Here is a 115343-nt window from a genome sequence, read left to right as displayed (position 1 = left end):
CGACCACTGCTTCGATCTGCTGCGCGATCGCCTGCTGGGGCCGGAGTCCGGTGACGACCCCGAGACGCTCGATGCCTTCTGCGCCCGCTACGGCCGCGTGGTCGACCGGTGCTACGAGTTGGTCGACGCCGAACCCGGCCTGGTGAATTTCTTCCTCCTGGAAGCGTCTTCGATAGACGATCGTGTCATCGAGCGGTGTATGTCACACGCCCGCCGGTACGCCGCCCAGGCGGTCCGGCAGGTGGGCCGCGGCATAACCCGTGGCTATCTCGACCCGCAGCTGGATCCGCGAATAGCGGGCGAAGTGCTGCTTTCTGTGCTGGTGTCGGCGTTACTCTCCGCTCTGCGTGCCGGATCCGACGGTCTCACCCAGGACCGTGTCCGCGCCCAGACCACCGCCTTCCTCCGCTCGGCATTGGGCGCACCCGGCTGAAGGTGGGATGATTGCCTGGATCGCCCCTGCCGCTGGATATTTGGAGCGTTCGCGACCAGAACAATTCCTGAGATGAAGGGTTATGACCGATATGGGTGACTTGATCAGCACATTCGTCAACAGTCTCGCCGGTGGCCTGGGCTGGGGCCTCGGCAACGGCGTAGCCAACGCAATCCTCGGCGCTTTAGGGCTCTGACGGCAGCTACCGTCGTAGATTCTCGATACGCAGGCGCAGGTGATCGAGCAGCTTCTCGGGATCGTCGAACTCACGCGGATCGATGGGCTCACCGAAGTGAACGATCACCTGCTGCCGGCGATCGAAAGCCGGTCCGGCGCCACGGAGTCTCCGCATCGGCAGCACTCGGTCGGTGCCGGTGGTCCCGACCGGGATGATCGGAATGCCCGTTGCCAGCGCGAGTTTCGCGACGCCGGGCTTGTAGGGTTCCGTCTCGCCGGGGGCGACCAGACGGCCCTCGGGATAGCTGATCAGGACGCCGCCGTGCCGCAGAATCTGCTCGGCCAGCGCCACCAGGCTGCCCCGCTCAGCCACACCGGTTCGCAGCCATTCCGCACTCACATGCGCATCGATCAGCACCTCTCGCAGGTCCAGCGGATAGTCCCTCAACAGTTCGCCATACATCTCCCGCAAGGCCGCCCGCATCCGCAACATCTGCACCGGATCGGGCCCCATCCGCTCGGTAGCAGCCAGACTCGCCACAGCGGGCACGAACCGGTCCCAGTCACGATGAAAGGCATCCACGCACACCACCCCGGCCACTTCCCGCGGATACAGCTGCGCGAACCGATGCATATAGGCGCCACCGAGCGAGTGCGCCACCAGAACGTATGGGCCGACGATGCTCTGGCTGTGCAACAGCCCGTGCAGCTCCTCGGCGACCGCGGCAGCGGTGCGCGGCAACGGAACGGGATCGCTGAACCCGCTACCGCCCCGGTCATAGACGACCGCGGAAGCAAACCGCGAAACACCCTGCTGGACAAGGAAATAGTCCAAACCAACCGCCCCCGCGCCCGGCAGCAACACGACCGCCGGCCCGCCACCGCCCAGCCGGGAAACAAAAATACGCCGCCCGCCGACCTGCTGAAAGCCTCCAACCGGCGGAACCGACCGAGCCTCGACCCTGATGTTCTTCGTCATATCGCAAGGCTGCAACCCTCACGCAGGGTCATAGTCAAGCCCTCCCCGGCCTCGTTATTGCGGTGGACGGGGAGCAATTCGCGTGGCCAACATTTCCGGATGGTAATCGGCTGATCGTTTGCTGGCGTTCGCGGCGATGTCGCTTCTGGTGCTAAGGATTGAGCGGTCACCGGTTTGCGGGTTTCCGTGGTCAGTGGCGTTCGTAGGTGCCGGTGAGGCGGCCTCGGGCTATGACGTGGCCGGTGATGGCGGTGAGGGTGTCGGGGAGGGGAGCGCCTTCGGGTAGGGCGGAGGGGCGGTCCAGGGCGTAGAGCTGGAAGATGTAGTGGTGGGGGCCGTGGCCTGGGATGGGGCGGGGGCCCGCGTAGCCGCGGCGGCCGAAGGCGCCGGTTCCCGTTCGCAGGTCGGTGCCGAGATCCATTGTTCCCTCGGGGATTTCGGCGTTGGCGGGATCGATTCCGGTGAAGAGGCCGTGGATGATGGGGCGGGGGAGGGGGACGTCGGGGTCTTCGATTATCAGGACGAGTTCTGCTGTGCCGGATGGTGTGCCGGACCAGCTCAGCTGGGGGGAGATGTCTTCGCCGACGCCCTTTCCGGCGTGGCGGAGGGGGATGGGGGCACCTTCTTCGAAGGCATTGCTGGTGACCGTTATGGATTCCGGGGCGGTTGCGGTGGCGGGGTGATACCACGTGGTGCGGGTGACGCCGGCGCGTACCGGGCGCAGGAGGCGGGCGAGCGGGCGGATGGGCATTGGTCAGGCTCCTGATCCGCTGTCGACGGGGACGCCGGAGGCGAGTAGGTCTCGCATCTCGGCGGGGAGGAAGCCCTGGGTGGCCAGGCGGGCGAGAATGCCTCCGCTGGTGAGGATTTCGAGGATCAAGTCCGGCAATGGTGCCGTTTCGCCGGTTGCGCCGGTGGTTTCGTTGCGGTAGGTGCCGGTGGCCAGATCGAAGGTGGCGGTGTCGCCGTCGGTGAAGAGGGTGGTGGCGCCGGGGACGGTCAGGGCGGGGAGGCCCGCGTTGATGGCGTTGCGGAAGAAGAGGGAGTTGAAGTCTTCGGCTATCAAGGCTGCTACGCCCAGGTGGCGGAAGAGCGAAGCTACGGGGCGGGAGGAACCTACGCCGAAGTTGTGGCCGGCTATGACTATGTCGCCGGGTTGGACGAGGGTGGTCCAGTCGGGGCGGAGTTGGTAGAAGACGTGGCGGGCTGCTTCGGGGAGGTCGAGTTTCATGGCGCAGGCGGGGTACATGGCGTCGGTGTCGACCGAGTTACCGAAGAGCCAGACTCGGCCGGTGATGGTGGTTTTCATGCGGTGACGCTCCGGGGGTCGGTGATGTAGCCGGTGATGGCGGAGGCGGCGACCGTGGCGGGGGAGGCCATGTAGATTTCGGCTTCGGTGCTGCCCATGCGGCCGGTGAAGTTGCGGGTGCTGGAGGTGAGGCAGACTTCGCCGGGGCCGACCACGCCCATGTGGTAGCCGAAGCAGGCGCCGCAGGTCGAATTGGTGACCACGGCACCGGCGTCCGCGAGGTCCTGGAGGTAGCCCAGGCGCATGGCGTCTCGGTAGACCTGCTGGGAGGCGGGGGTGATCAGGAGGCGGACGCCGGGGGCGACCGTCTTGCCGCGCAGAATCCCGGCGGCGATGCGCAGATCTTCGAGCTGGCCGTTGGCGCAGGAACCGATGAAAGCCTGGTCCAGCTTGCGTCGCTCGATCTGCGAGACGGGGACGCCATTGTGGCTGACCGTACCGGGCCGCGCCACATAGGGTTCCAGGGCGCTCAGGTCGATGGTGCGGACGTCGAGGTATTCGGCGTCGGCGTCGGCGTCGGCCGGTACGTAGTCGTGGACGCCGCGTTCGGTGAGGAAGTCGGCGAGCAGTTCGTCCACGCCGAAAGTGGCGAAGTCCGCGGAGATTTCGGCTGCCTGGGTGGCGATGGTGCGGCGATCGTTCAAGGGCACGCTGGCGAGTCCGGGGCCACCGAATTCGAGGTTCTGGTTGGTGGCGTCGCCGTAAGCGTTGGCGAGATAGAGGAATACGTCCTTGCCGCTGATCTCGGCCGGCAATGTGCCGGTCAGTTCGTAGCGTACGGTCGGCGCGACCTGATACCAGGTGGAGCCCGTGCACAGGATGGAGTACACCTCGGCGGGACCGAGCCCGCGGGCCGCGGTGTTGTACGCGCCGCCCGCGCAGGTGTGGGAATCGGTGCAGGCCAGTACTTCTCCGGGGCGGGCCAGCCCGTTCTCGGCGATCACCTGGTGGCAGATGCCGTGCCGGCCGACATCGAAGAACTTCTCGATCCCGAAGTCGGCGACGAACTTGCGCGCCTTGGGCCCGCCTGCCGCGTCCTTCAGGGAGGGCGCGGGGACGGCGTGGTCCATGATGACCGCGACCTTGTCGGCGTCATGGATGCGCGTCGGCGGAATCCACATGGTGGCGAACTGCAGGTCGATCATGACGCACATGTCGACATCGACGGTGACGATGTCACCCGGCCGGACCCGCTCGACCGCGGCCTTGCGGGCGAGCAGATTCTCGATCATGGTCATGCCCATGGTGTTTCAGGCTCCTTCGGTGCGGTAGCGCTCACCTAGCGCCGACCATCCGGCCAGGCCGACGAGATTGAAGAATTCGGCGGGCGAGGCTGGCAATAACGATTTCGGATCGCGACCGGCGAGCTCGGCCAAGGTGGTGAGCATCGCGTAGGCCGCCGCGCCGAGCGGCAAGGACGGGTGAATGGCTATGGCGTAGCCGAGTTCTCGCAGCCGGGCGGTGGACTCCAGTGGAGTCAGTCCGCCCAGGACGAGGTTGATCAGCAAGGGCGCCTTCACTTCTCTGGCGATCCGCTCGATCTCGTCGGCGCCCTGCGGCGCCTCCACGAAGAGCACGTCCGCACCCGCCGCGGCATAGGCATTGGCGCGCTCGATGGCCGTGTCGATCCCCAGCGGACCGCGGGCATCGGTGCGGGCGATGACGACCAGATCCGGATCGGTGCGCGCCTCCAGCGCGGCGGTCAGTTTGGTGACGAACTCTTCGGTGCTGACCAGTTCCTTATCCGGCAGATGACCGCACTTCTTGGGAAATGCCTGGTCCTCCAACTGAATTGCGGCAACTCCCGCGGCCTCGTACTGCTGCATCGTGCGAATCACATTGAGCGGTGCGCCGTATCCGGTGTCGGCATCCGCGATGAGCGGGATATCGCCGAGCACGCCGACCAGCATCCGTGCACGCTCGACCATCTCGGTCTGAGTCAGCAGCCCGATATCCGGCACGCCGAACCCCGAGGCCGCCACGCCCGCCCCGGTCATATACGCGGCAGTGAACCCGAGACGCCGCACCAGCGAGGCCGACAGTCCGTCGAAAACCCCTGGGGCGACAATGATGTCGTCCCCCAGCGCCGCGCGCAATGCGCTCCGAGCACTCATCGATCCTGCTCCTCGTCCAGCGCTCCGGCGACCGGTGCGGCCAGCAGTTCGGCCAGTTCCCGGACATCGCCCAGTTCATCCAGTCCGAGCACGGCCCGCTGAATGGCATCCAGCCGCGAGGTCTCGACCAGCGGTCCGGCCAGCGCCCGGTACTTTGCGATGATGTCGTCATCGGTGACCGGATCGCTGGGCCCGCCGTGCGGCTGCGCGATCCGCTTCGTCAGCACGGTGCCGTCGTCGAGCGTGATGGTCAGCACGGTGGCGAATCGCTCCAGCGGGGGCCCGTTCTGAATCTCCTCGTCCAGCAGCACATCCACCTTGCCGAGCAGTTCCCACACATCGTCGGCATCCAGCCGCCGCTCGGTGAACTGTGCGGGCAGCACCTGCCCGTCGAGCAGTGCGACCGCGGCCGCGTAGCCGAGGTTCATCTGCGCGCCGATACTGGTGAGCGGCCGCTCCGGCTCCCACCAGCCGTGGTGATAGATGGTATGCCCCACCCGAATCTCGATGTGCGAGACGGCCTTCGGATCGATGTCGTGCTCCGCGCGTAATTCCAGCGCGGCCTGGATGGTGCCGTGCAGCCCGCCCTGGGCCGCATAGGACTTCACCATGATGACCTCGGTGTGCCAGCTCTCGCCGAGCCCGGCGATCACCTGCGCGGCATCGGGATCGTGTCCCTCGCCGAACACCGACAGGTACCCGCCGTAGGGCCGATCGAACACCTGCTTGATGCCGGTGTACCCGCCGGCGGCCAGCCCCGCCGCGTAATACCCGTTGCGCGCGGCGAATCCGTGCTGCATGCGCTTGGACATGGCCTCGTACTGCGCCGCCATCAGCCCGCCGGACTGTGTTCCGGCCATACCGAGCGCATCCTCGAGCCGGTCCGCGTCCAGTCCGCGCAGCTTGCCCGCCACCATGGCCGCGGTGTGCGTGCCGAATACCGGGCCGCTGTGCCAGCCGCGCGAGAGCATCTGAGATCCGTGCAGCGCCAACCCGACTCGCGGCCCGACCTCGAATCCGGCGATGGCCGCGGTGAGCGCCTGCGCGCCCGTGACCCCGCCGAGCTGTTGCGCGGTGGCCAGCAGCACCGGCACCACCAGCGACCCACTGTGCAGTGGTGCGAGCGGGTGGAAGTCGTCGAGTTCGAAGCCTTGGACGAAGGTGCTGTTGAGCAGTACGGCCGCCGGCCCGCCGGTGGTGCGCCCGGTGCCGATGACCACCGCGTCCCGGCTGCCCTCGAGCGCCAGCACGGATTGTGTCGCGACGCGGGACCACGGGAGTTGCGCGCCGACCAGTCCGGCGGCTACACCATCGAGCAGGAGATGCTTGGCCCGAGTCCGGACCCGTTCGGGAATCGTGTCGAGGCTCAGCCGCTCGACCCACTCGGCCAGCGGGACGGTTACCCCTGACGTTGCCAATTCGCTCATGTCATCAGTCAACGTCCTGCACGGGCCGCGACCCGGATATTGCGGGAAAACCGGAGAGTGGTGTCATCCGATGATGGATATCATCGGCCAAGTTGCCCTGGGTGCAGGTATTGGACAGCTATCCGCCCGGTCGGCATGCTTGGATGTACCCCGTGGTGACCGCCAAACGCCCGGCTCAGGGCGGTGTCGACGAGGTCGACGTCATGCTGTTGGATGCCCTGCACGCCAATCCCCGGGTCAGCTTCGAGAAGCTGGGCCCGGTGCTGGGCATCTCGCCCGCGACCGTGGCCCGGCGCTGGCAGCGACTGTCCGAATCCGGGCGGGCCTGGGTGTCCTCGGTGCCCGGACCCAGCCTCGCGCTCACCGGCGCGGTGTACGAGGTGTGCGCCCAGCCCGGCCGCATCCTCGAGGTGGCGCGGGCCCTGGCCGATATTCCACAGGTTGTCAGTGTCTACGCGACCGGCGGCCGGTGCGATCTCACGGCGCTCGTCTTCGCCGGTGACATGCCCGCGCTGAGCGTGCTACTGCTCGAGCGATTGCCCGCGGTCCCCGGAATCGCCTCGGGCACAGCCCATGTCGGCACGGAATGGTTCAGCGGCGTGCATTGGCGGCTGGGCGCCATGGATGCCGAACAGCAGCGTTCGGTCACCGAGGACGCCGAGCCGACTCCGAAGCGCGCCACCCGCACTCGCACTTTCGGCTCGGCCGACCACGCACTCTTTCTGGCTCTGCAACGTGACGGGCGTGCCCGCTATCGCGACCTCGCGCAGATCGTCGGCACCTCCGAATACGCCGTGCGCCGACAGCTCGACGCACTCGTGCGGCACGGAATCCTCGCCTTCCGAACCGATTTCGCGCGCACCGAGGGCGGCTGGCCCGCCGAGTTCGTGCTCTGGCTCGCGGTACCCCAGCCCCGGCTCACCGAATACGGCGCCGAGCTCGCGAGCTGGTCGGCCACCCGCATCTGCCTGGCCACCGTGGGCCCCTCGAATCTGATGGTCATGGTCCAGGTGCATCGCGTGAACGACCTGGCCGGAATCCTCGCCCGCGTGCACGACACCTTGCCCGAAGCGGTCGTCACCGATCAACGCCTGGTGCTGCGCCCGGTGAAATCACTGGGCCGCCTGCTCGACGCCGACGGTCATGCCGTCGGGGTGGTGCCGGTGGACCCGTGGGCCTCGACCGCTGTCGAGTACCCGGGATCCTAGGCGCCCGTCTCGCCGATGCTGGGGGACACTCGGCACATGGCATCGATGAGCGCGTGGCGGGTGCGGAAGCCGGGTCCGATCGACGGCGGTCCGATCGTGCTCGAACAAGCCGAAATCCCCGAACCCGCACCGGACGAGCTGCTGGTTCGCGTCCTCGCCTGCGGGGTGTGCCGCACGGATCTGCATGTGGCAGAAGGAGATCTGCCCGTCCACCGCGAGGGTGTGGTACCCGGGCACGAGGTAGTGGGCGAAGTCGTGGCCCTCGGCACGTCGGCGGGTGTGGAGTTCGCCATCGGCGATCGGGTAGGCATCGCCTGGCTGCGCCACACCTGCGGAAAATGCCGATTCTGCCTGCGCGGCAACGAGAATCTGTGCCCGCAGTCCCGCTACACCGGCTGGGACGCCGACGGCGGCTATGCCGAATACACGACCGTCCCCGCCGCCTACGCCCTGGCGCTGCCGAAAGGCTACGATGACACCGAACTCGCACCACTGCTGTGTGCGGGCATCATCGGCTACCGTGCCCTGAAACGGGCAGGCCTCCCCGCAGGCGGCCGCCTGGGCATCTACGGCTTCGGCGGCAGCGCCCACCTGGCGGCCCAGGTGGCACTCGCCCAGGGCGCGGAAGTCCATGTGATGACGCGCGATCCCGCAGCCCAGCGCCTGGCCCTCGAACTCGGCGCGACCTCCGCACAGGGCGCCGCGGAACCGCCTCCCGTGCAACTGGATTCGGCGATCCTCTTCGCCCCGGTAGGCGACCTGGTGCGCCCCGCCATGGCCGCCCTCGACCGCGGCGGCGTGCTGTTCATCGCGGGCATCCACCTCACCGACATCCCGCCCCTGAACTACCAGCGCCACCTCTTCCAGGAGCGCGAGATCCGTTCGGTCACCGCGAACACCCGCGACGACTCCCGCGAATTCCTGGCATTCGCAGCCACCCACCGCCTCGAGGTAACGGTGCACCCGTATCCGCTGGCAGCAGCCGATAAAGCGCTACAGGACCTGCGGCACGGTCGCTTCGCGGGCGCAGCGGTCCTGGTCAGTTCGTGAGGGTGAACTGCATGACGTCGAGGTGGCCGGCGCGGAAGTAGTGGGCGCAGCCGGTGAGGTATTTGAGGTAGCGGTTGTAGACCTCTTCGGAGGTGAGGCGGATGGCTCGGTCGCGGTGGGTGCGGAGGGATTCTGCCCAGAGGTCGAGGGTGCGGGCGTAGTGGGGCTGGAGGGATTGGATGCGTTCGGCGTGCAGGCCGGCTTCCTCGGCGGTGCGGGTGACGGTGCCGGGTTGGGGGAGTTGGCCGCCGGGGAAGATTTCGCGCTTCATGAAGATGTGGAAGAGGGCGTCCTCGCGGGTGACCGGGATGTTCAGGGCGCGTAGTTCGGCGAGGGTGCGGCCGATGATGGTTTGCAGCAGCATGCGGCCGTCGTCGGGGAGCATGCGGCGGCAGCGTTGGAAGAACTCCGGGTAGCGTTCCTTGCGGAAGTGTTCGAAGGCGCCGATGCTGACGATTCGGTCGGCGGTGCCGTCGTATTCCTCCCAGCCTTGCAGGCGCACTTCGGCATTGGGGATGGCGGACTGTTCGAGGCGGGCGCGGGTGTACTCGAACTGATTGCGGCTGAGGGTGAGGCCGACGACCCGGACCTCGTATTCGCGGGCCGCGCGGATCATGGTGGCGCCCCAGCCGCAGCCGATGTCCAGCAGCGTCATGCCGGGCTCCAGCTCCAGTTTGCCCAGCGCCAGATCGATCTTGGCGAGCTGGGCCTGTTCCAGGGTGAGATCGTCGCGGGCGAAGTAGGCGCAACTGTAGGTCATGGTGCGGTCGAGGAAGAGTGCGTAGAACTCGTCGGACAGGTCGTAGTGGGCCTGCACCTGCCGGTAGAAGGGGGCGAGAGGGGACATGTCGGGCAGCTTCCTGAGGTGGGGACGTCAGGAGATACGGCGGAATCACGCGTCCCGGTTCTACATTCGAGACACACCGCCCAACACGCCGAGTTTTTCATTGCGAGTTTCCGATTCGCGCCCTGCGTAACGGCAGCGGCTGCTTTCCTGATTGTAGTTCCAGCATCGCTTCAGCAAACCGCAATTCGGAGGTTGGGGACCGGCCATGCACCGCACGGGACACGAAGAGGTCCGCACTGGCAGGCCATGGTTGTGGACGGCGCTCGCGGCAGCGGTATTGGTAGCGGGGGTGAGCTGGATGATTCGGCCGCAGCCGGTGTCCTGCCGCAATGCCGAACCGGTGACCACGGTGGTCACCCTGCCCGCGCCGACACCGCCGAGTTCGGCTACCACACAGCAGGTTCCACCGGTCGCGCCCGCGCCCACGGTGCAGGGTCAGGCGCGGTTCTACGCCTTCAGTCAAGGCGTGGCCTGCTCCCTGCCCGATCTGCCGCTGGACGGCTACTACGTGGGCGTGCCCACCGACGAGTACGCCGGATCCGCACCGTGCGGTTCGTATGTGAACATCGACGGCCCGCTCGGCAGCGTGCGCGCCCAGATCGTGGACCGCTGCCCGGGCTGTCCACCGCACCAATACGATTTGAGCCGTACGGCTTTCGCGGCCATCGCCAATACTGCCGACGGCGTGGTCCCGATCCGCATCACCGCCGTGCACGACCCCAGTCCCGCGCCACAGCTCTATTACCGCGTCCAGCAGAGCTCCTCCGCGGACTGGCTGGGCCTGCTGGTGTCCGGCACCGGCAATCCGATCAATCAGGTGGATCTGCAACGCCCCGGCGGCACCGACTGGCTCCCCATGCGCCGCGGCTACGACAACTATTGGACGCTCTCCGGCGCCGGCGCGGGCCCGTTCACCATTCGCGTCACCGACGCCTACGGCCACGCGGCCCTGATCCCGGGCGTGGCGATCACCCCGGGGCAGGTGCAGCAGACCGGAATTCGCCTCTACAACGATCCCGCCCCCGTCCCACCGACAACTCCCGCCCCGCCGCCCTCACCGGTGGTCGTCACCACCGTCATGCCCGCCCCGTCCGACTGCAAGGACTAGCGCCTGCCCCGGACCGCACCGCGCGGGTGTGGCATCATCAGGTGGAACGTGTTCCACTTTCGCCCGCAGGGGGCGGCGCGCCGGGAGGCCTTCGATGACGGACCGCAGCGTGGACCTGTCCACGGATCACACCACCGGGGAGTACGGCAACGGCCGGCGGGGACGTCGGCTCTCGCCGCGGATCACGCGGCTCACCGCGGTGCCCTCGGGCAAGATGGTGGAGCTGCCGGGGCGTGGGGGCAGCACCTATGTGGTGGATCTGCCGGGGCCGCGGGCGGATTCGCCGACCGTCCTGCTGCTGCACGGCATGGCCACCACGGCCATGCTGAACTGGTTCCCGTCGCTGCGCGAACTCAACGATCGGTATCGCGTGGTGCTGTTCGATCAGCGCTGGCACGGGCACGGGATTCGTTCCGAGCGTTTCGATCTCGATGATCTCGCCGATGACGTGGTCGCCGTGGCCGATGTGATCGGGGTGCAGCGGCCGATTCTGGCCGGGTACTCCATGGGCGGCGTGGTCGCGCAGTTGGTGGCGCATCGGCATCCGGATCGCGTGGGCGGGCTGGTGCTCGCCGCGACGACCTATCGCTTCCAGGAGAAGTGGCGGGAGCGGGCGTTCCATCGTGGCTGGGCGGCCATGGCGACGACTTTCTCCGAATGGTCCTTCCGCCGTGCGGAATTGCGGCGGGACAAGCTGCCGGCCTTGCCGGAATCCTCGTGGCCGGTGGGCCGGCTGGATCGCTGGGCCATGGCGGAATTCCGCGCCACCAGTGGGTGGGCGCTGGCGCAGGCCCTGGTGGTGCTGGGACAGTTCGATTCGTCGGAATGGCTCCCGACGCTGAAAGTGCCGACGGCCGTGGTGATCACCACGCGGGATCGGGCCTTGCCCGTCTTTCGTCAGCTGGAGATGGCGAAACTGATTCCGGGAGCGGAGATCTTCCTCGCCCGGGCCGGTCACGCGGCCTGTGCACTCGAGGCGGACGTCTTTGTCCCGGTGTTCCTCGAGGCCATTGCGGCGGTCGTGGAGCGGCAGTAGCTAGTGCTGCTCGCGCGGTCCGGTCTTCTCCCGGGCCGCCTTGAGCAGCTCGGTGATCACCTCGGGCACGGCGTCGGCGATCTGCTCGACATCGGGCACCAGTTCCTTGCAGGCGATGAAGCCGAAGTCGAGGTTGCCGTTATTGGAGATGACCGTGGCGGTCAGCCCCGCACCGTGGAAGACGGGACCGAACGGATACATCGAGGACACCCGCACCCCCAGGAAATACATGGGGAAGTCGGGGCCCGGCACGTTCGATACGACCAGGTTGTGCACCACCGGGTGATGCTCGGCGAGCTTCAGTGACGAGTAGGCGCGGGCGGCCAGCTGGAAGGTGTTGGGCGGCGCGTACTTCGCCCAGTCCTGCAGGAAGTCGGCGCCGATGAGGTTGTGTTCCTCCTTGGCGCCGCGGCTGTCCTCGGCGATCGCCAGCACGCGCGCCACCGGATCCTCGATCTCGGTGTAGAGCCGCGCGAAGATGGTGGACACCTTGTTGGTGCCCGCCTCGTGCCGTGAGGTGTCGTGGGTGGACACCGGAACCGAGGCCATGAGCGAGGTTTGGGGCAATTCGTCGTGTGCCTCGAGGTAGCTGCGCAGCGCGCCGCCGACCACGGCCAGCACCACATCGTTGACCTTCACGCCGAATGCCGTCTTTATCTCTTTGACATCGGACAGCTCGGTCTGGACGAAGGAGACGGCGCGATGCCGCGTGATTGCCCCATTGAACGGCGTGCGCGGCGCGGTGAACGGCAGCGGCATACCGCGCGGTCCGTCGCCACGGCGCCGTTGCACCAGACTGCCCAGTATGCCAAGGGTTTTGGGCACCATGCCGACCAATCCCAGACGGCCGGGGAACTTGGCCAGCGCCTCGCCCGCCAGCAGCAGATCATTGGGTTCCGGCTCGGCCGCAACGGGTTCGGCGGGCGCGCCGACGGTGAAGCCCGGCTGGGTGTCGCACAGGTGCATCATCATATTGGTGCCGGTGATGCCGTCGACGATGGCGTGATGGTACTTCGACACGACCGCCACCCGGCCATTGGAAAGCCCTTCCACCAGCCACATCTCCCAGAGCGGGCGGGTCCGGTCCAGCGGGCGGCTCGCGATGTCGGCCACCATCTCCGCGAGTTCGCGGTGCCCGCCCGGCGTGGGCAGGCCGACGCGGCGCACGTGGTAGTCCAGATCGAACTTCGAATCCCGCACCCACACGGGATGATCCAGGTTCAGCGGCACCGCGTGCAGCTTCCGGGTCATGGCCGGAATGAGCGGTAATCGGCGGCCGAGCTCGGCTTTGAAGACTTCGTGATCGAATTCCACACCGTCCGCGGCGGGGTCGAGTATCAGCAGTGCACAGACGTGCAGGAGTTGAGTGTCTGTTTCGAGATAGAGGAAGCTCGCGTCGAGCCCTGTAAGTCGTTCCATACCAACACCCTATGAGAACTGGTTCTACATTGCGCGCGGTTCGCGGTGTGGTCCCGATCCCATCCGTATCCACTCCGTTGCCTCAAAGTAGCTTGTAGATAACAAGTTTGAATGGGATACGGTTGGGCTCCGATTGGGTATCTCTCCAGTGGAACTCGTTGCCGCCACCTCAGGTCGTCTTTACCTTGGGTCACATGGCCCGGTGATGCGTCTCTTGTCACTGACAAGAGTCACCGAGCTTCTCACAACGGCGTGAGAGGGTGAGAACAATGGGCGACCGGAAGGTGTTGCTGTCTGGAAAATGGCGTATAGCTTGGGTGTTCGTCGCCCTCGCCTTACTAGTGGCGAGTGTGTTCGTCTTCCCGCTACCGCAGGCCCGCGCGGACTCGTGCGCGGACATCGACGTGGTGGTGGCACGCGGCACGGGCGAACCCGGCTACCTCGGCAGTGAAGTCGGGGATCCGCTGTACGGCATATTGCAGGATCGGCTGGGTGTCTCCACCGATGCGTACCCCGTCAACTACCCGGCGGACCTCACCTTCAATATCGGCGCGGGCAGCGCTGATCTGGTGAATCACCTGACGGCGCAGGCGGCTTCCTGCCCGGCGCAGCGGTTCATCCTGGTCGGCTACTCGCAAGGTGCGGCCGTCGTGCACGCCGCGCTGGGCACCGGCGTGGTCGCCTGGTACCCGGGACGGGTGCAGCTGCCCGACTACCTCGGCGACAAGGTGGCGGCCATCCTGCTGTTCGGTGACCCCATGCGGGCGCTGGGCTGGAGCGTGCCGGATCAGTTCCTCGGCCGCACCGGAGACTGGTGCATGGCAGGCGATCCCATCTGCGGCGGCGGCGTGGACGCGAGTCAGCACACCGCCTACGCGAGCGATCTGGGCATGGCGGCGAACTTCGCCGCGGCCCACGTCTGAGCGCAGCTCATCCGAGCCAGGGGAGGGGCATCCCCGAAGGGAATCAGCCCGGCGAGTACGCTCGCCGGGCTGATTTCCGTGTGGTGCAATGACTTACGCCGCCGGGACTACCAGTGCAGGCCCGGGATGCGGTTGGTGAACCGCGCCGCCGGGGCGGGCAGGCCCATGAGCGGCTGCACGATCGGCGCGAGCGCCAGCAGCGGGCTGCGGGATTCGCGCTTCTCGACGACCTCCACGGCCGGCTCGGTCCCCTCGGGCACCGGGACGACGCCGGGCTTGGCGGCCTTGGACTCACCGAACATCCGGAAACCCTGCGCCAGGATCGCGCGCTTGACCGACGGCATCACCGTGTCGACGAACTGCGCGAACGTGCCGATGGGCGTGTCGATCCGGCTGGGCCGGTGCTCCAGCGCGCGCACCACGATATCGGCGGCCATCTCGGGCGAGTGCACCGGAATCGACTTGTACAGATCCGTCGGCGCGATCATGGCCGTGCGCACCAGCGGCATCCGCACCGAGGTGAAAGTGATTCCCGCATCTGCGTTCTCGACCGCGGCGATCTCGCTGAAGTTGTCCAGCGCCGACTTGCTCGCCACGTACGCGGCGAAGCGCGGCACCTTGGTCTGTACGGCAATGGAAGAGATGTTCACGAAATGCCCGAAGCGGCGCTCCCGCATGGACGGCAGCAGCGCGAGGATCAACCGCACGGCGCCGAAGTAGTTGACCGCCATGGTCCGCTCGAAGTCGTGCATGCGGTCGGTGGAGTTCAGCACCGAGCGCCGGATGGACCGGCCGGCATTGTTCACCACGTAATCGACATGCCCGTAATCCGCGAGCACCTGCTTGACGAGCAACTCCACCGACTTCTCATCGGTGATATCGCACGTGTACGCCTGCGCCGCACCGCTTTCCGCGCGCACCTCGGCCGCGGCGGCCTCCAGATCCTCCGGCGTCCGCGCCACCATGAGCACGGTGGCGCCGCGCTTGGCGACCGCGTGCGCGGTGGCCAGGCCGATGCCGGTGGAGGCGCCGGTGATCAGGACGATGCGGCCCTCCAGGCGTTCGCCGTCGACGCGGCGGGCGCGATCCGGATCGAGATTGGCGCGCCAGTACTTCCACAGCGTGGCGGCGTAGTCCTCGAAGGGCGGTACCTCGATGCCGGTGCCGCGCAGCTGCGCCCGGGTCGACTCGGAGACGAACTCCGATTCGAAGGCGGTGTGCGGGGCCACCTCGGCGGGAATGCCGAAGCGCTCCAACAGGAAATCACGCACGGTGGGCACGCCGGGCAGCCCGCCCAGCGCGTGCAGCGCGGCATGCGAGCCCGGCAGCGTGACCGCGGCGGTCGGCGCACCGGCCGCCCGGGCCAGCGCGTTGTAGATCTCGGTGAACGGCTGCGGCTCCGGGTTGGTCAGGTGGAAGGTGCGGCCTGCCAGCCCCGGCTTGTTGATCAGCTCGACCATGGCCGCGACCACGTAATCCACCGGAACGATATTGGTGGCGCCCAGATCCGGCAGCGGGATGGGCAGTTCGGCCGGCAGCGCGCTCAGGCCCGCGATGGCGGGGAAGAAGTAGTACGGACCGTCGATCTTGTCCATCTCACCGGTCTGCGAATCGCCGACCACGATGGCCGGGCGGTACACCCGCCAGCGCAGGCCCGCGGCCTCGCGCACCAGCTTCTCGCCCTCGAACTTGGTGCGGTGATAGGGCGAGTGCAGGCCCTGGCCCAGATCGAAGTCGTCCTCGAAGAACTTGCCCTTGTGATCGCCGGCCACGGCGACCGACGAGACGTGGTGCAGCATGGCGCCGATGGCGCGGCTCAGGTCGACCACCGCGCGGGTGCCCGCGACATTGGCGGCGTAGGTGACCTCTTCATCGGCGGTCATGTCGTAGACCGCGCCGAGGTGCACGACGTGATCGGCGTGCGGCGCGGCGCCCGCGTAGCCGAGCTCCTCGACCCCCTGCAGTCCCAGGCTCGGCGCGGCGAGATCGCCGACCAGCGGGAAGACGCGATCCTCGGCCCCCCAGCCGGCCGCCATCTCCCGCAGTTTCGCGACCGATGCCTCGCGGACCAGTGCGTGGATCACGGCCTGTGGATCGCGCTCCAGCAGCGCGGCGACGACGCGACGGCCCAGGAACCCGGTGCCGCCCGTGACGATGTAGGAAACCATCGTCCCCTCCTTAATAACGAACGTGTTGGTGCCCAACGTTGTTCGTCCGACATGCGTCGGTGGATGCGGACGTGAAGTGATCGGCCCCCTTAGCAGAAGTCGGGCCGAGGGTAGGAACATCCTCGTGCCTAACTGATGAGTAACTTTACGGGCGCCAGGTTTGCCGTACAACCGAAACCAGCCTCTGACCGGTGTGTGAATGGTCACCTCGCCGCTATCTCAGTTGTTATGTGTAACAAGGGTTTTCGTGTAACCGGAAGGTGCAGTAGGCAATTCGCCAGCTAACCGGTTGGGCCTGCTGTGCACCAGGTCACTCGCGTTTGCCGGATGATCGCGGAGGGACGGCGGTCCGGCATCCGCCCGAATCGCCCTGCTGACCGGCAAAACTGCTGGTGAAAGACTCGCCCGGCAAATGTGAGGTTATGGTGTTCCAGTCTTGTCGGCGTGCGAACCACCGGAGGGAGCCGTGCGCGAACAGCTCGATCTACCGCTCACGGGCGTACGCACCCGCGCCGAATTCGAAGCCCTGCCGCTGGTGCCCCGCGGCTGGGCGTGGGAACTGCGATCCGGCCGATTGGAGCTGAGCCTCATGCCCGTGACGTTCTGGTACTCCCGGATCGTGTTCTGCGTGCTCGAGTTCTGGCGCAGCCACGGCTATGAGATCGCCGGCGACCAGTACATCGCCGACAGCGGCTTCGCCCGCGGCGACACCGGCCACCACAACTTCGTCGCCGACGGCGTCGTCTTCCAGCCGGGCCACCAGCCCGGCAAGCACAGCACCACCCACGACCCGTCGAGCCTGTTCGCGGTCGTCGAAGCCGTCTGGCAGCCCACCCAGGTCCGCGAGGCCATCGACAAACTCCGCGTCTACGCCATGCTCGGCATCCAGCACTACTGGATCATCCGCGGCGACACCGAATCCGACGACCTCGACGGCTTCGTCAGCATGTACGAACTCACCGGCTCCGAATACAAACTCACCGGCAGCCGCCTCGTCTCCCAGCTCAGCGCCTCCTGAACCCACCGATCCAATCGGCGATATCCGTGGCGTGTTTCATGAGATGCGGTAGGTGTCGGTAGCGTTGGTGCGGTAGAAGAAGGCGGCCTCCTGGTCGGTGGCGTCCGCGGTGACCATGCGGTCGACCGTGGCGATCAGGTCGGTGTAGGTGCCGGCGGTGGAGTCGACGGGCATATTGGAGCCGAACATGAGGCGGCGCCAGCCCCAGAGGTGGACGCTGGATTCGAGCCAGTATTCGAGGGTGGGCCAGGATAGGTCGGGGCAGATGAGGCCGAGGCCGGAGAGTTTGCACAGCCACTGGGTTTCCTTGGCGGCCAAGGAGAGTGCGTTGTGCCAGGCGGCGCGGTCGTCGGGCTCGGTGCTGCGGGGCATGCCGAGATGTTCGAGGACCACGCGCAGCTTCGGGTAGCCGGCCAGGAAGTCGATCCAGTCCAGCATGTCGTCGGGGCGGGTCACCAGGTCGAAGACGGCATCGCGGTCCTGGAGCCAGCTCGCTATCGCATCCGCCGCAGGGGTGTTGGGGGACAGGCCCGCGAAGACCCGGACGCCGCGGAATCGTGGTGAGCGGGACTGCCGTTCGAGGTGATCGAGCAGTTCCGGTCGCGGGAGCGTGGGATCGACGGTGCCGATCGAGACGAGGGTGCGGCCGGCGGCGGTGGCCAGCTCGTCCACCCAGCGGGTTTCGTCGAGGTAGGCGTGCGGTGTGGAGGTCGCCGAGACGTGTACGAGGGCCGACACCGTGGTGTCGCCGGCAGCGCGGTCGTAGTCGTCGAGCAGGAAGTTCACCGCGATCTCGGGACGGAACCGCGTCAGGCCGGGATACCACGGGTGCGCGGTGATATCCCAGAGATGAAGGTGGGCGTCGACTATCGGGTTCTTGGTCATGAGGGGGCCGCTCCTAGTGCATGGTGATGCCGCCGCTGACGCTGATCAGCTGGCCGGTGATGTAGCTGGCTTCCGGGCTCGCCAGCCACGCGATGAGGGCGGCGACTTCCTCCGGTTGTCCGAGACGTTTCATGGGGATGGCGCGCTGCAGGGCGTCCAGATTGCCGGGGTGGTCCGCCATGGTGCGGGCGACCATGCGTCCCTCGATCGGGCCCGGGCACACCACATTCACGGTGACATCATGCCGTGCGACCTCGCGGGCGAGCGATTTGGCGAACCCGAACAGCCCGGATTTGGATGCGGCATAGGCGGCTTCCCCGGCGGCGCCGGCGCGGGCGCCGTCCGAGGAGACGAAAACTATGCGCGCGGAGGCGGTTTCCTGCAGGGCCGGCAGCAGTCGCTGGGTGAGCAGCATGGGCCCGCGCAGGTTCACCCGGATCATGAGATCCCAGTGTTCGGGCTTGCTGTCGAGGAAGGGCTCCACGATGGCCGCACCCGCGCAGTGCACCAGCGCCGACAGCCCGCTGCCCGCGAGCACGGCGGTGGCTGTCGCCTCGATGCTGTCCGGATCGCCGAGATCCAGATGGCAGGCCGTAGCCGCGGGGCCGAGTTCGCCCGCGACCTGTTGCGCCGCATCCGAATCCAGATCGGCGATGATCACCTCGCATCCCGCCCGCGTCAGGTGCTTTGCCACCGCGCGGCCGATATCGCCGGCGCCGCCGGTCACCAGTGCCCGGCCCACGCTCCCGCCACCCACTGCCTCACCCTGTTCCGCTGTCCATGCTGTTCGCTATTCACGAAATACGTCGAATTCCATGAATAGTCGTTCAGCGGCAGTTGCGCGACACAATGTCCGCAATCCGGCTGCGGAACACCTCCGGGGAGAAGCCGATGGCGTGTTTGCGGATGGTCTCCCGCGGGTATGCCGCAGGGTCGAATTCCCGCATGATACGGGCGAATCCGGCGATCACGGCTTCGTCGCCGCCGGGTGTGACATGCTCGCCGGATATGCCGGGAATCACGGTATCGAGGGCGCCGCCCGCCCCGACCGCCAGCACCGGTGCGCCACAGGCCATCGCCTCCACCGGCACGATGCCGAAGTCCTCGATGCCCGGCATGAGCAAGGCCCGGCAGCGGCGGTACATATCGAGCAGCACCTCGTCGGAGGCCGCGCCCAGGAAGGTGGTCTCCGGGCCGGCGAGCGATTCCAGCTGCTTGCGAAACCGGCCGTCGCCCAGCACGATCAGCCGCACCCCGGCCCGTCGTGCCGCCGCAATGGCGAGATCGGGCCGCTTGTAGGGCACCAGCCGGCCCGCGAGGAGGAAGAAGTCCTCCCGTTCCACGGCCGGATCCGGCGTGAAACGCTCCACGCGCACAGGCGGATTCACCACCGAGGCGGGCAATCCCCACCAGTCCTGCACCCGCTTGGCCACCGCCTGCGAATTGGCCACCACATGCGTCAGCCGCGGCGCCGCCCGCAGCTCACTGCGCCGCGCCAGCTGCCCCAGCGCGGTCAATGCCAGCTGCCCGGCGCGGCCCCCGGCCTCCCGCTGCCGGAACTCCTTGTCCCAGGCCCACCGAGCTGGACTGTGCACGTAGGCGATCACCGGTGCGTCCGTCGCCAGCGCCGCCTGCGTGGCGAAGGCGTGATGGCTGATCACCACGGCGTCGTACTCTCCGCGCAAGGGCAGCCCGCGCAATGCCCGCGGCACGAACGGCAGCAGCGGTGCGTGCGACCGCCGCCCGGATGCGATGTGCGCCCGCGAAAGCCACGTATCGCGTACGGGGGCTACTTCGGCGGCAGGCGATCCGTCGCGAACGGCCGCGAAAAGGCTGCGTGTGCAGTCCTCCTCGACGATCGGCGCGAACACCGGCGCGCCGGGCCAGGTCTTCATGAACTCGGCGATCACCGCCTCGGAGCCGCCGTACTCGGTGAATCGCTCGTGCACGATGGCAATCCGGCTCGCGGTCATCGGCCGGCGCCGTCCGGGAGGCGGCGGGGAGCGGCGATGCGGCGCAGGGCCGGGGCTACCGGACGGCCGCGCAGAAGGCCGTCGACCGTGCCGCTTTCGAGGGCCTTGCGGTAGATGGTGGCGGCGTCGTGACACGCGTCGAGGGTGTGGTCGATATCGGCGTCGGTGTGGGCGGAGGAGGTGACGAAGGACTGGCCGAGCACGCCGCGCTCCAGGAGTTCCTGCAGGAACAGAGTGCGGTAGGGCTGGGAGGGGTGGCCGTCGGCGTCCTTGGTGAGGAAGATCAGGCAGGACGGGCGGCCGACGACCTGGAGGTGGTCGGCGATACCCAGTGCCGCGGCAATGGCATTCACGCCGTCGGCCAGGCGGCGGCCCGCGGCCTCCATGCGCGCGACCGGATCGGTGGTCCGGTAGGCGTGCACGACCGCACGGAAGGCGGCCAGGGAGGCGGTCTCGGGGCCGTGCGTGGTCGAGAGCAGGAAGACCCGGTCCGCATCGGTGCGCAGACCGCCCAGCTCCATGTACTCGCGTTTGCCCGCCAGCGCCGAGACGGGAAAACCGTTGCCCATGGCCTTGCCCCAGCAGGACAGGTCGGGCCGCACGCCGTACACGTGCTGGGCCCCGCCCGCGGCCCAGCGGAATCCGGTGATCATCTCGTCGAAGACCAGCAGCGCCCCGTGCCGGTTGCAGAGCCCGCGTACGCCTTCCAGGAAGCCGGGCTGCGGTTCGGCCAGCGCCGTGGCCTGTTCCAGCACGACGCAGGCCACCTGCTCGGATTCCAGCACCTCGGCCAGCGAGCCGAGATCGTTGTAGCGGAACGACACCGTCGAGACGCTCGGGATGCCCGCGTTCATCTCGGTGGTCCCGATGAACCAGTCGTCGACCGAGAAGAACGGCTGATTGCAGACGGCCGCCGTCTCGCGCCCGGTGACGGCGCGGGCCAGGCGCACCGCGGCGGTGGTGGCATCGGAACCGTTCTTGGCGAACTTCACCATGTCCGCGCCGGGCACCAGTTCCAGGAAATCCTGTGCCGCAAGCAGTTCCAGCTCGGTGGGCCGGGAGAAGCTGACCCCGTCGGCAATGGTCCGCGCGACGGCGTCCACGACGGGTGCGTACCCGTGCCCGAGGGTGACCGAGCGCAACCCCATCCCGTATTCGACGTATTCGTTGCCGTCGCGATCCCACACCCGGGCGCCGTGGCCGCGCACCAGGATCGGGGCCATGCCCTCCGGATACTGATCGGCGCCGCGCGCGTAGGTGTGCGCGCCGCCGGGTACGAGACGGTGCAGCCGGTCCTGAATCTTGTTGCTGCGAGCGAATTTACGCACGGTGCTCACCCCCGGCCGTCACGGCCCACAGGGCGTGGTCACCGCGGCTTCCGTCGAGTCCGATGTAGCTGCGCATGATTCCCTCCTCTAGCAGTCCCGCGCGTGCGGCGACCGCTGCGGATTCGGTGTCCCCGGCGGGAATCGCCGAATACACCCGGAACAGTCCGAGACCGTGGACCGCGTGGTCCAGCAGGGCCCGGGTGGCCGCCAGGCGGACGCCGTCGTCGGCGCGGGCGGGATCGGCCCGGATCTGCATCCGGGCATGGCGATCGAACAGGTCGAGATCGAGCAGCCGGGCCTCCCCGGCCTTCCGCCCGTCGACCTCGAGGTGGAAGAGCAGTCCCTCGGGGGAGCGCGGCCCGGTCGAGACGAGCGGACTGCGCAGGCGCGCACGGGGATAGCCGGGCAACGGCAGGCTCACCGGGACGGCGGGCAGCACCCGCTGCACCGCACGCCGCAGCTGCCCGGCGCGGAACCGCGCGGAGACGCCGAGAACGGCTGCGGTGCCGGGCGTTTCGTAGAGGATGGGGATGCCGAGTCGCGGTGGTTCGTCGTCCCGGTCGAGCATGCGCTCGAGCCACATATCGGTGAATCCCTTGGGCGGCAACTCCGCCCGCGTCACGGCGTAGAGCAGATGATCGGTGCGCTGCCCGCCCACGTCGAAATGCTGTGCCATCCGCGCCTCGGGCACGAATCCCATCTCCATGGCTCCGGCCGCGGCCGCGATATTGGCCGGTGAGATGGGCGCGATGATGCGCTCCAGGCCGAGCGTGTCGAAGCCGAAGTCCAGGATCAAACCCGCTGCGAGACCGCCGAATCCGTGCCGGGCCAGGGCGGCGTCGATCCAGATCCCCATCTCGCCCTGCCGGAGTTGCGGATCGATGCTGCCGATCTCGACCTGCCCGGCGAAGCGCCCGTCGATCTCGATGACGGTGGCCAGCCGCTTGCCCTCGCGCGCGAAGGCCCGGGTCTCGAGAACCTCACGCACCCAGTGCCTCTCGGTGTGCCGCTCGGCCCAGGTGAGCGGTGAGGAATGCCAGAACGGCTCGATGAGCTTGCGGTCGTGCAGCCGCAGTCGCCGCCATTGCGCGAAATCCGAGAAGCGGGGCGGGCGCAGCACCAGTGTGCAGCCGTGTAATTGGGCGGGACCCAGTTGTCTCCGCGCGAGACCGGGGCTCACGAGTGCGGTCGCTGCTTGCCCAGCGACGAGGTCTTGACCGAGCCGTCGGTCCCCACCGACAGCCGCCAATATGTACCCGCCGAATCCTTCAGCACGATTCCCCCTTCGGTGCGATCGGACAGAAAGGCGCCGCTGCCGAGAATGGCGGACTGTACGCCGCCGCCCGGATCCTGCGCCTGGAAGATGTCGGTATCGGCGGTCGTGGCCTGCGCCACCATGGTGCCCGCGAACCGTGCCCCGTGAATCGCCCCGCGTCCGATCACATGCCAGCCGTCCGGAAAGGCCTTCGGATCGACATCGTCGAACGATCCGGAGACGAGATTGATGGCGGTGCCCTCGGGCACGTTCTTGCCGTCGACCCGCACCTCGACCGGCGGCGTCTCCAGATCCGGATCGAACTGCACATTCGCCAGATACGGCTGGCGGCAATAGATCAGGTCCAGGCACACCGATCGCGCGGCCACCTTGCAGTTGACCATCCCGAATTGCGCCGGTCCGCCCGCGTTGCCGCCGATGGACAGCGCGGTGTCGGCGCCCTCGAACCACACATTGGTCAGCCACCAGTCGTTGGCGGGGCCGTCCACCAGAATGTGCCGGTCGGTCGTCTTGGGGTCGGTGTCGGACACGAATTCCACATTGGCCAGGGCCAATCCGGCATTGTGATCGCCGCCGGTACCGAGCACGCTGATGTGGTTGTTGGTGAACTTCGAGGCCGTCACATAGTTCTGGATGCACGAGGTGACGAGCCCGTAGCCGAAGTTGTTGATATCGCAATTGATCACGGCGGTGCCGCCGGTGTTCTGATCCAGCACCAGTCCGCGCTGCTGTACGAAGCGCGGGGCATTGTCGCTGAGATGATTACCGCGCAGCACGACCTGATCGAAGGTGCAGCGGAAGCAGTTCGAGAGCCGCACCGCCGTGGCGGTGGGACCGGAGAGATAGAAGCCGATGCGGGAGAACCGGACCCGCTGCCGGCGCTGTAACTCGATCAGCGTGCCGTTGCCGTCGTAGTTGATCATCGTGACGTCCGCGCCGTCACCCAGCACGGTGGCGTAATCCGGTAGCGCCGGAAAGCGTTTCACGTTGTACTGCCCGGCCGGGATGTAGATGACCAGCGGCCGATCGCCGACCGCGGCGACGGCGGCGAAGGCGGCCGTGTCATCGGCCTTCCCGTCGCCGACCCCGCCGAAGTCGCGAATATTGCGGGCCGCGGGCTGATCGGTCACGTGCGGGGACCGGAATTCGATGCCGCTGCCGGAATCCTTGGCTCCGCAGGCCACTGCGAGCGGCAGCACGGCCGCCGCCCCGAAGCCCGCGGACAGGATCCGCCTGCGCCGCAGGCGTTCTCCCTGCTTGTCATCTCCGGTACCCCCGTCGTGCATCGTCACCGCCGGACCAGTGTCAGTGGATGCCGCACCGCGTGCCGGAAACCACCGGGCGCGCGTGAGAACACCACCGCACCGATGAGCCGCTTGTTCTCGCGCCCGAAAGTGGCCAGCGCGCCGCGCACCTGCGGCACGGTGGTGTGGCCCAGCTCCACCACGCCGATGGCGGCATCGCAGCGCCGCGCCAGCGCGATGGCGTCGGCCGCCGCGGTCACCGGTGCGGCCTCCACGATCACATGGTCGAAGTCGGCGGTCAGCTTGGCGAGAATCTCCCCGAAGCGATCGGAGTCGAGCAGATCCGGCGTGTTCAGATCGATGCCGCCGATGGGCAGTACGGCGATGCCGGTCTCCGGCCAGTCCGACACCGTCGCGGTGGGATCGGCATTGTTGCGCAGCAGTTCCGCCAGCCCGAACCCGGCGCCCGCGGGCACCCGGCGGCTGGAGCCGCGACCGGTGGTGTCGGCATCCACCAGCACCACCTGCGCGCCGGTATCGGCGAAGGTGCGGGCCAGCCCGATGGCGACCTCCGGTTCCGATTCGGGCGACAGGGAGGTCAGCAGCACGGTGCGGCGGTCGGGATCCTCGGTGAGCCGGGTGCGCAGCCGCCGCAGTTCGCCTGCCGCGCCGGGCCTTCCGTCATCGATGATGCCCAGGATCGGCACCGGCAGAATGGCCTCCAGATCACTGGAGGTGTGCAAGCGCTTGTCCAGCCGGTCCCGGGTGAGCGCCGCGCCGAGCCCGAGCACCAGCCCGGCCAGCAGGCCGAGAATGTAGTACCGCTTCTTCTGCGGTGCGCTCGGCTGGGTCGGGGTCTGCGCCGCGTCGATCACCTCGGCGCGGGCGGCGGGCGCGGCATTGTCCTGGGTCACCTCCAGACGTGCCACCAGCGCACGGAATTGGGAGACCACCTGGTCGGCCAGGATGCGTGCGCCCGCCGCGGTGGAGTCCTGCACCGAGATGACGATGATGGTGGTGGCCGGCGGCGCGACCGCGGTGATGCGCCCGCGCAGATCGTTCACCGACTCCGACAATCCCAGCTGGTCGTGCACGTAGGTGGCCACGGTGACGCTGGTCGCCAGATCCACGTAGGTGCGCACGCGCTGCTGCGCGGCCAGCCCGCCCTGATACGAGTCGTTGACCGAGGTGCCGGTCGCCATGGACACGTACACCGAACTGGACGCCGTGTACACGGTCGGTAGCGTGCGCGCGTAGGCCACCCCCGCCGCCGTGCAGACCAGCACCGCCGCCACCACGATCGGCCAGCGCCGCCGGAACAGATGCCAGAAGTCGATCAAACCCATTGCGCAGTCCTCGTTTTCCCGGGTGGTTGCGGTACCCCCGACAGCTCTCGCACCCGTCTGCGATATTCACCGACGATCAGATACACCAGCCAGGCCACCACGACGGCCTGCAGGTACTTGCCGAGCATTTCGACCGTGCCGAGCACGCCGCGCTCGAACAGCACGGGCACCTCGATGACGGAAAGACCCAGGATGGCCACCGCCAGGTAGCGGCTGTAGAGGGCACGCGTGAACAGCAGCAGCGAGATGAAGGTGACGGTCACCCCGATCGCCACCCCGAGATAGCCGGCCAGCACGTAACCCTCGTTGATATTGCCCTCGGCCAGCGAGACCTCGACCGTGGACATGTCCACCGACCGGCCGCGCACCTGTTCGGCCCAAGCCTCCCCGGACCGGAACTTCTCCGCACCCAGCAACTGGGTGGGGATGAGACTCTGGAAGGCATGCACCGCAACGTCCTTCGGCGACAGCCAGGAACTCGGCCCGGCGAACCAGGCATCGGTGGCCGCCTCCAGCAGATCGAAGCGGCGCAGCATACTCAGGAACGGATGCACGATGGCCGGATACTGCGAATCGACCTGAGCCGCTTCGGCCTTGGACGCCGCATCGGTCTTGAGCGACTGCAGCCAGCCGAAGCCGCCGATGGCGACGCCCGTGATCCCGAGTATCCCGATCACTTTCACGCGGTTCCAGCCGGTCAGCGCGAAGCGCACCGCGATGGCCAGCGCGGCGCCCATGATCGGCGTCTTGGACTGCACGATCGCGGTCCACACCAGTTCACCGGCGGTGAGCACACCCACCACGAGCATGGTGGTGCGGGCACTGTCGTTGCGATAGAAGACGATCAGTCCGACGGCGCCCAGCGTGGCCATGATGGTGACCAGGTTGATGATCGGGCTCGGGCTCTCCAGCTCTCCGGCCTTGCCCGACGTGCCGGTGGCATAGGCCGCCAACCGCCCGAGCGTGCCGAGGGCGTAGAGCACCACCAGGGTCCAGGTGAACTCCGGATCGCCGGCGAAAGGTACGGGCCGTGCGGCCAGGTCGCGCCCGCGCAGTCGCGACCACACCGCATAGGCGACCACCAGTCCCGCATACACCCACAGCCCGAACACCACCGGATGCAGCACCATGGCGATGCCGCCGTCGTAGCCGTAGTCGGCCAGCCGCGGATCCGGAATATTGTCACCGTAATCGGGGGTCGGCTGCACCCACAGCAGCACCACCGGCCGCCCCACATAGGACAGCGACCAGTGCGCCGACTGCGCGATCAGGAATACCCGGACCACGCCCGGCAGGTACATCGCGGCGACGACAATGGTCGCCAGCGCACCGGCGACCAGGGAGACTTCCAATTGTGCGGGGGCCATCAGCTGTCCTCCATCACGTATATGTCAGTCCCTCGGGGCAGGTTGTTACCTGAGTTCCGCCGCCGCCCGACCGGTCCGTACCGCCGAATCATCCGAGCGCGGCGGTGATCTCGCGGGCCCGGTCGGCATACCGGTGCCCGCCGCCGATGATCCGGCGATAACCGGCCTCGGCGACTTTGATCGCCTGCTCGGGATGCGCGGCGCAGCGGGCGAGGATCTCGTGCAGTTCGTCGTGGCCGGAGAACAGGAAGCATTCGTCCTCTTCCTGGAGCAGTTCGGCGTGCTCCTCGGTGCGTTCGCCCACGAAAAGCCCACCGGCGGCGGGCACTTCGAAGGTGCGGCAGGTATGGGTGTCACGGTTGTCGGAGTTGAGCAGCACCAGGTTCGCGGTCACGGCGGCGACCGCGGCGGAGAAATGCTCACCGTAGACCGCGCCGCCCACCTGCGCCCCGGTTTGCCAGAGCGCGCGCACCCGCCGCCACCCGGGACCGCGCAACAGCATGTTGCCCTGATGTTTCCGGGCCAGCGCCACCAGCAGGTCTTCCCGGTCGGGGCGCACCGCGCCGATGAAGCCGACCAGGAACCGGCGCGCCCGGCGCCGCGCCGTCAAGTGGTGTAGCGCCGGATCATAAGCGCTACGAACGAATTTCACGGATTGCGCGCCCCGCGCCCGCAGCTCCTCGACATTGTGCCGCTTGGTGGTGACGATGAGATCCCACCGCGCTTCGTGTGCGAGATACGCGGGGCTGGTGTTGTATGGGTTGGACACGTCATCGGGGCTGTAGTGCACATGCAACCGGGCCGGGGTGTCGAGCAGGCGCTGCTGATCGAGATGCACAGATTTGAACGCGAACAGCACATCCGGTGCGAACGCGGCGGCGGCGCTGTCGATATCGCGGTGCAGGGCCGCCACGTTCCAGGGCGCGCGCTGCTTCGCGACCTTGGTGTACACCCAAGGCGGCGACAGCCGCGCGGGCAGGGTGACCGGCGTCGTATCGATCACCACCACCTCGTGCCCGGCCTGCCGGAAACCGTCGGCAAGGGAGCGGGCATTGCTGCCCACCCAGTCGTCGCCGACGAAGAGCATCTTCACGCCAAGTCCCCCTCGGTGATCAGAACGGCGGCCGGTTCGACCGCCCTGCGGCGCTGCGCTCGTTCACGGATCACGAGCCACCGCATCCGGATGATGTACCACAGTGCGACACTGATTTCCGCCGAAACGGTGCCGTACACCAATGCCCACACCGACTGCGTGCGCACCGCCATGGCCAGTGCGCACAGCGCCACGCAGGTGCCGATGATCGCGCCGATGAGCACCCCGATGGTGTCCTGCTTGACCGGCAGGATCGCGGTGGTGACATAGGAGGTGATCGTGGTGGCGGGCAGGATCAGCACCTCCACCCGCAACATCGGGATGGCCCCGTCGAAGTCGTGCGTGTAGATGAGGTGGATCAGCATGGGCGCCAGCGTCCACACCGAGATCACCGCCAGGCAGGCCAGGGTCACGCAGGCCGCCAGCGCCTGAATCGAATTGCGCCAGAATTGATCATGGGTGCGGCGCCGCGCCATGCGCGGCAGCAGGGCGAAGCCGATGGGATCGAGCGTGGCCTGGATCGCCCGGACCAGGCGGTCACCGGCGGAGTAGAGACCGAGCGAGGCCGCCTCCAGCACCGCGCCGTACACCGCGGCCGAGCCCTGGCCGTAGCCGGTGACCAGTAGTCGTGAGGTGAAGACCGGTGCGGCCATGCGCAATACGGCCTTCATGCCGTGTGGTTTGGCGGGTCTGCCGTAGTGGCGGAAGGAATCCCGCCAGGTCAGGGCGACCGTGGCCACCGAGGAGACGAGCAGGCACAGCACCGCCAGCGAAGCACTCGGGAAGCGCGGTAGCAGGCCGACCAGCAGGATCAGATACAGGATTCGGCCAACGCCCTGATACATGGTCGAGGACCCGAACCGGCCCTGCCCGATGAGCAGCCAGTCCTCCGAGATCGACCAGAAGCCACCGGCGAACAGACCTAGCAGCACCATGTGCAGCTTCGGTGACACGCCTATGGCCAGACTCGCCAGCAAGGCCGTCCCGATGAGGCACAGGGTGGTGGCCCGGATGACGAGATACGTGCCACGCAGGCCGTTGATCTCGGCGTCACTGGCATCGTCGGCATGCACCCGGGCGGCCAGGAACGAGGTCACGCCCAGATCCACCATGAGCGAACCGATGAAGTACGAGGACATTCCGATGGCCAGCAGACCGGTGCCGTGCGGTCCCAGCATGCGCGCCAGCAGCGGCACGGTGACCAGCGTGATGATGTACTGGCCGTACTTGCCGAAGGTCACCAGGCCGATATCGCGGATGATGGCGGCGATTCCGCCCATACCGCTCTTCTTGGACTTACGATGCCTGCCATGCACCACGCGGGCCGGCGCCGCGGGAGGTTCGGAGGTCGAGCCCGAGGGGGCGTACGCACCGGTGGCGTCACGGTGGTGGGTGTGCGGATCGGTGAAAGCCGCTGCGTCGGCGGATGATCCGATGATTGGATAGGCCCCCGTATCGCCGGGGCGCGGGTCGCCGTAGAAGGCGGGATCGACCGGGCCGCCTGTACCCGCCGCGTACCGGGCGGCCAGGTCCTCGTCGAAGGCCGGTGTGCCACGGGCGATTCCGGGTTCACCGTCGTGACGTGGCCCGCCGTTGGCCGCGGCGTCCGCGGTGGTGGAATGGCCGAGCAGGCCGCCCGCCTGGTGGTCGAAGGCATCGTCGTGCTGGTCGACATCCGGGATGGCGTGCCGCATCCGTCTCAGCCTGCGCAGCTTGTCCGGAGTCCGCATCGGGGTGGTGGGTGGTTCGTAGATCGGCAACTGTTCCGTCGGATCATCCACGGCGCCACCACTTTCCCGGCAGCGCCGTGAGGAATTCGGTGACCTGGCGGGCCGAAGCGGCGACATCGAAATCGCGGGCCCGTACCCGGGCGGCCTCGGCCAGCTTGGTGCGCAGTTCCTGATCGGCGATCAGCGTGTCCAGGGCGTGGGTGAGCCGGGCGCGCTCGCCGGCGTCCACCAGCAGCCCGTTCACGCCCGGCTCGACGATCTCCTCCGGCCCGCCCGGCCGGGTCGCGATGACCGCGCAGCCGGCCCGCATGCCCTCCACCACCACCTGACCGAAGGGTTCGGGGAGCACCGAACAGTGCACGAGGATATCGGCGTCGCGCAGATAGGGTTCCGGATCCTCGACGTGGCCGGTGAACACGACCGGGAGATCCAGGGCGGTGGCGTGGACCTCGAGCTCGCGGCGGTAGTCCTCCTCGTCGAAGAAGGTGCCGCCGACCAGGAATACCTCGCGGGGCAGGTTCCGCACATCGGCCAGGGCGCGCAGGAACAGGTCCTGGCCCTTCCACGGCGCGAGCCGGCCGACCACGACGACCACGGTTTCCGCCGCCGGGCGCTGTTCACGGTGACCGGATTCTTCGCTCGCCGAACGATATTCGACACCGGGATAGGCGACCAGCGCACGCCGCCGCCAGGTGTACAGCGAGGCGAGCGTGCCGCGACTGTTGGCGATGTAGCCGTCCACCGCCAGCCAACCGAGCAGCCGGACCGCCACGGCGAGCCACCGGCCGAAGTAGTCGGCCGAAATCCGGTCGTGCACATGCCAGACGAGCGGAATACCGGCCCGCCGCGCGGCGACCGCACCCATGAGCATGGCCTTGCTGCTACCCGCCACCAGCACGGTGGCCCGGAGCTCGCGCATGGTGCCGCCGAGCCGCCAGCCCAGCCGCAGCAGGCCCAGCCCGCCGCGCACCAGGCTGCGCACCCCGGCCTTGTCGATGGTCATGGCGCGCGAGTCGAAATCATTGCGCACCACGCGGGTTTCGATGCCGCGCTCGGCCATCCGGCGCAGCATGGGGCCGTCCTCGGTGTAGACGACCGCGGTCCGGCCCGCGGGCATGGCGGAAACCAGGCGCAGGGTGGCGAGTTCGGCCCCGGAGGGCGCGGCGGTATGCGCGAGGAAGACCGCCTGCAATGGATTCGCCCTGGGCGGTGTCATAGGCTCACGAGCTCCGCGTAGAGGTCGCGGTGCCGCCGGGCGGCGACCGGCCACGCGAAGGTCTCCGCATGGGCGCGGCACCGGCCGGGATCGGGTCGCGCACCGGCGAGGGCGGCGGTGATCCGCGCGGCGAGGGCCTCGGTATCGCCGGGCGGGACGATCAGGCTCGCATCCAATTCCCGGACGGAATCGGGCAATCCGCCGCAGTCGGACACGATCGGGGCGCGGCCCGCCGCCAGGGATTCGAGGGCGATGAGGCCGAAGCCCTCGAGCGCCAGCGACGGCACCACGGTCAGTTCCGCCCGGCGGTACCGCTCGGTGAGGTCTCGATCGCTCACCGCGCCGGTGAAGGAAATGGTGGGATCATCTGCCGCCAGAGCGCGCAATTCCGTTTCGGCAGTGCCGGTTCCGACGATCACCAGCCGGGCGTGCGCGTGCTCGGCCTTGATCGCTGGCCAGGCGCGCAGCAGCACATCGATACCCATGCGCCGTTCCAATCTACGGACGCACAGCACGGTGCCGGGAGCGGTGGGCGGCTCGGCCGCGGCGAAGCGGTCCAGGTCCACTCCGGGTGGGATCACCCGGACCTGTTCCGCGGGCACCCGGTAGTCGTTGATCAGCAGTTGCCGAAAGTGCTGGGACAGCACGACGAACCGATCCGCGAACGTGTAGCGGAGACGTTCGAGGAGGTACTTCGCCCGCACTGCCCGCGCACCCTCACCGGCCATACGGCTCTCCGCGGCCCAGGGACCGTGGAAGTGCACCACGAGCGGATTGCGGACCGGCGAGGGTCCGTACAGCGAGAAGTGCCGATCGAGCACCGCCCCGCGCGGCAGGTCCGCGCGATCCAGATACGCCGCCCGCGCCCGCTGCAGCGTGGAACCGCCGGTTGCGCCCCAGCTGCCCGCGCCGTCCGGCGCGGTACCGAAAGCCTTTGCCGTCACCGATATTTCGGGCTCGCGGGCGAGGGCGGTGTACAGATCGGTGAAGTATCGATTGAGTCCGCCGGGGGCCGCCGAAAACCACTCGGAACCCGTCATATGCACCCGAAGCGGTTGCGCCAAAACCCTCACCCCCGGGTTCGTCACAGACAGAACCGGGCCGATGGTCACGGCCCGAGCGCCATTGCAGCGCAAGTGTATGTCACCGCGCGCGGCGGGGCGGGTTATCGCTCCGCAATCAACCGGGCGACCGGTCCCAGCCGAATGATTGCCCACGGCAATCGAACTGACCCGTCCGGAGCGGCACGCTCTATCACATGCTCACCGGCGAACTGCCGTATCCGGGCGAATCCACCGCCCAGCTGGTGGCGGGTCATCTCAGCGGTCCCATCCCGCGTCCCAGCGAGCGAAACCACGCCGTACCCAGCGCCTTCGACGCGGTCATCGCCCGCGCCCTCGCCAAGGACCGCGAACAGCGCTACGCGAGCTGTGGTGAACTCGCCACCGCGGCGGCCCAGGCCCTCGCGGCCCCGACCCACCCGTGGAGCAATCCGGGCCTGCCGGTCCAGCCCGCGGGGCTGCCATCCCAGCACCTCGGATCACCGAACCAGGACGCGATGCCTGCCGTCCAGGACGCGGTGCCCACCCAGACCTCCCCGCCGCGGCACCTCGTCACGGGCCCGGTTGCCGCACCGCCGATCCCGGGATTTCCGGCGGCGCATCCGGCCGCGCCCCGGCGGCGCCCGGGGCGGAAGTGGCTGCTCGCGGCGGCATCGGTCGTGGTGGTGCTGGCCGCCGTCATCGGCCTCGGATTCGGCACCGGTGCGCTGCATTTCACGGTCGGCGCACCGGACGCCGGTGGGGGAGCGCCCCTGATCGTCGCCGGCAAGGACAACCAGACGCAGGATGCCGCGATCAAGGCGGCGTGCGCCTACGGGCAGCTGATCAACACCTACGACTACAGCAATGGCGACGGCTGGCAGGGCAAGGCGCTCGCCGGTGCCACCGGGGACTGGAAATCGCAGCTGCAGGGCATGCTTCCGGCCATGCGCATGCTGCTGGAGAGCGGTACCCACACCCGCTCCACGGGCGGCAAGTGCACCGTCACCTCCGGAAGCGGGACGCATTACGAGCTGACCGGGAACTTCGATCTCGTCGATACCGTGAACGGCAAGGACGCCAATCAGCGCAGCGAATCCATCGGCATGGCGATGGACTACGTGAACGGCCGCTGGCTGTGCAGCCGGATGGATCTGCCGCTGCTGCCCAGCTGAACTCGGATGATCTTGGGAGTGAACCCGTTTCGGGCCCCTGCCCTATTTGTCCGGTGTAGCGCAAAGCCGTAACGGTGCGATAGATTCCCTGCGAATTCATGCTCGTCACACCGGGCGTCGGAAGGAATCGAGCGTGGGGCAAACTGGCGCGGGGGACGGTGCCGGGAAACATCGGGTACTCATCGACAACGGCGAGTACTGGCTACGCAATCGCGGTGATATCGCGATGATGGTGATGACCGTCGAGCGGTTACGCGAGCGCTGGCCGCACGCGCGCATCGGCATGCTCACCGACCAGCCACACATCCTGAACGGCCTCTTACCGCAGGCCGAACCGGTGGTCGCGTACGCCGGCGGGCAATGGGGCCGAGGCAGCGGATGGGGCGCGGGCGGGGTGCCGGGGCGGCTCGATCGAGCGGCCGCGGTGCATCTCACCGGACCCGCGGCCGTGCAGTGGCGGGCGCTCACCGAAGTGCCCAAACACCATCTGCGCGAGGCGCGTGACCGGGTTCGCGACGGGGTGCGCGCCCTGACCGGCGAACCACGGCCCGAACGCGATGACGGCATGCCGGACCTGCCGCCGGTCCCCGCCGCGCTCGCGGATTCGGCGCTGGTCATCGCCCAGGGCGGTGGCTATATGACCGATATCGACAAATACCAGGCACACCGCACCCTCAACCTGCTGGAAGCCGCGCAACAGCACGGCATTCCGAACGTGATGATCGGCCAGGGCCTCGGCCCGATGAACGATCCTGAGTTGCTGCGCCGCGCGGCGACGGTGCTGCCGGGCGTGGATCTCATCGCGGTCCGTGAGGGCCTGCGCGGACCCGAACTGCTCGAACAGGTCGGCGTCCACTCCGATCGCATCCTGGTGACCGGCGACGATGCCGTCGAATTCGCCTACCGCCTGCGGCGTCCGGAGATCGGCACCGATCTGGGCCTGTGCCTGCGCATCTCGGACTACTCCAAGGTGAGCGATTCGGCCCGCGACACCCTCGGCGAGGTGGTGCGCCGCGAGGGCCGCGCCCTGGGCACCGCGCTGGCCCCGCTCATCATCTCCGAGTACGACGACGAGGACCGCCGCCACACCCTGCCCCTGCTGGGCGGGGCGCACCGCACGCGCCCGGTCATCGCCCGTACGGGGACCGCGCAGGATGTGGCACGGCAGGTCTCGCGTTGCCGGGTGCTCGTGACGAGCGCCTACCACCTGGCGGTATTCGCGCTGTCCCAAGGCATTCCGGCGGTGGCTGTAACGGCATCCCAGTATTACGACGACAAGTTCTATGGGTTGGCCGACATGTTCGAAGCAAGCACCGCCGACGCGAGCACAGCCGATGCCGGTACCGCCCAGGCAAGCACCGCCGAAAGCGAGGCGGCCGGCGCGGGGCTGCGCATCGTGCATCTCGACTCCGAGCACCTCGAAACCGAACTGACCCGTGCGATCCGGCAGCTGTGGGAAGCCGCCCCCGATCTGCGGGATACGTTGCAGCGCAAGGCGGTCGAACAGATCGATGCCGGGCGGGCGGGTCTGGAGCGGGTTTACGGGCTCGTGGACGGGGATGGCGGGAACCGGCCTGTTGCCGACAGTGCCGTATCACTTCAGGGGGAGTAATGAAGAACCTTTCGGTGTGTGTCCCGGCCTTCGATTCCGGGCGCACCCTGGAGGCCACCATGCGCTCGATTCTGGCCCAGGACACCGAGATGGAGATCGTGGTGCTGGATAATGCCAGCACCGACGACACCGGCGAGATCGCGAAATCCTTCGACGACCCGCGCGTGCGGGTGCACCGCAACGACGAGACCCTGCCCATCGGCGAGAACTGGAACAAGGCCGTCTCGCTGTCCACCGGCCGCTTCGTGAAGGTGGTGTGCGCCGACGACATCCTGCTGCCCGGCGCGCTGGACCGGCAGCTGGAGGTGCTGGGCGACAATGGGATCGCCATCTGCTCCTCGCGGTTCCAGGTCATCGACGAGGACGGGAACATCGAGGAATCGGGCCTCGGGCTACCGGATCTGCTCGGGCCCAAGGATGCCCGCGCCCTCATGCGGGTGATCGTGCGGCGCGGTCCGGCCGATTTCGGGCCCACCGCCGCGGCGACCTTCCGGCGCAAGGATTTCGACCGGGTGGGCGGGTTCCGCGGGGATCTGGTGTTCCCCATGGATGTGGACCTGTTCGCCCGGGTGAGCGCGTTCGGCGTGTTCTTCGGCATGGCGGAAGTGCTCGCGGCCTGGCGCAATTCCAGCTTCAACCTGTGCAGCAATACCTCGACGGTCAGCAAGCTGACCGAGATGCTGCGCTTCCACCATCGGCTCGGCTCGGAGTATCCGCAGTACGTCGGCCGGGGCGCGGTGCTCGGCGGCGACTGGCGGCTGGCCCGCGCCGCCGCGGAGCGGGTGCGGGTCCGGACGGTGGCAACGGCGTTGCGCCGTCCGGATCTACTGCACTGAACGGATTCGGTCGCCGATCGTTCAGTTGCTGGTGGTCGGGCCGTAGGCCATGACGGTGTCGCCGGTGCTGCTCACCAGTTTCACGTACGGGCGGACCGTGGTGGTGCCGAGCACGCCGGTCACCGTGCCGTGGAAGCCGGCCAGGGTGATGCAGCCGTCGGTGCCGGAGACATCGCCGTTGGCGGCGTCCACCGAGGTGATGCCGGGGCCGAAGGCCACATCGAGTTCGCCGCCGACCGTCGGGATCAGGTTGAAGACGTAGAGCGACGGCGGCGTGGTGACCTGGACTTCCAGCTGCGGCGTCTCGTACTGCACATTGAGTTTGCCGGTCAGCGTGGCCGGATAGCCGACCTGGTAGCCGATGGTGATGTGGCCGTTCCAGTCGCCGGTGCCGCCGGAGACGTGGAAGCAGGCCTTGCCGTTGTGGAACCACTCCCGGGTGAGCGGATTACCGTCCAGCGGCGGTACGAAATTGATCTTGGTGTCGGCCACGATCGCCTCGACGGTGCGGCCCTGCTGATCCACCAGCGAATTGCTGGCATCCACGGCCGCGCTCGAAGTTCCGCCCCCGAACACCACACCGACGGTGCCGGCGACCGCGATCGCCAGCGTGCGCGTGACCATGCGCTGTTGCTTCCCCATGACTCTCCCCATTCCCTCATCAGGTGTTACGCGTTACGAGCCCGGCGCGATCTCCGTGCCGGGCGAATCCTAGTGCCGCTCAGTGCGATCCGGGTACTTCCACCACCCACCTCCCGTCCAGCTCCGGCAGCCGCGCGCGCACCTCGGGCAAGAGGTCGGGCAGGGTGAGCAGCACCCGATCCGGTTGCGCGGCAACCAGTGCGGCAGGATCGATGATCGGCACGTCGGTGCCCGGCATGCGGCGGCCCTGCTTGGCGGGCGAGGCATCGGCCACCGCGGTGAGCAGGCCGCGGTGCACACCGGCCAGGTGCAGCAGCGCCACCGCGCGGGAGGCCGCGCCATAGGCGTAAACCGAACGACCGGACGAGGTTTCCCGTTCGAGCCAGGCGCGCAGCGCGCGAGCCTGCCGGTCGGCCGCATCCTGTAACGCGCGCAGCGTATCCGGTTCCGTCACAGCCGATTCGGCCGCCAGGATCCGCAGCACGGTGTCGTCCGGCTCGATCGGGGCGTGCACGGCCGCGACCAGTACCGTGCCGCCGTAGAGATCGAACTCCCAGGCCGTGGCCACGCTCATACCGGCCGCGGACAGCAGCGCGCGCAGCGCGGTCAGCGAGTAGTAGGCGAAATGGCCGTGCCGCAGCGCGGTCCACTGCTGCTGCGCGACGATGGTGTGCAGCGAATGGAACTGCAGCAGCAGCACGCCGCCGCGCGCGGTGGCCGCCGCCCGCCGCGCGAACGCGGCCCGCTGATCGGGCTCGTGCATGATGCCGAAACAGTCCAGCACGACATCGGCGGCGCCTGTCGCGGTCTCGACGAAACCCTGTGCGCCCAGCAGCGGCAGCCAGCTGCCACCGTGCGGACTGCCGAATTCGCGCACGGTCCGCCCGCGCAGCCAGCCGGCCGCCGTCACCCGGGACACAGCGTCCGCGGCCTGATCCCGCAGCGCCTGCGGCTCCACCGCACGCGGCTCGGCGGTGACGGTATCGTCCTCGGCGAGCTGCGCCAGCCCGCAGGTACGGCAGAGATCCATACCGAGCGGATGCCCGGTCTCGGCGGCGTCCGGAATCGCGTCGATGGCCGGAAAGTCATCTGCCGCAGGCATTTTGCCGAGATCCAGCACCCGGACCAGGGTCCCGGTTCCGCATCCGCGACACCCGCGCATTCGCCCGCCGCTCATGGCACCATGGCCTGGTGCGCATCGAACCGACCGAATTGGCCGACGTCCTGCTGCTGACGCCGCAGCCCTATCGGGACGGCCGCGGCCTGTTCACGCGGACCTTCGACGCCGCCGTCTTCGACGAGCACCTCGGGATCCCCGGCCTGTCCGCCACTTTCGTGCAGGACTCGCAATCGCGGTCCTACCGCGGCGTGGTGCGCGGCATGCACGGCCGGGCCGGGCGCGGCGAGGCCAAGCTGGTGCGCTGTGCGCACGGCGCGGTGCACGACGTGCTGGTGGACATCCGCCCGGACTCCGCGACCTTCGGTCGGCAACGGGCATTCCTGCTGGACGACAAGGACTTCCGGCATCTCTACGTGCCGCCGGGCTTCCTGCACGGCTTCCAGGCGCTGACCCCGGTGGCCGATGTCTGCTACCGGATCGACCGGCCGCACGATCCCGCCGAGGACCTCGGCGTGGTCTACGACGATCCCGATCTGGCCATCGAATGGCCGCAGCCGGTCACCGTGGTGTCGGAGCGGGACGCGCGCGCGGGATCCTGGCAGCAGCTGATCGCGGCCCAGCACCTCGCGCCCCGGGCTTGATCGCCTCACGCCCCGATCCTCACCTGGCGCAGTTCGTCGTCGAGAACTCCGTTCTCCTTCAATGACTTCAGGTGCGCGAGGCGCGTGAAACGCTGGAAGAACGCGTCGGTGGTCAGGCCGCGTGCGGTGTACTCGCGATACAACTCGGCCGCGCCGTCCGGAATGCTCCACTCCGCCTCGTAGCCCAATTCCTCGCGGGCGGCGGAGAAGTCGACGCGGTAGGAACGCGGATCGGCGCCCGCCTCGCCGGTGATGACGAGCGTGGACCCGGGCACGGTGTCGACCACCGCCTGCGCGATCTGCGCGACGGTCAGGTTATTGGTCTCGGTGCCCACGTTGTAGGCCCGGCAGTGGATGGCGGGCGCCGGCGCTTCGAGGCATACCGCGAACGCGCGGGCGATGTCCTGCGCGTGCACGAGCGGCCGCCACGGCGTGCCGTCGGACAGCACCCGCACCTCACCGGTGAGCACCGCGTACCCCACCAGATTGTTGAGCACGATATCGGCGCGCAGCCGCGGGGAGAACCCGAAAGCCGTGGCATTGCGCAGGAATACGGGGGAGAAGCTCGCATCCGCGATGGCCGCCACATCGTCCTCGACCCGGACCTTGGACTCCGCGTACGGGGTCAGCGGCTTGAGCGGCGCGTCCTCACCCACCAGGCCGTCGCCCGCCGCGCCGTAGACCGAACACGTGGAGGCGTAGAGGAACCTCTGCACCCCGGCCTCTTTGGCCAGCCGGGCCAGCCGCACCGAGGCGTGATGGTTGATGTCGTAGGTGATGGTCGGGGCCAGCGCCCCGAGCGGATCATTGGACAGCGCCGCCAGATGCACGACCGCGTCGAACCCGGCGAGCTGATCCGCGCGCACATCCCGCAGATCGACGGTGACGGTGGGCGGGGGCGCCGGCGCCGCGCCCAGCACGCAGTCCGCGAAATACCCGATGTCCAGGCCGGTCACCTCATGACCGGCCTGTTGTAGCAGCGGCACCATGACGGTGCCCAGATAACCCTGATGCCCGGTGACGAGCACGCGCATGATCACGCACCTCCGAAAGTGATGGTGGCCTTGTCCAGCAGGAAGGACTCGGCATGCCGGGCGCGGCACTGCACCCCGCGCAGCCGGGACAGGCCCAGGAAGGACTGCTCGTCGAACCAGTCCCGGTCGCGTTGCGAGGGATAGTGCTTCAGCAGCAGCGCCGCCTTGCGCTCGGCGATGCCGTCGGGCAGCGGATGGAACACGGTCGGCCGCGGAGTATCGGTCTCCCACTTGAGAATCTCGTAGCCGAGGATCAGGTGGTCGCGGAACTCGGTGGGCGCCAGCTCGGCCAGCAAGCGGTGATCCTGGTGCGCGTCACCGCGCTGGGGCGCGAACACCAGTTGCGGCGTCCCGTCGCGGCGCAGCGCCGCCACCGCGTCCTTGACCCGTTCCCAGTGCGCGGGCGCGTAGCCGTCCGGCACGTCCAGGACGCGCAGCTCCAGATCGGCTCCCGGGCAGAAGGATTCGAGCGCCAGCTGCTCCTCCCGGGCGCGCTCGGTGCCCGCACCGCTGAGTACCAGCGCCCGGACCCGAAGTCCCGCAACGGAATCGGCGAGACTCAGCAGCGTGCCGCCGAGTCCGATGGCGAGATCGTCGCAGTGCGCGGCGAGCAGGGCGATCTCGCGGACCGCGCCGGTGTCGAGTCGGATCATGCGCCGGCGTGCTCCCAGACCATCCACGGGCGATCGCCCTGCTGATAGCCGGAATCCAGTTCCGCCCGCTCCTTGAAGGTATCGGCCGGCTTCCAGAAGCCTTCGTGCTGATAGCCGTACAGCCGGCCCTGCGCGGCCAGGGCGCCGCAGGCGTCCTCGACCAGATCACCGCCCTCGGGCAGATGGTCGAAAACCTCCGGCGTCAGCACGAAGTAGCCGCCGTTCTCCCAGATCGGCAGTCGCGAGACCGGGGTGATGTTCTTGACCTCACCGGCCGAGCTCACATCCACGCAGTGGAAGGAGGACTGCGGCGGCACGATCATCATGGAGGCCGCCGCCCCCGAAGCCCGGAACTGCGCGACCATCTCGTCCAGTGGGGCGTCGGTGAGGACGTCGGCGTAATTGGCCAGGAAATAAGGCTCGTCACCCAGATGCGGGCGCACCCGGCGCAGCCGCTCACCGATCGGCGACTCCACTCCGGTGTCCACGAAGGTGATGGTCCAGTCGCTGATATCGGACTGCAATAACTCGACCTTGCCACCCCGAATCACGAAATCGTTGGACACCGACTCCTGATAGGTGAGGAAGAAGTTCTTGATGTGCGCGGCCCCGTAACCGAGACACAGAATGAAATCCTTGTGACCGAAATGCGCGTAGTAGCGCATCACATGCCAGATGAGCGGGCGCGGGCCCACCATCTGCATCGGCTTGGGAATCATGTCCTCGGTGCCGTTGCGCATCCGCATGCCGTAGCCGCCGCAGAACAGTACGACCTTCACTTCGCTTGCCTTCCTGCGTGATTCGCGGCGTGATGCAGCGTGGGGAGGGGATAGACCAGTTCGCCGCCCCAGGACCGGACATGGTCCAGCTGGGCGGTCAGCTCGGCTTCGAGATTCCAGGGCAGTACCAGCACCACGTCCGGGCGGTCCGCGTCGATGCGTTCCGGCGGATGGATCGGGATGCGCGCGCCGGGGGTGAACCGGCCGTGCTTGTAAGGATTACGGTCCACGGTGTACTCGAGCAAGTCGGAGCGAATCCCGCAGTAATTCAGCAGCGTGTTGCCTTTGCCGGGCGCCCCGTAACCCACAACCCGCTTACCGGAAGCCTTGGCGTCCAGCAGATATCGCAGCAGTTCCTGGCGGACGTGCTCGGCGCGCGGGCGCAGGCCGAGGTAGCCGGCAACCTCGTGGAGACCGGCCAGCTGTTCGAGTCGCAACACTTCCGCTACTCGTTCGTTCGGCTCGGCGATACCGTCCGGCCGCGCCCACAGCCGCAGCGAACCACCGTGTGTCTGCAGCAGTTCCACGTCCACGACGGTGAGACCGGCGGTGGCGAGCGCGCGCTGCGCGGACAAGAGCGTGTAGTACTGGAAGTGCTCGTGATAGACGGTGTCGAACTGCCCGCGCGTCACCAGCTCCAGCGCGTGGTGCACCTCGATCGACAACCAGCCGTCATCGGCCAGCAGCGCCCGCAGTGACCTGGTGAAACCCAGGAGATCGGGGATGTGGGCGTAAACGTTGTTGGCCACCACCAGATCTGCGGGCCCGTGCTCGGCGCGCACCCGCGCGGCGAGCTCCTCGTCGAGGAAGGCGGTGGTGGTCGGGACGCCCTTCTCCCGGGCGGCGGCCCCGACGTTCACCGACGGTTCGATGCCCAGGCACGGGATGCCGGAGGCCACCGCGTGCTGCAGCAGATATCCATCGTTGCTGGCGACCTCAATTATGAAACTATTCTTGTTCAGATTTAGCTGCTGGATTGCCTGCTCCACGAAGAGTTTTGCATGCAGCACCCAGCTGTCCGAAAATGAAGAATAGTAGGCATATTCGGTGAACGTTTCCTCCGGCGTGATGAGCGCCGGAATCTGCAGCAGCAGACAGTTTTCACAGAGACGCAGGTGTAACGGGTGAGTTAACTCCGGCAGGTCGAGCTCGCCGGCGGTCAGGAATTTCTCGCAGGGCGGCGTCGCGCCGAGATCGAGAATGCTTATCAGACGGTCGGATTCACACACACGGCAATGCACGCAGATTCCCCTCTGTCCACCGAACCCAGGCTTCCGCTGCCATCGGCTGTCCTGTGTTCGGATCGATCCGGCCTTACGTTACAACAGGATTCACCAGGACCGCCCGGGTCCGGGCGTGGCGACTGCTGCGGGAGGAGTGATTTTTCTGCGGGTCGCAGAACCGGGTTTCCGATGGGCAAACGCTCGAGCCTTGCAAACCAAGGGCTGCGACCATCTCACACTGTGCGAGTTGCGTAGATCAACCTGCGATTCTGCGAATAGGGGAAATAGGGGGAAACGCAAGGGAAACCGGTTGTGTCGGTTCGAGCTACCGCGCGGATACGTTGCGGGAGCGGCAGGTTGGCACTCTATGTCAGAGCCGGTTGTGTAACATTCGGCTTCTGGTCATCGACGCAGTTGGTGACCGTATCGGTTGTCATGGTCCTGAAAGCCCTTGGGAAACCGGCGTCAGCCCGTTCGTGGAACTGATCAGCGGGGATCGGAACCGAGTTCTCCCGTGGGGGAGGTGCGTTCGTTTCATGAGTTTCGAAGTTTCAGCCCGTCGCCCTGTGCGTGCGACACGGCTGCCGCGGCCGGAGCCGCGTTCCGACAGAGAACGATGGCAGGCGGACTATGCACGCCGCCTGTCGATGAGCGACCTGCTGGTGGTGTGCGCGGCGGTCGGCATGGCGCAGTTCATACGCTTCGGCGGCTCCGAGGAGCCGCCGTTGGCTTCCACGCTGCCGCTGGAGGTCGGCTACACCGTCGTCACGGTGGTGCTGGTGCTCGCGTGGACCGCCACCCTCACCCTCAGCGGCACCCGCTCGCCACGCGTAATCGGCAGTGGCACAGAGGAATACCGGCGCGTCGTCTCCGCCTCGCTCAAGCTCTTCGGCGGCATCGCCATCGTGTCGCTGCTGCTACGCGTGGATGTCGCCCGCGGATACCTGGCCATCGCCCTGCCGCTGGGCATGCTCGGCCTCATGATCGAACGCCGTCTGTGGCGCGGCTGGGTCGCCGGGCGCCGGACCCGCGGGCAGTTCCGCACCGCCACCCTCGTGGTCGGCAGTCCGGAGGCGGCGCGCGCCATGATCGCCGCCTTCTCCCGGGATCGGGACAGCGCCTATCGGATCATCGGCATGTGCACCCGCAGCGAGGTCGCCGTCGCCGAACCCGCGGTCGTGGTGGACGGCCGCGAGATCCCGATCCTCGGCAGCGATGCGGACGTGCTCGAGGTGGTCCGGCGCACCGGCGCCGATACGGTCGCCGTCACCGCCACCGACAATCTGGGTCCGGCCGACTTCCGGGGCATGGCATGGGAATTGGACGAACTCGGCGCCGAGCTGATCGTCACGCCCGGGCTGGTCGATATCGCCGGCACCCGGCTCACCCATCGCGTGGTCGCGGACATGCCCATGCTGCACGTGGAGAAGCCGCAGTACGACCGTGCGAAGTCGATTCGCAAGGGGGTCTTCGACTTCTGCTTCGCGCTGCTCGCCGTCGTCACCATCGCGCCCGCCCTCGCGGCCATCGCGTGCGCGGTGAAGTTCGGCAGCCGCGGGCCGGTGTTCTATCTGTCCGAGCGCATCGGCCGCGACGGCGCGCCGTTCCGGATGATCAAGTTCCGCAGCATGTACGTCGACGCCGAGACGCACATCAACGCGCTCATCGACACCAACGGCGGCAATCCGCTGTTCTTCAAGATCCGCAACGATCCGCGGGTCACGCCCATCGGCCGGGTGATCCGCAAGTACAGCCTCGACGAGCTGCCGCAGTTCTTCAATGTGCTGCGCGGCGAGATGAGCATCGTCGGGCCGCGGCCGCAGGTGCAGCGGGAGGTGGAGGCCTACGACGGGATCATGCGCCGGCGGCTGCTGGTCAAGCCCGGGGTCACCGGTCTGTGGCAGGTGAGCGGGCGGTCGGATCTGCTGCCGGATGACGCCATGCGCCTGGATCTGTCGTATGTCGAGAACTGGTCGATGGTGCTGGATCTGCTGCTGATCGCGAAGACCATCGGCGCGGTGACGAAGGGCGAAGGGGCCTACTGAGCGCAGCCTGAGAAAAGTGAACGGCTTTTACTAAAAGGTGTTCACAAAAGTCGGTGTGGTGTGGTTCACTCCAGTAGAACGTGTTCCAAAGGAGGTACCGTGTCCGCGCCGTCCGTGCCCACCGGCTTCGATTTCACCGATCCCGATCTGCTCGCCCAGCGACTTCCCGTCGAGGAGTTCGCTCAGCTCCGCCGCACCAACCCGGTCCACTGGGTGCCGCAGGCCGACAACCTGACCGGCTTCAACGACGGCGGCTACTGGGCCGTCACCAAGATGGACGACATCAAGGAGATCTCCAAGAACCCGGAGCTCTTCTCCTCGGAGGAGAACACCTCCGTCATCCGCTTCTACGGCGATATCGCCCGCGAAGAGATCGAAGTGCAGCGCTACCTGCTGCTCAATATGGATCCGCCGCGGCACACCAAGCTGCGCCGCATCATCTCCAAGGGCTTCACCCCGCGCGCCATCGAGAGCCTGCGCGAGGCGCTGCGCGAACGCGCCGAGCGAATCGTGCACGAGGCCAAGAAGAACGGCGGCGGCAACTTCGTCGAACAGGTCGCCTGCGAACTCCCGCTGCAGGCCATCGCCGAACTCATCGGCATCCCGCAGGAAGACCGCGGCAAGATCTTCAACTGGTCCAACCAGATGATCGGCTACGACGACCCCGAATTCGACGGGGACCACAAGGTCGCCACCGCCGAGGTCATGGGCTACTCGTGGAACCTCGCCGAACAGCGCCGCGCCTGCCCGATGGACGACATCGCCTCCACCCTGCTGCAGGCCGACGTCGACGGTGAATCGCTGGCCTCCGACGAATTCGCCTGGTTCGTCATCCTGCTGTCCGTGGCCGGCAACGAGACCACCCGCAATGCCACCACCCACGGCATGAAAGCCTTCGTCGACAACCCGGATCAGTGGGAGCTCTACAAGGAGCAGCGTCCCCGCACCGCCCCCGACGAGATCGTGCGCTGGGCCACCCCCGTCATCGCCTTCCAGCGGACCGCCATGCAGGACACCGTGATCGGCGGCCAGGACATCAAGCAGGGCCAGCGCATCGGCATGTTCTACAGCGCCGCCAACTTCGACGAAGAGCACTTCGAGGACCCCTACAAGTTCAACGTGCTCCGCAACCCGAACCCGCACGTCGGCTTCGGCGGCACCGGCACCCACTACTGCGTGGGCGCGAATCTGGCTCGCCTGCAGCTGGATCTGATCTTCAACGCCATCGCCGACGTCATGCCGAACCTGCGCCAGGTATCCGAACCCGTCCGCCTGCGCTCCGGCTGGCTCAACGGCATCAAGAGCTGGCAGGTCGCATACGAATGAGCGGTCAGGGGCCGGAGGAGTCGCTCCACCTCCCTGTGCTTGCCTGCGTAACCACGTAGGCCCCCCGCTCATTCTGTAGTGGATACAGAATGAGCGCCCGGGCCCGTGGCGTCGACTAGCGTAATCACCTAGCGAAGGCACACGGGCCCAAGCTCCTTCGACATGGAGACGACAATGAGCGAGATCCGCCGACGCGGCAGGATGCCGGCGGTCAGCGATGCCGACATCCGTCGCGTCGCGCGTTCACTACTGGTCGAGCAGGGGCCGGACGCCATCACCCTGCGGGCCATCGCGCGGGAGCTGGGTATCACCGCTCCCGCGCTCTACCGCTATTACGAATCGCGGGAATGCCTGGTCTCGGCCGTGCGCACCGAGGTGTGCGCCGACCTCGCGGTGTACCTGGCCGCCGGGTTGGACGGCCTGCCCGATGACGCGGGCATCCGCTTCTTCGCCATCTGCCGCGGCTTCCGGCGCTGGTCGCTCACCCACGCGCAGGAATTCACCCTCGTCTTCGCCTCACCCGCGGCCGCCGGAATCGACAGCGCCATGCGGCAATTCGGCGAACCGGTCGGGCGGCTCTTCCTCGAGGCCGCGGGCCGGCTGCTCAGCGACTACGACGTCGTCACACCCCCGACCGAACTCATCCCCGCCGAACTCCGCGACGATCTGGTCGGCTTCCAGACCGATCTGCTGCGCGTCCTCGCCGAATCCGGCCAGAAGTTCCCGGCCGAAAAGCTCGATCTCGGCGTGAGTTACGTGATGATCCAGTTCTGGGCCCGGCTCTACGGTCACGTCACCCTGGAAGTGTTCGGCAACTACCCGATCCACGTGACCCACCCCGATGTGCTGTTCGATTCCACGCTCGCCGATATCGGCCGCACCATCGGAATCGGCGTCGGCTGAACGGCTCAGCTTATGGAGACCTCGCAGTTGGTCTGGAACACCGCCTTGGCCGGGACATCCAGCGTCGCCGTGCCGATGACCTTGATCCGCGGTACCTGATCCGCGTTCGGCGCGTCCGCGGACGGCAGTGCGGCGAACCAGCAGTCGTAGCCGTCCGGGGTCAGCACCCACTCGTCATCGTGATCGAAACCGTTCTGGAGCATGCCGCCCCGTGGTGAATACAGCACATTGCGGTCGCTCGTCACCGTCAGAGGCGCCGCCCCGGCCAGACCGGCGCCCATCCCGAGGAACGAAACAGCAAGGGCGGCAACCGTGATCACACGTCTCATGCCCTCATAGTGCCCTACCGAGAGGCGCGGGCGAGCTCCCCGATTTCCTGGGGCAACGCGTCGGGCTCGTCCGGCACCGCCTCACCGAGGCCGATCCGGCGCTGAATCCGCTTCATCCACGCGGGCGCCCACCAGCATCGATCACCGAGCAACTGCATGGTCGCCGGCACCAGCAGCATGCGGAGCAGCGTCGCGTCGATGAAGAGCGCCGCGATCATGCCGTAGGCGATGTACTGCATCATCACCAGATCCGAGAACGCGAAAGCGCCTGTCACGACGAACAGGATCAATGCGGCAGCGGTGATGATGCGGCCGGTGTGCGCGGTGCCCTCGCGGATCGCCTCCGAGGTCGAGGCGCCGCGCGCACGCGCCTCGACCATGCGGGACACCAGGAACACCTCGTAGTCGGTCGACAAGCCGTAGATGATCGCGATGATCACCGCCAGCACATTCGCCTGGATCGGCTGCGGAGTGAAGTTCAACAGCCCGGAACCGTGGCCCTCCACGAAGATCCAGGACAGGATGCCGAGCGTGGAACCCAGGCCCAGGGCGCTCATGAAGGCCGCCTTGAGCGGCAGGATCAGCGAACCGAAGGTGAGGAACATGAGGATCGTGCTGAGCGCGAACACCAGCAGGATCATCAGCGGCACCCGGTCCAGCATGGCTGCGATGGTGTCGTACTGAATGGCGGGGACGCCGCCGACGATCATCCGGGTTCCGTCGGGAACGTGCAGCCCGCGTAGGTATTTCATGGCCGCGTCGGGGTGTGACGAGTCGACCATGGTGGCCGTGGTGCGGAAGACGTCCGGCTGGGTGGTGGAGCGGGACGGGATGCCGAACCCGGCCGAGGTGAGACCCGGCGCCTTGTTCGCCTGATCGACCAGCGGGCCGATCGCCGTCGGATTGTCGGTGATGAAGACCAGCTGGAGCGGGTCGGATTTGCGGAACGGGAAGTACTTGTCGATCTGCTCCTGCGCCACCCGGGTGGGGTTGTCCGGCGGCAGGTACTTCTCGGTGAAGCCGCCGAAGGCGATGCTGCGGATGGGCAGGATCAGCAGGAACAAGCCGATCACGATGGGGATCGCGACCTTGCGCGGATTACGGATCACCCACGAGGTGCTGCGGCTCCACAGACTGGCGTCGATCTCCGCGGCCGTGCGGGTGCGGCGGAAGCGCTTGAGGCCGAGCGCATCCACCCGCCGGCCCAGGATGGCCAGCACCGCCGGCAAGATGGTGATGGCCGTCAGAGCCGCGAGCGCCACCGTCGCGATCGCGCCGTAGGCAATCGATTTCAGGAAGCCCTGCGGGAACAGCAGCAGCCCACCGAGACTGGCGATGATCATGGTGGCCGAGAACACCACGGTGCGGCCGGCGGTCATCACGGTGCGCCGCACGGCGGTCGGGACGTCCCGGCCCGCCGCCAGTTCCTCGCGATAGCGACTGACTATGAACAGGCCGTAATCGATTGCCAGGCCGAGACCGACCATCGAGACCACCGGGGCGACAAACGAGTTCACCGGGGTGAAGTGCGTGATGATCCGCACGATGCCGTTGGCGCTGCCGACCGTGAGCACGCCGCCGATCAAAGGCAGCGCGGCCGCGACGATGCCGCCGAAGACGAAGAACAACAGCACCGCCACCAAGGGAATGGCGAGCACCTCCATCCGGTGCATATCGTCGGCGATGGTGCCCTGCAGCGCGCTCGCGACCGGTTGCAGACCGCCCACCTGGACATCGACGCCCGGAATCGCGAAGGCGTTCTTGATCGACTCGTAGCCGGAGGTATCGGCGGTGTCCTTCAGTGCGATGGTGGCGATCGCGCGGGTCTTGTCCTTGGTGGCCGCGGCCACCGCGGCCGACCCGGTCTCGGTGGGCCAATACGCGAGGTTCACCTTGGCGATCTCGTCCGGATACCGGTGCGGCAGGCTGTTGAGACTGGCCACCACGGCCGAACTGAAATCGGGATCGTCGACCGTCTTGCCCGCGGGCGCGGTGTACAGCACCGCCACATCGACATCGTGATTGCGGCCGAAGGCTTGATCGGCCAGTATCGCGGCCTGTGTGGACGGCGAGTTCGGATCGTCCATTCCACCCGAATAGAGCAGGTTCTGAACACCCCACCCGTAACCGCTCAATGCCAGGAGGCCGGCGGCCACCACCGCGATCACTCCGAAACGCCAGCGGCAGACCACGTCTCCCCATCTTGCGAACACAGGTCTCCCACCGCTCCGATTCATATGACACGGTAACAAGTCAGACGAGAGGGCGGCACGGCGCGGTGTCTCACAAGGGTTTTCGACCTTGCCCGCGGGCCGCCGACCGGCGGTAGGGTTTTGATCATGAGTTACGCCTTGAGCATCTATCTGGTCGATCTCGACCGGGTGCGCAATGCGATCGGTTCGCGGGATCACGACCTGCCGCAGATGATCGGGGGCCGGTTCCGCGACGAGTTCGCGCACGCGGACGAGGTGTTCGCGGACCGCATAGCCGACGGGTGGCCGACCCGGCTCGAGGCGGTGCGCGCGGTCGTCGCCGGAGGTCCCTTGCACCCCGAATTCGCCGCCCAGTACGCGCACGCGTATCAGGCCATCTGCGCATTCCACGGACGGCCGCAGGACAATTCGTCCTTTTCGCCGTGCCGGGCCGGCTGGCTGGAAACCGTGGACGACGGGCTGCTCGAACTCGGGATCAGCGGAATCACCCTGTCGGACTTCGGGTATCCCGGACTCCCCGCGGGCCTGCCCACACCGGAGTTCGCCTGGGGTTACTCCGAGTGGTCGGCCGAGGAGTGCGCCAAGCTGCTGGCGCAATGGGAGCAGACCACGCCGCAGCGGCGCTCGGCCCTGCAACGCGATGTGCTGGAGGCGATCACCTCCTGCATGGGGTGGGCGCGCGCGGCCCGCGACGTGCCGGGCCGGGGCCTCGCCGGATTCCTCGCCTAAGCGCCCGGCCGGGTCAGCTGATCCGCCGGGTGCCGGCGCCTCGGGAAACGCTGAACCGGGGGCGGCGAATCGTGCCGAACCGCTTGACGATTCGCGGCCTGCGCAGATCACGGGCGATCCACTCACCCAGCGTGACGCCCGCGGCCAGCGCGCAACCCACCGCGAAGGCGCCGAACAGCTGATTGATACCGATCAGCTGTTCGCCGTCGAGCAATGCGTACAGGCCGCGATAGACCCGCAGGCCCGGGAGCAGGGGAGTGATGCCCGCGACCGCGACCACCAGCGGCGGCGTCAGCGAGCGGCGGGCGGCCAGGCCACCGGCCAGACCCACCACGGTCGCGGCCGCGCCCGAGGAGACCACCGGGCCGAAACCCGCGTGCTGCACCAGCAGATAGACGATGGTCGCCGCCGCACCGCTGAAGGCCGCCGCGGCGAGAGCCCGCCGCTCGGCATAACAGGCCAGGGCGAAGGCCGCGGCGGTCACCGCACCCGCGAGGAGTTTCAGCGGCAGATTGGTGAGGTCGCGACCCGGCGACATATCCACCGTCGGCACGCTCGCGTCGAACATCTCGGCCACCCGCAGCGTGAGGGTGATGCCCGCGATGATGCCGCCGGTCATCATCATGACCTCGAGCATGCGGGCCGAGGCGGTGATGGGCGCGCCCGTGATCGCGTCCTCGACCGAGCCGACCAGCTGTAAACCGGCCAGCAGCACCGCGATTCCCGCCGCGATGATGAGCGAGGGATCCGCGTGGATACCGCGGCCGTAGGTGGACACCAGTACCGCGGGCACCGCGGCGATCATGCCGCCCACCATGTGCTGGAAGAAGAAGGGCAGCCCGCGCCGGTTCAGCACCCGGTTCGTGCGGTCGATCAGCATGGTGGTCGCGAAACTCAGCACCGCGATGAGCGCGCCACCATTGAGCAGTACCGCCACGCCCGCGGCCATCAAGGCCCAGCCGAAGGTCGCGATCCAGCGGTGATACGGATGCGGCGCGGAGGTGATCTCGTCCAGCGCCTTCAGGGCCTCGCCGGGCGGCACCAGCTCGCGCCGGATGCGCCGGGTCAGCCGGTCGACCGCCGCCAACCGGGTGAAATCGAGCGAACGGTAGTGCACCACGCGCATGGTCGAGGCCGGAGGCAGCTTGGGGCCGCGGTCGGCGGAGATACGAATCGAGTTGTAGGTGACATCGATATCGCACTTCGACAGGCCGTAGGTGGAGGCGATGAACTCGATCTGCGCGGTGGTGTCCATGACCGCCGTGCCCGAGGCCAGCACCACTTCGCCGACACGCTCGACCAGATCCAGTACTTCGGTGACGGCCTCGTCATCGGTCAGATCGATCGGCTGTACCGGGGCGGGCGCCTCCACGACCGCGTCGGCCGTGGCGTGCCGCTCGGCGACAATGCGGTCGACCAGGCCGGTCACCAGTCGTCGCCACCGCGCACGCAATCGGGGCACAGCAGCGTCGGGCGCTATCGCCAGCTCGTTGCTCACAGCGAAAAACGTACACGGGTGGCCCGGATCACCTGGTCGAGCAGGTTGGGCGCAGTAGTGTTTCGGAGTATGGCGACCGGACGCGAAGCGATTGCGGCGAATCTACGTGCGGCCCTGGACGGCCCCTGGCGGGACGTCCGCGAGCAGGCCCGCACCCACCTCGACGACGAACGCCTCTACGGCGACCCTTACCTCGACTACCAGGCGGCCAGGGCCCGCGTGCTCGACCAGATGCACCTGGTGTCCTCCTTCGGCTGGGCCGAGAAGGGTTACAAACTCGGCCACGGCGGCACCGGCGAACCCGGCGCGGCCGTCACCGCACTGGAGATGCTCGCCTACACTGATCTGTCCCTGTGGGTGAAATGCGGTGTGCAGTGGGGACTTTTCGGCGGCGCCGTCGAGAACCTCGGCACCGAACGGCACAAGACCTACATCCAGGAACTCATCCCGCTCGACCTGCTCGGCTGCTTCGCCATGACCGAGACCGGGCACGGCAGTGACGTGGCCAATCTGGAGACCACCGCCACCTACGATCCCGCCACCCAGGAATTCGTGGTGCACAGCCCGACTCCCGGCGCCCGCAAGGACTACATCGGCGGCGCGGCCGAACACGCCCGCATGGCAGCGGTTTTCGCGCAGCTCATCACCGGCGGCGAGAGCCAGGGCGTGCACTGTTTCCTGGTGCCCATCCGCGATGCGGCGGGCGCCGACCTGCCCGGCGTGACCACCTCCGACTGCGGACTCAAGGGCGGCCTGCCCGGCGTCGACAACGGCCGAATCCTGTTCGACCAGGTGCGAATTCCGCGGGAGAACCTGCTCAACCGGTATGCCGACGTGGAACCCGACGGCACCTACAGCTCCGAGATCGCCAACCCCAGCCGGCGTTTCTTCACCACCCTCGGCACCCTCGTGCGCGGCCGGGTGAGCGTCGGCGGCGCGGCCGCCGCCGGCACCCGCGTAGCCCTGAGCATCGCGGTGCGCTATGCCGAAAAGCGCAGGCAGTTCGCCGATCCCGATACCGGTGAAGAGACCGTGCTCATGGACTACCGCAGTCACCAGCGGCGGCTGCTGCCGCTCGTGGCCCGGTCCTACGCGTACGCCTTCGCACAGAACGATCTCGTGCTGCGCATGCATCTGGTGCAGACCGGACAGGATGTCGACCCCGGCGCCCAGCGCGCCCTGGAGAAGCGGGCCGCCGGACTCAAGGTCGCGCAGACCCGCCACGCCACCCGCGCCATCCAGGAATGCCGCGAAGCCTGCGGCGGCGCAGGCTATCTCACCGAGAACCGGCTGGTCACCCTCAAGGCCGACACCGATGTGTTCACCACCTTCGAGGGCGACAATCTGGTGCTCACCCAGCTGGTCGCCAAGGAACTGCTCACCGCCTACTCCGACGAGGTCCGCGATCTCGACGCGCTGGGCTGGGTCCGCTTCGCCGCCACCATGGCCCGCGATGTGGTGCGCGAACGCTCCGGCGTGCGGCAGATGATCCAGCGCCTGCGCGACCGCGGCGACGAAACCGTCGACGAGGCCGACCTCTCGCGGCGCTCGGTCCAGTTGCAGCTCTTCGCCGACCGCGAGGACTATCTGGTGCGCACCGCCGCCCACCGGCTGCGCGCCCGTGCCGAGGAGACGGGGCCCTTCGAGGCGTTCAACAACGCGCAGGACCACATTCTCACCGCCGGCACCGCGCATATCGAACGGCTCGTGCTCGAGGCGTTCATCGACGGCATCGCCGATATCGAGGATCCGGAGGCCCGCGCGCTCGCCGAGACGGTGTGTGATCTGTTCGTCTACACCACCATCGAGGAGAACCAGGCCTGGTTCATCATGCACCGGTTCATGTCCGTCGAACGCGCCAAGAACGTGCGCCGCGGCGTGAACGAACTCGTGGACCGGCTGCGGCCGGATGCCCTGACCCTCATCGAAGGATTGGGCGTGCCCGAGCGCATGCTGCACGCGGTCATGCTCGAGGAGCCGAAATCGCTCGCCGAGCAGGAACACGCTCGCGTCACGCGCTGAACCCTGTCGCACACTGAACCTTATTGCCGCCGTGCATCGTTGAGAGGTTGACCACAATCTCCACGGCCGCCCTATGATGCCGTCAGTATGAGGCTGCCCGCGCTCGCGTGCGGGCAGCCGCGGCAGGGCGGGGGAGTGCATCGACACGAAGGGGAGCGCGGCGTGATCACGAAGCTGTTCACCCCCGCGCTCCGGGCACCGAAGACCGTACTCGTCCTCGCCGGTATCGCCTTCGTGCTGTGCGGACTGCTCGGTGTGCACGCGCCGCCCCGGCTCTCCAACGGCGGCTTCGTGGCCACCGATTCCGAATCCGCCCGCGCCGCCGACATTCTCGAACGCGATTACGGAGTGTCCGGCACCCAGCTGGTGCTCACCGTCGAATCCCCGGGCGGCGCACAGAGTCCCGCGGCCGTGGCCCGGGGCGGGGAGATCGCCCGGCAGCTGCAGGGCGATCCACGGATCTCGACCGTGGCGTCGCCGTGGACCGATCCGGCCGCGAGCGCCGCGCTGACCAGCACCGACGACAGCATCGGTCTCATTACTGCCACCGTGCGCGGCGATGAGAACCACGCGCCCGCCAGCGCGCGCGAACTCGCCGATCGCTATCGCGGCACCCGCGACGGCGTCACCGTGCGCGCAGGTGGCCAGGCCATGGTGTGGGCCGAAACGGGGGACCAGACCCAGCGTGATCTCGGTATCGCCGAGGCCATCGCGCTGCCGCTGACCTTCCTGCTGCTGGTGTGGTTCCTCAGAAGCCTGGTGGCCGCGGCCATTCCGTTCGTCACCGGAGTCGTCGCCATCGCCGGGGCGACCACGGTGCTCTACCTGCTCACCTTCGTGGTGCAGCTGTCGGTGTTCGCGCTGAACATCGTCACGGCGATCGGATTGGCGCTGGCCATCGACTATTCGCTGCTCATCATCGGGCGGTATCGGGAGGAGATCGCGCGCGGGCGGGATCGGACCGGGGCGCTGACCGTGGCCATGCGCCGCGGCGGGCGGGCGGTGGCCTTCTCCGGGATCACCGTCGGCATCGCGCTGCTCGGAATGCTGTTCCTGCCCATGAACTTCCTGCGGTCGCTGGCCCTGGCCGGACTGGCGGTGGTCGCGCTGTCGATCGTGCTGGCACTCACGCTGGTGCCCGCCCTGCTCATGCTGCTCGGTGAACGGATCAACCGGAAACCCTTGCGCGAAGCGCGACCCGTGGAACAACAGGTGCTCTACCGGATCGCGCGCGCGGTTCAGCGCCGCCCCGCGCTGTGCGCGCTGCCGGTGCTCGCGCTGCTGATCGCGCTGGGGTCGCCGATCTTCGGGCTGAAGCTCGGACTGCCCGATGATCGAGTGCTGCCCGCCTCCACCGAATCCCATCAGGTCGGGGATCTGCTGCGGAATCGGTTCGCGGACAATGCCACCGGCGCCGTGGACATCCTGGTCACCGGCGCGAACACCGATGTCGGCGCGTATGCGGCCGCCCTGTCGAAGGTTCCGGGCGTGGACGGCGTGAGCCCGCCCGCCGCCGGGCCCGGCACCGTGCTGCTCACGGTCTCGACCCACCTCGACCCCTACTCCGACGCCGCCGTGCGGCAACTCGACGCGCTGCACGCCGTCCCCGCTCCGGCCGCCACGCTGTTCGGCGGCCTGGCCCAGCAGAACGCGGACGCGGCTTCCGGTGTCACCCAGGGCTTTCCGAAGGCCGCCGCCTGGATCGCGGTCATCACCTTCGTCCTGCTACTGCTCCTCACCGGCAGCGTGGTGCTCCCGTTGAAGGCCCTGGTCCTCAATGTGCTCTCGCTCTCCGCCGGCTTCGGCGCCATGGTGTGGATCTTCCAGGACGGCCACCTCGGCGGCCTGGGCACCGACGCCACCGGCTACACGATCGGCACCCTGCCCGTCCTCTTGTTCTGTGTCGCCTTCGGCCTCTCCATGGACTACGAGGTCTTCCTCCTCGCCCGCTTCACCGAAGAATGGGAGCACTCGGCGAAAACCCGGGCCGACAACGACACCGCGGTAGCCCTCGGCATCGCCCGCTCCGGCCGCATAATCACCGCCGCCGCCCTGCTCATGGCGGTCGTCTTCGCGGGCATCGCCGCCAGCGGCGTCACCATGAACCGCATGCTCGGTCTGGGCCTGGCCGTCTCCGTCCTCATGGACGCCACCCTCGTCCGCATGATCCTGGTCCCCGCCTTCATGCGTCTCATGGGTACGGCCAATTGGTGGGCCCCGCGCCGGGCGAAACCACTTCTCGAGAAGGCCGCGCTCCGGGAGTGACGAAAGTATGAAATGACCGCCGCGGGCGCTGTTTCCGCTTGTCGGCGGCGTCATCCGGGACGACTGTGTAACTCGTTAGCCTCTGCAACAAGGAGTTACATGAGCGAGGAACCGAACCCGTCGCGTCCGCGAACCCCGACCCTGAACCGCCGCAGCCTCCTCGGCGCCACCGTGGTCGCCGCCGCCGGAGCAGTCAGTATCGGCGGCTTCCTGTTCACCGAGGACCGCCTCGGCCCGGTACGCCTCACCGCGCGCCGGCTGGTGGACGGCCTCCAGGCCGCGAGCGGCCGCTACCCCGGCTACCGCCGCAATCACGCCAAAGGCGTGGCCGTCAGCGGACATTTCGAAAGCAATGGCGCCGGCGTGGAATTCAGCAAGGCCGTGGTCTTCGAAGCGGGCACATACCCGCTTGCCGGACGCTTCTCGCTGGCGGGCGGCAATCCCTTCACCGCCGACACCCCCGACGCGCGCCGCGGCCTGGGCCTGCGTATCCACCTGCCCGGCGGCGCGGAATGGCGTCTCGCGCTACTGAACATCCCCGTCTTCACCGATACCGGACCCCAGGACTTCTACGACCGCACCGCCGCCTACGCACCCGACCCCGCCACCGGGAAGCCCGACGCGAAACGGATCCGGCGCTACCTGGATACGCACCCGAAAACCGTTGCGGCCCTGCAGACGATAAGACAGGCTCCCGCGGCCTCGGGCTTCGCGAACTCGACCTTCCACGGCCTCAACGCCTTCGAATGCACCGCTTCCGATGGAACCACGACACCCGTGCGCTGGCGGCTGGAACCCGAGGCCACGAACTCCGCGAGCACCGGCCAGGGCCTGGACGAACTCTTCACCGGATTGTCGAAAGACCTGAAGCCAGGGCCGTTGCGCTGGAAGCTGATCGTCACGCTGGGGGATCGGAGTCAGGACCGCACCGACGACCCGACCGTCGCGTGGCCGAGCTCGCGCCGCACCGTCGAGGTGGGAACCGTGGTGCTCACCGGTTTGACCACCGAAACCGCCGCCAACGTGCGAGACGTGAATTTCGATCCGCTGGTCCTGCCCGACGGCTTAGCGGCCTCCGATGACCCTGTGCTGCAAGCCCGTTCGGCCGCCTACGTCGAATCCTATCGCCGGCGCGCCGGGGAAACCGCTACCCGCGGACCGCTCCGAGTGGAGGCGCTGGGATGAACGAGCGTTCGGAGACCACCGCCGCGCCCCTCGGCGCCGCGAGCCAGACCCCCTCGGTGGCACCGGTCGCAGCCGACCGGGCGTCGTCGGCCGCGGAAGGCATTGTCATGGAGGATATGGCCGCGAACAAACTCGCAGTGGAGGACATTGCCGCGAAGGACATCGCAATGGAGGGCGTTGTCGCGGAGGGCATTGCGGCGGCACCTGCCGAGAGCGCCGGCGATCTGGCTGACCGGCCGTACGACCTGCTCGCCCGAATACTGCACTGGCTCATGGCCGTCCTGATCGTCACCATGCTCTTCCTCGGTGCGGCGCTGGTCGGAACCATCGGTGACTATGCGCGGCTGTTGAATCTGCACCGCACGGTCGGCCTGGCCATCCTGGCGCTCGCGGTGGTCCGGATCGTGAACCGGCTGTGGCGGCGGGCGCCTGCACCGGGTGCGGGCCTGCCGCCGGCCGAACGGGCCGTCGCGGTGGGCACCGAGTTCGCGCTCTACGCGCTGTTCGTCGCCCAGCCCGTGGTGGGCTGGGCGCTGGTCTCCGCCTCCGGGATTCCCGTGCGGGTCGCGGGCGGGATCGTGCTGCCCGCCATCGCGCCCGAGAACGCCGCGCTCTATGCGCAACTCCGCACTCTGCACGCCTGGCTGGCGTACCTGCTATTGGCACTGTTCACCGCGCACATGTGCGGTGTGTTGTGGCATGTGGCGGCCCGGCAGGACGGATTGGTGCGCCGGATGCTGTGGGCCCGGCGCGGATGATGCGCCGCTGAGTACGCGCCGCGCGCATGGATATTGTTCATGGCGTGACTCGATCGACCGTGCCCGCGCCCGCCCGGACCGACGGCCTGGCCCGCCGGGCCGTGCTGCCGGTGCTGATTCTCGCGGCGGTGGTGGTCACCGTCGTTGTGCCGCAGTTCTTTCCGCCGGGTGGGGGGTCGACCGGGTTCGATCGGGTGCTGGAACAGCACATCCATTCGGCCTTCGACGCGCATCGAACCGTGCTGCGGGTGCTGGTCTTCCCGAGCGATTCGCCGTTCGTGATCGCCATGCTGGTCGTGTCGGCCGGGTGGTTCGCCTATCGGCGGCAATGGTGGCAGGCGGGGTTCGCGCTGGTGGCGCCGGAACTGGCCGTCGCGGTGAATTCGTTTCTGCTGAAACCGTTCTGGGAGCGCAAGCTCGACCATTATCTGGCGTACCCGAGCGGGCACACCGTGCAACTGGTGGCGGTGGTGACCGCCTTCGCGCTCGCGAGTGAATCGGTGCGGACCCGCGTGACGGTGGCCGTGATCATGGTGGTGGTGCTGCCCGCGGTCACCATCGGGATGGTGGGGTTCGGATACCACCATCCGACGGATGTGATCGGCGGGACCGCCGCGGCCTTCGCGCTGGTCTCCGCGATGTACCTGCTGTTTATCCGGGTCCGTACTGCACGATCCCCGCAATGATCATCCACGCGATCCACAACACGGCCACGACCATGCCCAGTGCCAGCATCACGCGCAGCACGCCGCGGCCGAAATCGAACTCGCCGGGGCGGCGCGGGTAGAGCCGCCAGGGGCTGTACCAGGGCTCGGGGATGCGCAGGCCGCGGACCGACGCGGCGGCCTCGCGTTCCAGGCGGGCCTGCTCGTCGGCGTAGGCCTCGGCCTGCGCCTGCTGCGGGCCGCCGTGCCAGAGCGTGATGTCGACCGGGCCGAGGAAGCCCTCGTTCAGCAGATCCTGCGGTGCGGGCAGATACGGGAGGATGCCGAGACCGCGGAACGCCCAGGCCACGTCATTGGCCGACCATTGCGGCCGGCCGCGGGACAGCAGGCTCACGAAGTGGTCGCGCATGCGCCGCGGATCATCGCCGAGCAGTACCTGGAAGCTGGGATCGGTCCACATCTGCCGCACCTGGATATTCGATCCGGGCTGCGGCACCACCAGCACCACGCCGTGAATGACCCGCTGCCCGAGACCCCGCTCGGCCAGCCAGTTCTGCAGCGCGAAGGTGTGATCGCGGGACCGATCCAGGGGGGTGCGCTTGTCGCCCCCCTCGAAGTTGATGATCCGATCGCCGATCCGCCACGGGCCGTTGACCGGCACCTGTAGCTCGCCGTCCATGCGCTCGGTCAGCTCTTCGGCCTCGATGACCACGCAGCTGGTCGGCGTCCACACCACGGCGTCGAACGGGTAGAGCCGATCGCCGTGGAAGAGACTGCAATTGACGGTGGCCACGCCCTTGGGGTCGGAGCTGCCCTTCCAGGTGCGCAGCCAATCGATGAGCACCTTCTCGGCATGGCTGCCGGCGGTGTTCTGCACTCGGACGAGCATCGGCTCTCACCTTCCCCGTCGAATCGATACCCGGAATGGTACGGACGCGCTGGCCCGGCGGCACAGATTTACCGCCCGCCGTGTGTCGCCCCCGCGGAACGCCGCCGCCCGGACTCCTGGAGGGGTCCGGGCGGCGGAATCGATCGCGTTGGCGCACACGAGAATCCAAGTTACAGGCGGGTGCGCCGATCTGCTCGATCGGCGGGGTTTTCGACGCCGGCGATCACGCGTCCCGGGAGTGCCGGGAGTGCCGGTGGACGGGCAGTTCCGGGTCGGTCGGCCAGGTGTCGGCGGCCGGATACCGGTCGTCCGCCGCCGAATATCCGGGGTCCATCGGGAAGATCGGCAGCCGCAGCGCACCCGGGGCAAACACCGGCACGGTCGGATGATCGGGCGCGACGGGGGAGATGCGGCGGTAGGGCGCGCCGAGCGGCGGCCGGGTATCGGCCTCGTTCCGGTTGGGCCAGAACGCCATTGCGCGCTCGGCCTGCGCGGTGATGGTCAGCGACGGGTTCACGCCCAGGTTCGCGGTCACCGCCGAACCGTCGGCGATGTGCAGGCCCTCGTAGCCGAACACCCGCTGATACGGATCCACCACACCGGATTCCGGGCCTTCGCCGATGACGCAGCCGCCGATGTAGTGGGCGGTCGCGGGGATATTGAAGACGTCCATGATCAGGCTCTGCACGTCGCCGTCCACCTTCTTGCCGAAGCGGCGGCCGATCTCGTGCGCCAGCGGGATCCAGGTCGGATTCGGCTTCCCGGTGCCCTGCTTGGTCTTCAGCTGCCCCCACTTGCGGTAGGAGGTCAGCGAATTGTCCAGCGACTGCATGACCAGCAGGATCACCGACTTGTCCGAGGCCCGGTGCGCATTCAGGCTGCGCGCGAACACGATCGGATGCAGCAGCATTGCCAGCAGGAACCGCAGGAACCGGAAGGCGCCGCCGTCCACGATGGGCACCGACAGCGGGAACAGGCCGTTCTGGCCGGAGCCGTAGTGGCACACCTCGATATGGGTATCGGCCTCGGGATGAATCGAGGAGGTGATGGCGATGCCCTGCGCGAAATCGTCGCGCTGCCGGCTCACCACATTGAGAATGGCCTCGGAGTTGGAGCGGGTCAGCTCACCCAGCCGCGGCGACAGCGACGGCAGCACGTCGTCGTCCTTCATCTTGTGCAGCAGCTTCTGGGTGCCCAGCGCCGCCGCCGCGAACACCACCTGCTCGGTGGTGAACACCTTGCGCCCCTTGCGAACCCAGCGATCCGAGCGCTGCGTCTCGACCGCGTAGCCGCCGCCGGTCATGGGCCGGACCTTGGTGGCGGTGGTCAGGTCGAACACGTGCGCGCCGGCCTGTTCGGCCAGGTAGAGGTAATTCTTGGGGGTGGTGTTCTTGGCATTGTGCGGGCAGCCGGTGAAGCAGCGCGCGCAGTGGATACAGCCGTTGCGGCGCGGGCCCGAGCCGCCGAAGTACGGGTCGTCCACCTCTTTACCCGGGGCATCCTCGTTGAAGAACACACCCACATTGGTGGGGTGGAAGGTATCCGCGACGCCCATTTCCTCTGCGACGGACAGAATTACCTCGTCGGCGGGGGTCATGCGCGGGTTCTGGGCCACGCCCAGCATGCGCTGGGCCTGGTCGTAGTACGGGGCGAGCTCGCTGCGCCAGTCGGTGATGTGCGACCACTGCCGGTCGGTGTAGAAGTTCGGCAGCGGCTCGTAGAGCGTATTGCCGTAGATCAGCGAGCCGCCGCCCACGCCGGAGGCGGAGAAGACCGCGCACTTGCCGAGCACGCTGATCCGCTGGGTTCCGGTCATGCCCAGGCGGGGCGCCCAAATGGCTTTGCGCACATTCCAGTTCGTCTTGGGGATGTCCTCGGCGTTCCAGCGGCGGCCGGATTCGAGTACGGCCACCCGGTAGCCCTTCTCGGTCAGGCGCAGCGCGCTGACGCTTCCCCCGAAGCCGGAGCCGATAACAACGACGTCGTAGTCGAAGTCGGGCATGGTCTTTCCTCTCGCAGCTGAAACCCATGTCGATGAGAAGAATAGGCTGTCATTCTCTCACCGGCTTTCTATGGCGGCGACCATATCGTTCACAGTCTCCCCCGGCGGAACGGCGTGCCCGTATGGTGACGCCGAAGTGATTGCGGTAAGACCGGGTTGTGACAACCGAGCGCAACGCCGAACCGGTCTACAGCGACCGTATCCTCACCGTGCCCAATGTGCTGAGCGTGATCCGGCTGATCGGCGTCCCGGTTCTCCTGTGGCTGCTGCTGGCCGAGAAGGCCGACGGCTGGGCCTTCGCCCTGCTCATCCTCAGCGGCGTGACCGACTGGGCGGACGGGAAACTGGCTCGGCTGCTGGATCAGTCGTCCAAACTGGGCGCGCTGCTCGACCCGCTGGTGGATCGGCTGTATCTGGTCGCGACCCTGGGCGGCTTCCTGATTCGTGGGATCCTGCCCTGGTGGCTGGTTGCGATCCTGGTGGGCCGCGAGCTGATCCTGTTCCTCGCCCTGGGTGTCTACCGCCGCCGCGGGCTGCCCCCGCCGGAGGTCATCTACCTGGGCAAGGCCGCCACCTTCGCGCTCATGTCCGCCCTGCCGTGGATTCTGGCGGGGCAGATGGACTGGGCCGCCGCAGGTTTCAGCCGGGCCTTCGGCTGGGCATTCATGATCTGGGGTACGGCGGCCTACATCTGGACCGGCATTCTCTACCTGGGCAAAGCCATCGCCGTCGCCCGAGCGATACCGGCCGCGTCGCACCAAGATCGGTAGCCGATAGGCTGTGCGGCAGACGGATCGACGATGATCCCGAGAGGAACGGCCCGTTGAAAGGACACCGCCTGTGAGCGACCTCCCCGAGGACCTGCGCTACACCGAGGAGCACGAATGGGTGCGCAGACTCGAACCGACCCGGGTTCGGGTGGGAATCACCGACTATGCGCAATCACAGCTCGGTGACGTCGTGTTCGTGCAGCTGCCCGGTGCGGACGCGGACGCGGCCGCCGGCGAGGGCATCGCAGAAATCGAGTCCACCAAGAGCGTTTCCGACATCTACGCCCCGTTCGCGGGGAAAGTTGTTGCGGTGAACGAACTTCTGGACGCCGAGCCGGAGACGGTCAACGCCGATCCCTACGGCGACGGCTGGCTCTTCGAACTCGAGGTCGAGGACGCCGCGACACTCGATGCCGCACTCGGCAAGTTGCTGGATGCCGCAGGTTATCAAGGAGTTATCGGAGGCTGAAGTAGCCTTCACAGTTCTACCTGCACGGGTACGCCCTGGCAGGGTACGGTCAATGCCAACAGATGTGCCGGCAGCCGGTGCCCGGGTTTTTCCCGGACCTGCCCGAAGCGGGGAGCGGCCGGTGGCCGCATCGCTGAAGGCATCAACTGCTTGCATGATTATTCGGTTCGAGGAGGAGAGCAAGGGTGAGCGAGAACAAAGACCCGGGTTACCAGGAGACGGCAGCAGAGACCACTTCGGTGTTCCGCGCCGATTTCCTGAACGAGGTCGACACGTCGCGCACCGAGCAGACCGGCGAGCAGCCGGTGCAGGGAGTCGAGGGCCTGCCTCCGGGCGCGGCCCTGCTGGTGGTCAAGCGTGGCCCGAACGCCGGTTCGCGGTTCCTGCTCGACCAGCCCACGACCTCCGCGGGACGCCACCCCGACAGCGACATCTTTCTCGACGACGTCACTGTCAGCCGTCGCCACGCGGAGTTCCGTCAGGACGACGACACCTTCCAGGTCGTCGATGTGGGCAGCCTGAACGGCACCTACGTGAATCGGGAGCCGGTGGACTCCTCGGAACTGCAGAACGGTGACGAGGTTCAGATCGGCAAGTTCCGTCTTGTGTTCCTTACCGGTCCGCGCCCCGCGTCGAGTGAATCGGCGGCGGGCGCTCTATAGGACCGACGGGAATGACAGGCGCAGCGCAGTGGACGCGCGGAGGTATGTCGATCGGCTCCGTGCTGGATCTCCTGCGTCCGGATTTTCCGGACATCACTATTTCGAAGATCCGATTCCTGGAGTCGGAAGGCCTGATCAGCCCGGAGCGCACCCCCTCGGGATACCGCCGCTTTCATGTGGCGGACGTCGAGCGGTTGCGCTTCGTGCTGACGGCGCAGCGGGATCAGTACCTGCCGCTGAAGGTGATCAAGGAACAACTCGAAGCGATCGACAGCGGTGCGGCGACGCTCGGCGTGCGGGAAGCCCGCGCCCGGGCGGGCGCCGGCCCCGCGCTGGCGCCCGCTCCGGGAGATATAGCTGCAGGGGATGCCATGGCGCCCAACGGGGGGAGTCGCCCGCGGCGGCTCGGTGTCGTGCCCGGTGAGGTGTCGCCCGAGGAGCTCCGGTTCGATCACGAGATCCGGATTCCGCGGGCGGACCTGCTGTCGCAGGCGGGAATCGACGAGAAGTTCCTGACCGAATTGATCCGCGCCGGGCTCATCACGCCGGGCGCGGCCGGCTACTTCGACTCCGATGCCGTGACGCTCGCGCGCACCGCCAAGGCGCTGAGCGAATTCGGTTTGGAGGCAAGGCATCTGCGGGCGTTCAAGCTGGCCGCGGATCGGGAGGCGGCCATGGTCGCGCAGATTGCCGCGCCCATCGCCAAGAGCCGCGACGCGGATGCCCGTGCGCGCGCGGAGGAGACGGTTCGCGAGTTGGCGGCACTGTCGCTGACCTTGCATACCTGCCTCGTGAAGACCTCTGTGCGCGCTTCACTCGGAGGCTGAAATCTTCGCCTAGACTCGGTGATACGGCCGACTCGATAGGCAGGGCTCGACGGCCGGCGAGTGTATTGGGAGGCAGTGCGATGAGCGAAATGCGTGTGATCGGCATCCGTGTCGAGCAACCACAGAACCAGCCCGTGCTGTTGCTCCGTGAGGTGTCCGGTGACCGATACCTACCGATCTGGATCGGGCAGGCGGAGGCGACGGCGATCGTGCTCGAGCAAGAAGGCGTGACGCCGATCCGCCCGCTCACGCACGATCTGATCAAGAACCTCATCAAGGAGCTCGGGCATACCTTGAAGGAGGTCCGGATCGTGGACCTGCAAGAGGGCACGTTCTACGCGGATCTGGTGTTCGAGAACAACCTGCGGATCTCCGCGCGACCGTCGGATTCGGTGGCCATCGCTCTGCGCGTGGGTTGTCCGATCTATGCCGAGGAGCCGGTGCTGGAGGAAGCCGGCCTCGTCATGCCGGACGAGCGCGAGGACGAAGTCGAGAAGTTCAAAGAGTTCCTCGAGTCTGTTTCTCCCGACGACTTCAAGGCGACGGACAGCTGACCAGTTCCTGACCTGGCGATGATCTCCCAGCGTGACAAAACCGTGTCTCTACCTCAGGTTTAGGGTGAGAAACACGCGCTCCGCCAAGCTTTGAACGTGCCGATACTGCCGCGACAATCGAAGAGTAGCCTCGACTGTTAGGCCACGCTCCAGGTCGATGACAAGCGCTGATAGGCACGCAGTAAGGGAGTAGTCAGTGGGAGATCAACCGCAACCTCAGGATGTGGTGCAGCCAGGGCTGTTCCCCGACGACACGGTGCCGGACGAACTGGTCGGCTACCGCGTGCCCAGCGCCTGCCAAGTGGCGGGCATCACCTACCGCCAGCTGGATTACTGGGCCCGCACCGGGCTGGTCGTGCCGTCCATCCGTTCCGCCACCGGATCCGGTAGCCAGCGGCTCTACTCGTTCAAGGACATCCTGGTCCTCAAGATCGTCAAGCGGCTGCTCGACGCCGGCATCTCGCTGCAGAACATCCGCATCGCCGTGGATCACCTGCGCAGCCGCGGCGTCGAGGACCTGGCCGGCATCACCCTCTTCTCCGACGGCGCCACCGTCTACGAATGCTCCTCACCCGAGGAGGTAGTCGATTTACTGCAGGGCGGACAGGGCGTCTTCGGTATCGCCGTCGGCGGGGCCATGCGCGAATTGACCGGTGCCATCGCCGCTTTCCCGGCCGAGCGGGCCGAGAGCGGCACCGCTTCCGACCGTCCCGAGGACGAACTCTCCTTCCGCCGCAAGGCGCGGATGAGCAAGACCGGCTAGCCAGAGGCCGTTTTCGTGTGAAATCGACCTAGGCAACATTTCTGTAACCTGGGTCGAATTAGACTGGCGTTGCGTCGCAGCCGTGCGGGAGAGTCCTGGGCCGAAAACCCGGGCGCCGAAGGAGCAAAACCTCCCCGTCAATCTCTCAGGCACAAGGGACCGTGCGGAGTTACGACGCCTCTGGAAAGCGGTGGCTCCGGGCCACCCGCCCATGGTGAAAGGGCAACGGCCACAGCGTGGCCGGGGCTTGAATCTCTCAGGCGCCAAAGACAGAGGGGGAGGGCAGACGAACGAGTCGACCTCGGAGGTCGACCCCGCCCACCCCTTTGGAGCAGCCGTGATCTGGACTCGATCCTTTGCCGACCGCCACATCGGCCCCGACAGCGGCGAACTGGACCGCATCCTGGCCACCGTCGGCGTCGAGTCGCTGGACGAGCTCGCCACCCGCGCCGTGCCCGCCGGCATTCTCGACCCCGTCGCGGAGAACGGCCTGGCCGCGCTCCCGCCGGCGCTGTCCGAGCATGAAGCGCTGAGCGAGCTTGCGGCACTGGCGAACTCGAACACCGTGGCCACCTCCATGATCGGGCTGGGCTACTACGACACCCACACTCCGCCGGTGCTGCTGCGCAACCTGGTCGAGAACCCCGCCTGGTACACCGCGTACACGCCCTACCAGCCGGAGATCAGCCAGGGCCGGCTCGAGGCGCTGCTCAACTTCCAGACCATGGTGGCCGAGCTGACCGGCATGGAGGTGGCCAACGCGTCCATGCTGGACGAGGCCACCGCCGCCGCCGAGGCCATGACCCTGCTGCAGCGGGCCAACCGCAAGAGCAAGTCGCAGCGCCTGCTCATCGACGCCGATCTCTTCCCGCAGACGCGCACGGTGCTGGCCACCCGGGCCGAGCCGATGGGCATCGAGCTCGTCGAGGCGGATCTGTCCGGCGGCGAACTACCCGAGGGCGAGTTCTTCGGCGTACTGGTGCAGCAGCCCGGCGCCTCCGGCCGGCTCGTGGATTGGGCCCCGGTCATCGCGGCCGCCCACGAGCGCGGCGCGCTGGTGGCGGTCGGCGCGGATCTGCTTGCGCTGACCCTGATCACGCCGCCCGGTGAGCAGGGCGCGGACGTCTGCTTCGGCACCACCCAGCGTTTCGGCGTGCCGCTCGGCTTCGGCGGCCCGCACGCGGGATATCTCGTGGTGCGCGAGGCGCATGCGCGCCAGCTGCCCGGCCGCCTGGTCGGCGTCTCGGTGGACGCGGACGGCAATCTCGCCTACCGCCTCGCGCTGCAGACCCGTGAGCAGCATATTCGCCGCGAGAAGGCGACCTCGAACATCTGCACCGCGCAGGTGCTGCTGGCCATTCTGGCCGCCATGTACGCCTCCTACCACGGCGCGGACGGGCTGCGGTCGCTCGCGCGGCGGGTGCACGGGCACGCGCAGTGGCTGGCCGCCGGGCTCGGTGACGCGGTCGTGCACCAGACCTTCTTCGACACCGTGCTGGTGAACGTGCCCGGTGGCGCGGAAGCCATTGTGGCCAAGGCCAAGGGCCGCGGCATCAATCTGCGCCTGGTCGATGCCGATCATGTGAGCATCGCCTGCGACGAGGTCACCACCGACACCCATGTGGTCGACGTGCTGGACTGCTTCGGCGCCGAGATCCCGGTGGGCCCGGAGGGCGCGCTCTTCCACGGTAAGCAGCGCCCGCACATCGAGGTTCGCACCTCGGAGTTCCTGACCGCGCCGGCGTTCACCAAGTACCGCACCGAGACCGCCATGCTGCGCTACCTGCGCGCGCTGTCGGACAAGGATATCGCCCTGGACCGCAGCATGATTCCGCTCGGTTCCTGCACCATGAAGCTGAACGCCGTGGCCGAGATGGAGTCCATCACCTGGCCGGGCTTCAATCGGGTGCACCCGTACGCGCCGGTCGAGGACGCGCCGGGCCTGATCAAGCTGATCGAGGATCTGGAGGGCTGGCTGTCCGCGGTGACCGGCTATGACCGGGTCTCGTTGCAGCCCAATGCCGGTAGCCAGGGCGAGTACGCGGGCCTGCTGGCGATTCGCCGCTACCACCTGGATCGTGGTGATTCGCACCGCGATACCTGCCTGATCCCGTCCAGTGCGCACGGCACCAATGCCGCGTCGGCCGCCATGGTCGGCATGCGGGTGGAGGTCGTGAAGACCCGCCCCAACGGCGATATCGATCTGGACGATCTGCGCGCCAAGATCGCCGATCACGCGGATCGGCTGGCCTGCATCATGATCACCTACCCGTCCACGCACGGCGTGTACGAGCACGAGGTGGCCGAGCTGTGCGCGCTGGTGCACGATGCCGGCGGCCAGGTGTACGTGGACGGCGCGAACCTGAACGCCCTTGTCGGACTTGCCCGCCCGGGCCGGTTCGGCGGCGATGTCAGCCATCTGAACCTGCACAAGACCTTCTGCATCCCGCACGGCGGCGGGGGCCCGGGTGTGGGCCCGGTGGCGGTGCGTGAGCACCTGGCGCAGTACCTGCCGGGCGATCCGCTGGTGCCGGGTTCGCACGCGGTGTCGGCGGCCAAGTACGGTTCGGCCTCGATTCTGCCGATCACCTGGTCCTACATCCGCATGATGGGCGCCGACGGCCTGCGCCGGGCCACGCTGACCGCCATCGCGTCGGCGAATTACATTGCGCGCAAGCTGGATCCGCATTTCCCAGTGCTCTACACCGGCGACAACGGCATGGTCGCCCACGAGTGCATCCTGGACCTGCGCGAGATCACCAAGCGCACCGGCGTCACCGTCGACGATGTGGCGAAGCGCCTGGCGGACTACGGCTTCCACGCTCCGACCATGAGCTTCCCGGTGGCGGGCACGCTCATGGTGGAGCCCACCGAGAGCGAGAACCTCGAGGAGCTGGACGCCTTCATCGAGGCCATGATCGCCATCAAGGGTGAGATCGATCAGGTCGAGGCGGGCGTGTGGCCGGTGGAGGACAACCCGCTGCGCGGCGCCCCGCACACCGCGGAATGCCTTGTCGGCGAATGGGATCACCCCTACAGCCGGGAGACCGCGGTCTACCCGCGCGGGGTGAAGCACCAGTCCCGGGCCAAGGTGTGGCCGTCGGTCCGCCGCATCGACGGCGCGTTCGGCGACCGCAATCTGGTCTGCTCCTGCCCCCCGATGGACGCCTACGCCGAGTAGTCGGCACGCCGTGAATGCACTGCGCCCCACCAGTTCTCACTGGTGGGGCGCAGGTCTTTCGGGAGCGGCCGCAGCCTCAGGCCGTGGTCGGCTTCCAGGTCGCGATGGCCCAGATGACGAGTGCGTCGAGGGCGATGATGAGCAGCGACCAGGCCGGGTAGTAGGGCATCCACAGGAAGTTCGCCACGATGGACAGGGCCGCCATGATCATGGCCCCGACGCGGCCCCAGGTGGTCCCGGTCATCAGCCCGTAGGCGGTGATGATGACGAGGATGCCCACGATGATGTGGATCCAGCCCCAGGCATGCGTATTGAACTTGTAGATGTAGTCATTGGTGCCGACGACCAGGAGGTCGTCCGAGGACGCGGCGGAAATGCCCTCCAGGATCGACAGCGCGCCGATGACCAGCATCAGCACGCCCGCCCCGATGGAGGTTCCGGCGGCCAGACCTTGTTTCAGCGTGGGCTCGGGAGTACCTGTACTGTGTGCCATTCGCCGAATATGCCACGGGTTTGCCGGGAAATCGGGAAAGAAGCGCCGACGTGTTGCTGGGCGGTTTCTACGGCGTGGTGAGGACCCCCGATACGGCGGTTCCGAAGGCAAGCTCATTACTGGCGTCGACCTTGGTATAGGTGCCGCCGGTGCGCTGGGTCAGCGTCTGCAGGGTCTGGGTGCCCGCGCCGCCGATCACGATGACATCCACCCGCACCGGATGCGCCGGGTCCGTGGCCGCCGCGATATCGGCGAGCAGTTGATCGCCGGTCAGCGTGGAATCGTCCTCGGGACCGTGGGTGATGAGCAGGATCGAATTGGTGCGCCCGGCGGTGTAGTTGGCGACCGCGGCCTTGTAGGCGGCCTCGAGCGTCGGGTAGGCGCGGTCGGCCTTGGTGGTGTCGGGGGAGACGTTCGACAGCGCCTGGTCGATGGCATTGCGCTGGTCCTGGGTCAATTGCGCGGTGGGCGTGAGGACCTTGTACGGGGTGTCGCCATTGAGGTTCTTGCCGTAGGTCCAGACGCCGAGCCCGAAATCGGGCGGCATGACGTTCATGGTGGATTCCAGGGCGCCGATGGAGTTCGCGAGCCGGGTCAGGCTGCCGTCCTGGGTGGCCATGGTGGAGGAGACGTCCAGCAGCACGGTGGCCTGCACGCCGAGGATCGGGTGCGCGAGCAGTTGATTCACCTTGTCCAGCACGGGCTTCGGCGGTACGGCGACGGTGGCCTGGGCCGCGGCGCCGAAACCGCTGTCGGTGAACAGTTTCGACTGTTCCGGGGCGCGCAGGAAGTCGGCGAACAGGCTCGCGATCGCGTTCTGCGTCTGGTCCACCCAGCTCCCGGTGAGCTGGGCCGCGGGATAGTCGGCGACGGGACCGTTGCCGGTGGGCCGGAATACGGTCAGGCCGTTGTGCGCGTGGATCTGCTGTTCGGTGGCGGCCACGGCGTGCAGCGGGGCATTGGCGTCGGCGGCCGCGGCCAGATCGTTGAGCGCGGTGGTCACGTCCTTTTCCGGCGGCGCGCCCGCGGCGAGCCCGGAGACGGCCGAGATGACCTGCCCGGTGGCGACCGCTTTGTCATCGAGCGGGTCGGTGCCCGAGATATCCGCGCCCACCTGTTCGGCGACCGCGAGCGAGGCGTCACCGGCGGGCATGGCCAGATTCAACTTGCCCCAGGCCGCGAGGTTGATACTGCTCAGCGAGCCCTGTTGCAGCCGCGGCAGATCCGACCATTTGATCTGCGCGGCTTCCAGCGCGCGTCGCAACGGGTCCGGGACCGCAAGCGAAATGGGGCTGACCGCGAGCGAGGCCGGGGTGCCGGCGATGAGGCCGGGCACTCGCATCTGCTCGATCGCGCGGGAGGACTGCGGGATCCAGAGTCCGGGCTGCGGGCCGAGGTTCTTGTCCCACGGCTGCGCCGAGGTGAACGAGGTGACCATGGCCGCGGTGGGCTGCGGGTTCACGACCACCTGCGCGCAGTGGTCGCGCACGTGCGGCTGGGTGCTGTCGAACCGATCGGCCGCGGCCTTGACCGGGCCTGCGAGGGCGGGGTCGACGGTGACATCGAGGGTGCTGGTGCCGTCCAGGCAGGAGCCGGCCGCGGCATTGTCGCGTTGCTTGGCGTGATTGGAGAGCCAGGCCCAGCCGACGAAGGCGAGCGCTAAGACGAGTACCGCCGCCACTGCGATAACCGGTCCTTTGCTGACACCTCGTGAACCGCCGGTGGCGCGATGAGTACCCACGGCGAACAGTGTATGTTCACGGCATTTCGGCCACCTGTGCCAGGCGGTTACGCGAAAAGCCGACCGGCATCGAATCGGCGGCTACCGTACAGCGCGGTAGCCGCCGATCCGGACCGGTCGGTCCTTACTCCCTGATCATCTTGCCGCGGTCGAACTCGTGCCCGCCCCAGACGCCGGACTGGCCGGTGCTGGTGGCGAACTCGGCGCATTCGCGGCGGATCGGGCAGCCCGCGCAGATCTTTCGCGCGTAGTCGAAGTCCTGCGACGGGTACGGGAACCAGGCCTCGTGGTTGGGGTCGCCCTTGCACGCGGCGTGCTGCCAGTAATCCTTCGAGTCGGAAATGGGGAGCAGATCCGCCAGGGTCGGCTCCCGAAGTGCTGTGGTCGTCATCGGATCTTCTCCTTTCGTGCCCGATAACTCAGGGGTGATCAGTTGGTTGTCGTGGCCAGGTCTTTCCAGATCCGGCGCTGGGTCTTCTCCCTGTCCTTGGGAGCTCGGGGCTCCCACAGCAGGCGCATACCGGCCTCTTCGGGAGTCCGGTCCGCCTTGTACGTATTGCACGGGCCGCAGGCCGCGATGAGGTTTCCCCAGGTGTTGGGGCCACCGCGGGATCGCGGGCGGATGTGGTCCACGGTGCGGGCCCACCCGGCGCAGTACCCGCAGCGGAACTGATCACGCCGCAGGATGGCGCCGAGGGTGGCCCGGCTGTTCTCGTCGGCGACCAGGATTCGGTGCTCGAGGTAGATGTAGCGGTGCAGCCGGATGGTCTCCGGGAGTGCCATCTCCAGGTGCTTCGAGCGAATCGGGAAGTGCGGCTGCCGATCCGCGACGGTCTCGGCGGCGCCGCCGAGCAGCAGCACCACCGCGCGTTCGGCGCGGATCGTGGTCAGGGCCTCGTAGGAGGCGTTGAGCAGCAGTACACCTGCGTGTATCCAGTTGTCTGCGGTTATCTCCGGGTCGTCGACAGAAGGGAACAGCATGGGGGTCACCATGTTTCGTGAGGTCGCTCGATACACCGACGGAAATCGAGCGGAAGAGGCGGGAAGGGAGAGAGCGACGGTCTAGGCGAACGTCTGGAGACGGCTGATCTGCTGGCTGTCATCGAGCCGTCCCAGCGGCAACGCGAGGTGTTCTGCGTAGGCGGGAGTCATGCCGTCTCCTCCTTCCTGCGGGTAATGACCGGTGTCGGTCGGGTGATCTTCGGTGAAAGTGATGGTGACACAACGGCCATGGTTTGTCGGGTGATTTTTCGCCCCCGGGGATGACCGCACAGGTTCAACGATCGTATGCCCGCGTTTGTTCCGGGGAGGCGCATGTCACATCGGGGCGCTATCATAGCCGGTGGCGCGGTGGGTGAGATTCACTGGTACGCAACCGAGTTGGCGGCGGATGTGTCCGTTCGGTTCATCGCCGGTTACCTGCTGCGGCTACCGTGACGGGTACTCGGAAGGAGACCGGCGTCATGGAGATCCGACATTTAGTCTCATTTATTACCATCGCCGAAGAGTTGCATTTCGGTCGCGCAGCGCAGCGCCTCCATCTGACCCAGCCAAGCCTGTCCGCCCAGCTGCAGAAGCTGGAGAAGTCGCTCGGGGTCCAACTGGTCGCCCGGAATTCCCATGAGGTCCGGCTCACCCCGGCCGGGCGCGAGTTCGAGCTACAGGCCCGCCAGATCGTCGCCCACCTGGACCGGGCCGCCCGGGTGGCCAAGGCCACCGCGGAAGGCCGCGCGGGCACCCTCAATATCGGCTACAACCTCCCCGCCAGCCGGCACGTCCTACCGGACACCCTGGTGCGCATGACCGAACGACATCCCGATGTGGTGGTGTCGCTGTGGGAGAAGCGCACCGGACCACAGCTGGCCGGACTATCGGACGGCTCGCTCGACATCGCCATGGTGTACGGCCATCCCAGCACCTCGGACTTCCGGTATCGCAAGTTGCTGCACCGGGTTCCGCTGGTGGCGGTGGTGGGCCGGCGGCACCGCTGGGCCGATCGCCCGGGGGTGCCGTTCGCGGAACTACAGGGTCAGGAGTGTGTGCTGTTCCAGCGGGAGCAGTGTCCGGCCATGTACGACGCCATCTTCCGGGCCGCCGCGCAGTCCCGGATCTCGCTCAGCGTGGCGCATCACGCCGACGACCCGGGCGCCACTGCGCACATGGTGTCGGTGCGGCCGCTGGTGGGGTTCGCCTCGCTGCCGCGCGCGATCTCCATGGGCATGGGCTCACCCGGCAGCGGTTCCGTCGCGGTGAAGTTGTCGGACCCGGTACCCACACTGGATTTGTACGCGGTGTGGCGGGCGGAGGAAACGAATCCGGCGGTGGCTGCCTTTCTGGATTGTGTGGAGTCCGCCGATTCACCGGATCCGGTGCCGTCGCCGGAACCGACGCAGTTCGATGATGCCCGTCCGATGACGGCGGCGGCCATTCGATAGGCAATTACTCTCGCACGGTAGGAACAATGGTGCGGGCGGCGACGAGAATGATTGTCGCCGGACAGAATTCGACTTGTGAATATTGTGCCTCTGGTCGACAGGTCCATGACCGGAAACGGTTTCGAACCGGCCGCCAATGCGAGTTTGTACGCGATCGTCGCGGAGGCGGCGCAGCGGAATCCGGAACGGCATACCCTCGCCGCGGGGGAGGATATGCCCCTCACGTGCGCCGAATTCGACACCCGGGTGCGGGCCATCGCCTCGGCCCTGCTCGATCGCGACGTGGCGGCCGGGGACCGGGTGGTGATCCTCGGACGCACGAGTCTGGAATGGGCGCTGCTGGATTGCGCGGCGCTGGCCGTCGGCGCCGTGGTGGTGCCGGTGTATCCGACCTCGTCGGCCATCCAGATCGAGCACATCCTGCGGGACAGCGGCAGTAGGTTCTTCGCGGCCGAGACGGGCGAGGACGCCGAGCGGCTGGTGGCGGCGGGCGCGGCGGAGGTGTGGTCGTTCGGCGATATCGCCGGCTGGGCCGCGGGCCCGCTGCGCGCGGATCTGGGCGAGCGGGTCGCGCAGGTGACGGTGGACGACCTCGCCATGATCGTCTACACCAGCGGCACCACGGGTTTGTCCAAGGGCTGCACGATCACCCACCGCAATATGTATGTGTCCGCGGCCAATACGGTCCGCCAGACCGGCACGCTGTTCGACGGCACCACCGCGCTGGCCCTGCCGCTGTCGCACGTCTTCGGCCAGACCATGTTGTTCGCCTGCCTGTTCGGCGGGGCGCGCACCCATCTGCTGCCGGGCATTCCGGATCTGGTGCCCGCGCTGGCGCGGCTGCGGCCCACCTTCCTGGCCCTGATTCCCTACGCGCTGGAGAAGATTCGCAAGCACTGCCGATCGCTGCTGAGCGAGGATGCCGAGCGGGAAGCGGTGGTGAGCGGATTACTGCTGCTCACCGGCGGCGAAGCGGCTGTGCCGGAGGATCATCCGGTGGCGGCGGCGCTGGGTGGCCGGCTGCGCTATGTGATCTCCGGGGGCGCCTCGCTCGATGATTCGACGGCCGGGTTCTACGCGGCCTTCGGCACGGTGATCCTCAACTGCTACGGCCTCACCGAGGCGGCGACCGCGGTGACGGTCAGCGCGCCCGAGACCAATCGGGTGGGGACCGTGGGCAAGCCGATTCCCGGTACGGCGGTGGCGATCGCGAGCGACGGTGAGGTGCTGGTCAGCGGCCCGCACGTCTCGCCCGGGTACTGGGGTGCGGCGGAAGCGCAGCGTCCGGTGGACGAGGCGGGCTGGCTGCACACCGGCGATGTGGGTGAGCTCGACGACGGTTATCTGCGGATCACCGGGCGCAAGAAGGAGATTCTGGTGACCTCGGGCGGCAAGAACGTCGCGCCGGCGCCGCTGGAGGATCGGGTGCGGCTGCATCCACTGGTCAGCAATTGCATGGTGGTGGGCGAGGGTCAGGCCTTCGTGACCGCGCTGGTGACCCTGGACGCGGACCGGGCGGCCGAGTGGCTGCTGGACCATCCGGGCCAGGATCCGGCGGCGGAGATCCGCGCGTCGATCGATGACGCCAATTCGCTGGTGTCGCGTGCCGAATCGATTCGTGAGTTTCGCATTGTGGCAGGCGATTTCACCGTTGCCAATGGATTGTTGACCTCCTCACTGAAACTGCGGCGCGCGGCGATCGCGGAAGCGTATTCCGCAGATATCGATCAGCTGTACCGGCGATAGCCGAGGCCGATCGGCCGATGAATTACGGTGCCGCACCGTGGTTCCGGCCGTTCGGTGCCGACAGACTCGAAATGAAATTCGACGACCGGAAAGTGATCAGTCATGTACGACGTCATCGTTGTCGGTACGCGGGTGTCCGGCGCTTCGCTGGCCATGCTCCTGGCCCGCAAGGGGTATCGGGTGCTGGCGGTGGATCGCGCCACCTTCCCCAGTGACACACCGTCCACCCACTACATCCATCAGGCCGGTCTGAGCCTGCTGAAGACCTGGGGTCTGCTCGACAAGGTGGTGGCCACCGGCTGCCCGCCGGTGCGGCACCTCAACTTCACCTACACCGATATCGATATTCGCGGGATGGCGGATCCGTCGGCCGACGGCATCGATGCCGTGTACTGCCCGCGCCGCACGGTGCTGGACAAGATCCTGGTCGACGAGGCCGGCACCGCCGGTGCGGAGCTGATCGAGGGCTTCACGGTCACCGGTCTGCTGCGGGACGGCGATCAGGTCGTGGGTATCCGCGGCCGCAGCGGTGAGGGTCCGGAGCAGGAGTTCCGCGCGAAACTCGTGGTCGGCGCGGACGGTTCGGCCTCGACGGTCGCCAAGGAGGTGGGCGCGCAGGTGTACGAGGGTTCGCCCGCCGCGTGCTTCGTCTACTACTCCTACTACGACGGCATCGACTGGGGCATGAACCACCGCACCGGTTTCGGTGAGCAGCAGTTCGCGACCTGGCCGACCAATGACGGTCTGTACCTGGTGGCGGTCATGCGCAAGCGGGAGCGCTTCCGGGAGTTCCGGGCCGACCCGGACGCCGGTGTGCAGGAGATCGTGCAGCAGGTGGACCCGGAACTCGGTGCGCGCCTGCTGGACACGGGTGAGCGGGTGGAGCCGTTCCGGCCCATGCTGTACCCGGACAACTACCGCCGCCAGTCCTTCGGGCCGGGCTGGGCGCTGGTGGGTGACGCCGGCTACCACAAGGACCCGTTCACCGGCTGGGGCATCACCGACTCCTTCAAGTACGCCCAGCTGCTGGCGGATCTGGCCGATGAGAGCCTGTCCGGCGGGCGGCCTTTCGAGGAGACGCTGCCGGAGTACCAGCGCGAGCGCGACGCGCAGAGCGCCAGCACCTACGAACTGACCACCGCCATCTCCGAGCTCTCGCTGACGCCGTACTACGACTCGGTGTTCCGGGCCACCAGCATGAGCCCCGATTACACCAAGAAGTTCTTCGGCCTGATCGCCGGTCTCTACCCGCCGGAGAAGTACTTCGGTGAGGTCGAGCTCGCCGAGCTGTACGAGCAGATCGGCTTCCCGGTGGACAAGCGGCACGTGAGCAAGGCCGAGGCCGCGCTGTGAGTGCCCCGGGCCTGGTCGCTCTCGGCGACAGTTTCGTGGAAGGCCGCGGCGACCCCGCCGCGGCCGGCGGTTATCGCGGCTGGGTGCCGCGGCTGGGCGGGCAATTGGGCCTGCGGCCGAGCGTCATCCGCAATCTCGGTACGCACGGGGCCACCACCGGCGATGTGGTCGGCCGGCAGCTGCCGGTGGCCGCGCGCGCGGAGCTCTACGGCGTGGTGGCCGGGGTGAACGACCTGGTCAGCGCCTTCGACGCGGACCGGTTCGAGGACAATCTGAACATCTTGTTCGGCACGCTGTCCGCCACCGGCGCAACGGTTTTCACCGCCGACTATCCGGATATTCCGGCGCGCCTGCCGGTTCCGGAGGGCTTCCGCGCCCTGCTGCGCGAGCGTTTCGCCTTCGCCAATGCGGTCATGGCCCGGGTCACCGCCGACCACGGAGTACTGCTGCTGAATCTCTCGGCCCGTCCCGATTGGGAACTGGCCGGCACCTGGACCGAGGACGGGCTGCACCCCAGCCCGTCCGGCCACCGTCTTTTCGCTGCGGCCGCAGCGGAACTCATTTCGTCGACCACCGCTACCACCGTCGCCGCCTGAGCGGCGCGACGGCCACGGTTCGAGAGGATCTTCTGTGACGGACGACAGACGCCTGGCGCGCGACCCGATTGCCATTGTCGGGATGTCGGGCCTGCTGCCCAAGGCACGTAATCATCGAGAGTACTGGCAGAACATCGTCGACGGTGTCGACTGCACCGAGGAGGTGCCGGGTTCCCGCTGGAGCCTCGACGACTACTACGACGCGGACCGGTCCACGCCGGACAAGACCTATTCGCGGCGTGGGGCGTTCCTGCCGGACGTCGATTTCGATCCGCTCGAATTCGGGCTGCCGCCGAATCAGCTCGAGGTCACCAGCACCATGCAGACATTGAGTCTCGGTGTGGCGCGGGATCTGCTGATCGACGCGGGAGCCACCGATTCGCCGTGGTACGACCCGGCTCGCACGGGTGTGGTGCTCGGGACCACCGGTCCGGTGCCGCTCATGCATCCGCTGGCGGCGCGGCTGTCCACGCCGGTGCTGAAGGAGGCCGCGCGTTCGGTCGGCCTGTCGGACACCGATGCCGACGCCATCGCCGACCGGTTCGTGGCCGCCTTCGCGCCGTGGGAGGAGAACTCCTTCCCGGGTCTGCTCGCGAATGTGGTTGCGGGACGGGTGGCCAACCGGCTCGGCCTGGGCGGCATGAACTGCACGGTCGACGCGGCCTGCGCGGCCTCGCTGGCCGCCATCCGCACGGCCATCGCGGAGCTGCAGGACGGCCGCGCGGACATGATGATCACCGGTGGCGTCGACACCGAGAACACGATCTTCATCTACATGTGTTTCAGCAAGGTCGGTGCGCTCTCGCCGAGCGGGCAGATCAGCCCGTTCGGCGCCGGCGCGGACGGCACCCTGCTGGGCGAGGGCATCACCATGCTGGCGCTGCGCCGGCTGGCGGACGCACGCCGGGACGGGAACCGGATCTACGCGGTCATCCGTGGACTCGGATCCTCCAGTGACGGCCGGTCCAAGTCGATCTACGCGCCGCGCGCCGAGGGGCAGCGGATCGCCTTGGACCGCGCCTACGCCGACGCGGAATGCTCGCCGGCCGATGTGGAGCTCATCGAGGCGCACGCCACCGGCACCGCGGTCGGTGACAAGACCGAGCTGACCGCGCTGAAAGAGCTGCTCGCCGACGCCAGTTCGGAGGCCCGCTTCGCCGCGCTGGGCAGCGTGAAATCGCAGATCGGGCACACCAAGGGTGCGGCCGGTACGGCGAGCGTCATGAAGCTGGCGCTGGCGCTGCATCAGAAGGTGCTGCCCGGCACCATCAATGTGGAGGCGCCGAACAGCGAAATCGCCGCCGAGACGGCGCCTTTCTACGTGAACACCCGGACCCGGCCGTGGATCCTGGATCCGCAGCGGCCGGTGCGGCGCGCGGCGGCCTCGGCGATGGGCTTCGGCGGCACCAACTTCCACCTGGTACTCGAGGAAGCCGACTCCGAGCGGGGCGCACAGCATGTCCTGCATCGCACGCCGCGCGCGCACATCTGGCATGCGGCCGATGTCGCCGGGCTGATCGACGCGGTGCGCAGCACCGACGGCGGTGACGGCGGCGATATTCCGGAGGACCACGCGCGCATCGGTTTCGTCTCGCTCGATGACGACACCGCCGCGGATCTGCGGGCACTGGCCGTGGACGAGTTGGTGCGCAATCCCGAAGCGGCGCACTGGAATCACCCCGAGGGCGTGTACTTCCGGGCCGCGGCGCTGGCCGGCCGCAAGGTGGGTGCGCTGTTCGCGGGGCAGGGTAGCCAATACGTGGACATGGGACTCGATGCGGCCCTGAACAATCCGCCCGTCGGCGCGGCCTTCGACGCCGCCAATGCCGCCTTCGCCGGCGCGTCGCGGCGGCTGGGCAGCGTGGTGTTCCCCGCGCCCGCCTTCGACGAGGGCGCCAAGTCCGCGCAGGAGAACCTGTTGCGGCGCACCGAGTTCGCGCAGCCCGCGATCGGCGCGCTGGCGGCCGGGCAGTTCCGGGTGCTGAGCGAATTCGGGTTCAGCGCCGCCGGATATCTGGGCCACAGTTTCGGTGAGCTCACCGCGCTGTGGGCTGCCGGTGCGGTCACGACCGACGACTTCTACAGCCTGGCGCGGGCACGCGGTGCGGCCATGACGGTCGCCGAGGGGACCGACGCGGGCACCATGGTCGCGGTTGCGGCTTCTCGTGCGGAGGTCGAGGCGGCTATTGCCGGGATCGGCGATGTGTGGATCTGCAACCACAATGCGCCCGATCAGGTCGTGGTCGGTGGCGGCAGCGAAGGCATCGCGGCCGCTACCGGGCACTTCACCGAAAAGGGCTGGGTCACACGGCAGCTGCCGGTCTCGGGTGCCTTCCACACCCCGTACGTTGCTCACGCGGTGACGGCGTTCGGGGATGCGGTGGCGGGCGTGGAGATCGGTGAGCCGGACGCGCCCGTTTACGCCGATACGCGGGACGCACGGTACGGCGCGGATGCCGAGGAGAACCGGGCCACGCTCACCGCGCAGTTGAGCAATCCCGTCGAATTCCACGATGCCCTGACGGCCATGCACGGCGACGGCTGCACGGTCTTCGTCGAGTTCGGTCCCAAGCAGGTGCTGACCTCGTTGGTGCGCCGCACCTTCGGTGAGGACGCGATCGCCATCGCCACCGACTCGGGCCCGATCGGCAATGGCGATCTGGCCCTCAAGCGGGCAGCGGTGCAGCTGGCCGTGCTCGGGTTCGACCTGCGCGGCATCAACCGCTTCGGCGCACCGGAGCCTGCTCGGCCCGCCAAGAAACCGGCTATGTCGGTGACCATTTCGGCGCCGGAGTACGTGCCGGACAGCCGTCGTGCCGCCTATGCGGCGGCGCTCTCGGACGGGTACCGCGTGACCGCGGCCGCTCCGAGCGCACAGCCTGTCGCGGCCGTTGCGCCGGCGCTCGCCGCGCCTGCCGCCTTCGCCGCTCCGACGCTCGTCGCCAATGGGGTCGACGCCGCGCCGGCTACCGCCGCTGTTGCCGGAAAAGGCCATGTGCCGCCGGCTCAGCGGACTTCGCCCACCCCACCCAGCATTCTGGAGCACCGCATGTCCGCGGAACCGCAGTATCGCCTGCCGGAGCCGAGCGCTCTGGACAGCGCTCTCGTGCAGCATCTGCACACTCACCGCCACTATCTGGACGGCCAGCTCGAACTGGCCCGCGATCTCGCCGGGGCCCTGAGCCACGGACGCATCGACGAGCTCATGGTGCGCGCCATCGAAGCGGTCAAGGACCACGGCGTCGCCATCAGCGAAAGCCACTCCCGCGCAGGCGATGTGGTGGCGCAGCTGGCCGAGCTCGAGGGCGGCGCGCCGGTGAGCCGGCCGCGGAACGTACCGGTGTATGTGGAGCCGGTGGCCACCGCGCCCGTGCAGGCCGTCGCGGCTGCGGCCCCCGCCGCGATCGCACATACCCCCGTCGCTCCGGTAGCGCCGGCGGTGTCGGAGATTGCCGTTCCGGAAGTTGCTTTTGCACAGCAGGTTACGCCGCCGCAGGCCCCGGCCGCGGTGAGTGTCACCTCGGGCGATGCGCTGCGTCAGGCGCTGCGTGAGGTGGTGGCCGAGAAGACCGGGTACCCGGTCGAGATGGTCGATCCGACGATGGATCTGGAAGCGGATCTCGGTGTGGATTCGATCAAGCGGGTGCAGGTGATCGGCGCTCTGCAGGAGCGGTTCCCGGAGTTGCCGGTGCTCGGACCCGAGCAGTTGGGTACCCTGCGCACCCTCGATCAGATCGTGGACGAGCTGGCGGGGGCCGACGCCGACCCGGCCGTGTCCGCGCCTGAAGCGGACGCCCCCGTCGCCGCTCAGACTGCAAGCCGCGCAGCGGCTCCGGCCGCCAATGGTGCGCTCTCCGGAGACGCATTGCGCCAGGCCCTGCGTGAGGTCGTGGCCGAGAAGACCGGGTACCCGGTCGAGATGGTCGATCCGACCATGGATCTGGAAGCGGATCTCGGTGTGGATTCGATCAAGCGGGTGCAGGTGATCGGCGCTCTGCAGGAACGGTTCCCGGAGCTACCCGTGCTCGGACCCGAGCAGCTGGGCACGCTACGCACGCTCGATCAGATCGTGAGCGAGCTGGCCGGGGGTGATGTTCACCCAAAAGCTGAGGCCGCGGCGGAGGCGCCGCGGCACGTCGTGGAGCTGGTGGCGCTGCCGCCGGTGGATCCGGCGGTGGATCCGTACCGTCCGGCGGGGCATGCCGTGCTGGTGTGCCTGGACGATTCGGCCGAAACCGATTGCGAGGCAATCGAGGAACTGCTGCGGGCGCGCAGCTGGTCGGTGCGCCGGGCGACGAGTCCGGATGCGGTGACGGGGACCGGGCCGGTGGACGCCTGCGTGGTGGTCGCCGGTGTGGCGGGGGAGTGGGAACAGGCGCAACGCATTCTCACCGACGCCATCCTGGTGGCCGGGCAGGTACTGCCCCGGCTGCGGGCGGCCACCGGCCGCGCCGGGTTCGCCACCGTCACCCGGCTGGACGGGCGCCTGGGCTTCCGCGGCGACGCGGAGCCGGTGGCGGCCCTGCTGGGCGGCATCGGCGGCTTGGTGAAAAGCCTTGCGGCGGAGCAGCCGTCGCTGTTCTGCCGGGCGCTCGACATCGACCCTGCGGTCCTGCCGCAGCGGCTGGCCGAGCATGTGCTCGAGGAGTTGTGCGACTCGGCATGGGATACGCCCGAGGTCGGAATCGATGACTCGGGTGCGCGCCGGACGCCGGTGCCGAGCCGGCACGGTGCGGCACGGACGCCCGAGATCATCAGTGCCGGCGCGGAATACGGCGCGGCGCTGCTGACCGAGCAGGACGTGCTGGTGGTAACCGGCGGTGCGCGCGGCGTCACCGCGACCTGCGTGCAGGAGCTCGCCACGGTGAGCAAGTGCCGGTTCCTCCTGCTGGGGCGGACCGCACTGACTGCCGAACCCGATTGGGCGCAGGACGTTTCCGATGGCGAGCTGAAGCTTGCCGCGGTGCGGGCGCTCGCCGGGACCGGCGTCACTCCGCGCGATATCGATCGGGCGTGCTCGGAGGTCCGGGCCGTACGGGAGATCCGTTCGACCCTGGATGAGCTCGGTGATCGGGCGGACTATCTCGCGGTGGACGCCACCGATGCGGATGCATTGCGTGAGGCCCTCGCGCCGTGGCGCGAGACGATCACCGGTGTCGTGCACGGGGCCGGGGTACTGGCCGATTCCTTCGTGCCCGACAAGACGGCCGAATCGATTGCCCGGGTGCTGCGGCCGAAGCTGGCCGGTCTCGCGGCGGTGCTCGCCGCGGCGGGTGAACCCCGGCATCTGGTCTTGTTCACCTCGGTGGCCGGATTGTTCGGCAATGCCGGGCAGTCGGACTACGCGTCGGCCAATGAGGCGCTGGGCCGGTTCGCCGTCAGCTGGGCGGCCCGGCATCCGGACCGGTATGTGACCGCGCTGGACTGGGGCGCCTGGGACGGCGGCATGGTGACACCCGAACTGCGTGAGCACTTCCGGGCCCGCGGTATTCCGCTGCTGGCGCCGGCGGCGGGTGCGGCGGCGTTCACGGCGCAGTTCACCGAGTCGCGGCGGACCGAGCCGGTATTGCTGGTCGGTGCGGCGACCGCGCTGTCGGAGGGCGGCCCCGCGCCGGCTCCGATCCGGGCGCGGCGTGGCCTCGTGGGTCTGGTCGACGAGCCGGTGATCGAGGCGCATCGCATCGGGGAGCATGTCGTACTGCCGGCCACTTTCGGGCTGGGTGCGATGGTGAACCTCGCCGAGCGGGCGCTGCCGGGTCGAATCGTGGTGGGTGCGCGTGATTTCCAGGTGCTCAAGGGCCTGGTGTTCGACCACCCGGTGACCGGACTGGACTTCGAGCTCGACCCCGCCGATCCGGTCGACGGCCGGATCGCCGTGCGGGCCACGGTTCTCACCGACTCGACGGCACGATTCCGGGCGACGCTGCTGCTGGCCGATGCGCCGGAGCAGCCACCGCGGAAGGTACCGGCCGAGAGGCTGGGGAATGGCTCCGGCCGCGATGCGGCGTACATCTACCGCGACGGAATCCAGTTCCACGCGCCCGCACTGCAAGGCTTGCGGTCGGTGCACGCGGACAGCGACGAGTCACTGGTGGTGGAATGCGCACTGCCAGCGGTTCCGGTGGCCCACGGCGCGTATGCGGGCCGCCTGCACGATCCGGTTCAGGCGGACCTGATCCTGCAGGTGCCGCCGGTGCTGGGTCATCGCCTGCTCGGCGCGGCCTGCCTGCCGCTCGGTATCGGCCGCGTGGACTACTTCGCGCCGCTGCCGTCCGGTGAGCCCTTCCTGGTGGTGGCCGACAATCCGCGGGCCACGCGGATGGAGGCCCTGATCGACGCGACAGCCGTGGCCCTGGACGGCACCGTGCTGCAACGGTTCTCGGATGTCACCGTGTTGACGACACCCGATCTGACGGAGAAGTTCCGATCCTCGGTGAGGCGGTGGACGGCATGACGGTACTGGAATTCGACGGGGTGGCCTTCGACCCCCTGAACGCACCGCAACAGGCTGAGGTGGCACCGGCCGGCGCGGCCCTGGAGCAGACGGAGTCTGCCCTGGAGCCGACGGCGGCGGCCATCGAAAGTGCAAGGCCCACAGGTGGTATCGATCCGATCGCGCAGATTCGCGCCGGTGTGGTCGCTGCGCACCGGTCCGCGCTGAGTGCGCAGATCGCCTTGCAGCGGGAGCTGTGGCGGCGGGCGGTGCGGCCCACGGTGGTGGATGCGCAGCCGGTGCACAGTGCGACCGAGGGGGCATTCAAACCCCTGGCCCGCAGCGGACGGACCCGGCTGGATCGGGAAGCGTTGGCGCAGTTGGCCAATGGTGCGGTGGGCGCGGTGTTCGGGCCTGCCTACCAGCGTGACGGCGTCGAGGCCGTGGCGCGGCTGGCCGCCACCACGCCGCTCGTGCTGACCGAGGTCACCGGGCTGGAGTTGTACGGCGGCGCGGGCAAGGGCCGGGTGGTCGCCCGATTCGAGGGTGATGCCCGCACGGCCGCACTGCAGACAGCGGAGCTGTACGTGCTCTACACCGGCATGCCGTTGTGCCTGTCCGGGAGCTCGTTCACAGGCGGTGTCTCGGAGTCGGCGCTCGGAACAGCCAGTGGCACAGTCGAACTGGTAATCGACGGCGCGGATCTGGTGCCCCGGCCGTATGTCCAGGCCACGGCCTACTTCGGTGAAGGCGCCGAGCCGGTGCAGGTTTCGGTCAGCCTCGTCGAGCCGCACGGCGCGGAGGTCGGCCCCGGCCACGCGGTGCCGGATCTGCTGCTCAATGAATTCCATATGGCGCACCTGGCGCGCGGTGATCAAGCCATCGCCATGGGTCCGGAGTTCGCCCCGTACACCGGCGTGCGGGCGACTCGGCTCCCGACCGGCGGACTGCTGCTGGTGGACCGGGTGCGTGATTTCGACGGTGCGCGCGGCAATCTGGAAACGGCCTCGTACACCACGGAATACGACTCACCCGCCGATTCCTGGTACTACGCCGATACGGCCAACGATTCCATGCCGCATTTCGTCTACATGGAGACGTCGCTGCAGGCGGCCCTGCTCATGGGCTACTACGCGGGGCCGACCCTGACCCAGCCCGGCACCACGCTGAGCCTGCGCAATCTGGGCGGTACCGCGACGGTATTGCGGCAGGTCGATCTGCGCGATGCGACGATCGAACAGGATTCGCGGCTGCTGTCGACGACGATTCTGCCCGGGTCGTCCTTGCAGACCTTCGATTACACGCTGAGTGTGGACGGCGAGCCGTTCTATCGCGGCGAGACCATGTTCGGCTACTTCAGCGACCAGGCGTTGGGCAATCAGACCGGTCTGGATGCCGGACGGTATGCGCCCTCGTGGCTGGCCGAACATCCGGAAGTGCGGCCACGGGTCATCGATGTGGCGGCGCGGCGCTCGGACGCAGCGGCGCGGGCGTGCTCGCGCCGGAAGCTGGCCCTCATCGACCGGGTCGAGGTGATCGACGAGGGCGGTAAGTACCGTGCGGGCTACCTGCACTCCCTGCGCGCCATCGACCCGGCGGATTGGTTCTTCGCGCGGCACTTCCATCTGGACCCGGTGATTCCCGGTTCGCTGGGTGTCGAGTCGGTCATTCACGCCGTGCAGGAGTGGATGCTCGACGCCGGATTCGCCGACGGCATGGCCGATCCGGTGTTCCGGATTCCGCGGGACATTCCTTTCAGCTGGCGCTACCGTGGGCAGTTCCTCCCCACCGACGGCAGTGTCGAGCTGGAGGCGCACATCAAGTCGGTGCATCGCGGGCCGCACGGGGCGACCGTCGTCGTGGACGGGTCGCTGTGGAAGCCGGGGCTGCGCATCTACGAACTCATCGACCTCGGGGTCGAGATCGTCGATCGAAAGGCGTTGCCGTGACCACTTTGCGGAATCCGGTCGTCGCGGAGACGGCCGGGGATATCGCCGCGGTGCTGCTCGAGCTGGAGCGGCCGTGCTGGATCGTCCGGCACGAGGGGCGGATGGGCGCCACCTCGGACGCGGGGGTGGCCGGTCGCGGGCAGATCCTGGCCGCGGTGCCGCCCTTGGCGCCGGAACGGCTGGGGGACGGGAGCTTCCGGTCCTTCCACGGTGTGCGGGCGGCGTATGCGGCGGGTGCGATGGCCAATGGCATCGCCTCGCCCGCGCTGGTCATCGCGATGGCTGAGGCCGGATATCTGGCCAGTTACGGTGCGGCCGGGGTGCCGCCGGCGGGGATCGAGGCGGCACTCGCCGAGCTCTCGCGGCGGCTGACGGGTAAGCCGTTCGCCTGCAATCTGATTCACAGTCCTTCGGAGCCCGCGCTGGAGCGGGCGATCGTGGATGCCTGCCTGCGGCACGAGGTGCGGTGTGTCGAGGCTTCGGCGTTCATGGATCTCACCGCCGAGGTGGTGCGGTATCGGGCGCTCGGGCTGACCGTGGATCCGCGGGGGCATATCGAATGTCGGAATCGGTTGATCGCCAAGGTTTCCCGGGTCGAGGTGGCCGAGCTGTTCCTGCGTCCGGCGCCTGCTCGGTTGCTGCAGGCTCTGGTGGCGGACGGCCGGATCAGCAGTGCGCAGGCCGAGCTGGCCGCGCGGGTGCCGATGGCGGATGACATTACGGCGGAGGCGGATTCGGGCGGTCACACCGATCGCAGGCCGCTGGTGGTGCTGCTGCCCGAGCTGGTTGCCGCGCGGGACCGCATCGCACGGGAACTGCCTGCCGCGGCAGCGGTTCGTATCGGGGCCGCCGGTGGCATCGGTACTCCCGATGCCGCGGCCGCGGCGTTCGCCATGGGTGCGGCGTATGTGGTCACCGGATCGGTGAATCAGGCCGCGCGCGAGGCGAATCAGTGTGAGGCCACCAAGAATCTGCTGGCCACCGCGCAGTTCGCGGACTGCATCATGGCGCCGTCCTCGGACATGTTCGAACTCGGTGTTCAGGTGCAGGTGCTGCGCCGGGGGACCATGTTCGCGGCCCGGGCGCAGCGGCTCTACGACCTGTACCGGGCTTATCCCGGCATGGATGCGCTGCCCGCCGACGTGCGGAAGGACCTGGAGGCCAAGCTGTTCCGCCGTCCGCTGGAGACGGTGTGGCAGGACTGCGTCACCTACTTCACCGAGCGGGATCCGGCGCAGCTGACGGCGGCCGAGGGCGATGAGAAGGCGCGGATGGCGCTGGTGTTCCGCTGGTATCTGGGCCTGTCCTCGGGCTGGAGTATTCGCGGGGAGGCGGATCGGGCGGCCGACTACCAGATCTGGTGCGGGCCGGCCATGGGCGCCTTCAACACCTGGACGTCGGGCACCTACCTGGCCGTGCCCGGGAATCGCGGGGTCGCCGATATCGCGGGCCAGCTCATGCGAGGCGCGGCCTACCTGACCCGGGTCGCGCAACTGCGTGCGGCCGGTGTGCGGCTGCCGGCCGAGTGCGCCCGGTACGCGCCGCGTCCTCTGGAGGAACGATGACCATTCTCGAAACCGGCACGGCCGCGGGCACATCCTGGATGGTGTGCCCGGGGTGCGGGTCGATGATCTACGTCAAACGGTACGAGCGCGGTGACCGGGTCTGCCCGGAATGCGACAACCACGGCATGCTGACCGCCGCGCAGCGCATCGACTTGCTGCTGGATCAGGAGTCGGCGACGCCGATCGAGTACGCCGAGACGGTGGCGGATCCGCTGCAGTTCAATGATTCTCGTCCCTATCCGGAGCGGCTGGACGATGCTCGCCGCCGGACCGGGATGACGGACGCGATCAACTGTGTGCGCGGGACGCTCGGTGGGGTGCCGGTCGTGGTGGCCGCCATGGACTTCCGGTTCCTCGGTGGGAGTCTGGGCAGTGCCGTCGGTGAGGCGGTGACGGCGTCGGCGGAAGTGGCGCTGGCCGAACGGCGTCCGCTGATTCTGGTTACCGCGTCCGGTGGGGCGCGGATGCAGGAGGGCATTGTCGCGCTCATGCAGATGGCCAAGACCAGCCGGGCCTTGCGCCGTCTCGATGAGGCGGGTGTGCTGACTGTTTCGGTGATCACCGATCCCACCTATGGCGGGGTCGCGGCCTCCTACGCCACGTCGACCGATGTGATCGTCGCCGAACCGGGTGCGCGGCTGGGTTTCGCGGGGCCGCGGGTGATCCGGCAGACGATCGGGCAGACGCTGCCCGCCGGCTTCCAGACTGCGGAGTTCCTGCTGGAGCACGGCATTGTCGACATGATCTGCCACCGGTCGGGCCTGCGGGATCGGCTGATCCGGTTGGTGGGTATGACCGTGCGTTCGGCGCGGCCGTACACCAATGACGCGGAGGCGGTCATCACCGATCCGGCCGGGCTGCCGACGGCGGATGCCTGGGATCGGGTGCGGGCTGCGCGGCGGCTGGGCCGGCCGACCACGCTCGATCATTTGGCCGGTGCGTTCGAGGAGTTCGTCGAACTGCACGGCGACCGTATGAGTGCCGACTGCCCGGCCATGATCGCCGGCCTTGCCCGGCTGGACGGTGTTCCCGTGGCCGTGGTCGGCACCCAGAAGGGGCATACGGCCGCCGAATTGGCTCAGCGCAACTACGGCATGCCGACGCCGTCGGGATATCGCAAGGCCGCGCGGGTGTTCCGGCTGGCGGCCAAGCTCGGGCTGCCGGTCGTCACGCTGGTCGATACCGCGGGCGCCTATCCCGGTATCGAGGCCGAGAAGCAGGGCCAGGCGGTGGCCATTGCCGAGAGCCTGAAACTGCTTGCCGGACTGCCTGTTCCGGTGGTCGCGGTGATCACCGGTGAGGGCGGCAGCGGGGGAGCGCTCGCGCTCGCCGTGGCCGATCGGGTGCTGGTGTGCGAGAACGCCGTGTACTCGGTGATCACCGCCGAAGGCTGCGCCTCCATCCTCTGGCAGGACGCGGCGGCCGCGCCCCGCGCCGCGCGAGCCTTGCGCGTGGATTCGGCCGCCCTGCTCGAACTCGGCATCGCCGATGCGGTGGTCCCCGAACCCGAGGGCGGCGCCGACACCCACCCCGCCGCCGCGACCGCCCTGCTGCGCCGCGCGGTCCGCCAGGCCGTGCACGAACTGCGCGCCTGGTCCACCAGCGACCTGCTCGCGCACCGGCACGCCCGCTTCCGGGCCTTCGGCGTGGCCCGCAACGATCTTCAGGAGAACCGATGACCGAGTCCACCGAAACCCTCGTCCCCTTCGACATTCCGGCCGGCGGCCGCGCCGTGAGCGCCACGGAAGCCGATCACAGCCTGGCCGTGCTCGCCCGGCACGCGCTGACCGTCCGGGCCGGGTCGGCGCCGACCACGGTGACGGTGGCCAATGGTCCTGTCGTGCTGCGGGTCAGCTGGGAGGCGGAGGCGCGGCATGTCGAGAGCGGCTCGGCCGTTTCCGTCGCGGAGCGGGTCGCGCCGACCGCCGCTCCGGTCGCGGATTCCGGATCCAGTGCCGGAAATGCCTTGGAGACAGCCACATTCACGCTGACCGCGGAGACCGTGGGCGTCTTCTACCGTGCCTCCGAGCCCGGTGCCGCGCCGTTCGTCACCGAGGGTGACCCGGTGCGTTCCGGTCAGCAGGTGGCCATCGTCGAGGCCATGAAGCTCATGATCCCGGTGACGGCCTCCCGCGAGGGTGTGATCGCCGAATTCCTGGTCCAGGACGGCGAATCCGTCGAGCACGGCCAGCCCCTGATCGTGTTCGAGGCCCTACGATGACGCGCCCCATCCGCAAGATTCTGGTAGCCAATCGCGGTGAGATCGCCGTCCGAATCCTCCGCACGTGTGCGGAACTCGGCATCGCCACCGTAGCCGTCCATTCGGCCGCCGACCGCGATTCCCTCGCCGTCCGTATGGCCGACGAGTCGGTCCAGATCGGCCCCGGCCCTGCCAAACGCAGCTACCTCTACATTCCCGCCATCATCGAGGCGGCCCGCGCCACCGGTGCCGACGCGATCCACCCCGGCTACGGATTCCTCTCGGAGAACCCGGATTTCGCCGAGGTCTGCGAGGCCGAGGGGCTGATCTTCATCGGCGCCCCCGCCGAGGTGATGGCGCGCCTGGGCGACAAGTCCACCGCCCGTGCTCTGATGACCGAAGCCGGTCTGCCGCTGCTGCCCGGCAGCCTGGACCCGGTGGAATCGGTCGACGAAGCGCGCGACCTTGCCGGTGACATCGGCTACCCCGTAATCCTGAAAGCCGTTGCGGGCGGCGGCGGCCGAGGCATGCGAGTAGTCCGCGACCCCGCCGACTTCGCCACCGCGTGGCAGCAAACCCGAGCCAATGCCACCGCGGTCTTCGGCGACGGCCGCCTCTACATCGAGCGCTGCCTGGAGCCGGCCCGCCACGTAGAAGCCCAGATCCTCGCCGACACCCACGGCACCGTGATCCACCTGGGCCTCCGCGACTGCTCCCTGCAACGCCGCCACCAGAAACTGGTCGAAGAAGCCCCCGCCCCCGGCCTCTCCACCGATCTCTCCGAACGCATCGGCGCCGCAGCCGTTCTCGGCGCGAAGGCGGCGGGCTACGTAGGCGCCGGTACCGTCGAGTTCCTCCTCGACGAGGACGGCAACTTCTACTTCATGGAAGTGAACTGCCGCCTCCAGGTAGAACACCCGGTAACCGAAATGGTCACCGGCACAGACCTGGTAGCCGAGCAAATCCGCATAGCCTCAGGCCACCCCCTGACCCTCCCGCCCGGCGGCAACCCCACCGGCGTCTCCATCGAATGCCGCCTGAACGCCGAAGACCCCGACCGCGACTTCGCCCCCGCCCCCGGCACCCTCACCGAATGCGTCCTCCCCGGAGGCCAATTCGTCCGCACGGACACCCACATCCACCCCGGCTACTCCATCCCCCCGCACTACGACTCCCTCCTGGCAAAAGTCATAGTCTGGGCCCCCGACCGCCCCACTGCCATAGCCCGCATGCGCCGCGCCCTAGCCGAAACCTCCCTCCAAGGCCCAGGCATAGCCACCACAACCGACTACCTCCACGACATCCTCGACCACCCCCACTTCCGCACCGCCACCCACAACACCTCCCTGATAGGCTCCCTAACCCCCCAACCCGCCGCTTCCTGACCATCCACAGGATTGCTCAACTTGGGCACGTTGCCTGGGACCGGGACTATTGAGCGTTCGCAGTGCAGGCTGACTTGCCGAGCTGAGGGATGTTCAATGGCCCCAGCAGGTCCGTGCTCGGGCCCAGGGTGGTGACCGCGTTCCGCTCGGCGTCGGCCCGGGTAGGCCCGACTGCCCACACCGAGGGGTAACCCTTGTACCTGGCGACAGCGGCGCACTCATTCTGGAAGCGCAGCAGGACAACGCAATTCGAGGACCCGCAATCGTTGCGCGCGGCAGCATCCGCGCTGTCCGGGTCGGAAGCGACCCCCCAGCCGTAGCGCACCATCTGGCCGGTGGGCCCATCGATGACCGCGGCCAATGCCCCGAATGAATCCCCCTCCGCCTGCGCGGTACCGGCGGCGGCTGTGCCGGCCGCGAGAGCCGCGAACGCGACAGCCCCGACTGTGATCTTGCGTGCGAAAGACATCTGATAACTCCCCATTCTGAACGCGTACACCAAGATCATGCCCAGATTGTCCGAAATGTCCAACTCTCGAGTTGTGCTGGAAACCAACCGATTGATGGCGCATCCTTGCTTTGCTGGCCGGTATGCCCCGGTGGTAGACCTCGAGAAGCGGTTGACGGGACTGAGCGTTGGTTCGCGCGTTGTGGCGAGCGAGGGCCTCCGCTTCCATCGCAGCGATGAAATCGGTGACGCTGGAGCCGTAGATGCCCCAGCTGTTCACGCCGCCGAGTTCGACGAGGTGGAGTACGCCGTCGACGCCGACATCGGCGGTGACCATGGTGCAGCCGTGGGCGAGTAGTCGCGCTGCCGCAGTCTTCCACATCCGCACCGTCGTGATCCGGCTGGCGCGCGACCGCTCGGGTGCAGCTGTATTCGACCGGAGGCCGCGTTACGTCCGTATCGTTGTGTCTGGGCACGACATACGGTGCCGGAGGGCGGTTGTCATGGGCATCTTGGCGAAGTTCGGCAGCGGGATGAACGTGGTGTACAACGCGTTGCGGGATCGTCGTGCGTTCTCGATCGGCGAATCGAACGCGACAGCAGGGGATTTCGACGGGTTGCGGGGGCATCGGCATGCGGTGCTGGTGACGTTTCGACGGAGCGGGGAGGCGGTGCCGTCGCCGGTGTGGTTCGGGGTTGGTGATGATGGGCTCGTCTACATCTTCACCGAGCGACAGTCGGGGAAGATCAAGCGGCTCGAGAACAATTCGGATGCACTGATTGCGCCCTGCAATGTGCGGGGGAAGCCGCTCGGGCCGGCGGTGCGGGCTACGGCGCGTCTGCTCGATAAGTCGGACTGGCCGCGCGCTGAGCGGGCTCGCAATTCGATCTACCGGGTTTGGCCTCAGCTCTATGACCGGGTCTTCTTCGGTGCGGTGCCGGAGGACACGGTGTATCTGGAACTCAGTCCGCGGGTTTCGTGAGCGTCGATGGACTCGATTTCGGGTCGAAGAGGAAGTGCGCCTTAGTATTCTGAGACTCTGGCGACGGCGTCCGGCACGCTCGGATGACCGCCTACATCGATCGGAAGGGGCTGCGATGCCCGCCCTGCCCTGGTCCTCCGGAGTCTACAAACCCGCTGACGGACATCAGTTGCATGTCCTGACCACCAATCTGCCACTGACCCGCTACCGGGATGTTCCACGGTTTCTGCGCTGGACCATAAGGATCCGCACCCAGCTCAAGTCCGCGCCGGGATGCGTCGGTTACACGATGGACGCGAAGCCGTTCATCAAGACGTTCTGGACACTGTCCGCCTGGTCGGATGAGCAGGCCATGGAGAAGTTCGTGCACAGCGGTGTGCATGCGGAGATGTTGAAAGACATGGCCGGGCGCCTCGGCAATCCGCACTTCGCCGACTCGACGGCGACCTCCGCGGACATTCCGCTCTCGTGGGCGGATGCTCGCGCCCGTATCAGAGGCGTGTGATCGAAAGTTCCTATGGCTCCGCTCCTTCCGCGGCCCGGTTGCAATGATCGGATCACGGTTCCGGATGCGGAAGGGCAATGCCATGGCTTCGATCTCCCGAGAGATCCTCATCGATGTCGCGCCGGAAGACGTGTGGGCGGTGGTCGCCGACTTCGTCGGCGGTCCACTGCGGATGGCTCCCGGGCTGGTTACCGCCAGTACCGATCTGGGTGAGGGCGTTCGTGAGGTGAGCTTCGCGCACGGCACGGTGGTCCGCGAACGCCTCATCACCGTCGACGAGGAAGCTCGCCGCTTCGTCTACTCGGTGATCGGCGGGACCGCGATTCCGCTGCACGACAATTCGGCCCTGCAGGTAGCTCTGCACGATGACAACACCACCCGTCTCGTGTGGACCCGCGACATCCTCCCCGATGCGATGGCCACGCCGTTCACCGCCACCATGGACCAGGCTCTGACCGTCTTCAAGAAGACCATCGAATCCGACTGATCTACAAGCGAAGTCGAACTATCGGGCCGACGCTAGATTGTGGTTGTGCCGCTGCCGCGGTCGGGCCGGATGGCGATCGCGATTTTGCCGCGGGCGCGGTGGCTGCTCATGTGGGCGCAGGGCGGCGAGCGCTCGAAGGTTGTCGCGGTTCGGGACGCAGGTGACGGTGCGGACGTCGGTGGAGCCCCATTTCGTCATCAGCAGAGCGCGTCCGATCCTGGGCAGGCTGCCGAGCAGACCGCGGGTCTCGCCGATGCTGTTGGGGATCAGGATTCCGCCGGGGGTCAGTCGCGGAAGTCCCGTACCCAATGGCGCCACCGGCCTCCGCAACGCCTACCTGAGCCTGATCCTCAACGACGATCCACCCGCCACCATCGAAAACGTCGCACCCGAGGGAAAACTACCCGCCCCGCCCGGCAAGATCTACGGCATCTCCGTAGGCGCCGGCCTAGCCGGATTCGTCGACACCCAGGCCGTCGCCAAGATCCCCGACGACCTCTACAACACCGTCCTCGATACCGGCCACCCCGGCGCCTGGATCGACCTCTTCAGCAAAGACCCACGAATCCCCCAGTACGCCAACACCATCGTCCCCTTCGCCCCCGACCACCAAAACATCGTCTTCTGCCAATCCGGCTGGGGCGACGGCTTCTACCCACTCCTGGCCACCCGCGCTACTGACGGCCGAATGACCGCCCTACACCTAGATTTCGGCATCATCTACCACGATTGAACCCGACGCCGACCGGGCCGAGGAAATGCACGAGTGGCACCTCAGCGCGAGATTCTGCCCGTTTCTTCACGGTCAGGTGCCACTCGGTCCTCGGCAGGCTCTACCCCGAGGGCGGCGTTGTCCGGCCGTGGTCGTTAGCATATCGGCGGCGACGCGCCCTGGACCTGATGAGGTGGTGGCGGTCGTTCGTAGATGAATACCGGAGGGGTTGGGGTAATGAGGGTTACTGCAGGGATATTCGGGCTGCTGATTGCTGTTGCCGGGGCTGTGATGATGTGTCTCGGGTATATGGCTCAGCATGATTTGCGTGACGATTCTGCGCGGTCGGCGTTGAGTAACGGTTTGACCTGCGAGGCCAATCGAGACAACCCCGCGATGCAGGAATGCACTTGGGGGCGATGGGTGGGAGGGGAGAGCACTCCAGGCGAGGACACCATGCCGGTGCGGGAGCGTGCGGGCGAGCTCATCAGTGATCGGGTCATGATCGGCGCGGCACTCTTCGTCGGCGGTTTGGTGCTGACGGGTGGGGCGCTCGCGGCTGGGGGCAGGTCGAATTCGGGGATCTCCGCAGTGTCACCGGCGCCACCGGTGTATCAGTCCCCGGCGCAGTGGCCTGGCGCTTCATAGGTCGGCAAGCCCGCGTACGAATGAATCCCATTGGCCTGGTGTGAACACCAGTGCCGGGCCGGTGGGATTCTTCGAATCACGAACTCCGACGGCCTCTTCCCCGAGCCACGCCACCTCGACACAATCCGTCTGGCCGCCGCTATAGCTGCTCTTGAACCACACTGCCGCTGATAGATCGGCATTCATGACTGGTAACTCCTTGCCACCTGCCGGAGCAGGTCTCGCGTGCGAGCCTCGTCCAGTGCCGTACGGCGGATGGCCGAGGCAATGTCAATGTAGCGCTGGACGTCGTCGGCGTGCTCTAGGTAGAGGTCCGGTTTGCCGTTGCCTTCGCAGTACACGAGGGGAGGTTCTATGCGGTGGCCGCGCAGATCGTTGCCGAAATCCAGAATAACGAACGGGCCGTGGAGGATTCCCCGGGCGTAGCCGCCGGCGAAGGGTTGGATACGTACGGAAACGTTCGGCAGCGTGCTGATCTCGGCAAGGTGGCGCAGTTGTGCAGCCATGATTCGCGGGCCGCCGACAACTCGGTGGAGGGTCGATTCGTGCAGTAGCAGTTCGAGCTTCACCGGCTGCACCTTGCGGGTGATGATCGTCTGTCGCTTGAGGCGCAACTCGACGCGTCGGTCGATTTCCTCGGCATCGCTGTCCCGATAGAAAGCACTGATCAGCGTTTTGGCGTAGTCCGCCGTCTGCACCAGCCCGAGGACCATCTCGTGATAGGCGATCAGCCGCTGCGCGGAGGCCGCCAACCCGACGTACATGTTGAACGTCGCATCGCTGTAGAGCCCACCGAACGCGGTATACCAGGACGGCGTTCGCGCCTGCTCGGCCAACTCGACGGCGCGGGCGGTGTCCGGCTCGTTCACCTCGTACAACTCGCACAGGGCCCGAATATCCCTGATACGAATCTTCTTCACCCCACCCGTCTCGATACGGTGCAGCGCGGTCTTGCTCAGCTCCACGAGACCTGCAGCGCGATCCATCGAGAATCCGCGGCCTTCGCGTGCTTCCCGTAGAAATCGACCGAGCTGACGCCGCGGCAGTGTGGAGGGTTCATCGTCATCGGCCATGTCTGCATCCTCGGCATTTTCGGAACGAAACACACGCCATCGCGGAACAGACAGTACGCCGGGCGCGGAACCCGCTCTGGTGGTTCGGAACAATCGTGTTCGGAACGTCCGATTTCGCTGGGACCTGCGGACTTTGGTGGTGTGCTGAGGACACAGCAGCGGCAAAGAGGAGATCATGATGTCCAGTTCGAACCTTTGGTCGGCTCAGTCCGTCACCGAGCGTTTCGGTGACGGCGCAGTGCGATTGGGGGGTCGTCATGCCGTGTGATGACCTCGGGTCGATCGAGTTGCAGGTGATTCAGGATGTGCTCGAGACCGTGGAGGCGCGGATTCGGGAGGTGGAGGGGTGTAGGTGGAGGTTGACCGTGCCTCGGGCGCGGGTTTATGCGGCGGTGTTGCTTGCTGTGGTGGTGAGTGCACGGGAGACGCACCGCATTCCGGCCACCCTGGATAGGGCTGCGATTCTGGATGAAATCCTCGATGGCACTGAGCCGTTCGACGCCCATTGGATGGGGCGGCCGGTCGAGGAGGTCATTCGTCGCTACGCCGCTCCTGTGAACTGAGCAGACAACGTGCCTGGGCGGGGTCCGCACACGTCACCACCCCGGTGTTGAGTCCCAAAGTGAATTAACTAGCGTGGCAGGATGTTCGGATCTGCGGGGCTGGTGCGGAAGAGTCCGTTCTCCCTTATCGAGGGGAGAGTTGGGTTCGGTCGTGGGTGGGTAACGGGGGCGGCTGGGGCGGCGGTTGTGGCCAGTATTGCGATTGTTGTTGGTGGGGGGATTGTTCGGGTTACCGGGTCGGGGTTGGGGTGTCCGGATTGGCCTACTTGTTCGGGTGGGGCGCTGGCGCCGACGGGGGCTATGGGAGTGCACGCGGTTGTCGAGTTCGTCAATCGGATGCTGACGGATGTTGTTTGTGTGATTGTCGGGGTGTTGATTGTGGTGGCGCGGCTGCAGCGGGATGCGCAGCCGCAGGTTGTTCGGTGGGCGTGGGTGCAGTTCTGGGTGATTGTGCTCAATGCTGTGGTGGGCGGGATGACTGTGCTGGCGCGGTTGAATCCCTACCTGGTTGCGGCGCACTTCCTCGCTGCCACATTACTTTTGGCTGCGGCTACGGTGACGTGGGACCTGGTTCAGCGAGGCGGGTCTGCCGGTGGCCGACCACCAGCGGCGATCGCGCCGGGGGAGCGGCGGCTGGCGAGGATGCTGTTGGCCGGCACTGCCGTATTGATGGTGGTGGGGACGGCGGTTTCCGGGACCGGGCCCCACGCCGGTGATTCGGGGGAGGTGCCGCGGATGCCGTTCGATTGGACCGTGGTGACTTGGATCCACGGTTTCTTCGCTGGTGCGGTCGTGGTTGTGGCCGTGATGATCTGGCGGGCAAGCTCGCCCGGTGGCCCACTCCGTCTGCGTATTACCTGGATGCTGGTGATTCTGGGCGTGCAGACGGTTGTCGGAATCGTTCAGTCGGTCACCGGGTTGCCGAATGCGGTTGTCGTGGTGCACATGCTGGGGGCGGCGCTGGTCTTCATCGGGGCAATCCGCATCTTCCTCGAAACGTCGCCATTGCCGCAGCCCATTGACTCATGAAGCGGGCTGGTTAAGGGGTATTCGGTTGGTGGCGGCCCGTCAATGTGACTATGAGGAGGAGGGCTGCCATGACAAACACGCCTGCCCACATGGCTTGTTGCCAGCCTTCGACGAAGGACTGTTGGGCGGCGTGGATCAGTGATTGGGATTGGGGGCCTGCTTGGTTTGCGGCGTTGAGGGCGTTGGCGATTCCTTCTCGCGCCGAGCTCGCGGGGGCTGGGGGGATGTCGGTTAGGCGGGGGTTTATGGCGGTGCGGTAGCCGGAGGAGAGGAGGGCGCCCAGGAGGGCTACGCCTAGGGCGGTGCCGAATTCTCGGGTTACGTCGTTGAGGGCGGAGGCTACGCCTTGGCGGGATTGGGGGAGGGTGGTGGTGATGGCTTGGGTGGAGGGGGTCATGGAGAGGCCCATGCCGAAGCCCATGGCCAGCATGCCGGGGAGGAGGGACGGGTAGCCGCCGGAGACCGAGACCATGAGGGCCATTGCTGCTAGGCCGGCGCCTGCCAGGAGGATGCCGGTGGAGATGGTGGCTCGGGGGCCTATGCGGGCGGCTAGTTGGGGGGCCAGGCCGGAGGCGATCATCATCAGGATGGCCATGGGCATGAGGGCGAGGGTGGAGAGGAGGCCGGACCAGCCCAGGACCGCTTGGAAGAAGGGGAAGAGAACTACGAAGATGCCTGCCTGGACGCCGAAAACTGCCAGTAGCGTGAGGGATCCGCTGGCGAGGGGGCGTTCGGCGAAGAGGCGGACGTCGAGCAGGGCCGCATCGCGGCGGCGGAGTTCCCAGGCCACGAAGGCGATGGTGGCCAGGAGGCCCGCTATCAGACCGGCCACAGTCGCGGGGGCGGTCCAGCCTTGGACGGGACCTTCCTGGAGGACGAAGATCAGGCCGACGATCGCGAGGATCGATGTCAGGGCGCCAACGAGATCGAAAGGGTGACCGGACTTTTCGCGGGAGTCGGGGACCGAGCGCAGCACCATGATCAGGGCGATCAGGACCAGGACCACGGGGAGGACGAACAACCAGCGCCAGCTCGCCAGGTCGACCAGGGCGGCGGACAGGAACATGCCGAGGATGCCGCCCCCGCCGGCGACACCGGTCCATACGCCGATCGCGCGGCCGCGTTCCTCCTCAGGAAAGGTCGAGGTGATGACGGCGAGGGTGATGGGCATGATCATTGCGGCGCCCACACCCGAGAGCACGCGAGCGGCGAGCATGACCTCGGACGACTGCGCGAGACCTGCTGCCGCACTGGCGATTCCGAAGACAAGCAAGCCCACGACCAGCATGGGTTTGCGGCCGAGGCGGTCACCGAGCGCGCCGAGCGGCAGCAACAGGGCAGCCAGGGTGAGGGTGTAGATATTGATGATCCACAGGATCGTGCTCTGCGAGGCGTCGAAGGCGACCGCGAGGTCGGGCTGAGCGACATTGAGGCCGGAGACCGAGGCGATGACCGCCATCAACGCGATACAGACGGCGATGAGGATCGTGCGGCGCTGAGCGGCGCCGGGTAGTGCCGGGCTGTCGCCAGTGTGGCCGCTCACCTGAGCGGTTCGGGGCGTATTCATGGATTCCTCTCGGGCGGGACAAGGTGAATCCGACGCTAACCGCGTCTTGCCTCAGAGGCATACACTCTTGCGGATGGAGCAAGAAGATGGCGACCTGGACGGCCTGGTACGCAAACGCATCCGCGCATTACGCGTGGCCCAGGGCCTGTCACTGGAGGAATTGGCCACCCGCGCCCGCCTCAGCCAGTCCACGCTCAGCCGCATCGAGAACGGTCAACGCCGCCTGGCCCTGGACCAGCTCGTCACGCTGGCCCGCGCCCTGGACACCTCCCTCGATCAGCTGGTCGAAACCGCCACCGACGACGTCATCACCAACCCGGCGATCGACGGCGCCCACGGCCTGATGCGCTGGCCGATCAAGACCGGCCCGGGCATGACCGTCGTCCGCCAGCGCATGACCAACCCGCCGCCCGACAACCCGGCCCGCATGCGCGCCCACCCGGGCCACGAATGGTTCGTCGTCCTCTCCGGCACCGCGATCCTGCTCCTGGGCAACCGCCGCTTCCGCGTCGAAACCAACCAGGCCGCAGAGTTTCCGACCATGCTCCCGCACGCCATCGGCGCCGCCGGCCGCCCCTGTGAGATCCTGGGCATCTTCGACCGCGACGCCCACCGCGGCCACCAGTCCGCCGACGAACCCGCCCCGACGCGGTGACCTACCCCAGTTAGTGCTGCGGCCGTGCGTTTTCCAGGAAATCCAGCACGAGCGGACCCGCAACAGCTTGGAACTCTTCGAAATACGCGTGCCGCGCACCCTCGACGATATGCAGGCGAGCACCCGGAATACGTTCCGCGAGCAGCGGCGCATTCGCGGCGGGATTGAGAATGTCGTCGCTACCGTGCACCACCAGGGTGGGCGCACTGATCTCGGGCAGCAGATCCCAGCCGTCGTGGTGCCGGCTCGCGGCGAGATGCCCACGCCGGGCATGCGTCGGCATGTCGGGATCACCGAGCGTGTTGTACGGACCGGCATGGGTCGCGAGCCAGCCCGGGGTGTACATCAATTCGAGCAAAGCCTGCCGCGCCACACCCGGTTCCGGCCGCACGAGCGTCTTGCGCACCTCATTGTCGGATTCGATGCTGTGCGGCCCACCGGAGGAAGTGCAGCCCAGCACCAGCGCACGCACCCGGTCCGCGTACTGCGCGCCCAACCACTGCGCGACCCGCCCGCCCATGGACGTGCCGTAGACATCCGCACGCTCGATACCGAGATCGTCGAGCACCGCGATGACGTCCCGCGCGAATCCCGCTGTGCTGTAAGCCCCCTCGGGCTTGTCACTCGCCCCCAGCCCGCGATAGTCGAACGTGATCGTGGAACGCGCGACATGGAAATCATCGCGAACGTGGTCCCACCAGTGATGGTTGTTCGCTTGACCGGCGAGCAACACCAGCGGGAACCCCTCACCGCGCGGCTGATAGGCGATCCGGACGCCGTCCTCGGCCTTCGCATACCGCTGCTCGGTCTCCGAGTACTGCACGGCCACCCATCCCTTCGCCACCTGTTCCCAGGCGACGTTACTTCAGCCCGGAACGGACGAACGCATTGACTATGTGACGCTGCAGCAGCAGATAGAGCAGCAGAACGGGCAGGCAGGCCAGCCCGGCCACCGCCATGAGCGGCCCCCACTGCTCGCCCTCGGTCCCCATGAAGCTGCGCAGCCCCAGCTGGAGAACGCTGTTGGAATGCCGCAGCACCACCGCAGGCCAGAAGTACTCGTTCCAGGCATTGATGAACAGCAGGATCCCCAGGGCGGCCAGCGCGGGCCGGAGATTGGGAACCACCACCGTCCACAGAATCGACCACGAGGAGCGCCCGTCGATTCGGGCCGCCGCCACCAGCTCTTTCGGGAACGCAGCCATATGCTGACGCAGCAGCATGATGCCCAGCGCCGAACACAGCGTCGGCAGCACGACACCGATCAGCGTGTCCAGCAGCCCCATCCGCGTGAGCAGAATGTAATTGGGCAGCATGGTCACCTGAAAGGGAACCAGCCAGGTCCCCACGAAGGCCAGATAAAGCAGCCGCTGCAACGGAAACGCATACATCGCGAACGCATACGCCGCGAGCAGCGCGATCAACAGCTGCCCCACGGCCGAAAGCGCCGCCACGATAAAGGTATTCGCGATCAGCCCGGTGATATCCACCTGCCGTGCCGCATCCGAGAAGTTGGCCACCGACAACGGCCAGGGCACCGGCGACAGTGAGGTGACGTCCTCCGGCCGCCGCAGCGCCGTGGCGAACAGCCAATAGATGGGAAACACGCACACCACGGCGGTGACCGCCAGCAGCACATGGCTGCCGGCGGTCCGCAGTCGTTCGGTGAACGCGACACCGGTGGAAGTTGTGTCAGTCATCGTGGAAGGCAACCTTTTCCGAGATCCAGACCAGCACCGCGGCCACCGCGCCGAACCCGATGAACAGCAGTACTCCCGCGGCGGCGCTCAATCCGGCGTCGAAGGTGTGGAAGGCGTAGTCCCACAGCAGGTAGTAGATGTTCGTGGTGGCCTGTGCCGGGCCGCCCTGGGTCAGCGTGTCGATGAGCGGGAATGTGAGGGTGGGACTGAGCAATACGGTGGTCAGCACCAGGAACAACAGGGTCGGGGAGAGCATGGGCAGGGTGATCCAGCGCCGGATCTGCCCCGGACTGGCCCCGTCGACCCGCGCCGCCTCGTCGTAATCGCCGCTGATGCCGGCCAATCCGGCCCACACCACCAGCACCGCGAAGCCGAGCAGCTGCCAGCCGGTGATGCCGATGATCACCCAGTGCGCGGTCTGCGCGTCGTACACCCAGTTGCGCTGGGAGCCGATCGTGCTGTCCACGAACCCGGTGCGCGGATGCAGCAGCCAGCGCCACACGGCCGCCGCGGCCACCGGCGCGACCAGGAACGGCGTGAAGATCAGTGCGTGATAGAAGGTCCGGGCGCGACCGCGCACCTGCCGGCTGGCCAGCGCGATGAGCACCGGCAGCACGATGGTGAACGGCAGCAGCCCCGCGATCAGCACCCCGGTCCGCCCCAGCGACGACCAGAACGCCGGAAGCTGCACCAGCCGTTCGTAATTCGCCGTACCGACCGACCGCATCGGCGAGGTCGGCAGCAGATTCCAGGAGTAGGTGGACAATTGGAACGCCTGCGCCAGCGGCTGATACGTCCACACGGCGAGCAGCACCAGCGCGGGCGACAGGTACAGATAGGGCGCGGCGATCCGCAGCACCCGGCGCAACAGCACCCGGCCGCGCGGCACGCTGCCCAGCGACACCCGGCCGAGCGATCCCCGGCCCGGCGCGGCGGAACGCGGCGGCGCCGCCGGTGCCGAAGCGATCACCGGCGGCGCCTCCTGTGGAGCGACTGTGACGAACACCGGCTACCCGGCCTCCGCCGCGAGGGCCGAAAGACGTTCCTGTACTTCGGTATCGGCCTTGTCGTAGAGCGCGGTGGTGGGCGTCGTCTCCACCGCGGTGGCGATGATCGCGGAGTCGAGCACATCGAGCCGGGTGAACCCCGACCCGACCACGCCGAGCTGATGCCCCACCGGCGCCATGGCGTCGATGCGATACGCCAGCGCGGGCCCGACCCACACCGGAACCCCGGCCAGCACCGAGGCCGCGGTCATATGGTTGTGGCCGCACAGGATCATCCGCACATCCGTGCCGCTGATCACTTCGGCCAGCAGCTCGGCGTCCTGCAGCTTGAGGAACTCCGCGGCCGGAATGGCCGAGGGCAGCGGCGGATGGTGCAGCACCAGCAGCGTGCCCCGCGGTGCGGGCTCCCGCAATTGCGTACGCAGCCAGGCCAGCTGCTCGTGCTCCAGCCGTCCGTCGTGCCGGCGCGGGGTGGTGCTGTCCAGCCCGATGACCCGCAGCCCGCCCACATCCATGACCTGATCGTGCGGCTGCCCGATATCCACGGTTCCCGGATCGTGCCCGAGCAGTTCGACGCCGAAGGCGCTGCGCTCGTCGTGATTTCCCATCACGTACAGCACCTGGGCGTCCAGCTCGGCGGCGGCCGGTTCGACCGCGGCGCGCAGTCGCCGGTACCCCTCGGGGGAGCCGTCGTCGGTGAGATCGCCCGACAGGATGAGCGCGTCGATCCGCCGCCCGCCCGTGCAGAGCTTATCGAGGACCTGCAGCAGTGCCGCGTGGGTATCCACGGTGTCCAGCACGTTCTCACCGGCCGCGCGCAGGTGCGTATCGGTGATCTGGACCAGAGTGAGTTCGTTCATGATGCCGGCAGGAGTCGGGCGCCCTGATCGCGGGCGGCGGTGAGAGTGGACTGCGGATCCTTGCCCTGGAACACGATCGATTCGACCGCGTCCATCATGTTGTCCCGGATCTGCAGATAGTTGTTGCCGGGCATGGAAACCCAGGGCTCCATGGTGGCGAGCTGCGCGACATTCGGTGTCAGCAGCGGGTTCTGGGCGGCCCAGCCGGCCAGCGCGGTGGGCGCGGTCAGCAGGCCCGTGCGCAGCGGCAGGTAGCCGATGTTCTGGGCGATCTTGGTGTAGCTGTCCTCACTGGTGAGGAACTTGATCAGCTCCCAGGAGGCGCGCTGCTTGGCCGGATCGCTGGACAGGATGTGCAGTCCCGCACCGGAATTGGTGGGCACCGCGGGCTTGTCGCCGTAGCGCGGCATGGCCGCGGAACGCAGGTCCCACTTGTCCTTGGCGCCGGCCACGAAAGTGCCCTGGATGGCGCTGGTTTCGAGGATCATGCCGATCTCGCCGCGGGCGAAGGACTCGTAGCCCTGCTTCTGGTCGAGCTTGGGCATGCTGCCCGAGTTCACCAGATCCTGCGCCATCTTGGTCACCTCGACGGCGGGCGCGTCGGCGTAGGTGAGGGTCTTGCGATCCTCGGAGATCACCCGGCCGCCATTGGACCGCACCATCGACTGGAAGCACCAGTCCTTGGCGGTCTTGGTCAGGCAGTCGACATACACGCCGCCCTGACCGGTCTTGCTGGTGATGGCCTTGGCGTCATCGGCGACCTGCTGCCAGGTGGCGGGCGGGTTCGCCGGATCCAGCCCGGCCTTGCTGAACAGCGAGGCGTTGTAATACAGCACCGGCGTGGAGAAGACGAAGGGGACACCGTAGGTGTGGCCGTCCCAATCGTCGAGGGTGCGCGCCTTGGGCGCGAACGCGTACTTCGCGCCGTCGAAGTTCTGCTGCACCGCGTCCTTGCCGAACAGCGTGTCCAGCGGCTTGGCGTTCAGCTGGTGGATGGTGAAATCCAGGTCACTGAAACCCAATTGGGCCACGTCCGGCGGCGCGCCCGCGACCATCTGGTTCTGGATGCTGGAGATGGTGTCGGTGGCCGGGTTGGGGCTGTTGCCCTGCGGCTTCTGCGCGGTCACCTTGATATTGGGGAACTTCTTGGAGAAATCCGTGATCAGGGCATTGAAGGTGTCGGTCCAGGGGCCGGCCAGTCCGTAGTTGTAGGACTCGAAGACGATCGAGACCTGCTGATCCGGACGTAGCTCGGGGACCTGCGATGCCGTGGTGGTGGCATCGGTGGCGGTGGTGCCGCTCAGCCCACAGCTGGTGAGAGCCAGGGCGGCGGCGAACACCAGGCCCAGGACGGGCACGGTGCGTTTCACGGGAACTCCTCGTCGAGTGATGGTACGAAATTCGGTGACGCCGGGCGGTCAGGCGACGTCGGATACCGCCGCCGCCTCCTCCCCGGCGGTGTCGTCCTGCGGTTCCTGCCAGGTCAGGCGCAGCCCGGAGTCCTGGTCGAACAGGTGGATATCGCCGGGGTCCAGGCGCAGTCCGATGTCCTCACCGACCTGCACCCCCGCCGGCCGGGCGGCGCGCACGCACAGCCGCACCGAGCCCGCGGTGACATGCACGAGTTCCTCGCTGCCGAGGTTCTCGACCATGGTCACGCGACCCCGCACGGCGGTGGCGGTGGCGTCGATGCGCAGGCGCTCGGGCCGGATTCCGGCGAGAACGCTTGTCCCGGCGCCGGATTCGGCGGTGATGGCCAGCGCGGCATCGATGCCGTCGGCCTGCACCCGCAGCGAACCGTCGCGCCAGATGACCTCTGCCGGAAACAGATTCATCGGCGGCGAGCCCAGGAACCCGGCGACGAAGGCGGTGCGCGGGCGGTCGTAGAGCTCTTCGGGCGTGCCGACCTGCTCGATCCGGCCCGCGTCGAGCAGCGCGATGCGGGTGGCCATGGTCATGGCCTCCACCTGATCGTGGGTCACGTACAGGAAGGTCGCGCCCAGCCGCTGATGCAGGGCGATGAGCTCGGCGCGCGTCGCGCTGCGCAGCTTGGCATCCAGATTGGACAGCGGCTCGTCCATGAGGAAGGCGCCCGGATCGCGAACCATGGCCCGCGCCAGCGCGACTCGCTGCCGCTGCCCGCCGGACAGCGCCGCCGGGCGGCGCTGCAGCAGCGCGGACAGCTCCAGCGTCGCCGCCACCTCACTGACCCGCGCCGCGATCCGCGCCCGCGGTTGCCGGCGCGCCCGCAACGGGAACCCGATGTTCTTCGCGACGGTCAGATGCGGGTACAGCGCATAGCTCTGGAACACCATGGCCAGATCCCGGCGCTGCGGGGCCTCATCGGTGACATCGGTCCCGTCGACCAGAATGCGGCCGGAGGACGGCGTCTCCAGCCCCGCGATCATGCGCAGCAGCGTGGATTTGCCGCAGCCGCTGGGACCGAGCAACACCAGGAATTCACCGTCGGCGATGTCGAGGCTCACCTCGCGCACCGCGTAATCGGCGCCGAATCGTTTCGACACCGCATCGATCTGCAGCCGGGCCACGTCTCTCCTTCAGGCCGGCGCGTCGCCGGTGCTGATCCAGCCGCGGACACCCGCGGCGATTTCGGGTGCGTCCTTGACCCACTGGAAATGGTCACGGTGGCTCACCGCCGAGCGCTCGTCGATATGCCACCGGGCCACCTGCGCGGCGGGCATGCGCGAAACCAGGAAATCCACATTGGATTTCGGGCCCAGCACATCCTCGGACAGCGAGATGACCAGCACCGGCAGCTTCATGGCGGACACCAGCGAGTTGTACTTGCGCCCGGTCCCGCGCGGCCGGTAATAGCTGGTGAGCGAGTGCACCGACCAGTCACGCATGACGCCGCCGGGCATGGGCGCGGGAATCAGTACGCCGCCGGGCCATTGGCCCTTCACGCGGGCGACCAGGCCGATCCACTGGATCTGACTCAGCGCCTCCCACCAGCGGCGCGGGCCGAACGCCCACCAGAACACCGTGCCGGTGCCGATGATGGTCACGCCCGCGACCCGGCCCGGTTCGGCCGCCGCGAACAGCAGCGCGATCTGCCCGCCCAGGCTGTGGCCGAACAGGTGCACGGGGGCGGTCGGAAAGCGCTTCTCGACCGCGTCGACGATGGCGGGCAGATCGGTCTCGATCATCTCCCGGTAGCCGAAATCGGTGTGCTCGCCGAGCGCGGGCTTGGCCTCGCCGTGCGCGCGCAGATCCACGGTCGCCACCGAAAGCCCCTGCGCGTGCAGTGATTTGGCGAGCGCGAAGTAGTTGCGCGCCTTCATCGCCATGGCCGGCAGGATGAGCACGACGGGCGCGGTGGATTCCGCGGCGGGCAGGAACCGCACGGTGAAGGTCACACCGTCGGCGGTCGAGACCTCGGTGGACTCGAGCGCGCCGAATTCCGCGCGGGAGTCGGGGGTCGCGGTGGTCACTTCGACTCGGCTTCCGTGATGTTCAGATCGCACACGTAGTCGAAGGTGAACTTGGCGACCGTGGCCTCGTTGTCGTCCAGCAGTACCGCCTTGGCCGCCAGCTCGTAGCGCCCGGACTCGGTCGCCGCCAGAATGACGAACAGCTCGCGCAGATCGACCGAGGCGACGGCGCGGATACGGCCCTGTGCCGGTTTGCGATAGGAGTCGCTGCCGCCGCGCAGCACCAGGCGCTCGACGGTGTGCAGGCGGGTGGCGACGGCGCCGACGAAAGCGGCCGCACCGGCGATGTCGGCGGCGGTGAACAGCGCGCCGGCGTGCACCGTGCCCATGTGATTGCGCACCTCGTCCAGTGCCGGGATCTCGACGATCGCGTGATCGGAGGTGATCTCGGTGACGATCGTGCCGACGTGCCGGCCGAACGGCACGATCTCTTGCGACACCGACCGGAGATATTCGTAATCCACGGCGGTGGGGTCCAAATCCGGATAGGCGGCGGCGAATCCGGAGAGGGTTCTCGTGTCCATCGTCAGGTTCCCTTCAGTGTTGTCTGCGGGGTCGTGCTCTGGAGATCGTCAGCGCGGTCCGCGCAGCACGCGCCGGGCAATGGACCAGCGCAGTACCTCGGACGGACCTTCGTAGATGCGGAATGCCCTGGCCTCCACCAGGAATCGGGCCACCAGGTGGTCCTCGCAGACGCCCAGTCCGCCGTGCAGCTGCACCGCGCGGTCGAGCACCCGCCAGACCGCCTCGGAGACGAAGGTCTTGGCGATGGAGGTCTCGTGGCGGGCCTGCGGCGAGGTCGCGCCGTAGGTGTCGATGGTCGCGGCCACGCTGCGCACCAGGCTGCGGGCGGCGGCGATATCGATCTCGTTGTCGGCGACCAGGCCCTGTGCCAGACCGTGTTCGGCGATGGGGGAGCCGAAGGAGGAACGGCCGGTGATGTGCTCGAGGGTGAGCTGGTGGCCGCGGATGGCCAGGCCCAGCCAGTTCATGCAGAACACCAGGCGGGAAGGAGCCAGCCGGACCTGCGCTAGTTCCAGCCCGCGGCCGACCTCACCGAGTACGGCCGAGTCGGGCACCTCGCAGTCGGTGAACTGCATCTCGCAGTGCCCGCCGGGTGCGCTGGTGTGGTCGAGGGTCGGCATGCGGCGGCCGACCTGCAGGCCCGGATTGTCCTGGTCGACCAGGAACATGGTGGGCCCGTCGGTGGTCATGGCCACGCAGATGGTGAAGGCGGCGCCGTTCGCGCCGGTGATGAAATGCTTGGCGCCGTTGATGATCCAGCCGTTGTCGGTCTCCTGGGCCATGGTGCGCAGCATGCGCGGATCCGAGCCGGCGCCGGGCGCGGGCTCGGTCAGCGCGATGGCCGAGCGCACCTCGCCGGAGGCCAGCGGGGCCAGATAGCGTTCCCGCTGTTCGGCATTCGCGACCTCGGCGAGCAGGTGGATATTGCCGTCGTCGGGGGCCCAGGCATTGACCGCGAGCGGTCCCAGCAGGCTCGCGCCCGCCGCCTCCAGCACCTCGGCCTGGCCGCGGGTGTCGAGGCCGAGTCCGCCGTACTGTGGTTCGGACAGCGGGCCGAAGACGCCGGCGTCCTTGGCCTTCTTCTGCAGGTCCAGCCGCAAGGCGTCATCGGTGACCCGGCCCCCGGCCACCACCTCGCGTTCCACCGGTATCACGTGGTCGATCACGAACTGCCTGGTCTGTTCGACCAGCTCCGCCACAGCGCTCATGGGGCCAGTCTCGGTCCGTCACCGCGCACCCGCGTCCCTCGATAGTCAATGTCGATCGGTCGAATCGACTCCCGCTACCCCCGCGCGATCGGCGCCGGGACTCGGCGAGGGTTTGTGGCATCGGTGTCGGGTCGTCCGGCGCCGCCCACCATCGAGGGGATGCGATGACCGAGCTGACGGTCCGGGTGAGCAATCGACGGGATGTGGCCGAGGGCGTGTTCGCCCTCGAACTGTCCGCCGTCGGCGATGCGCCGCTGCCGCACTGGTCGCCGGGCGCCCACATCGACGTGGCCGTCGGCCCCGCCGGGGTGCGGCAATACTCATTGTGCGGCGACCCGGCCGATACGCGTACCTGGCGCATCGCCATCCTGCACGAGCCGGCGGGCCGTGGCGGCTCCGACCACCTGCACCGCACCGCGCAGACCGGGACCGAACTGCGGGTCTCGGCCCCGCGCAACAACTTCGAGCTGCAGCCTAGCGCCGAGTATGTCTTCGTCGCCGGAGGTATCGGCATCACGCCGATCCTGCCCATGCTGGCCGCCGCCGAGCGTGCCGGGGCGCGCTGGAGCCTGCACTACGGTGCGCGGACCCGCGCGCACCTGGCCTTCACCGGCGAACTCGCCCGGTATACACAGGTGAATCTGGTGCCGCAGAACGAATCCGGCCTGCTGCCGCTGGCCGAGATCCTGGACGCGACCGCCGCCACCGTGTACTGCTGCGGCCCCGAACCGCTGCTGAACGCAGTGGAGTTGGAGGGCGCGCGCCGCGGATTGGCAGTACACACGGAACGTTTCGTGCCGCGCCGGATCGACAATGCCGTCGATCGTGGCTTCGACCTCCGGCTCGCCAGCACCGGGCGCACGCTGCGGGTGGCGGCCGGACGGACGATCGTCGACGTCCTCGAAGGCGCGGGCGTCGCGGTCGTCACCTCCTGCCGGGAGGGCACCTGCGGCAGCTGTGAGACCACCTTCCTGGAAGGTGAAGTGCACCACCGGGATTCGGTACTCACCGCAGCCGAACGCGCCCACGGCAACACTCTGATGCCCTGCGTCTCGCGGGCGACCTCCGAACTTCTCGTGCTCGATCTGTGACACGAGACGAACCCGCGGACCTGACACCGCGGGTGGCAAGAAGAAGCAATTCAACGAAAGATATGCAGAGAGAACCAGGATGAGGAAAATTGCTGCGGCGTCCGCGCTGCTCGTCGCCACCATGGGAGTAGGCGCCGGGATCGTCGGCACGGCACACGCGGACACCGCCGAGGCCATCAACTATACGGCGACCACCACCGACACCTCGACCATCATCAAGACCGACGGTGGCTCACTGACCGTGGAAGACGGTGTCTTCAAGATCAAGGCCGCGAACGGCACCGTGCTGGCAGGCACTCCGCTGAACTTCCGGGTGGACGATTTCGTCTTCCCGATCGCGGCCGACATCTCCGATCATACCGTCACCCTGACCCCGCAGTTCGACGCTGCGCACGCGGTCTATCAGCCGGTTGACCTGCCCTATCAGGACACGGCGCCGTGGAAGACCCCCTATGACCGTGAACAGGCGGCCTGGAGCCGACTTGCCACCACCATTTCCGTCGGCGCCACCATCGGCACGGCGGTCGGCGGTATCGCCGGCGCGGCCGTCGGCTGTGTCCTCGGTGGCGCAGCCGGCGCGCTCCTGACCGGTGCGCTCACCGCCATGTTCGGTGCGCTGCCGGCCGGCGTCGCGGGCTGCATCGCCGGTATGGCGGCTGCCGGCTTCCTCGGTACGCTGCTCGGTCAGCTGTTCATCACCGCGCCGGTTGCCATCCTGGGCGCCGCGCAGTACTTCACCACCATCAACGCGCCGTTCACGCCCGCAAAGTAGGTGGTGAGACCCGGCGAAGTTCGCTGGGGGACACCGACCCCGCCCGGTACCTGACCCGGGCGGGGTCTTCGCGTTCGGTGATCATGCCGGATCATTCAGTCGCACCGGCAATTCCAGCATGCCGCGAATGAGGGTGCTGGTCTGCCAGACCGGGTTCGCGGCGGGAGACGGGCGCAGGTGCGGAAAGCGTTGCAGGAGAGCGGTGAACGCGATCTGCGCTTCCATCCGGGCCAGGGGCGCGCCGAGGCAGAAGTGGATGCCGTGGCCGAAGGCGAGGTGCGCAGTGGTGTCGCGCTCGATCTCGAGCTCGTCGGGGGCGGGGTATCGCTCTGGATCGCGATTGGCGGCGGATAGCGCGATGTAGACCAGTTCGCCCGGCGGAATCTCGCAGTCGCCCACGGTGATCGGCTCGACCGTGTAGCGAATTGTGGCCATATTCACGGGGCCGTCGTAGCGCAGGAATTCCTCGACGGCGGCGGGAACCAGGTCGGGGTCCGCGCGCAGGGCCCGCAACCGCGCTGGGTCCTGCAGCAGGGCGAGGGTGCCGTTGCCGATGAGGTTCACCGTGGTCTCGTGGCCGGCCACCAGCAGCAGGAAGGCCATGGCGACGAGTTCGGGCTCGGAGAGGGCGTCGCCGTCGTTGGCGGGCTCGATGAGCCCGGAGAGCAGATCCTCGCCCGGCTCTGCACGTTTGGCGCGGATCAGCCCGCTCAGGAACGCGGTCATGGCTGCCGTGGCGCGGGCGCGTTCCTCCTCCAGGCCGACGACGCCGACCAGCGCCTTGGTCCACTCCTGGAAGGCATCGCGATCCGAGACCGGCACGCCGAGCAGTTCGCAGATCACCGTAATCGGCAACGGCACCGCGAATTCGTGCAGCAGGTCCACCTCGTCACGGGTGGCGATCGCGTCCAGCAGGCCGGCGGTGATGTCCTCGATCCGCGGCCGCAGCGCGGCGATGCGGCGCGTGGTGAACGCCTTGCTCACCAGCTTGCGCAACCGGGTGTGATCGGGCGGATCGGTATTGAGCATATGGGTGAGCAAGGCCAGCGCCCGCGGATCCGAGGGCGGCACTTGCCGTTTCGCGGTGATCATCCGATCGACCAGGGTGGCGTCCTTGTGCACGCGCGGATCCGCCAGCACGGCACGCGCCTCGGCATGGCCCACGATCACCCAGCGGATCACCTTGTCGGGGAACATCACCCGCAGCGCCGGCCCCTGTTCACGCCAGCGCCGGTACTGCGCATGCGGATCGGCGAAGAACTCCGCGCCGATCGTCTCGATGTCCTCGGTGGTCTCGGCCCGGTCCGGTGCTGCGATATCCGCCATTACGCGACGGTACCGATTGCCACCCGGAACGCGCCAGTACCGGCCGAATCTCGATCAGCCGATCGGAGATCGGAATGGAATGCCGTGTGGCCATACGGAATTCACCACCGGCTGTTCGAATGCGAGGACATCCCAGTCCCGGAAGGAAAACCATGACCAGCACCGATACCCACCCCAACGCTACGGTCGCGGCCCGCGTCAGCGAACTGACCGAGGTATTCGAGCGGGGCCTGCAGGAGAAGCTCGGTGTCGGCGCGTCGCTGGGCATCCGGCTCGACAGCGCCGGCGACGGGTACACCCGCTACTACCTGGACCCGAACCCGGCGACCATCAATGCCATGTTCACCGTGCACGGCGGCGTCATCGCCACCCTGATGGACACGGCCATGGGCAGCGCGGTGTTCACCAAACTCGGTGACGGCACGGCCTATACGACCCTGGAACTGAAGGTGAACTTCATCCGGTCGGTGACCATGGACGGCAGCCGGCTCACCTGCGAGGCCACGGCCGTGCACGTCGGCCGCCGCACCGCCACCGCCGAAGGTCGCATCACCGATGCGAACGGCAAGCTCATCGCGCACGGCTCCACCACGATCCTGGTACTGGGCCCCGGCCAGTAGCTCGCGCGAAAAAGGCCCTGTCCCCGGATGATCCGGGGACAGGGCCTTCCTCGTGTGCCGCCGCTCAGTTCAGGGAACGGCACTGCCCGATGAAATCCACCAGCTCGTCGACGCGATCGGTGCGCGCGTCCACCGCGCGATCGATCACCTTGATCAGGTGCTCGTAGGCCGCGGTGTGGTCGTAGTCCGCGACATCGGCGATGCGCAGCGCCCACCGCCAGTAACCGCGCAGCGTATCCGCCAGCGGCATACGGAATCCCGCGATGACATCCCGGATCGGCTCCACCACGGTATCGCCCTGGGTGCGCAGATACCGGCTCATCACATCGGCCATGAAGCTGAAATGCCTGGCCTCGTCCCGCGCCAGGCGCGAGAGCACCGCGCCGAGCACCGGATCGTCCACCACGTCCCGCAATTGGTGGTAGTACATCTGGGTGGCCTTCTCCTGCACCAGGGCGTAGGCGAAGAACTGCACCGGATGGTCATAGGGCAGGTCGAAAGGCTTGTGCCCCTCCACGCCCAGCTCGCTGCGCAGCGTGCCGCGCTCGGCGATACCGGACGCCACCTGATACTGCGCGAGCGCCCGCGCGTGGGTGTCCTCTTCGAGCGCCCAGCGCACGGTGAAGTGGTAGAGCTCCCGATTGTGGATGAACACCGGCAGTTCGACGCTGTCGTCCACCGGGAAACTCCGGTGGTAGACCTCGAAATACCCGGGCAGGTGGTCCTCGATGAAGGTCACGAACTGCACCGCCGAGCGCTGCCCCTCGGTGAGCCGGCCCGCGTCGGCGGCCGACCAGTCGAACGCCGTCTCGACGTCCCAGCCCCGGGCGGCCGGGGAGGCGGCGAGAAAACCGTCCACGGCCGCCACCAGCTCGTCCACCGGCAGCAGACCGGCGGCGGTGTTCGTGAATGACTCCGTGGTCATGACTGCTCCCGTCCGCTACCGCGCCTTGCGGCAGACCAGTGCGTAATGCTTGGTGGTGTAACCCCATCCGGCATTGGCCACCTCCAGGTAGTGCCGCAGTTTGGCGGCCAGGCCCGGTTCGTGCTCGTCGATCTCCGCGGCCGCCGCGTCGACATTGGTGATCCAGTCCTCGATGGTGCGGCGGTAGTTGTCGGTGAGATCGTCCACCGAGTTGATCGAGAACCCGGCGTCCTCGGCCGCGGTGACCAGGTCCGAGAGCGGGCGCAGATCACCCCAGCCGAAGATGTCCGAGCGCACGAACTCGGTGCCCGCGCGCTCGTCGAAGGCCCGGCGCGCGGCCGCGTTCCGGAAGCAGCTCTCCGAGACGTAGAGGCTGCCGCCGCGGCGCAGCACCGCGCGGGCCCGGCGGAACACCGTGTCGAGATCGGGCATGTGCACGATGGAGCCGAGCATGGTGACCGCGTCGCGGCTGCCCGCGGGCAGGTCCATGCGCTCGAAATGGCCTACGCGCGTCTGCACCTGGTTCGCGACACCGCGCGCGGCGGCCTGTGCGGCGATGTACTCGTGCTGGCGCGGTGCGGGACTGATGCCGAGGGTGTCGCAGCCGTACTCCTGTGCCATGAACAGGATCAGCGAACCCCAGCCGCAGCCGATATCGAGCAGCTGCTCGCCGCCGTTGATGCCCAGCCGCCGCGCCACGAAGCGCAGCTTGTTGCGCTGCGCGAGTTCCAGGCTGTCACTGCCGGTTTCGTAGAGCGCGGAGCTGTACTTGCGCAGCGGGTCCAGAAACTGCCCGAAGATCTCGGGATCGAGATCGTAGTGCTGATTGGTATCGGCGGTGACGGCCGGATCGGTCTCCGCGGCGACGGAGGTGCCGTCGATCGAGGTGGATGTCATGCCGCGGCCCGCAGGGTCTTGTCCACCACGGTGGCGACCTCGGCCAGGGTGGCGGTGCCGAACACGTCCTCGTCCTCGAGCTCGATGTCGTAGGTGCGCTCGATGCGGGCGATCATGCGCAGCACGCGCACCGAATCCACGCCGGCCATGCCGCGCAGATCGGCGTCGGGCAGCAGGACCGATTCGGGCAGCCCGGTCTCCGCGGCGGCGATTTCGGTGACGGTGCGCAGGATGTCGTCGGTCATGGGTGAACTCCGTTCGGGGGCACAGCGTTTGCGGGGGTGGGGGCCGGTCCGGTGCGCAGCGCCTCGGACAGCAGGGCGACCTCGTCGTCGTCCAGGGCCAGCTGATCGCGCACATCGTCGAGCGCGAACGGACGGTAGGTGGCGGCCGAGGCGGCGCAGACGGCGTCGTCGCCGTCCAGGATCTCGGCGGTGGCCTGGATGAGTTCCCCGCCGCCCGCGGACAGCGTTGCCACGCAGCGGTATTCGCGATCGATCAGCAGCGGGGTCAGGAACCGGGTGCGCTGCGAGACGGTGAACGCGGGCACGTGCCGGGCCAGCACGATGAGATTGCCCATCACCTCGTCACAGATGACGCCGGTGAGCCCGCCGTGCACGATCCCCGGATAGGACTCGAAGGACCGGCCCAGCCGGAAACGCGCCTGCAGACCATCCGCGTGCGGGGTGAAGGTCAACTGCAGCCCGGACCGATTGTGCGGGGAACAGCCGAAGCAGTGATAGTCGGGGATGACCGACCACGGCACGCGCACGGCGGCCGGATCGGGTGCGAAGGTGGTCACGGCCGGCGCTACGCGATGGCCTCGGCCAGCGCGCGCCGGACCTTGGCATTGCTGGACAGATTCAGGCCGGTCATGTTCGCGAAGGTGCGACGCACCTTGTCGTGCAGCACCTCCAGCTCGCCGTCGGCCGCCACCTGCTCGAGGAACAGATCGAAACCGGTGTCGATGGTCTCGTGATCGCCCATCTCCGCGATCCCGGACTTGAAGGTGCTCACCGGATGCTTGATCTTGGCCTCGGAGCTGTACACGTACAGCGTCTCCAGCACCGACGGCAGCTCCTCCGGGCGGCGCTGCAGCCGCTCGGTGGCGTAGTGGATGAACTCGCGCGCATGCCCGGCCTCATCGCGGCTCGCATTGAGCAGCAGGGACTTCAGCACCGGCTCCTGCACCCAGGTCGACACCGCGCGGTAGACGTGGTTCACGGTGAGCTCGGAGATGATATTGGTGGCCAGCGTCGCCGACGGCGTGGTGCCCGGGGCATACGGCTCGCGCATGGCATCCACCGCCTGCTCCTGCACATCCTCGCCGACGGCGCGCAGCCAGGAGCGGAACGCGTAGTGGTGCTGCACTTCCTGATAGCCCCACACCACCGCGAAGGTGGAGAAGTCGTAGTCGTCCACGAACTCCTCGAGGAATCCGTGCACGGCCGCGATGACATTGGACTCACCCATGGCGGCGCTCTTGGCCAGGGTCACGTACTCCGGCCGCACCAGGTCCGGGTCGACGGTGTCGAATTCCAGATCGCTCAGGTTCCAATGCAGGCGCTCGTAGTGGCGGAAGACGTCATAACTGTGCACGGGGACCTCCAGGTCGAGAAGGACGAAACGAAAGGGCAGCACCGCCGGGCGTCATCGCCGCGGCGTGATGAGGTCGCAGGCCGCGAGTCGCTGCAGCTTGCCGCTGCTGGTGCGCGGAATGGTGCGCGGCGCCACCAGATACACCTCGACGGCGGCCAGCCCGAGCTCCGCGGCAATGCGGTCCTCGATCAGCCGGGTGAGCGCCGCGGCGGCCTCGCCGACCCGCTCGGATTCGGCGATGAGCACGATGACATCCGCGCCCTCGGGATCGATGGCCGCGGTGCAGCGGCCCTTGTAGATGCCGTCGAGATCGCGCACCGCCGCCTCGACGTCCTGGGCATAGTGGTTCACACCGCGCACCGTGATCATGTCCTTGCAGCGGCCGGTCACGAACAGCTCGGCGCCGCGCACATAGCCCAGATCGCCGGTACGCAGCCAGCCGTCGACGAAACGGTCTGCCGCCGAATTGTTTTCGGCGGTGAGGTAGGCGCCGGTGACCGAGGCGCCCCGGATGAGGATCTCGCCGACGTGGCCTTCGGGCAGCTCGACCCCACCGGCCGCGGGGGAGACCCCGTCGTCGAGCGCGACGATACGCAACTGCAGGCCCTCGACGGCCGCGCCGACCCCGGCCACCGCCCGCGCGCCGGCGGCCGTGCGCGAAACCCGTTCCGCGATCCCGTCGTCGGCCAGTCGTGCGCGATCGACCCATTCGAACAGCGGCTCGCGGCCCAGCGGCGGAAAGGCCACCGCCAGTGTGGCTTCGGCCATGCCGTACACGCCGAACATGGTGCTCGGCGCGAAACCCGCGGGCCGGAATCGCTCGATGAAGCGCGTCACCACATCGCGGGAGATGGGCTCGGCCCCGTTGAAGGCGATCCGCCAGTGCCGCAGATCGTATTCGGCCACCTGCTCCGGCGGCACCGCCGCCAGCAGCGCCTCGTACCCGAAGTTCGGCATGGCGGTGATAGTGGTTCCGCTGGCGGCGAATTCGCGCAGCCAGCGCGCCGGATCCTTGACGAAAGCCAGCGGTGACCAGATGTGCGAGGGGGTGCCGCGCAGGATCGCCGAGAGCGTGCCGAACAGGCCCATATCGTGGAACAGCGGCAGCCAGAAGCCGCCCTGATCACCGAGATTCAGGTCGATGCCGCGCCGGATGGCGGCCAGACCGGCCAGCACATTGCGATGCGTCAGGCGCACGCCCTTGGGGAGCGCCGTACTGCCGGAGGTGAACTGGACGACCGCGAGATCATCGGGATGCACGGCGGGCAGCTCGGTCACGGCGTCCGCATACTCGGTGGCCTCGGAAAAGGG

General features: G+C 67.8%; 104 protein-coding genes and 1 riboswitch (2 of these 105 running past the window's edge). Of the genes, 48 read left to right on the top strand and 56 right to left on the bottom strand.

Annotated elements, in window-relative coordinates; genetic code table 11:
• Positions 1–433, top strand: the 3' portion of a protein-coding gene (locus ACH438_RS13140; protein WP_397004554.1) for a TetR/AcrR family transcriptional regulator. It extends 203 nt beyond the left edge of the window; the window shows 433 of its 636 coding nt (coding positions 204–636); its start codon lies off the left edge, out of view; it ends in the stop codon at positions 431–433.
• 202 nt (positions 434–635) lie between these two features.
• Here ACH438_RS13140 and ACH438_RS13135 read toward each other — a convergent pair whose 3' ends face one another.
• From ACH438_RS13135 to ACH438_RS13110, 6 genes are all read right to left on the bottom strand, one after another.
• On the bottom strand, positions 636–1589 hold the full coding sequence (locus ACH438_RS13135; protein ID WP_397004552.1) for an alpha/beta fold hydrolase: 954 nt from the start codon (positions 1587–1589) through the stop codon (positions 636–638).
• A 190-nt stretch (positions 1590–1779) separates the two neighbouring features.
• Positions 1780–2340 carry a YbhB/YbcL family Raf kinase inhibitor-like protein gene (locus tag ACH438_RS13130; RefSeq protein ID WP_397004550.1) on the bottom strand — a complete coding sequence of 187 codons (561 nt, stop codon included), beginning with the start codon at positions 2338–2340 and terminating at the stop codon, positions 1780–1782.
• Between the two features lie 3 nt (positions 2341–2343).
• Positions 2344–2886, bottom strand: coding sequence for a 3-isopropylmalate dehydratase (locus tag ACH438_RS13125; protein WP_397004888.1), 543 nt, complete (start codon positions 2884–2886; stop codon positions 2344–2346).
• A gap of 8 nt (positions 2887–2894) precedes the next feature.
• Complete coding sequence (locus tag ACH438_RS13120; protein ID WP_397004548.1) at positions 2895–4142, bottom strand: aconitase/3-isopropylmalate dehydratase large subunit family protein; 1248 nt, start codon at positions 4140–4142, stop codon at positions 2895–2897.
• A gap of 6 nt (positions 4143–4148) precedes the next feature.
• Positions 4149–5012, bottom strand: a complete 864-nt coding sequence (locus ACH438_RS13115; protein WP_397004546.1) for an oxaloacetate decarboxylase — start codon at positions 5010–5012, stop codon at positions 4149–4151.
• Positions 5009–6439 (bottom strand): MmgE/PrpD family protein, encoded by a 1431-nt coding sequence (locus ACH438_RS13110; protein WP_397004544.1) that lies wholly within the window; start codon positions 6437–6439, stop codon positions 5009–5011. Before ACH438_RS13110 ends, ACH438_RS13115 begins: the two co-directional genes overlap by 4 nt.
• Before the next feature lie 101 nt (positions 6440–6540).
• Between ACH438_RS13110 and ACH438_RS13105 the strand changes: the two genes are divergently transcribed.
• Both ACH438_RS13105 and ACH438_RS13100 read left to right on the top strand, forming a co-directional pair.
• Entirely contained in the window at positions 6541–7647 is a 1107-nt protein-coding gene (locus ACH438_RS13105) for an Lrp/AsnC family transcriptional regulator (RefSeq protein ID WP_397004886.1), read from the top strand.
• A 45-nt stretch (positions 7648–7692) separates the two neighbouring features.
• Complete coding sequence (locus ACH438_RS13100; protein WP_397004884.1) at positions 7693–8697, top strand: zinc-binding alcohol dehydrogenase family protein; 1005 nt, start codon at positions 7693–7695, stop codon at positions 8695–8697.
• Here the strand turns inward: ACH438_RS13100 and ACH438_RS13095 are convergent.
• Positions 8687–9544, bottom strand: coding sequence for a cyclopropane mycolic acid synthase family methyltransferase (locus tag ACH438_RS13095; protein ID WP_397004542.1), 858 nt, complete (start codon positions 9542–9544; stop codon positions 8687–8689). The genes ACH438_RS13100 and ACH438_RS13095 overlap by 11 nt on opposite strands.
• A gap of 298 nt (positions 9545–9842) precedes the next feature.
• Between ACH438_RS13095 and ACH438_RS13090 the strand changes: the two genes are divergently transcribed.
• Positions 9843–10652 (top strand): expansin EXLX1 family cellulose-binding protein, encoded by an 810-nt coding sequence (locus ACH438_RS13090; RefSeq protein WP_397004540.1) that lies wholly within the window; start codon positions 9843–9845, stop codon positions 10650–10652.
• 94 nt (positions 10653–10746) lie between these two features.
• Entirely contained in the window at positions 10747–11688 is a 942-nt protein-coding gene (locus tag ACH438_RS13085; RefSeq protein ID WP_397004538.1) for an alpha/beta fold hydrolase, read from the top strand.
• Here the strand turns inward: ACH438_RS13085 and ACH438_RS13080 are convergent, their stop codons facing one another.
• Positions 11689–13107: a wax ester/triacylglycerol synthase family O-acyltransferase gene (locus ACH438_RS13080; protein WP_397004536.1), complete on the bottom strand. Its 1419-nt coding sequence runs from the start codon at positions 13105–13107 to the stop codon at positions 11689–11691.
• 269 nt (positions 13108–13376) lie between these two features.
• Between ACH438_RS13080 and ACH438_RS13075 the strand changes: the two genes are divergently transcribed.
• Positions 13377–14030, top strand: a complete 654-nt coding sequence (locus ACH438_RS13075) for a cutinase family protein (protein ID WP_397004534.1) — start codon at positions 13377–13379, stop codon at positions 14028–14030.
• 107 nt (positions 14031–14137) lie between these two features.
• Here the strand turns inward: ACH438_RS13075 and ACH438_RS13070 are convergent, their stop codons facing one another.
• Positions 14138–16198 (bottom strand): SDR family oxidoreductase, encoded by a 2061-nt coding sequence (locus ACH438_RS13070; protein WP_397004532.1) that lies wholly within the window; start codon positions 16196–16198, stop codon positions 14138–14140.
• 466 nt (positions 16199–16664) lie between these two features.
• Here ACH438_RS13070 and ACH438_RS13065 point away from each other — a divergent pair, with 466 nt between their 5' ends.
• Positions 16665–17216, top strand: a complete 552-nt coding sequence (locus ACH438_RS13065; RefSeq protein ID WP_397004530.1) for a Uma2 family endonuclease — start codon at positions 16665–16667, stop codon at positions 17214–17216.
• 36 nt (positions 17217–17252) lie between these two features.
• Here ACH438_RS13065 and ACH438_RS13060 read toward each other — a convergent pair whose 3' ends face one another.
• The 12 genes from ACH438_RS13060 to ACH438_RS13005 all read right to left on the bottom strand — a co-directional run bounded on the left by ACH438_RS13060 (position 17253) and on the right by ACH438_RS13005 (position 31714).
• On the bottom strand, positions 17253–18101 hold the full coding sequence (locus ACH438_RS13060) for an amidohydrolase family protein (protein WP_397004528.1): 849 nt from the start codon (positions 18099–18101) through the stop codon (positions 17253–17255).
• Between the two features lie 13 nt (positions 18102–18114).
• Positions 18115–18858: an SDR family NAD(P)-dependent oxidoreductase gene (locus ACH438_RS13055; RefSeq protein ID WP_397004526.1), complete on the bottom strand. Its 744-nt coding sequence runs from the start codon at positions 18856–18858 to the stop codon at positions 18115–18117.
• 70 nt (positions 18859–18928) lie between these two features.
• Positions 18929–20074: a glycosyltransferase gene (locus tag ACH438_RS13050; RefSeq protein ID WP_397004524.1), complete on the bottom strand. Its 1146-nt coding sequence runs from the start codon at positions 20072–20074 to the stop codon at positions 18929–18931.
• Positions 20071–21402, bottom strand: a complete 1332-nt coding sequence (locus tag ACH438_RS13045; protein ID WP_397004522.1) for a glutamate-1-semialdehyde 2,1-aminomutase — start codon at positions 21400–21402, stop codon at positions 20071–20073. Before ACH438_RS13045 ends, ACH438_RS13050 begins: the two co-directional genes overlap by 4 nt.
• Positions 21395–22582, bottom strand: a complete 1188-nt coding sequence (locus ACH438_RS13040) for a GNAT family N-acetyltransferase (protein ID WP_397004520.1) — start codon at positions 22580–22582, stop codon at positions 21395–21397. The genes ACH438_RS13045 and ACH438_RS13040 overlap by 8 nt, the downstream gene beginning before the upstream one ends.
• The gene (locus tag ACH438_RS13035; protein WP_397004518.1) at positions 22579–23964 is read right to left on the bottom strand and encodes a glycosyl hydrolase family 28-related protein; all 1386 of its coding nucleotides are present in this window, start codon (positions 23962–23964) and stop codon (positions 22579–22581) included. Before ACH438_RS13035 ends, ACH438_RS13040 begins: the two co-directional genes overlap by 4 nt.
• Before the next feature lie 2 nt (positions 23965–23966).
• Positions 23967–25268, bottom strand: a complete 1302-nt coding sequence (locus tag ACH438_RS13030; protein ID WP_397004516.1) for a Wzz/FepE/Etk N-terminal domain-containing protein — start codon at positions 25266–25268, stop codon at positions 23967–23969.
• Positions 25259–26635 (bottom strand): hypothetical protein, encoded by a 1377-nt coding sequence (locus tag ACH438_RS13025; RefSeq protein ID WP_397004514.1) that lies wholly within the window; start codon positions 26633–26635, stop codon positions 25259–25261. Before ACH438_RS13025 ends, ACH438_RS13030 begins: the two co-directional genes overlap by 10 nt.
• 88 nt (positions 26636–26723) lie before the next feature.
• Positions 26724–27728: a glycosyltransferase gene (locus tag ACH438_RS13020; protein ID WP_397004512.1), complete on the bottom strand. Its 1005-nt coding sequence runs from the start codon at positions 27726–27728 to the stop codon at positions 26724–26726.
• Complete coding sequence (locus tag ACH438_RS13015) at positions 27725–29008, bottom strand: lipopolysaccharide biosynthesis protein (protein WP_397004882.1); 1284 nt, start codon at positions 29006–29008, stop codon at positions 27725–27727. Before ACH438_RS13015 ends, ACH438_RS13020 begins: the two co-directional genes overlap by 4 nt.
• Before the next feature lie 493 nt (positions 29009–29501).
• Positions 29502–30674: a glycosyltransferase family 4 protein gene (locus ACH438_RS13010; protein WP_397004510.1), complete on the bottom strand. Its 1173-nt coding sequence runs from the start codon at positions 30672–30674 to the stop codon at positions 29502–29504.
• Positions 30671–31714 (bottom strand): glycosyltransferase family 4 protein, encoded by a 1044-nt coding sequence (locus ACH438_RS13005; RefSeq protein ID WP_397004508.1) that lies wholly within the window; start codon positions 31712–31714, stop codon positions 30671–30673. Before ACH438_RS13005 ends, ACH438_RS13010 begins: the two co-directional genes overlap by 4 nt.
• Positions 31715–31932: 218 nt before the next feature.
• Here ACH438_RS13005 and ACH438_RS13000 point away from each other — a divergent pair, with 218 nt between their 5' ends.
• From ACH438_RS13000 to ACH438_RS12990, 3 genes are all read left to right on the top strand, one after another.
• Positions 31933–32889, top strand: a complete 957-nt coding sequence (locus ACH438_RS13000; RefSeq protein ID WP_397004506.1) for a hypothetical protein — start codon at positions 31933–31935, stop codon at positions 32887–32889.
• 133 nt (positions 32890–33022) lie between these two features.
• On the top strand, positions 33023–34501 hold the full coding sequence (locus ACH438_RS12995) for a polysaccharide pyruvyl transferase family protein (protein WP_397004504.1): 1479 nt from the start codon (positions 33023–33025) through the stop codon (positions 34499–34501).
• Complete coding sequence (locus ACH438_RS12990; RefSeq protein ID WP_397004502.1) at positions 34501–35337, top strand: glycosyltransferase family 2 protein; 837 nt, start codon at positions 34501–34503, stop codon at positions 35335–35337. The genes ACH438_RS12995 and ACH438_RS12990 overlap by 1 nt, the downstream gene beginning before the upstream one ends.
• Before the next feature lie 21 nt (positions 35338–35358).
• Here the strand turns inward: ACH438_RS12990 and ACH438_RS12985 are convergent, their stop codons facing one another.
• Together ACH438_RS12985 and ACH438_RS12980 are read right to left on the bottom strand one after the other, a co-directional pair.
• Positions 35359–35979, bottom strand: coding sequence for an MspA family porin (locus tag ACH438_RS12985; protein ID WP_397004500.1), 621 nt, complete (start codon positions 35977–35979; stop codon positions 35359–35361).
• A gap of 79 nt (positions 35980–36058) precedes the next feature.
• A complete protein-coding gene (locus ACH438_RS12980; protein ID WP_397004880.1) occupies positions 36059–37141 on the bottom strand; it encodes a class I SAM-dependent methyltransferase in 1083 nt (360 codons plus the stop codon).
• Positions 37142–37170: 29 nt separating this feature from the next.
• On the opposite strand from ACH438_RS12980, the gene rfbC reads away from it, so the two are divergent.
• A complete protein-coding gene (rfbC, locus tag ACH438_RS12975) occupies positions 37171–37740 on the top strand; it encodes a dTDP-4-dehydrorhamnose 3,5-epimerase (protein ID WP_397004498.1) in 570 nt (189 codons plus the stop codon).
• Between the two features lie 5 nt (positions 37741–37745).
• On the opposite strand, the gene ACH438_RS12970 is transcribed toward rfbC, so the two are convergent.
• The 4 genes from ACH438_RS12970 to ACH438_RS12955 are packed head-to-tail and all read right to left on the bottom strand — an operon-like array spanning position 37746 to position 41447.
• Positions 37746–38774, bottom strand: a complete 1029-nt coding sequence (locus tag ACH438_RS12970) for an NAD-dependent epimerase/dehydratase family protein (RefSeq protein WP_397004496.1) — start codon at positions 38772–38774, stop codon at positions 37746–37748.
• 2 nt (positions 38775–38776) lie between these two features.
• On the bottom strand, positions 38777–39427 hold the full coding sequence (locus ACH438_RS12965) for a PIG-L deacetylase family protein (protein ID WP_397004494.1): 651 nt from the start codon (positions 39425–39427) through the stop codon (positions 38777–38779).
• Positions 39424–40206, bottom strand: a complete 783-nt coding sequence (locus ACH438_RS12960; protein ID WP_397004492.1) for a sugar phosphate nucleotidyltransferase — start codon at positions 40204–40206, stop codon at positions 39424–39426. Before ACH438_RS12960 ends, ACH438_RS12965 begins: the two co-directional genes overlap by 4 nt.
• Positions 40203–41447 (bottom strand): methyltransferase domain-containing protein, encoded by a 1245-nt coding sequence (locus ACH438_RS12955; protein WP_397004490.1) that lies wholly within the window; start codon positions 41445–41447, stop codon positions 40203–40205. Before ACH438_RS12955 ends, ACH438_RS12960 begins: the two co-directional genes overlap by 4 nt.
• Positions 41448–42076: 629 nt before the next feature.
• Here ACH438_RS12955 and ACH438_RS12950 point away from each other — a divergent pair.
• From ACH438_RS12950 to ACH438_RS12940, 3 genes are all read left to right on the top strand, one after another.
• Entirely contained in the window at positions 42077–43474 is a 1398-nt protein-coding gene (locus ACH438_RS12950) for a sugar transferase (RefSeq protein WP_397004488.1), read from the top strand.
• A gap of 99 nt (positions 43475–43573) precedes the next feature.
• Entirely contained in the window at positions 43574–44800 is a 1227-nt protein-coding gene (locus tag ACH438_RS12945) for a cytochrome P450 (protein ID WP_397004486.1), read from the top strand.
• 174 nt (positions 44801–44974) lie between these two features.
• A complete protein-coding gene (locus tag ACH438_RS12940; protein ID WP_397004484.1) occupies positions 44975–45703 on the top strand; it encodes a TetR/AcrR family transcriptional regulator in 729 nt (242 codons plus the stop codon).
• A gap of 5 nt (positions 45704–45708) precedes the next feature.
• Here ACH438_RS12940 and ACH438_RS12935 read toward each other — a convergent pair whose 3' ends face one another.
• Both ACH438_RS12935 and ACH438_RS12930 read right to left on the bottom strand, forming a co-directional pair.
• Positions 45709–46032, bottom strand: a complete 324-nt coding sequence (locus tag ACH438_RS12935; RefSeq protein ID WP_397004482.1) for a hypothetical protein — start codon at positions 46030–46032, stop codon at positions 45709–45711.
• A gap of 14 nt (positions 46033–46046) precedes the next feature.
• The gene (locus ACH438_RS12930; protein WP_397004480.1) at positions 46047–48245 is read right to left on the bottom strand and encodes an MMPL family transporter; all 2199 of its coding nucleotides are present in this window, start codon (positions 48243–48245) and stop codon (positions 46047–46049) included.
• Positions 48246–48371: 126 nt separating this feature from the next.
• Between ACH438_RS12930 and ACH438_RS12925 the strand changes: the two genes are divergently transcribed.
• Complete coding sequence (locus ACH438_RS12925; protein ID WP_397004478.1) at positions 48372–48974, top strand: hypothetical protein; 603 nt, start codon at positions 48372–48374, stop codon at positions 48972–48974.
• Positions 48975–48987: 13 nt separating this feature from the next.
• Here ACH438_RS12925 and ACH438_RS12920 read toward each other — a convergent pair whose 3' ends face one another.
• Positions 48988–50436 carry a threonine/serine exporter ThrE family protein gene (locus ACH438_RS12920; protein WP_397004878.1) on the bottom strand — a complete coding sequence of 483 codons (1449 nt, stop codon included), beginning with the start codon at positions 50434–50436 and terminating at the stop codon, positions 48988–48990.
• Positions 50437–50541: 105 nt separating this feature from the next.
• Between ACH438_RS12920 and ACH438_RS12915 the strand changes: the two genes are divergently transcribed.
• The 5 genes from ACH438_RS12915 to ACH438_RS12895 all read left to right on the top strand — a co-directional run bounded on the left by ACH438_RS12915 (position 50542) and on the right by ACH438_RS12895 (position 57388).
• A complete protein-coding gene (locus ACH438_RS12915) occupies positions 50542–52494 on the top strand; it encodes an acyl-CoA dehydrogenase (protein ID WP_397004476.1) in 1953 nt (650 codons plus the stop codon).
• Positions 52495–52656: 162 nt separating this feature from the next.
• Complete coding sequence (locus tag ACH438_RS12910) at positions 52657–54759, top strand: MMPL family transporter (protein ID WP_397004474.1); 2103 nt, start codon at positions 52657–52659, stop codon at positions 54757–54759.
• A 99-nt stretch (positions 54760–54858) separates the two neighbouring features.
• On the top strand, positions 54859–55944 hold the full coding sequence (locus ACH438_RS12905) for a catalase family peroxidase (RefSeq protein WP_397004472.1): 1086 nt from the start codon (positions 54859–54861) through the stop codon (positions 55942–55944).
• 167 nt (positions 55945–56111) lie between these two features.
• On the top strand, positions 56112–56702 hold the full coding sequence (locus tag ACH438_RS12900) for a cytochrome b (RefSeq protein ID WP_397004876.1): 591 nt from the start codon (positions 56112–56114) through the stop codon (positions 56700–56702).
• Positions 56703–56746: 44 nt separating this feature from the next.
• Entirely contained in the window at positions 56747–57388 is a 642-nt protein-coding gene (locus tag ACH438_RS12895) for a phosphatase PAP2 family protein (protein WP_397004470.1), read from the top strand.
• Here ACH438_RS12895 and ACH438_RS12890 read toward each other — a convergent pair.
• Together ACH438_RS12890 and ACH438_RS12885 are read right to left on the bottom strand one after the other, a co-directional pair.
• Complete coding sequence (locus ACH438_RS12890; protein ID WP_397004468.1) at positions 57354–58256, bottom strand: nuclease-related domain-containing protein; 903 nt, start codon at positions 58254–58256, stop codon at positions 57354–57356. The genes ACH438_RS12895 and ACH438_RS12890 overlap by 35 nt on opposite strands.
• Positions 58257–58479: 223 nt before the next feature.
• Positions 58480–60258 carry a GMC oxidoreductase gene (locus ACH438_RS12885; RefSeq protein ID WP_397004466.1) on the bottom strand — a complete coding sequence of 593 codons (1779 nt, stop codon included), beginning with the start codon at positions 60256–60258 and terminating at the stop codon, positions 58480–58482.
• 158 nt (positions 60259–60416) lie between these two features.
• On the opposite strand from ACH438_RS12885, the gene ACH438_RS12880 reads away from it, so the two are divergent.
• The 7 genes from ACH438_RS12880 to gcvP all read left to right on the top strand — a co-directional run bounded on the left by ACH438_RS12880 (position 60417) and on the right by gcvP (position 67484).
• Positions 60417–61028: a CDP-alcohol phosphatidyltransferase family protein gene (locus ACH438_RS12880; RefSeq protein WP_397004464.1), complete on the top strand. Its 612-nt coding sequence runs from the start codon at positions 60417–60419 to the stop codon at positions 61026–61028.
• Positions 61029–61098: 70 nt separating this feature from the next.
• Positions 61099–61497: a glycine cleavage system protein GcvH gene (gene gcvH, locus ACH438_RS12875; protein ID WP_397004462.1), complete on the top strand. Its 399-nt coding sequence runs from the start codon at positions 61099–61101 to the stop codon at positions 61495–61497.
• Positions 61498–61682: 185 nt separating this feature from the next.
• The gene (gene garA / locus ACH438_RS12870; RefSeq protein WP_397004460.1) at positions 61683–62159 is read left to right on the top strand and encodes a glycogen accumulation regulator GarA; all 477 of its coding nucleotides are present in this window, start codon (positions 61683–61685) and stop codon (positions 62157–62159) included.
• 11 nt (positions 62160–62170) lie between these two features.
• The gene (locus ACH438_RS12865) at positions 62171–62986 is read left to right on the top strand and encodes a MerR family transcriptional regulator (protein WP_397004458.1); all 816 of its coding nucleotides are present in this window, start codon (positions 62171–62173) and stop codon (positions 62984–62986) included.
• A gap of 80 nt (positions 62987–63066) precedes the next feature.
• Positions 63067–63540 carry a bifunctional nuclease family protein gene (locus tag ACH438_RS12860; RefSeq protein ID WP_397004456.1) on the top strand — a complete coding sequence of 158 codons (474 nt, stop codon included), beginning with the start codon at positions 63067–63069 and terminating at the stop codon, positions 63538–63540.
• 196 nt (positions 63541–63736) lie between these two features.
• Positions 63737–64303, top strand: a complete 567-nt coding sequence (locus tag ACH438_RS12855; protein ID WP_397004454.1) for a MerR family transcriptional regulator — start codon at positions 63737–63739, stop codon at positions 64301–64303.
• A 75-nt stretch (positions 64304–64378) separates the two neighbouring features.
• A riboswitch (glycine riboswitch) is annotated at positions 64379–64475 on the top strand.
• Between the two features lie 39 nt (positions 64476–64514).
• Positions 64515–67484 (top strand): aminomethyl-transferring glycine dehydrogenase, encoded by a 2970-nt coding sequence (gcvP, locus tag ACH438_RS12850; protein ID WP_397004452.1) that lies wholly within the window; start codon positions 64515–64517, stop codon positions 67482–67484.
• A gap of 76 nt (positions 67485–67560) precedes the next feature.
• Here gcvP and ACH438_RS12845 read toward each other — a convergent pair whose 3' ends face one another.
• From ACH438_RS12845 to ACH438_RS12830, 4 genes are all read right to left on the bottom strand, one after another.
• Positions 67561–67977: a hypothetical protein gene (locus ACH438_RS12845; protein WP_397004450.1), complete on the bottom strand. Its 417-nt coding sequence runs from the start codon at positions 67975–67977 to the stop codon at positions 67561–67563.
• A gap of 67 nt (positions 67978–68044) precedes the next feature.
• Positions 68045–69718, bottom strand: a complete 1674-nt coding sequence (locus ACH438_RS12840) for a substrate-binding domain-containing protein (RefSeq protein WP_397004448.1) — start codon at positions 69716–69718, stop codon at positions 68045–68047.
• Between the two features lie 124 nt (positions 69719–69842).
• Complete coding sequence (locus ACH438_RS12835) at positions 69843–70109, bottom strand: WhiB family transcriptional regulator (protein WP_397004446.1); 267 nt, start codon at positions 70107–70109, stop codon at positions 69843–69845.
• Positions 70110–70147: 38 nt separating this feature from the next.
• Positions 70148–70699 carry an HNH endonuclease gene (locus ACH438_RS12830; RefSeq protein ID WP_397004444.1) on the bottom strand — a complete coding sequence of 184 codons (552 nt, stop codon included), beginning with the start codon at positions 70697–70699 and terminating at the stop codon, positions 70148–70150.
• Positions 70700–71181: 482 nt separating this feature from the next.
• Between ACH438_RS12830 and ACH438_RS12825 the strand changes: the two genes are divergently transcribed.
• The 10 genes from ACH438_RS12825 (at position 71182) to ACH438_RS12780 (ending at position 89380) form a co-directional block, all read left to right on the top strand.
• Complete coding sequence (locus ACH438_RS12825) at positions 71182–72153, top strand: LysR family transcriptional regulator (RefSeq protein WP_397004442.1); 972 nt, start codon at positions 71182–71184, stop codon at positions 72151–72153.
• A gap of 75 nt (positions 72154–72228) precedes the next feature.
• Positions 72229–73899, top strand: a complete 1671-nt coding sequence (locus ACH438_RS12820; RefSeq protein WP_397004440.1) for an AMP-dependent synthetase/ligase — start codon at positions 72229–72231, stop codon at positions 73897–73899.
• Between the two features lie 102 nt (positions 73900–74001).
• Positions 74002–75252 (top strand): NAD(P)/FAD-dependent oxidoreductase, encoded by a 1251-nt coding sequence (locus ACH438_RS12815; RefSeq protein ID WP_397004438.1) that lies wholly within the window; start codon positions 74002–74004, stop codon positions 75250–75252.
• On the top strand, positions 75249–75848 hold the full coding sequence (locus ACH438_RS12810; RefSeq protein ID WP_397004436.1) for an SGNH/GDSL hydrolase family protein: 600 nt from the start codon (positions 75249–75251) through the stop codon (positions 75846–75848). Before ACH438_RS12815 ends, ACH438_RS12810 begins: the two co-directional genes overlap by 4 nt.
• 34 nt (positions 75849–75882) lie before the next feature.
• A complete protein-coding gene (locus ACH438_RS12805; RefSeq protein ID WP_397004434.1) occupies positions 75883–82302 on the top strand; it encodes a beta-ketoacyl synthase N-terminal-like domain-containing protein in 6420 nt (2139 codons plus the stop codon).
• Complete coding sequence (locus tag ACH438_RS12800; protein WP_397004432.1) at positions 82299–84230, top strand: beta-ketoacyl synthase; 1932 nt, start codon at positions 82299–82301, stop codon at positions 84228–84230. Before ACH438_RS12805 ends, ACH438_RS12800 begins: the two co-directional genes overlap by 4 nt.
• A complete protein-coding gene (locus ACH438_RS12795) occupies positions 84227–85795 on the top strand; it encodes a PfaD family polyunsaturated fatty acid/polyketide biosynthesis protein (protein WP_397004430.1) in 1569 nt (522 codons plus the stop codon). The genes ACH438_RS12800 and ACH438_RS12795 overlap by 4 nt, the downstream gene beginning before the upstream one ends.
• Positions 85792–87474, top strand: coding sequence for an acetyl-CoA carboxylase, carboxyltransferase subunit beta (accD, locus tag ACH438_RS12790; RefSeq protein ID WP_397004428.1), 1683 nt, complete (start codon positions 85792–85794; stop codon positions 87472–87474). Before ACH438_RS12795 ends, accD begins: the two co-directional genes overlap by 4 nt.
• The gene (locus tag ACH438_RS12785; protein WP_397004426.1) at positions 87471–88016 is read left to right on the top strand and encodes an acetyl-CoA carboxylase biotin carboxyl carrier protein; all 546 of its coding nucleotides are present in this window, start codon (positions 87471–87473) and stop codon (positions 88014–88016) included. The genes accD and ACH438_RS12785 overlap by 4 nt, the downstream gene beginning before the upstream one ends.
• Positions 88013–89380 (top strand): acetyl/propionyl/methylcrotonyl-CoA carboxylase subunit alpha, encoded by a 1368-nt coding sequence (locus ACH438_RS12780; RefSeq protein ID WP_397004424.1) that lies wholly within the window; start codon positions 88013–88015, stop codon positions 89378–89380. Before ACH438_RS12785 ends, ACH438_RS12780 begins: the two co-directional genes overlap by 4 nt.
• Before the next feature lie 46 nt (positions 89381–89426).
• On the opposite strand, the gene ACH438_RS12775 is transcribed toward ACH438_RS12780, so the two are convergent.
• Positions 89427–89849, bottom strand: a complete 423-nt coding sequence (locus tag ACH438_RS12775) for a DUF4189 domain-containing protein (RefSeq protein ID WP_397004422.1) — start codon at positions 89847–89849, stop codon at positions 89427–89429.
• Positions 89850–89922: 73 nt separating this feature from the next.
• Here ACH438_RS12775 and ACH438_RS12770 point away from each other — a divergent pair, with 73 nt between their 5' ends.
• From ACH438_RS12770 to ACH438_RS12750, 5 genes are all read left to right on the top strand, one after another.
• Positions 89923–90186 carry a hypothetical protein gene (locus ACH438_RS12770; RefSeq protein ID WP_397004420.1) on the top strand — a complete coding sequence of 88 codons (264 nt, stop codon included), beginning with the start codon at positions 89923–89925 and terminating at the stop codon, positions 90184–90186.
• Positions 90187–90340: 154 nt separating this feature from the next.
• A complete protein-coding gene (locus ACH438_RS12765; RefSeq protein ID WP_397004418.1) occupies positions 90341–90811 on the top strand; it encodes a PPOX class F420-dependent oxidoreductase in 471 nt (156 codons plus the stop codon).
• A gap of 115 nt (positions 90812–90926) precedes the next feature.
• The gene (locus tag ACH438_RS12760) at positions 90927–91316 is read left to right on the top strand and encodes a hypothetical protein (protein ID WP_397004416.1); all 390 of its coding nucleotides are present in this window, start codon (positions 90927–90929) and stop codon (positions 91314–91316) included.
• Positions 91317–91398: 82 nt separating this feature from the next.
• Complete coding sequence (locus tag ACH438_RS12755) at positions 91399–91803, top strand: SRPBCC family protein (protein WP_397004414.1); 405 nt, start codon at positions 91399–91401, stop codon at positions 91801–91803.
• Positions 91804–92056: 253 nt separating this feature from the next.
• Positions 92057–92536: a DUF4241 domain-containing protein gene (locus ACH438_RS12750; RefSeq protein WP_397004412.1), complete on the top strand. Its 480-nt coding sequence runs from the start codon at positions 92057–92059 to the stop codon at positions 92534–92536.
• A 621-nt stretch (positions 92537–93157) separates the two neighbouring features.
• On the opposite strand, the gene ACH438_RS12745 is transcribed toward ACH438_RS12750, so the two are convergent.
• Together ACH438_RS12745 and ACH438_RS12740 are read right to left on the bottom strand one after the other, a co-directional pair.
• Complete coding sequence (locus tag ACH438_RS12745; protein WP_397004410.1) at positions 93158–93349, bottom strand: DUF397 domain-containing protein; 192 nt, start codon at positions 93347–93349, stop codon at positions 93158–93160.
• Entirely contained in the window at positions 93346–94236 is an 891-nt protein-coding gene (locus ACH438_RS12740; RefSeq protein ID WP_397004408.1) for a helix-turn-helix domain-containing protein, read from the bottom strand. Before ACH438_RS12740 ends, ACH438_RS12745 begins: the two co-directional genes overlap by 4 nt.
• 257 nt (positions 94237–94493) lie before the next feature.
• Here ACH438_RS12740 and ACH438_RS12735 point away from each other — a divergent pair, with 257 nt between their 5' ends.
• Both ACH438_RS12735 and ACH438_RS12730 read left to right on the top strand, forming a co-directional pair.
• On the top strand, positions 94494–94799 hold the full coding sequence (locus ACH438_RS12735) for a hypothetical protein (protein WP_397004406.1): 306 nt from the start codon (positions 94494–94496) through the stop codon (positions 94797–94799).
• Positions 94800–94880: 81 nt separating this feature from the next.
• On the top strand, positions 94881–95828 hold the full coding sequence (locus ACH438_RS12730) for a heme A synthase (RefSeq protein WP_397004404.1): 948 nt from the start codon (positions 94881–94883) through the stop codon (positions 95826–95828).
• A 10-nt stretch (positions 95829–95838) separates the two neighbouring features.
• Here ACH438_RS12730 and ACH438_RS12725 read toward each other — a convergent pair whose 3' ends face one another.
• Positions 95839–97395, bottom strand: a complete 1557-nt coding sequence (locus ACH438_RS12725; RefSeq protein WP_397004402.1) for a DHA2 family efflux MFS transporter permease subunit — start codon at positions 97393–97395, stop codon at positions 95839–95841.
• 73 nt (positions 97396–97468) lie between these two features.
• Here ACH438_RS12725 and ACH438_RS12720 point away from each other — a divergent pair, with 73 nt between their 5' ends.
• Positions 97469–98050: a helix-turn-helix domain-containing protein gene (locus ACH438_RS12720; RefSeq protein WP_397004400.1), complete on the top strand. Its 582-nt coding sequence runs from the start codon at positions 97469–97471 to the stop codon at positions 98048–98050.
• Between the two features lie 10 nt (positions 98051–98060).
• Here ACH438_RS12720 and ACH438_RS12715 read toward each other — a convergent pair whose 3' ends face one another.
• From ACH438_RS12715 to ACH438_RS12675, 9 genes are all read right to left on the bottom strand, one after another.
• A complete protein-coding gene (locus tag ACH438_RS12715) occupies positions 98061–98894 on the bottom strand; it encodes an alpha/beta fold hydrolase (protein ID WP_397004398.1) in 834 nt (277 codons plus the stop codon).
• Between the two features lie 16 nt (positions 98895–98910).
• Complete coding sequence (locus tag ACH438_RS12710; RefSeq protein WP_397004396.1) at positions 98911–99750, bottom strand: carbohydrate ABC transporter permease; 840 nt, start codon at positions 99748–99750, stop codon at positions 98911–98913.
• Entirely contained in the window at positions 99743–100654 is a 912-nt protein-coding gene (locus tag ACH438_RS12705) for a carbohydrate ABC transporter permease (RefSeq protein ID WP_397004874.1), read from the bottom strand. The genes ACH438_RS12710 and ACH438_RS12705 overlap by 8 nt, the downstream gene beginning before the upstream one ends.
• A 105-nt stretch (positions 100655–100759) precedes the next feature.
• The gene (locus ACH438_RS12700; RefSeq protein WP_397004394.1) at positions 100760–101617 is read right to left on the bottom strand and encodes a metallophosphoesterase; all 858 of its coding nucleotides are present in this window, start codon (positions 101615–101617) and stop codon (positions 100760–100762) included.
• Positions 101614–102987, bottom strand: coding sequence for an ABC transporter substrate-binding protein (locus tag ACH438_RS12695; protein WP_397004392.1), 1374 nt, complete (start codon positions 102985–102987; stop codon positions 101614–101616). The genes ACH438_RS12700 and ACH438_RS12695 overlap by 4 nt, the downstream gene beginning before the upstream one ends.
• A gap of 48 nt (positions 102988–103035) precedes the next feature.
• Entirely contained in the window at positions 103036–104166 is a 1131-nt protein-coding gene (locus ACH438_RS12690; protein ID WP_397004390.1) for an ABC transporter ATP-binding protein, read from the bottom strand.
• A gap of 9 nt (positions 104167–104175) precedes the next feature.
• Positions 104176–105069 (bottom strand): alpha/beta fold hydrolase, encoded by an 894-nt coding sequence (locus ACH438_RS12685; protein WP_397004388.1) that lies wholly within the window; start codon positions 105067–105069, stop codon positions 104176–104178.
• Positions 105066–105593: a YiiD C-terminal domain-containing protein gene (locus ACH438_RS12680; RefSeq protein ID WP_397004386.1), complete on the bottom strand. Its 528-nt coding sequence runs from the start codon at positions 105591–105593 to the stop codon at positions 105066–105068. The genes ACH438_RS12685 and ACH438_RS12680 overlap by 4 nt, the downstream gene beginning before the upstream one ends.
• Positions 105594–105641: 48 nt before the next feature.
• The gene (locus ACH438_RS12675; protein ID WP_397004384.1) at positions 105642–106802 is read right to left on the bottom strand and encodes an acyl-CoA dehydrogenase family protein; all 1161 of its coding nucleotides are present in this window, start codon (positions 106800–106802) and stop codon (positions 105642–105644) included.
• A gap of 164 nt (positions 106803–106966) precedes the next feature.
• Between ACH438_RS12675 and ACH438_RS12670 the strand changes: the two genes are divergently transcribed.
• Both ACH438_RS12670 and ACH438_RS12665 read left to right on the top strand, forming a co-directional pair.
• Positions 106967–107893 (top strand): PDR/VanB family oxidoreductase, encoded by a 927-nt coding sequence (locus tag ACH438_RS12670; RefSeq protein WP_397004382.1) that lies wholly within the window; start codon positions 106967–106969, stop codon positions 107891–107893.
• A gap of 79 nt (positions 107894–107972) precedes the next feature.
• A complete protein-coding gene (locus tag ACH438_RS12665; RefSeq protein ID WP_397004380.1) occupies positions 107973–108665 on the top strand; it encodes a hypothetical protein in 693 nt (230 codons plus the stop codon).
• Between the two features lie 81 nt (positions 108666–108746).
• Here the strand turns inward: ACH438_RS12665 and ACH438_RS12660 are convergent, their stop codons facing one another.
• Positions 108747–109991 (bottom strand): cytochrome P450, encoded by a 1245-nt coding sequence (locus tag ACH438_RS12660; protein ID WP_397004378.1) that lies wholly within the window; start codon positions 109989–109991, stop codon positions 108747–108749.
• Positions 109992–110143: 152 nt separating this feature from the next.
• Between ACH438_RS12660 and ACH438_RS12655 the strand changes: the two genes are divergently transcribed.
• Positions 110144–110611, top strand: a complete 468-nt coding sequence (locus tag ACH438_RS12655) for a PaaI family thioesterase (RefSeq protein ID WP_397004376.1) — start codon at positions 110144–110146, stop codon at positions 110609–110611.
• Positions 110612–110675: 64 nt separating this feature from the next.
• On the opposite strand, the gene ACH438_RS12650 is transcribed toward ACH438_RS12655, so the two are convergent.
• The 6 genes in view from ACH438_RS12650 to ACH438_RS12625 are tightly spaced (at most 15 nt apart) and all read right to left on the bottom strand, a layout consistent with a single transcriptional unit that may run on beyond the window.
• Positions 110676–111536 (bottom strand): acyl-ACP desaturase, encoded by an 861-nt coding sequence (locus ACH438_RS12650; protein WP_397004374.1) that lies wholly within the window; start codon positions 111534–111536, stop codon positions 110676–110678.
• 15 nt (positions 111537–111551) lie between these two features.
• Complete coding sequence (locus tag ACH438_RS12645; RefSeq protein WP_397004372.1) at positions 111552–112433, bottom strand: SAM-dependent methyltransferase; 882 nt, start codon at positions 112431–112433, stop codon at positions 111552–111554.
• Positions 112430–112678, bottom strand: coding sequence for an acyl carrier protein (locus ACH438_RS12640; protein ID WP_397004370.1), 249 nt, complete (start codon positions 112676–112678; stop codon positions 112430–112432). The genes ACH438_RS12645 and ACH438_RS12640 overlap by 4 nt, the downstream gene beginning before the upstream one ends.
• Entirely contained in the window at positions 112675–113235 is a 561-nt protein-coding gene (locus ACH438_RS12635; protein WP_397004368.1) for a PaaI family thioesterase, read from the bottom strand. The genes ACH438_RS12640 and ACH438_RS12635 overlap by 4 nt, the downstream gene beginning before the upstream one ends.
• Positions 113236–113243: 8 nt before the next feature.
• The gene (locus ACH438_RS12630; protein ID WP_397004366.1) at positions 113244–114074 is read right to left on the bottom strand and encodes a ferritin-like domain-containing protein; all 831 of its coding nucleotides are present in this window, start codon (positions 114072–114074) and stop codon (positions 113244–113246) included.
• A gap of 9 nt (positions 114075–114083) precedes the next feature.
• Positions 114084–115343: the 3' portion of an AMP-binding protein gene (locus tag ACH438_RS12625; RefSeq protein WP_397004364.1), read on the bottom strand. 426 nt of this gene lie beyond the right edge of the window; the window shows 1260 of its 1686 coding nt (coding positions 427–1686); the start codon falls outside the window, past its right edge — the gene reads right to left on this strand; it ends in the stop codon at positions 114084–114086.

Origin of the sequence: Nocardia sp. NPDC020380, assembly GCF_044386975.1 — a bacterium.
Classification (GTDB): Bacteria; Actinomycetota; Actinomycetes; order Mycobacteriales; family Mycobacteriaceae; genus Nocardia.
This window is presented reverse-complemented; position numbering and strand designations above follow the sequence as displayed.

Coding starts and splice junctions, on each gene's coding strand:
- ACH438_RS13120 (WP_397004548.1), bottom strand. CDS start 4,142: ATGGGCATGACCATGATCGAGAATCTGCTCGCCCGCAAGGCCGCGGTC.
- ACH438_RS12650 (WP_397004374.1), bottom strand. CDS start 111,536: ATGACCACGGAGTCATTCACGAACACCGCCGCCGGTCTGCTGCCGGTG.
- ACH438_RS12885 (WP_397004466.1), bottom strand. CDS start 60,258: ATGCCCGACTTCGACTACGACGTCGTTGTTATCGGCTCCGGCTTCGGG.
- ACH438_RS12645 (WP_397004372.1), bottom strand. CDS start 112,433: ATGACATCCACCTCGATCGACGGCACCTCCGTCGCCGCGGAGACCGAT.
- ACH438_RS12950 (WP_397004488.1), top strand. CDS start 42,077: ATGAGCGACCTGCTGGTGGTGTGCGCGGCGGTCGGCATGGCGCAGTTC.
- ACH438_RS12865 (WP_397004458.1), top strand. CDS start 62,171: ATGACAGGCGCAGCGCAGTGGACGCGCGGAGGTATGTCGATCGGCTCC.
- ACH438_RS12990 (WP_397004502.1), top strand. CDS start 34,501: ATGAAGAACCTTTCGGTGTGTGTCCCGGCCTTCGATTCCGGGCGCACC.
- accD (WP_397004428.1), top strand. CDS start 85,792: ATGACCATTCTCGAAACCGGCACGGCCGCGGGCACATCCTGGATGGTG.
- ACH438_RS12835 (WP_397004446.1), bottom strand. CDS start 70,109: ATGACGACCACAGCACTTCGGGAGCCGACCCTGGCGGATCTGCTCCCC.
- ACH438_RS12890 (WP_397004468.1), bottom strand. CDS start 58,256: ATGCTCGTCCGAGTGCAGAACACCGCCGGCAGCCATGCCGAGAAGGTG.
- gcvP (WP_397004452.1), top strand. CDS start 64,515: ATGGTGAAAGGGCAACGGCCACAGCGTGGCCGGGGCTTGAATCTCTCA.
- ACH438_RS13035 (WP_397004518.1), bottom strand. CDS start 23,964: ATGCACGACGGGGGTACCGGAGATGACAAGCAGGGAGAACGCCTGCGG.
- ACH438_RS12665 (WP_397004380.1), top strand. CDS start 107,973: ATGAGGAAAATTGCTGCGGCGTCCGCGCTGCTCGTCGCCACCATGGGA.
- ACH438_RS12725 (WP_397004402.1), bottom strand. CDS start 97,395: ATGAATACGCCCCGAACCGCTCAGGTGAGCGGCCACACTGGCGACAGC.
- ACH438_RS13030 (WP_397004516.1), bottom strand. CDS start 25,268: ATGGGTTTGATCGACTTCTGGCATCTGTTCCGGCGGCGCTGGCCGATC.
- ACH438_RS13115 (WP_397004546.1), bottom strand. CDS start 5,012: ATGAGTGCTCGGAGCGCATTGCGCGCGGCGCTGGGGGACGACATCATT.
- ACH438_RS12935 (WP_397004482.1), bottom strand. CDS start 46,032: ATGAGACGTGTGATCACGGTTGCCGCCCTTGCTGTTTCGTTCCTCGGG.
- ACH438_RS12720 (WP_397004400.1), top strand. CDS start 97,469: ATGGAGCAAGAAGATGGCGACCTGGACGGCCTGGTACGCAAACGCATC.
- ACH438_RS12680 (WP_397004386.1), bottom strand. CDS start 105,593: ATGGACACGAGAACCCTCTCCGGATTCGCCGCCGCCTATCCGGATTTG.
- ACH438_RS12860 (WP_397004456.1), top strand. CDS start 63,067: ATGAGCGAAATGCGTGTGATCGGCATCCGTGTCGAGCAACCACAGAAC.
- ACH438_RS12745 (WP_397004410.1), bottom strand. CDS start 93,349: ATGAATGCCGATCTATCAGCGGCAGTGTGGTTCAAGAGCAGCTATAGC.
- ACH438_RS12815 (WP_397004438.1), top strand. CDS start 74,002: ATGTACGACGTCATCGTTGTCGGTACGCGGGTGTCCGGCGCTTCGCTG.
- ACH438_RS12830 (WP_397004444.1), bottom strand. CDS start 70,699: ATGCTGTTCCCTTCTGTCGACGACCCGGAGATAACCGCAGACAACTGG.
- ACH438_RS13050 (WP_397004524.1), bottom strand. CDS start 20,074: ATGACCGCGAGCCGGATTGCCATCGTGCACGAGCGATTCACCGAGTAC.
- ACH438_RS12980 (WP_397004880.1), bottom strand. CDS start 37,141: ATGCGCGGGTGTCGCGGATGCGGAACCGGGACCCTGGTCCGGGTGCTG.
- ACH438_RS12675 (WP_397004384.1), bottom strand. CDS start 106,802: ATGAGCGCTGTGGCGGAGCTGGTCGAACAGACCAGGCAGTTCGTGATC.
- ACH438_RS13090 (WP_397004540.1), top strand. CDS start 9,843: ATGATTCGGCCGCAGCCGGTGTCCTGCCGCAATGCCGAACCGGTGACC.
- ACH438_RS12800 (WP_397004432.1), top strand. CDS start 82,299: ATGACGGTACTGGAATTCGACGGGGTGGCCTTCGACCCCCTGAACGCA.
- ACH438_RS12970 (WP_397004496.1), bottom strand. CDS start 38,774: ATGCGCGTGCTCGTCACCGGGCATCAGGGTTATCTGGGCACCGTCATG.
- ACH438_RS12785 (WP_397004426.1), top strand. CDS start 87,471: ATGACCGAGTCCACCGAAACCCTCGTCCCCTTCGACATTCCGGCCGGC.
- ACH438_RS12735 (WP_397004406.1), top strand. CDS start 94,494: ATGCCGTGTGATGACCTCGGGTCGATCGAGTTGCAGGTGATTCAGGAT.
- ACH438_RS12700 (WP_397004394.1), bottom strand. CDS start 101,617: ATGAACGAACTCACTCTGGTCCAGATCACCGATACGCACCTGCGCGCG.
- ACH438_RS12730 (WP_397004404.1), top strand. CDS start 94,881: ATGTTCGGATCTGCGGGGCTGGTGCGGAAGAGTCCGTTCTCCCTTATC.
- ACH438_RS12900 (WP_397004876.1), top strand. CDS start 56,112: ATGGAGGGCGTTGTCGCGGAGGGCATTGCGGCGGCACCTGCCGAGAGC.
- ACH438_RS13135 (WP_397004552.1), bottom strand. CDS start 1,589: ATGACGAAGAACATCAGGGTCGAGGCTCGGTCGGTTCCGCCGGTTGGA.
- ACH438_RS12750 (WP_397004412.1), top strand. CDS start 92,057: ATGCTGTTGGGGATCAGGATTCCGCCGGGGGTCAGTCGCGGAAGTCCC.
- ACH438_RS13015 (WP_397004882.1), bottom strand. CDS start 29,008: ATGGGCGGAATCGCCGCCATCATCCGCGATATCGGCCTGGTGACCTTC.
- ACH438_RS13080 (WP_397004536.1), bottom strand. CDS start 13,107: ATGGAACGACTTACAGGGCTCGACGCGAGCTTCCTCTATCTCGAAACA.
- ACH438_RS12775 (WP_397004422.1), bottom strand. CDS start 89,849: ATGTCTTTCGCACGCAAGATCACAGTCGGGGCTGTCGCGTTCGCGGCT.
- ACH438_RS13010 (WP_397004510.1), bottom strand. CDS start 30,674: ATGACACCGCCCAGGGCGAATCCATTGCAGGCGGTCTTCCTCGCGCAT.
- ACH438_RS12940 (WP_397004484.1), top strand. CDS start 44,975: ATGAGCGAGATCCGCCGACGCGGCAGGATGCCGGCGGTCAGCGATGCC.
- ACH438_RS13025 (WP_397004514.1), bottom strand. CDS start 26,635: ATGGCCCCCGCACAATTGGAAGTCTCCCTGGTCGCCGGTGCGCTGGCG.
- ACH438_RS13005 (WP_397004508.1), bottom strand. CDS start 31,714: ATGACGGGTTCCGAGTGGTTTTCGGCGGCCCCCGGCGGACTCAATCGA.
- ACH438_RS13000 (WP_397004506.1), top strand. CDS start 31,933: ATGCTCACCGGCGAACTGCCGTATCCGGGCGAATCCACCGCCCAGCTG.
- ACH438_RS12670 (WP_397004382.1), top strand. CDS start 106,967: ATGACCGAGCTGACGGTCCGGGTGAGCAATCGACGGGATGTGGCCGAG.
- ACH438_RS12660 (WP_397004378.1), bottom strand. CDS start 109,991: ATGGCGGATATCGCAGCACCGGACCGGGCCGAGACCACCGAGGACATC.
- ACH438_RS12655 (WP_397004376.1), top strand. CDS start 110,144: ATGACCAGCACCGATACCCACCCCAACGCTACGGTCGCGGCCCGCGTC.
- ACH438_RS13085 (WP_397004538.1), top strand. CDS start 10,747: ATGACGGACCGCAGCGTGGACCTGTCCACGGATCACACCACCGGGGAG.
- ACH438_RS12965 (WP_397004494.1), bottom strand. CDS start 39,427: ATGATCCGACTCGACACCGGCGCGGTCCGCGAGATCGCCCTGCTCGCC.
- ACH438_RS12755 (WP_397004414.1), top strand. CDS start 91,399: ATGGCTTCGATCTCCCGAGAGATCCTCATCGATGTCGCGCCGGAAGAC.
- ACH438_RS12740 (WP_397004408.1), bottom strand. CDS start 94,236: ATGGCCGATGACGATGAACCCTCCACACTGCCGCGGCGTCAGCTCGGT.
- ACH438_RS12845 (WP_397004450.1), bottom strand. CDS start 67,977: ATGGCACACAGTACAGGTACTCCCGAGCCCACGCTGAAACAAGGTCTG.
- ACH438_RS13130 (WP_397004550.1), bottom strand. CDS start 2,340: ATGCCCATCCGCCCGCTCGCCCGCCTCCTGCGCCCGGTACGCGCCGGC.
- ACH438_RS12710 (WP_397004396.1), bottom strand. CDS start 99,750: ATGACTGACACAACTTCCACCGGTGTCGCGTTCACCGAACGACTGCGG.
- ACH438_RS12640 (WP_397004370.1), bottom strand. CDS start 112,678: ATGACCGACGACATCCTGCGCACCGTCACCGAAATCGCCGCCGCGGAG.
- ACH438_RS12905 (WP_397004472.1), top strand. CDS start 54,859: ATGAGCGAGGAACCGAACCCGTCGCGTCCGCGAACCCCGACCCTGAAC.
- ACH438_RS12915 (WP_397004476.1), top strand. CDS start 50,542: ATGGCGACCGGACGCGAAGCGATTGCGGCGAATCTACGTGCGGCCCTG.
- ACH438_RS13060 (WP_397004528.1), bottom strand. CDS start 18,101: ATGACCAAGAACCCGATAGTCGACGCCCACCTTCATCTCTGGGATATC.
- ACH438_RS13095 (WP_397004542.1), bottom strand. CDS start 9,544: ATGTCCCCTCTCGCCCCCTTCTACCGGCAGGTGCAGGCCCACTACGAC.
- ACH438_RS13070 (WP_397004532.1), bottom strand. CDS start 16,198: ATGGTTTCCTACATCGTCACGGGCGGCACCGGGTTCCTGGGCCGTCGC.
- ACH438_RS12825 (WP_397004442.1), top strand. CDS start 71,182: ATGGAGATCCGACATTTAGTCTCATTTATTACCATCGCCGAAGAGTTG.
- ACH438_RS13100 (WP_397004884.1), top strand. CDS start 7,693: ATGAGCGCGTGGCGGGTGCGGAAGCCGGGTCCGATCGACGGCGGTCCG.
- ACH438_RS12760 (WP_397004416.1), top strand. CDS start 90,927: ATGCCCGCCCTGCCCTGGTCCTCCGGAGTCTACAAACCCGCTGACGGA.
- ACH438_RS13110 (WP_397004544.1), bottom strand. CDS start 6,439: ATGAGCGAATTGGCAACGTCAGGGGTAACCGTCCCGCTGGCCGAGTGG.
- ACH438_RS13075 (WP_397004534.1), top strand. CDS start 13,377: ATGGGCGACCGGAAGGTGTTGCTGTCTGGAAAATGGCGTATAGCTTGG.
- ACH438_RS12925 (WP_397004478.1), top strand. CDS start 48,372: ATGAGTTACGCCTTGAGCATCTATCTGGTCGATCTCGACCGGGTGCGC.
- ACH438_RS12985 (WP_397004500.1), bottom strand. CDS start 35,979: ATGGGGAAGCAACAGCGCATGGTCACGCGCACGCTGGCGATCGCGGTC.
- ACH438_RS12780 (WP_397004424.1), top strand. CDS start 88,013: ATGACGCGCCCCATCCGCAAGATTCTGGTAGCCAATCGCGGTGAGATC.